Source organism: Pseudomonas sp. FP818 (assembly GCF_030687335.1).
Classification (GTDB): Bacteria; Pseudomonadota; Gammaproteobacteria; order Pseudomonadales; family Pseudomonadaceae; genus Aquipseudomonas; species Aquipseudomonas shahriarae.
The window spans coordinates 4,212,744-4,325,666 of record NZ_CP117427.1 but is presented as its reverse complement, the minus strand read 5'-3'; the positions used below and the strand labels follow the sequence as shown (position 1 = coordinate 4,325,666).

Sequence of the window (112,923 nt, the reverse complement as noted above, 5' to 3'; positions counted from 1 at the left end):
CGCTGCAAGCGTCTTCGCTGGTAGGGCGCTCGGTGATTATTGAAACCGACAAGGCCCTGGTTGATACCAGCAAGAGCTTTACCGGCTCGGTTGCCGTGGGGGCGTCGGTGGGCAGTGTCACCGTCAAGGTCACCGACAAGGACGGCAAGCTGGTCAAGACCATCGAGCTGGGCGCCCAGAGCGCCGGCAAGTCGGACTTTATCTGGGACGGTAAAAACGAAGCGGGCGAGCAGCTTGATTCTGGCACCTACACCTTCGCGGCCAGCACCAAGAATGACGCCGGTGATTCGGTCTCCCTGAAAACCTCGCTGCCGGCCACGGTCACCAGCGTGACCTTGAGCCAGACCGGCGGCGAAATGCTGCTCAATCTTTCTGGCGGCATGGGCAGCATCAAGCTGTCGCAAATTCAGACTATCGGTACATAGAGCCGGCTAAATACGGCAAGAGGAGAGAAACATGTCTTTTAATATCGGCCTTAGCGGCCTCTATGCGGCCAACAAACAACTGGACGTGACCGGCAACAACATCGCCAACGTCGCGACCACCGGTTTCAAGTCGTCCCGCGCAGAATTCGGCGACATTTATGCCGCGTCCCGCCTGGGCACCGGCAATAAAACCATCGGCACCGGCGTGAACCTGGCGGCCGTTTCCCAGCAGTTCACCCAGGGTGAAGTCAACGGCAGCGGCGGCGTGCTGGACATGGGTATCCAGGGCGGCGGCTTCTTCGTGCAGAAGGGCAGCGACGGTTCGCTGGAATACACCCGTAATGGCTCGTTCCAGGCGAACAAGGACGGCTACATCACCAACAACACCGGCACCTCGCGCCTGCAGGGCTATGCTGCCGATGAAGATGGCAAGATTTCCAAGAGCGGCCTGACCGATCTGCGGATCAACCTGTCCAACCTGCCGCCTAAAGCGTCGACCAAGGTTGACTCCAGCAGCAACCTGAACTCCTCCAAACCGGTGATCGACCAGACGACCAACCCGTTTGACCCGACTGTAGCGAGCTCGTTTACCGAGCAGTACGGCACCACCTTGTATGACACTCAAGGCAACGCCCATGAGATGGTGCAGTACATGGTGAAAACCGGCTCCAATACCTGGAACTCCTACACCCTGATCGACGGACGTAACCCTGACGGTACGCCGCTCAAGGGAACCGGTGCGGTTGCTCCGGTGGCCTCCACGGTGACATTTGATACCTCAGGCACCTTGACGGGGATCATTACCCCGCCAAGCACCGTATCCAATACCACCCTGACCATCAGCGACTGGAAGCCGGGCGTCATGGAAAATGGCGTGTGGAACCCTGACAACGGGGCTGCTGCCAACCCGGGCGGTATCGCGATCAACATGTCCGACATCACTCAGTACAACTCGGCCAGCTACCGTAACCCGCCGATCACTGATGGCTATGCCACCGGCGAAATCACCGGGCTGAAAATCGACGGCAGCGGTGTGCTGTTCGCCACCTTCAGCAACCAGCAGAGCAAGGCCATCGGCCAGATCTCCCTGGCCAGCTTCAACAATGAGCAAGGCCTGCAGCCTGCCGGTGGCACCACCTGGAAAGAAACCTTTGCCTCGGGCCAGCCTGGCTACGATACACCGGAAGCCGGGACCCTGGGCTCGATCGTGGCCAACTCCCTGGAGAACTCCAACGTCAACCTGACCAATGAGTTGGTGGACCTGATCAAGGCCCAGAGCAACTACCAGGCGAACGCCAAGACGATCTCCACCCAGAGCACCATCATGCAGACCATCATTCAGATGACGTGATGCGCTAGCGCTGGACAAGAAGCCCCTCGGAAGAGGGGCTTTTTTGTGGGCGTTGGAAAATCCCCCGCGACGCGTCAGGTAACGCGGTGAAATCCTTAGGAAGGAACACGCCGCTTCTGCCTTGCCACTGATTGGTCCAGAGCCCTGCGGGCTCATCCATCAGGGGGGCTGAGAATGTGGAGTTCAGGGGTGTCTGCGCCAGGTGCTGGGCGCGCAATGTTTGTACCTGCAGCATCAAGTGTGCCATCGCCTGCCCAGTCCGTAAGCGCAGAGTCTACGGTCACGACGTCGCTGCGCCAGATGTTCGATGCTGAGCAAGGCGCCAGGACCCAGACGGTTCAGGATCTACGCGACAAGTTGAATACGCTGCGCGAGAAACTGGGTGACGAGAAATTCAAGGAAATTCTCAACAGTGAGATCAAAGACGCTGATGACAAGTTTCTTGAATTTCTCAAGCGGTTGCTGGAGGAATGGTTTCCCGAGGATGTAGCACCACCGACCCCGCCATCGCCAAGAGGTGGCGGCGGGGGTGGTGGTGGCGGCGGTGGCGGTAGAGTGAGTCCGGGTGGGTTTGGCCCCACCGAGTCCATGAGCAATAAGCCGATTACCGAAGGCTCAAAGTATTACAACTACAAACCGGACAATAGTAACCCCGGGAAAAAGCCGAGCAATATCTGGAGCGGCTTCAGCCAGGGCGATGATGGCAACTGCATTACCGTTTCGGCGATAAAGGCCGCCATGATGCGGTACGGCCAGAAACCTACGGACATCTTCAAGGAGGTGAAGGAGACGGCCAACGGCTATGAAGTGACCATGCGCGATGGGGTCAAGGTGTCTTTTACCAAGGACGAATTGAAGCAGGCGGCCACACACGCTCGTTTCAAGGGTGACGACCCTCAGATGTTGACCGATGCCAACTTCCTGTATGCCGCAAGTGCCAAGCGCGCGCAGATGGAAAACAACGACGGCACGGCCGGACGCAGTTTCACGGCTGCGATGGACAGCCTCAACGATGGTGAGTACTCCCGCGAGGGGTTGGATCGTTTGGGCCTGAAGGGGCTTTACCGGCCGGCGACCGATGCTGACTTGAGAAACAGCAAGGTGGGAACCGTGGAATATAATGGCCACTCAATGGCCGTGATTGATGGCCGCATCGAGTTGTGGGGGCGGCGAGGCGGTGTACCTCAGTCGGGTCTGGCGACTGTGTTGATCTAGCCTGGGCCGGGTTTTTTGCCAGGCAAAAAAAGCCCCCGATACACCACTGGGCATATCGAGGGCTTTTTAGCCTAGGGAGTTAAACCCAAGGCGGGCTCAGCTTATTGGCAAGCTTCGCAATCCGGCTCGTCAATCGCGCAGGCCTTTGGCACTGGTGCCGGGCCGGCTGGAGCAGCGAGTACCGAATCGTCACCGTGGTTGCCGCTGGATACAGCGTTCAGCTTACCGGTGTTGATGGTCGACTTCTCGGTGCTGGTCGCGGCCAGGGCACGGAGGTAGTACGTGGTTTTCAGGCCACGGTACCAAGCCATGCGGTAGGTCACGTCGAGTTTCTTGCCCGAAGCGCCGGCGATGTACAGGTTCAGGGACTGGGCCTGGTCGATCCACTTCTGACGACGGCTGGCGGCGTCAACGATCCACTTGGTGTCCACTTCGAAGGCGGTCGCGTAGAGCTCTTTGAGTTCTTGCGGGATGCGCTCGATCTGCTGCACGGAACCGTCGTAGTACTTCAGGTCGTTGATCATTACCGAGTCCCACAGGTCGCGGGCTTTCAGGTCGCGGACCAGGTACGGGTTGATCACGGTGAATTCGCCCGACAGGTTCGATTTCACATACAGGTTCTGGTAGGTCGGTTCGATCGACTGCGATACGCCGGTGATGTTGGCGATGGTCGCGGTCGGTGCGATGGCCATGATGTTGGAGTTACGAATGCCTTTCTGCACACGGGCACGTACCGGTGCCCAGTCCAGGGATTCGTTCAGGTCAACGTCGATGTACTTCTGGCCACGCTGCTCGATCAGGATCTGTTGCGAGTCCAGCGGCAGGATGCCCTTGGACCACAGCGAACCCTGGAACGTCTCGTAGGCGCCGCGCTCGTCGGCCAGGTCGCAGGAAGCCTGGATCGCGTAGTAGCTGACCGCTTCCATGGACTTGTCGGCGAACTCGACCGCAGCATCCGAACCGTAAGGAATGTGCTGCAGGTACAAAGCGTCCTGGAAGCCCATGATCCCCAGGCCGACCGGACGATGCTTGAAGTTGGAGTTCTGCGCCTGTGGCACCGAGTAGTAGTTGATGTCGATCACGTTATCGAGCATGCGTACGGCGGTGTTGACGGTGCGTTCCAGCTTGGCGGTGTCCAGCTTGCCGTTGACGATGTGGTTCGGCAGGTTGATCGAGCCCAGGTTGCAGACGGCGATCTCGTCCTTGTTGGTGTTCAGGGTGATCTCGGTGCACAGGTTCGAGCTGTGGACCACGCCCACGTGCTGCTGCGGGCTGCGCAGGTTGCACGGGTCTTTGAAGGTCAACCATGGGTGGCCGGTTTCGAACAGCATCGACAGCATCTTGCGCCACAGATCTTTGGCCTGGATGGTCTTGAACAGCTTGATCTTGCCTGGGTACTGGGACAGGGCTTCGTAGTACTCGTAACGCTCTTCGAAGGCCTTGCCGGTCAGGTCGTGCAGGTCCGGCACTTCGGATGGCGAGAACAGGGTCCACGGGCCGTCATCGAAGACGCGCTTCATGAACAGGTCAGGGATCCAGTTGGCGGTGTTCATGTCGTGGGTACGACGACGATCATCACCGGTGTTCTTGCGCAGCTCGATGAACTCTTCAATGTCCATGTGCCAGGTTTCCAGGTAGGCACATACCGCGCCTTTGCGCTTGCCACCCTGGTTCACTGCGACGGCGGTGTCGTTCACTACCTTGAGGAACGGCACGACGCCCTGGGACTTGCCGTTGGTGCCCTTGATGTACGAACCCAGTGCACGCACCGGCGTCCAGTCGTTGCCCAGGCCGCCAGCGAATTTGGACAGCATGGCGTTATCGTGGATCGCGTGGTAGATGCCCGACAGGTCATCCGGCACGGTGGTCAGGTAGCAGCTCGACAGCTGTGGACGCAGGGTACCGGCGTTGAACAGGGTCGGGGTCGACGACATGTAGTCGAAGGACGACAACAGGTTGTAGAACTCGATGGCACGGTCTTCTTTGTTCTTCTCTTCGATCGCCAGGCCCATGGCCACGCGCATGAAGAACACTTGCGGCAGTTCGAAGCGGATCCCGTCCTTGTGGATGAAGTAACGGTCGTACAGGGTTTGCAGGCCCAGGTAGGTGAACTGCTGGTCACGCTCGTGGTTGATCGCCTTGCCGAGTTTTTCCAGGTCGAAGGTGGCCAGGATCGGGTTGAGCAATTCGAACTCGATACCCTTGGCGATGTAGGCAGGCAGGGCCTTGGCGTACAGGTCGGCCATTTCGTGGTGGGTCGCGCTCTCGGCGACTTTCAGGAAGCCCAGGCCTTCGGCACGCAGGGTGTCCATCAGCAGGCGGGCGGTGACGAACGAGTAGTTCGGCTCACGCTCGACCAGGGTACGGGCGGTCATCACCAGGGCGGTGTTGACGTCGGTCAGGGCCACGCCGTCGTACAGGTTCTTCAGGGTTTCACGCTGGATCAGGTCGCCGTCGACTTCTTCCAGGCCTTCGCAGGCTTCGGTGATGATGGTGTTCAGGCGGCCCAGGTCCAGCGGCGCGAACGAACCATCAGCCAGGGTGATGCGGATCGACGGGTGAGCTTGCACGGCTTCGGCGGACGGCGCGTGTACGGCACGCTCCTTGGCGCGCGAATCACGGTAGATCACGTAGTCGCGGGCCACTTTCTGCTCGCCGGCACGCATCAGGGCCAGTTCGACCTGGTCCTGGATTTCTTCGATGTGGATGGTGCCGCCCGAGGGCATGCGACGCTTGAAGGTCGCGGTAACTTGTTCGGTCAGGCGGGCAACGGTGTCGTGGATACGCGACGAAGCGGCAGCGGTGCCGCCTTCAACTGCAAGAAACGCTTTGGTGATGGCGACGGTGATTTTGTCATCGGTATAAGGAACGACAGTGCCGTTACGCTTGATCACGCGCAATTGGCCGGGCGCGGTGGCGGACAGATCCATATTCGAATCAGCGGCCTGCGGCACGGAGCCTTGCGGGTTCTCGCGAGTTGTGTCGGTTTGCATGGGGGGGTGTCTCCACATTCTATATTTATTTGGGCACCATCACGGTGCCCACCGTTCCGTCCTGAAGCACTTACAACAGGCCTTGGCCTGGCATAACAACCTCGGGACAGGAGGAAGGGAGCTGTTCGCGCCGCTTCCATGCCGAAGTCTTCGGTTCCGAGCCTTAAGCTCTTTGCCGTATTCCTGAGTGGGTGTTGCTTGTATTGCAACACCCGTACCGCTTTCTCCCATTCGGGGTTGGAAAACAGCAGCCATCCGCGTGCGCGGTTTGGGCTTTCGAAAAAGGTTTAAGTTCCACCAAACAGGAGCAAGAAAGGGCTTGAGTTTCTTGTCTGATTTGTGTTTGGTCTTTTCGCTTGAAACCCTACATGTAGGGTTTTTTTAGCGACGAGGTACAAGATAATGCGTTTTGGAAGGCTTAGCAACGCACTGCCTGTGGATAACGCTGTGGGTAAAATGTGTATGAAAGGTGGAACCGCCGTGTAGGCCGCAGTACTGCTGCATCGCACCGTTTGTCACCGAATATGCCAAGCCGAGAACACCCGCTTGGATTTTTGCGGGCGCGAACCCTATCACAAAAAAAGGCGATCACCGAATGCATTTCCTGGCTTGTGTTTGAGGGCGGGGCCATGGCTACAATCGGCCTTCATTCCTACACGATTATGCCCTTTGTGCATGACAAATTAGGTACGGCTGGCGAAGATCAAAATAGGGGGGCTGGCTTGCCCGCTGCCACATTTGAACCTGCGCAGTCCTGACAGATCGCTTATAAAAACGAGGACCACCCGTGGAGCAAGAAGCCTGGCAGGTATTGATTGTCGAGGATGACCAGCGTCTGGCTGAGTTGACCCGTGACTACCTGGAAAGCCACGGCCTGCGGGTCTCGATAGAGGGCGACGGGGCCCAGGCGGTGGCGCGGATCATTGCCGAGCAGCCGGACCTGGTGATCCTCGACCTGATGCTGCCCGGCGAAGACGGCCTGAGCATCTGCCGCAAGGTGCGCGAGCGCTACGACGGGGTGATCCTGATGCTTACCGCGCGAACCGACGACATGGACCAGGTCCTGGGCCTGGACATGGGCGCCGACGACTATGTGTGCAAGCCGGTGCGCCCGCGCCTGCTGTTGGCGCGGATCCAGGCCTTGCTGCGGCGCAGCGAAAGCCCCGAGCCCGCCGTCCCGGAAAAGCAGCGGCGCCTGCAGTTCGGCCCGCTGGTGGTTGACAACGCCCTGCGCGAAGCCTGGCTGCACGACGGCGGCATCGAGCTGACCAGCGCCGAATTCGACCTGCTGTGGTTATTGGTGGCCAATGCCGGACGTATCCTGTCCCGCGAAGAAATCTTCACCGCCCTGCGCGGCATCGGCTACGACGGCCAGGACCGCTCCATTGACGTGCGCATCTCGCGGATCCGCCCGAAAATCGGCGACGACCCCATCCACCCGCGCCTGATCAAGACCATTCGCAGCAAAGGCTACCTGTTCGTCCCCGAAGCTGCTGCCGATATGCTGCCGTGAACTCGATCTTCCTGCGCATCTACGGCGGCATGTGCGCGGCGCTGATCCTGGTGGCGCTGCTCGGCGTCCTGGCCCTGCACCTGCTCAATGAGGTGCGCAGCGGCCAGTACCGCGAACGCCTGGCCCACGGCACCTTTGCCCTGATGGGCGACAACCTGCAACCGATGAGCAGTATCGAGCGCCAGCGCGCCCTGGCGGTGTGGGAGCGGTTGCTGGGGATTCCCTTGCAATTGCAGGCGGTAGCGGACGCCCGCCTGGACCTGAGCCAGCGCAATCGCCTGCAACGCGGCCAGGTCCTGGTGGAGCAGACCGGACCCCATGCGGCGCGGGTCTTGCGCCTGGTCAGTGAGAAAGAGGAACTGCTGCTCAGCGGCGAAGTGCAGCAGATCAGCGAGCAATTGGCCCGGGCCACCATTTATTTGCTGGCCGACGAACTGGTGCGGTTTCCGGTGGCCGAGCAGCCGCAACGCTTGGCTGACTTGAAAGAGGCCAAGGGCTTCGGCTTTGAAATGCACCTGCTGAAGCTGGATGAAGCCGATATGGACGAGGACCAGCGGCGTCGCGTGGCCGAAGGCGATACGGTGATGGCCCTGGGCAAGGGTGGCGACTCAATCCGCGTGTTTGCCGGCATGGTCGGCACGCCATGGGTTCTGGAAATCGGCCCGCTGTACCAAATGAACCCTTATCCGGCGCAATGGCTGGTGCTGATTGCCCTGATCGGCCTGACCCTGATCGGCCTGATCGTGTACTTGCTGGTGCGTCAACTGGAGCGCCGCCTGCGTGGCTTGGAGGCGGCCGCCACGCGCATCGCCAAAGGCAACCTGGAAGCCCGGGTGCCGGCGCGCGGGGCCGACTCGGTAGGGCGTCTGGCGGCGGCCTTCAATGGCATGGCCGAGCACTTGCAGCGCCTGCTGGCGATCCAGCGCGAACTGGTGCGCGCGGTGTCCCATGAGCTGCGTACGCCGGTGGCGCGCCTGCGTTTTGGCCTGGAGATGATCGGCGACGCCGCCACGCCCGAAGCCCGGCGTAAATATATGGAAGGCATGGACAGCGATATCCAGGACCTCGACGGCCTGGTGGATGAGATGCTGACCTATGCGCGCCTGGAGCAGGGCTCGCCGGCCCTGAGTTTCCAGCGGGTCGACCTGAGTGCCTTGCTCGATCAGGTGATCGAGGAACTGGCGCCGCTGCGGCCGGGGATCGAAGTGGCGCGGGGGGTGTGCCTGTCATCGGCCCATCTGGACGCTGCCTGGGTCGATGCCGAGCCGCGCTACCTGCACCGCGCCCTGCAAAACCTGGTGAGCAATGCCATGCGCCATGCCCAGTCGCGGGTACTGATCAGCTACCAGGTGGGCCAGGTGCGATGCCGTATCGACGTCGAAGACGATGGCCCGGGAGTTCCGGAAAGTGCCTGGGAACGGATCTTTACCCCCTTCCTGCGCCTGGATGACAGCCGCACCCGCGCCTCGGGCGGGCATGGCCTGGGCTTGTCGATTGTGCGGCGGATTATCTACTGGCACGGCGGGCGGGCGTTGATCAGCAAGAGCAACAACCTGGGTGGCGCCTGCTTCAGCCTGAGTTGGCCTCGGGACCAGGACAAAACTTGAGCCTGCGGTAGCTATCTATCAGGCGCCGATAGCCACCAAACTCAACAACTGCCCCTCGTGCACCACAAACTGCGCCTCCAGCTCCTTGCCATAACACCACTCACTGGACAGGTCCGTCAGCAACCGCAGGCGCAGCGAGCCTGCCTCAGACCACTCCAGCACCTCGGCATGTTCAAAATAGAAGCGCTTCTGCACGATCGGGTAGAGCGCCTTGAACAGGCTCTCCTTGGCCGAAAACGTCAGCGTCACCCATTGCGCAATCTGCTCTCGTGGCCCGGCGGCCATGCGTTGCAGTTCATCCGGGGTGAGGATTTCCCCGGCCAGGCGCTCGGCCCGTTCAAGGGACAGCAGGTTTTCCAGGTCCATGCCCAGCCCGCGCCATTGCGACTTATGCCCGACGATGGCCGCGGCGTGCCCGGTGCTGTGGGTGATCGAACCGCTGATATGGCCGGGCCATACCGGGGCGCGGTCCTCGCCGATGGCGGGGATGCAGTCCAGGCCTTCGAGCTGTTGCAAGGCGGCGCGGGCACACAGTCTGCCGGCGAGAAACTCGGCCTGGCGCTTGGCCACCGAGCGCTGGATACTGGCCGGTGGCGGCACGGCGCAGCGCTGGAAGTCGCCGGCCTCAAGCAATTTAGGCTCGAAGCGGGTGCTCAGGAACACCGTGCCGGGCAACGTGTCGGGCAGCGGCCAATGGTCATCAAGTGGGGTGCAGCAGGCGGGTATCGGGTTCATGGCGGCTATTCTGCACGGGGCGGCACACACCTGGGTAGCCCGCCGGTTCAGACTGTGTTCAGTTCAATGGCCGTAAACTGCGCAAGCATACCTGCAGGGCCGCTATGATGTTTCCCTGCAGGACAGTGGATTGGCCTTGGAGAGTGTTATGAAATTGCTGGTTGTCGAAGATGAGGCGTTGTTGCGCCATCACCTGTTGACCCGTCTTGGCGACAGCGGCCACGTGGTCGAAGCCGTGGCTAACGCCGAAGAAGCGCTGTACCAGACCGGGCAATTCAATCATGACCTGGCGATCATCGACCTGGGCCTGCCAGGCATGGGCGGCCTGGACCTGATCCGTCAATTGCGGGCCCAGGCCAAGACCTTCCCGATCCTGATTCTCACGGCACGCGGCAACTGGCAGGACAAGGTCGAAGGCCTGGCCGCCGGGGCTGACGACTATGTGGTCAAGCCGTTCCAGTTCGAAGAGCTGGAAGCGCGGATGAACGCACTGCTGCGCCGCTCCAGCGGTTTTACCCAATCGACCATCGTCGCCGGCCCGTTGCTGCTGGACCTCAACCGCAAGCAGGCGTCCCTCGACGAGCAGCCCCTGGCGCTGACGGCCTATGAGTACCGGATCCTCGAATACCTGATGCGCCACCACCAACAAGTGGTGGCCAAGGATCGGTTGATGGAACAGCTCTATCCCGATGACGACGAGCGCGATCCGAATGTGATCGAAGTGCTGGTCGGTCGCCTGCGTCGCAAGCTCGAGGCCCCGGCCGGGTTCAAGCCCATCGACACCGTGCGCGGCCTGGGCTACCTGTTTAACGAGCGCTGCCGTTGATCCGTTCGCTCCGTGTGCGCCTGATGCTGGCGGCCACCACCCTGGCCGTGTTGTTCATGCTGGGGCTGTTGCCGGCGATGCAGGGCGCGTTCAGCCTGGCGTTGCAGGATTCCATCGAGCAGCGCCTGGCGTCGGATGTGACCACGCTGATTTCTGCCGCGCGGGTCGATAACAACCGCTTGCTGATGCCGGCACAGTTGCCCGATGAGCGCTTCAACCTGACCGACAGCCGCCTGCTGGGCTACATCTATGACCGCGAAGGCCATCTGGTCTGGCGTTCGCGGGCCACCAGGGAAAAAAACATCAACTACCGCCCACGCTACGACGGGCGCGGCAGCGAGTTTGCGAAGATTCGCGAGGCCAACGGCCAGGAATTCTTCGTGTACGACGTCGAGGTCAAGCTGCTGGGGGGCAAGAGCGCGGCGTTCAGTATCGTCGCCCTGCAACCGGTGCGCGAATACCAGGTGACCCTTGAGGGGCTACGGGAAAACCTCTACCTGGGCTTCGGCGCCGCCTTGCTGGTGTTGTTGAGCCTGTTGTGGATCGGCCTGACCTGGGGCTTGCAGGCCTTGCGCCGGCTCAGCCAGGAGCTGGATGAAATCGAAGGCGGCACCCGCGAAAGCCTCAGCGAGCAACACCCAAGGGAGCTGCTGCGCCTGACCGGTTCCCTCAACCGCCTGCTGCACAGCGAGCGCGAGCAGCGCACCCGTTACCGCGACTCCCTGGATGACCTGGCCCACAGCCTGAAAACCCCGCTGGCGGTATTGCAGGGCGTGAGTGAAGACATGGCCCAGCGCCCCCAGGACCTTGAGCAGGCGCGGGTGCTGCAGTCGCAGATCGAGCGCATGAGCCAGCAGATCAGCTACCAGTTACAGCGTGCCAGCCTGCGCAAAAGCGGCCTGGTGCGTCACCAGGTGCGCCTGCGCCCGGTGCTGCAGAGCCTGTGCGACACCCTGGACAAGGTCTACCGCGACAAGCGGGTGCGGGTGTCTTTTGCGTTGCCGGAGCAATGCGATGTGCCCATCGAGCAGGGCGCTTTGCTGGAATTGCTCGGCAACCTGCTGGAAAACGCCTACCGCCTGTGCCTGAGCGAGGTGCGCGTGACCCTGGATGAAAGTGCCGATGGCGTACGCTTGTGCATCGAAGACGATGGCCCCGGCGTGCCACCCGACCAGCGCGCGCGGATCCTGCAGCGCGGCGAACGCCTGGATCGCCAGCATCCAGGGCAGGGGATCGGGTTGGCGGTGGTCAAGGACATTATTGAAAGCTATGGCGCGCGGTTGACCCTGGGGGACTCTCCTTTAGGGGGCGCGGCGTTCAGGATTCATTTTCCGGCACTGTGACCTTTATTGATTCGCCGGCCCCATCGCAGGCAAGCCAGCTCCCACATTTAACTGTGTTCACAGATCAAAATGTAGGAGCTGGCTTGCCTGCGATGACGCCCGACCAAACACTACATCTTCAACTCTCCTGCGCCCGATAAGCCCCCGGCGTCACCCCCGTCCACTTCTTGAACGCCCGATGAAACGCCGACGGCTCGGAAAACCCCAGTTGCTCGGCAATTTCCTGCAACGACAAATCCGCCCGCCCCAGATGAAAAATCGCAATATCGCGGCGCAATTCATCCTTGAGTGCCTGGAAACTGGTGCCTTCCTCCCGTAAATGCCGGCGCAGGGTCTGCGGGCTGATGTGCAGGTGCTGCGCCACGGCTTCCAGGTCTGGCCAGGGTGTGCGGTCGCGGCTTAGCAGGCGACGTAACTGGCTGCTCAGGCTGTCGCCTTCGTCTGGCCGGGACAGCAGGTCGGCGGGGGAGCGTTCGAGGAAGTGTTTGAGGGTGCGCTCATCCTGCAACAGCGGCAGGTTCAGGTAGCGAGTGGGGAACACCAGGCTGCTGCTGGCCGCGCTGAACACCAGCGGGCAAGGGAACAGCAGGTCGTATTCGCCGGCGTGGGCCGGCATCGGGTAGCTGAAGGTCGCTTGCTCGAGGCGGATACGCTGGCCAATCAGCCAACTGCCGAGGCGATGCCAGATCACCAGCAGGGACTCGCTCAAAAAGTGATCCGGATCCCACAGGTGCGAGTCATCCAGGCTCAGGCGTGCCATATCGCCTTCACGGCTCAACCGCCAGCGCGGCCCCTGGGGGAACAGGCTGTAGAACAACAATCCGCGCTCCAGCGCCTTCTCCAGGGTGCGGCAATGAATCAATGCGTGGCACATCATGGCGAAAGTCCCGCGCTTGCTCGGTCCATCGGCAAAGCCCAGGTACTCGTCATCCAGCGCCTGCCACAACCGCTGCAACAGCTGCGTGAATTGCTCTGGCGCGATGCGCGCACGGGGTTCTGCCAGCAGTTCCGGGGCAATCCCCAGTTGCTGCAACAGGCTCGAGTAATCGTAGCCGGCCCGGCGCGCGCCGCCCAGGGCCGCACGGGCGTAATGACTGGCGATGGTGCGTTCGCGCATGCAGGGGCCTCGTCCATTGAGTGGCCGATGGTAGCCATCGCGCCTGGGGCGGACAAGGCGGATATCCGCCAAATTGTAGGACGAGATTGGAGTGATGGGCGGATATCCGCCACCTGACTCAACCAAGAATGCTGCCGGTGCACAGCCGACAGGCCCATGGTTTGTGGGCTCCAGGGCTTTTGCGGAAAGTGGCACGCCGTTTGCGATAAGGAATACAGATCTGCCAGCCAGCAGCTCGCCAAAACAAATCCCTCCAGTGCAGGAGGGTTCGCAATTCAAGTGTCGTGGGCAATGGCGGATATTTGCCCCACGGGACTCTTGAGGAAACTTTGCAATGACGACTCGTCAGCCGTTCTACAAAACCCTGTATTTCCAGGTAATCGTTGCCATCGTTATCGGTATCCTGCTCGGTCACTTCTACCCGCAGACCGGTGTGGCCCTCAAGCCATTGGGTGACGGCTTTATCAAGCTGATCAAAATGGTCATCGCCCCGATCATCTTCTGTACCGTTGTCAGCGGCATCGCCGGCATGCAGAGCATGAAGTCGGTGGGCAAGACCGGCGGCTACGCGCTGCTGTACTTCGAAATCGTCTCCACCATCGCCCTGCTGATCGGCCTGGTGGTGGTCAACGTGGTGCAGCCAGGCGCTGGCATGCACATCGACGTTGCGACCCTGGACGCTTCGAAAGTCGCAGCCTACGTCACTGCCGGTAAAGACCAGAGCATCGTCGGCTTTATCCTCAACGTGATCCCCAACACCATCGTCGGCGCCTTCGCCAACGGCGATATTCTGCAAGTGCTGATGTTCTCGGTGATCTTCGGTTTCGCCCTGCATCGCCTGGGTGCCTACGGCAAGCCAGTGCTGGACTTCATTGATCGCTTCGCCCACGTGATGTTCAACATCATCAACATGATCATGAAGCTCGCGCCGATCGGTGCCCTGGGCGCCATGGCGTTCACCATCGGTGCCTACGGTGTTGGCTCGCTGGTGCAACTGGGCCAGTTGATGATCTGCTTCTACATCACCTGCATCCTGTTCGTGCTGGTAGTCCTGGGTGGCATCTGCCGCGCCCACGGCTTCAGCGTCCTGAAACTGGTGCGCTACATCCGTGAAGAGCTGCTGATCGTACTCGGGACTTCCTCCTCCGAGTCCGCACTGCCACGCATGCTGATCAAGATGGAACGCCTGGGTGCGAAGAAGTCGGTGGTGGGCCTGGTTATCCCGACTGGCTACTCCTTCAACCTCGACGGTACTTCGATCTACCTGACCATGGCTGCCGTGTTCATCGCCCAGGCGACTGACACCCACATGGACATCACCCACCAGATCACCCTGCTGCTGGTGCTGCTGCTGTCCTCCAAAGGCGCTGCTGGCGTGACCGGTAGTGGTTTCATCGTACTGGCCGCAACCCTGTCGGCGGTTGGCCACTTGCCGGTTGCCGGCCTGGCGCTGATCCTCGGTATCGACCGCTTCATGTCCGAAGCCCGTGCCCTGACCAACCTGGTCGGTAACGCCGTAGCGACCATCGTTGTGGCCAAGTGGGTCAAGGAACTGGACACCGACAAGCTGCAAAGCGAGCTGGCTTCCGGCGGTACCGGTATCTCCGAAACCCGCGAACTGGATGACCTGGGCGTGGCCGAAGGCCCGGCACCAGCGCTTAAGTAAACGCTGACGCAGTACTGAAAAACCCATCTTCGGATGGGTTTTTTTATGGGCGTACGAGCACAACGGTCACTGTCGATGATGCTTACGGTGATTGCCGCTGCCGCGCAAGATTGCCTACTCTGTGTTCCATCGAATCGGAATCGGAGCTCCCATGTCAGGCCCCCTTGGCGTCCCTCAAAGTGCTGGATTTCTCGACCTTGCTGCCGGGGCCTTTTGCTTCGCTGCTGTTGGCAGACATGGGCGCCGAGGTACTGCGCATCGAATCCCCCACGCGCATGGACCTGCTGCGGGTGTTGCCGCCCCACGACCGTGGCGTGTCGGCCAGCCATGCCTACCTCAACCGCAACAAGCGCAGCCTGGCCCTGGACCTCAAGCAGCCCGAGGCGCTGGAGATCGTGCGGCAACTGGTGGCGGAGTACGACATCGTGCTGGAGCAGTTCCGCCCTGGGGTCATGGAGCGCCTGGGGTTGGGGTATGAAGCGTTGAAGGCGATCAACCCGAAGCTGATCTATGTGTCCATCACCGGCTATGGCCAGACCGGCCCCTACAAGGACCGCGCCGGGCATGACATCAATTACCTGGCTTTGTCCGGCGTCGCCAGCTACACCGGGCGCCAGGACAGCGGCCCAGTGCCCCCTGGGTGTGCAATTGGCGGATGTGGGCGGCGGCTCGTTGCATGCCGTGGTCGGCCTGCTCGCGGCGGTGATTGCGCGTCAGCACAGTGGGCTGGGGCAGTACCTGGATGTGAGCATGACCGACTGCGCCTTCAGCCTCAACGCCATGGCCGGCGCGGCTTACTTGGCGTGTGGGGTGGAGCCTGGGCGCGAAGACCAGGTGCTCAATGGCGGCAGCTTCTACGATTACTACCGCTCGCGGGGCGGGCGCTGGCTGTCGGTGGGTAGCCTGGAGCCGGGGTTTATGCAGCAATTGTGTACTGCGCTGGGGCGCCCGGAGCTGGCGGCCCAGGGCTTGTCGCCCAAGCCCGAACAGCAAAAGGCCCTCAAGCAGGCGCTGCAAGTGGAGTTTGAGCGGCACAGCTTCGAGGAGCTGTGTGCGTTGTTTGCCGGGGTCGATGCTTGCGTCGAGCCGGTGCTCAGTCTGGGCGAAGCCCTGCAGCACCCGCAGTTGCAGGCCCGCGAGCTGGTGAGCCAGGTGCCCCGCGGGGATGGCTCGTTCCAGGCGCAGATGGCCTGCCCGCTGAAGTTTTCCGAAGGGGTGCCGGAGCCGAGGCATATCGGTGCTGCGGTGGGGGCGCACAGTGATGAGGTGCTGGGGGAGTTGGGTTTCAGTACTCAGCGGATAGCCGAGCTGCGGGGGGCCAAGGTGGTGGGGTAGTGGCTGTTCGGGCCCCATCGCGGGCATGGGTATCTAGACAACTCTTTTATCTAGTGCTGATTGGGTTTGTGTACATATCCGTTGCTGCGGTTACGGCGGCTATTGGTTCCGCCCTTACGGCGGCTCACTTTGGAGAAGCGCCAAAGTAAGCAAAGCGCTCTTGCCCCACCACTCGGTGCCTCGCCTAGGCTCGGCATGCCCGCAGTCAGGCATTGCTCCGTGGGCCCGCCGCGATCGGCCATCCTGGCCGTGTCGCGGCTACCCCGGCATCCATGCCGGGGTGCCCACTGCGCAATACCTGCCTGCGGCCATCGTGGTTTAACGGGGCGCCTGAGATCAAAAGCCAGATCAAAAGCAGAGCAACAGCAGAGCAACAGCAACAGCAACAGCAAAGCCAGAGCGCGAAGCTCCCACAGGTGTATGCGCACGCCTCGACGATCAGGTCGGCTGTCAGGCCGCCTCGCTTTGCTTTTGATCTGAGGCGCCCCGTTAAACCACGCTGGCCGTCATCCGATATTGATTTGGGGGGGTAAACCGGCAGGGACGGTTTAGCCGCGCTGGGCCATGGATGGGCCCATCGCGGCGGCCCCCAAATCAATGTCGGATGACGGCACACCGAGCCTAGGCGAGGTGCCGATGTGGGGGCAAGAGCCCTAATGAGATGGTCAGCCGGCAGGCCCCGGTAAATTAGACTTACCGGAAGGCCCACTTTCGCTAAGGAGAACCGCTCATGAACAGCTTGGCATTACTTGGTCTTGATATTGGAAAAAGCACCTTTCACCTCGTAGGGCACGACGTACGCGGCCATGAGGTGCTGCGCAAGCAGTTCAATCGAAATCGACTGCTTCAGTTCCTGGCAAAGCTTGAGCCCTGCACGATAGTAATGGAGTCCTGCGGCGGCTCACATTGGCTCGCCAGGAAGCTTATTTCCTTCGGCCACCAGGTGAAACTTATAGCTCCGCAGCATGTGAAACCGTACGTCACCGGCAATAAAAATGACTACATAGATGCCGAGGCAATTTGCGAGGCGGCGTCCCGTCCCAAGGCACGCTATGTTGCGATCAAGACGGTGGAACAGCAGGTGCTCTCGACCCAGCACCGCCTCCGAGAGGCATTGGTATGCCAAAGAACTCAAACCATCAATCGTATCCACGGATTCTTGCTGGAATTTGGAATTGCGCTACCGGCGACCAAAGCCGCCATGAACCAAATTCATCAAATACTGGATGACCCTGCCGCTGAGTTGCCTCAACAGTTGACGCAGTTTATCGAGCATCTGTTGGAAGACATCAAACGGCTTACGGTAGAGATTAAGTCCATCGACCACAGCATCAAGGAACAGGTGGCAGTTGATGACGCGGGAACACGCCTAATGAGCATCCCCGGTATCGGCCCCATCATCGCTAGCGCGCTGCTGGCCGACGTCGGGGACGCTTCCAATTTTCACTCAGCGCGAGACTTCGCTGCTTCGCTGGGGCTGGTGCCAAGGCAGTACTCAACAGGTGGCCAAACCGTCCTTTTGAACATCAGCAAACGTGGTGATAAATACCTTCGAAAGCTCTTGGTTCAAGGCTCGCGGGCAGTTTTGGTGCGCATAGATAAACGCAACGACGCCTTGGGGGCTTGGTGCCGAGACCTGCTGACGCGAAAGCACCCAAACAAGGTTGCCTGCGCCCTGGCCAATAAACTAGCAAGAATCGTATGGGCCGTTTTAGCTCGCGGAGGTAGCTACAACGCGCAGTTGATGACTTGATCGAAACACTACCGGCTTTTGCGACGACAACGATGATGACGATAAACAGCTCAAATCTCGCCTGAGAACCTGGTAAGCAAAACAGCTTTTGAAGCTGAAGCCCTTTTCAAGGACAGGCGGGAGCGACTATTCATCAAGGGCCAAGCGGTGAAACTGCCGACTATGAGCCCGGATACATTAGCGCAAGCATGCTTTACCGCTCATCGTCTGTGGTTGCAGGGGGTGGGCTGACCATACATTTGCTTACTTTGGGCTGGGCCGGCACTCCGGCTCTTCCAAAGTGAGCCGCCGTAAGGGCGGAACCAATAGCCGCCGTAACCCCAGCAACGGATATGTACACAAACCTAGGAATCACTAAAAAGATGTGTAGATACCTATGCCGCGATGGGGCCAGTGAAACCACCCCAAAACCTCACTCCACCCGAGTCTCCCCGGTAAACACCAACGTCCCCCGACACTTGCGGCACAAATACCGCCGCCCCTGATTCACCAACCCATGGCGCTGGGCCGAGAACGGGAAGTCACTGTCGGCACACGGGCACCGATAGATATAGCGGGTCACCCGCCGACGCTGAATCTCATAGGTGTGGCAGCGATCGGGCGGCAGTTCGTAGACCCCGCGCATGATCAACTGCCATTCCTCACCATGGGGCTGGATGCGCTCGCCGAACAATTGGTGGGCGATCAGGTGCGCCACTTCGTGGGCCACCGTCTGTTTGAGGAAGTGTTGGCTGTTTTCCCGGTACAACTGGGGATTGAAGCGCAGCAGGTTCTCGTGCAAATGCGCGACACCGGCTTTCTGCCCACGCAGCTTGAGGCTGACCTGGGGGCGTTTGAAGCTTCGTTTGAAAAAGGATTCGGCTTGCAGGAAACAATCTTCGACGCGGGTATTGAGTTGCTCGGGCATGCTGTACATATCTCCAGAGATGTCCAGTATGCCGCATCCAGGGGTGTTTCCGAATCGGTCAGGCGCCGAATGGTCATGCATAACGCAAAAGCCACCTTGCGGTGGCTGTTCCTGCGCTGAAAAGACGGCTAGTTGGTGTAGATCGGACCGACGCCCAGGCCCCAGACAATCACGGTAAACGCCATGATCGCCACCAGGACCACCAGGCCTACCGCCAGTACCGAGCTGGAAAACAGGAAGCCTTCATCGGGGTCGATGCTCATAAAGGTCGGTAGCCCCACATAGAGCAGGTACACCGTGTAGCAGATGGCGGCCGTACCGACGATCATGCCCAGCCACATATGCGGATACAGCGCTGCCAGCCCGCCGATAAACAGGGGCGTGGCGGTATAGGTGGCGAACGCCACGCAGCGCGCCATGCTGGGGTTGGCGTCATAGGTGCGCGCCATCCAGTGGATGAAGGCGCCCATTACCGCAACGCCGCCGAGCATCGCCAGGTAGGACATGATGGTCATCCACAGCGCACTTTCCTGGGTCAGCATGACCGGGGAGCGATTGCCGATGACCCAGCCGACCTGGGTGGTGCCGATAAAAGCTGATACGGCGGGGATCGCCGCGAGAATCAGCGTATGGGTGAGGTACATGTGGCCGATGCTTTCTTCTTTATCGCCACGAATTTCCCGCCATTCCTGGTCGGGATGGGTGAAAAGCCCCACGACGTGATGGATCATGCCAGTCACTCCTGTCGTTATTGCCATCGCCCCCCAAGCGGAGCGCCCGCCGGCCAAGTGGCCTGAAAGGTCTGGATATGTGTGCGACCTTATGTCGCAGTATAGGAAGTCATGACCGGAAAAAGTGTGGGGCTTTAGAGCAAATTGCGCTGTAAACACTGGGCTTAATCGCGCCTGGGTCTGTGACGTGGAATGCAGCCCCCTGTGGGAGCTGGCTTGCCTGCGATGGCGGTGGGTCAGCCATGAATTTGTCGACTGACCTACCGCCATCGGGAGCAAGCCCCTCCCACATTGGAACTCGGTCGTTCATATCGTTAAAATACCCGGCTTTTCGTCCCACACCTTTTCGCGGATCCAAGCGCCATGGGCACCCTTACCGTCAATCAGAACAAACTGCAAAAACGCCTGCGGCGCCTGGCCGGTGAGGCTGTCGCTGACTTCAACATGATCGAAGAGGGCGACAAGGTCATGGTCTGCCTGTCCGGCGGCAAAGACAGCTACACCATGCTGGACGTGCTGCTGCACCTGCAAAAGGTCGCGCCGATCAAATTCGACATAGTGGCCGTCAACATGGACCAGAAGCAGCCCGGGTTCCCCGAGGACGTGCTGCCGGCCTACCTCAAGACCCTGGGCATCGAGTACCACATCGTCGAGAAAGACACCTATTCGGTGGTCAAGGAGCTGATTCCGGAAGGCAAGACCACCTGCTCGCTGTGTTCGCGCCTGCGCCGTGGCACGCTGTACACCTTTGCCGATGAAATCGGTGCAACCAAGATGGCCCTGGGTCATCACCGCGATGACATCGTCGAGACCTTCTTCCTCAATATGTTCTTCAACGGCTCCCTCAAGGCCATGCCGCCCAAGCTGCGCGCTGACGACGGGCGCAACGTGGTGATCCGCCCGCTGGCGTATTGCAACGAGAAGGACATCCAGGCCTACTCCGACTTCAAGCAATTCCCGATCATCCCCTGCAACCTCTGCGGTTCCCAGGAGAACCTGCAGCGCCAGGTGGTCAAGGACATGCTCCAGGAGTGGGAGCGCAAGACGCCGGGGCGTACCGAAAGCATCTTCCGCAGCCTGCAGAACGTGATCCCCTCGCAGTTGGCCGACCGCAACCTGTTTGACTTCACCAGCCTGCGCATCGACGAAACTGCGGCTTCGCGCTTCGTCAACATTGTGAACCTCTGAGCCTTTTCCAGGCTCTGACAGACGGCGCTGATGGGCGCCGTTTTCATTTCAACCCGTAGGAGAGGGCATGCGCGATTACAAATGGCTGCACGAATACTGTCTGAACCGCTTTGGTTCGGCAGCCGAGCTGGAAGCCCACCTGCCCGTGCCCAAGACCCCGGCGCAACTGCGCCAGATCAGCGACGACCGCTACCTGTCGACTCTGTCGCTGCGGGTGTTCCGCGCCGGGCTCAAGCACAGTGTGGTGGACGCCAAATGGCCGGCGTTCGAGCAGGTGTTCTTCGGCTTCGATCCTGAGAAAGTCGTGCTGATGGGCGCCGAGCACCTTGAGCGCCTGATGCAAGACACGCGGATCATCCGCCACCTGGGCAAGCTCAAGAGCGTGCCGCGCAATGCGCAGATGATTCTCGACGTCGAGCAGGAAAAGGGCAGCTTCGCGGCATTGATCGCCGACTGGCCGGTGACCGATATCGTCGGTTTGTGGAAATACCTGAGCAAGCACGGCCATCAACTGGGCGGGTTGTCGGCGCCACGCTTCTTGCGCATGGTCGGCAAGGACACGTTCGTGCCGAGTTATGACGTGGTTGCGGCATTGAATGCGCAGGAGATTGTCGACAAGGCCCCCACCAGCCTGCGGGACCTGGCGACGGTACAGGCGGCGTTCAACCAGTGGCATGCCGAGAGTGGGCGGCCGATGTGCCAGTTGTCGATGATGCTGGCGTTTACCGTCAACCATTGAGACCGCGATGGGGCCTGATCGGCCCCATATAACCCTCAGGCTGGCTGACCTTCCCCCGCCAACCGCCGATTCAACTGGAACCGCCAGCGCACATACAGCAGCGCTGTGCAGAACACCGCCAGGCTTGCCAGCATCTCCAGCACGCCAAACCACTGGCGGTTCGGGTCATAGGCCGCCAGGGCGCCTTTGATGAAATACAGGTTCACCACAAAGCACATCCACGAATGCCCGCGCGCACTGCCCATCAGCATGCCCGGCGCGAGGATCAGCAACGGCACCAGTTCGATCAGCAGGATGACCCAGGGCCGTGCGCCATGCAGGTCGGCGATCAGCAGGTAATACACGCAGAGCAACCCCACCAGGCCGAAAAACGCCAGCAGACTCAAGGCCCGTGCCACTTTGACCCGGGGTTCCAGCCAGGCCTGGGCCGGCAGGACTTTAGGCTTCTTGGCCACGGCCACTCTCCAGTTTCGCCGCAGTCTTCGCCAGGCGCAGGCCCAGGGCACGGCACAGGGCGATTTCATGGGGGTCCAGGGCACGTTTGCCGTCGGCGCCGGAATGGTGGCTGGCGCCGTAGGGCGTACCGCCGCCCTGGGTGTCGAGCAGGGCCTGTTCGCTGTAGGGCAGGCCGGTGATCAGCATGCCGTGGTGCAGCAACGGCAGCAGCATCGACATCAAGGTGGTTTCCTGGCCGCCGTGCAGGCTGGCGGTCGAGGTGAAGACCCCGGCCGGCTTGCCGACGAGGGCGCCGGTCAGCCACAGGTTGCTGGTGCCGTCGAGAAAGTACTTCAAGGGCGCGGCCATGTTGCCAAACCGCGTCGGGCTGCCCAGGGCCAGGCCCGAACAGTTCTTCAGGTCGTCGAGGCTGGCATACAGCGCGCCTTCGGCCGGGATGCTCGGGGCGACGGCTTCGCACTCGCTGGAGATCGCCGGCACGGTGCGCAGGCGCGCTTCCAGGCCGCCTTGCTCGATGCCTCGGGCAATCTGCCGGGCCATTTCGCTGACCGAGCCGTTGCGGCTGTAATACAGCACCAGGATGTAGGGCGCGCTCACGGCAGAAGCTCCAGGATGTTTTCTGGCGGCCGGCCAATCACGGCCTTGTCGGCAGTGGCCAGGATCGGCCGTTCCATCAGCTTGGGATGGGCGGCGATGGCGGCAATCAATTGCGCCTCGCTGAGGCTGGCGTCGGCCAGGTTGAGGGTCTTGTATTCGTCTTCGCCGGTGCGCAGCAATTGCCGGGCGCTGATCCCCAGCTTGCCGAGCAGGGCTTCAAGCTGCGTGGCGTCCAGCGGGGTTTCCAGGTAGCGCACCACGTTCGGCGTGAGGCCACGGGCCTGCAGCAGTTCGAGCGCACCGCGGGATTTCGAGCAGCGCGGGTTGTGATAAAGCGTCAGATCGGTCATGTGCGGGTCGCATCTTGCGTAAGGTGGCGGGTATTCTACCTGCGCTGCGGCGTGTCCTTAAACCGTAAGAGGCGATCGGCCGCAGCCCACGTTCATTTTTGCTAAGGATTACCCCATGACACGGCGACTGATAGGCGCACTGGCAGTTATCACCACACTCCTGCTCAGCGGCTGCGGCAATGATTATGGCGTTGACCAATACGGCCAGAAAGTCGCGTCCGAGCGCGTCGACAAACAATGGTTGGTGATCAATTACTGGGCCGAATGGTGTGGCCCGTGCCGCATCGAAATCCCCGAGCTCAACGCCCTGGCCGAGCAGCTCAAGGGTCAGCCGGTCAGCGTGTTCGGCGTCAACTTCGATAATGTGCAGGGCGAAGAGCTCAAGAGCGCCAGCGAGAAGCTGGGCATCAAGTTCACGGTACTGGCACAGAACCCCGAGGCGATTTTTGATATCCCGCGCAGCGAAGCGTTGCCGGTGACCTACATCATTGATGACAAGGGCAAGGTGCGGGCGCAGATGTTGGGCGAGCAGACGGCGGCGGGGGTATTGGCCAAGCTCAAGGAACTGCGCGGCTAAACGGTTGCTCGCTGGCGATTGCGGTATGCCCGGCACACCGCAATCGCCAACGGATCAGCCTTCTTCCAGCCACAAACGCAGTGGCTTGCCCTCGGCAGGCCAGAAACGGGTCTGCTCGATGGGCGAGATGTCCCAGCGTTGCACGGTTTCCAGGGCCTTGAAGAAGCGCTGTTCCTGCTCCATCAGGGCTTCGGCACACAGCCTGCGGGTGCTGCCGATCTTGCCGAAGCTGAGTTTGTCACCGTCCAGGCTGTACGGCGCGAACCAGTGGTTGCAGCCGCCATTGCCATAGGCCCGGCCATCGGCACCGAGGGTCACGGTCAGGTGGGCGTAATCCATCAGGGGCCGCTCGCCGATCCACTCCACGATGTAGCTGTGATCCTGCTTGAGCTTGACCTCGTCGCTGGCGCAGCCGGCAAGGCCTGCGCCCAGCGCTGCGACCATCAGCAGGCTCTTCATGGCGCGGCCTGCTGGCATTTCGGGCAACGGTGCGTGTCGCCAACGGTGGCCCAGCCCAACTCGGCAATGCGTGCAGTGGCGGCCGGTTGCAACGGTTCCTTGGTCAACTTGGTTTCCACCGCGAACTCAAACTCCAGCACGGCGTCGCAGCTGTCGCAATTGACCTTCCAGGTGTGAATCTCCAGCTCGCCGAACTTCGGCCCTTGCGCCATGGCAACCCATTGCCCGGCTGGGCGGATGGAGTAGCGCGCATCGCCTTCGACGGTCAGGCGCATCGACAGGGTTTTGCTGCCGCGCAAAGTGACGATCAGCACGTCGCCATGCTTGATCGAGCCACCATTGCCGGTGACTTGATAACGACCGGGCACCAGGGCGCGGCATTCGATCAGGGTGTGTTGTGGGCTCAGCAAACTGAAGCGGAAATCGTGTTCGGCCATGGATCCTCCAAATAGGCGCGGCATCCTATCACGCTCGCCTGTTCACCATGCGCGCGGTAGATGACCGTTGATCATCCCTGTACCAGGTTTTGCGCCTGGCCGTTGGCCCAGGCCTGGATATTGGCCAGGGTGGTCCCGGCAATCGCCGCCAGGGCCTCGCGTGTGAGGAATGCCTGGTGCGCGGTAATGATCACGTTGGGGAAGGTCAGCAGGCGTGCTAGCACGTCGTCCTGCAAGGGCAGGTCGGAGCGATCTTCAAAAAACAGCTGGGCTTCTTCCTCGTACACATCCAGGCCCAGGTAGCCCAGCTGTCCATCCTTGAGCGCTTCGATCAATGCCGGGGTGTCCACCAGGCCGCCGCGCCCGGTGTTGATCAGCATCGCTCCCGGCTGCATATGGGCCAGGGATTGCGCATTGATCAGGTGCTTGCTGTCGGCGGTCAGCGGGCAGTGCAGGCTGATGATCTGTGCCTCGGCCAACAACTGGGGCAGGCTGACATAGCGCGCGCCAAGGGCTTCGACCTGCGGATTGGGGTAGGGATCGTATGCCAGCAAGCTGCAGCCAAAGCCGGCCATGATCTTGGCAAAGGTCGCGCCGATCTGCCCGGTCCCCACCACACCCACGGTCTTGCCCACCAGGTCGAAGCCGGTCAGGCCGTGCAGGCTGAAGTCGCCGTCGCGGGTACGGTTGTAGGCGCGGTGCAGGCGGCGGTTGAGGGCCAGCACCAGGGCCACGGCATGTTCGGCCACTGCATGGGGCGAGTACGCGGGCACCCGCACGATGGTCAGGCCCAGGCGCTTGGCGGCGGCCAGGTCCACATGGTTGTAGCCGGCCGAGCGCAGGGCAATCAGTTGTGTGCCGCCGGCCGCGAGGTGTTCGAGCACCGGGGCGCTGAGGTCGTCGTTGATAAAGGCACAGACCACTTCGTGCTTATCAGCCAGGGCCACGGTGTCGAGGTTCAGGCGTGCCGGTTGGAACTGCAACTCCATGCCCGCGGGCAAGGGTTCGGCGAGAAAGCTGTCGCGGTCATAGGTCTGGCTGCTGAAGAGGATGATGCGCATCAAGGGGCTCCCTGCAAAATAGCGTGTGGTGACACAAAACCTGTGGGCGCCGGCTTACCGGCGCCCACAGGAGATGTTGCCCGTCATTGGCGTTGGGCGTGTTGCTCTGCATCAGGCGTTGACCCGGGCCTCGCTGGCAAGGCGGGCGATGGCCATGTCCAGTTCATCCAGGGCAGCCATGGCCTTGGCGTCATCCTGCTTGAGCAAGGTTTCGGCGCGTTGGCAGGCTGCGCGCAATTGCGGCACGCCGCAGTAGCGGGTGGCGCCGTGCAGGCGGTGGACCCGTTCGATCAGGGCATTGTTGTCGTTGGCTTCGCGGGCGACGCAGACGGCCTCACGGTCAGCTTCCAGGGACGCCAGCAACATGGCCAGCATATCGGCGGCCAAGTCCGCCTTGCCGGCCGCCAGGCGCAGGCCCTCTTCATGGTCGAGTACCGGCAGTTGCGCGGCAGGGCCATGGCCTTCGACTGCGCGTTCCGGGCCTTGATTGCGCAAGGCCAGGCCGGTCCATTTCAGCACCACCTGGGCCAGTTGCCGCTCGCTGATGGGCTTGGTCAGGTAGTCATCCATGCCGCTTTGCAGCAGGGCGCGTTTTTCATTGGCCATGGCGTGGGCCGTCAGGGCGACGATAGGCAGTGGCGTGCCGTGGCGCTCGCTTTCCCACTGACGAATCGCCTCGGTGCTCTGGCGCCCGTCCATGCCGGGCATCTGCACGTCCATCAGCACCAGGTCGAAGGCTTCTTTCTTCACCGCTTCGATGGCGCTATAGCCGCTTTCCACGGCCTGGACCTTGGCGCCCATGTCTTCGAGCAGGGTCTGTACCAGCAGCAGGTTGGCCGGGTTGTCGTCGACACACAGCACCCGTGGCGCACGGCTGGACAACGGCTCGCCCGGTTCACTGCGCAAGGGGCGCGGGCTGATCAGGTCGGACAGCGCCCGGCGCAATTTACGGGTGCAGGCCGGCTTGGCCTGCAACTGGCTATTGGGGTTGGGCACCGACAGGTTGAACAGCATCTGCTCGGTGGTCGGGCACAGCACCAGCACTTTGCAGCCCAGGTGCTCAAGGTCCCACAGGTGTTGGTTGAGGCGCTCCGGCGGAATATCGTTGGCGGTGATGCCCAGTACCGCGAGGTCGATGGCCTGCTCGGTCTGGTGTGCGCTGGTGATGCCGTTGGTCAGGTTCTCCAGGCTGTTGAACGGCGTGACCTCCAGGCCGCAGTCTTCCAACTGGTGTTGCAGGGCCTGGCGCGCCAGTTCGTGGTTCTCCAGCACCGCCACACGCCGGCCCAACAGCGGCGGGGCGGGCAAGTCTTCGATATCGTCGCGGGTTTTTGGCAGGTTGAGGCTGATCCAGAACTCCGAACCCTCGCCTGGCGTGCTGTCGACGCCGATTTCGCCGCCCATCTGCTCGATCAGGCGCTTGGAAATCACCAGCCCCAACCCGGTGCCACCGGGCTGACGGGACAAGGAGTTATCCGCCTGGCTGAAGGCCTGGAACAGGGCGCGCACATCCTGGTTCGACAGGCCGATGCCGGTGTCCTGCACGCTGATGCGCAGTTGCACGCTGTCTTCCTGCTCGTCTTCGAGCATGGCCCGGGCAACGATGGTGCCTTCGCGGGTGAACTTGATGGCGTTGCTGACCAGGTTGGTGAGGATCTGCTTGAGACGCAGCGGGTCGCCCACCAGGGACAGCGGAGTATCGCGGTAGACCAGGCTCACCAGCTCCAGCTGTTTGGCATGGGCGGCCGGGGCGAGGATGGTCAGGGTGTCTTGCAACAGGTCGCGCAGGTTGAACGGGATACTGTCGAGCACCAGCTTGCCGGCTTCGATTTTCGAGAAGTCGAGAATCTCGTTGATGATGCCCAGCAGGTTGTCGGCGGATTTTTCAATGGTGCCCAGGTAATCCAACTGACGGGGCGACAGCTCGCTTTTCTGCAACAGGTGGGTGAAGCCGAGGATGCCATTGAGCGGTGTGCGGATTTCATGGCTCATGTTGGCCAGGAACTCCGACTTGATGCGGCTGGCCTCCAGGGCCTCCTTGCGGGCCAGGTCCAGCTCGATGTTCTGGATCTCGATGGTTTCCAGGTTCTGGCGCACATCTTCGGTGGCCTGGTCGATGCTGTGTTGCAGTTCTTCCTGGGCGTTTTGCAGGGTTTCGGCCATGCGATTGATGCCGGACGCCAACTGATCCAGCTCCTGGCTGCCCAGGGGCGGCAAACGGGTTTCCAGGTTGCCGTCCTTGAGCTGCGCCACCGCTTGTTTGATCTGGCCGATAGGCGAGTTGATCGTGCGGCTGATGCGCAGGGCCAGGGCCGCCGTGCAGATCAGGCCGATGGCAATCAACAGCAGGCTGGCGAACAGGCTGCGATAGCCGCGCAGCAGCATGCCGTTGTGGGACAGTTCCAGCTCGACCCAGCCCAGCAGGCGATCGGCTTCGTCGGGAATCAGCTCGCCGGCGAGATTGCGATGGCGGCCGAACACCGGCAGCAGGTAGCGGGTGGCGTCATTGCCGGTGCGTTGCAGCAGGTGTGAGCTGTTGCCGATGGGCGGCTGGTTGAGCATGGTCGGGCCGGCATGGGCCAGGGCCGAGCGGTCGGGCGCCAGGAAAGACACGGCCCGCACGTCGACTTGCTCCAGGGACTGGGTGGCGATGCGCTCCAGCAGGTCGGTGTTCTTGTTACCCAGTGCCGGTGCCACCAGCGGCGCTAGCTGTTCGGCGATCATCTCGCCGCGATTGAGCAGTTGGGTTTGCAGCTCCGAGAGCTGCATCCAGGTGAAATATCCGCCCAGGAGAAATGCCATCAGGCTGGTAGGCAGCAAGGTCAGCAACAGTACGCGGCCTTTTATCCCCATTCTTCTTAGCACGCCACTCTCCTGCTACCACACTGATGTCGAGATTCTACGCAGGCATCCGGCCTGCGCTACCTGCGCAGTGTAGCCATATGAGGGGCTTGGAATCTTGCAAAAGATGCTTGAGGGGGATGATGGCGGGCTTATTGAGCCCATATCCGTTGCTGCGGTGCTCACCGGGACACCTCGGGTTGTCAGGCAGACAAACCAGCTCACAACAGGGGCGTTCGCCGACTACCGATTACGTTGCTGCCGTTTTTTCCACTGATGCCCCACCCACCACCGCCAATACACCATGGTCATGCAGTACGCCAGCGCGCCCAATACCAGGCCCATCACCACCGAGCCCAGGAGGAACGGCTGCCACATGGTCGACAGTTGCCCGCTGATCCATTCCCAGGTCAGTTCATCGGGCAGGGTGCGGGCAGGGATGTTCATCAGCCAGGTGCCGGTCATATAGGTGCAGAAGAACACCACGGGCATGGTAATCGGGTTGGTCAGCCACACCAGGCTCACGGCAATGGGCATATTGCCGCGCACGGAAATGGCGAGGAAGGCCGCCAGCAGCATCTGCATGGGTATGGGAATGAAGGCGGCAAACAGACCGACAGCCATGGCCCGGGCAACTGAATGCCGATTGAGGTGCCAGAGGTTGGGGTCATGGAGCAGCGTGCCGAGAAAGCGTAAGGACTTGTGTTCCCGAATGCTGGTCGGATCGGGCATGTACCGTTTGAATAAGTGCCGTGGCATAAGGGGTCCAGATCAGTTCGAGAGTCAAGTATGCCCGTATTCTACGAACGGGAAATTCAGACTTTGTGACAAAAAATCATAGTTCGCCCTGAACCACTCGGCTAACACTCAATGGGTCACTCTCAAGGAATGATCCATGCGTACAGGGATGTTTGCGCTGGCGTTGGGGCTGCTGGCGTTGCGCCTGCTGCCCGTCTTGCCGCCGGTCGGTTGGTTGCTGGTGTTGCCGGTGGTGGCGTTGATGATGCTGCCGTTTCGTACTTATCCGCTGGCGTTTTTCCTGTTGGGCCTGGCGTGGGCCTGTTTCAGCGCGCAACGGGCGCTTGACGACCGGCTCATGCCCGCGCTGGACGGCCAGACCCGCTGGCTGGAAGGGCGCGTCAGCGGGCTGCCGCAGCAGAGTGGTGGGGTGGTGCGCTTCGAACTGAGCGACAGCCGGTCACGCCAGGACCGGCTGCCCCAGCGCATCCGTGTGAGCTGGCAGGGCGGCCCGCCCGTGCGCAGTGGTGAGCGCTGGCGTTTGGCCGTGACCCTCAAGCGACCCTCCGGCCTGTTGAATTTCCAGGGCTTCGATCAAGAGGCCTGGCTGTTGGCCCAGCGTGTGGGGGCGACGGGGTCGGTCAAGGATGGCCAGCGCCTGGCGCCGGCCCGACATGCCTGGCGCGATGGGGTCCGCCAGCAGCTATTGGCGGTAGACGCCCGGGGGCGTGAAGCCGGGCTGGCCGCACTGGTGCTGGGCGATGGCTCCGGCTTGGCCGCCGAGGATTGGCGCATTTTGCAGGACACCGGCACCGTGCATCTATTGGTCATTTCCGGCCAGCATATCGGCCTGTTGTCGGGGTTGATCTATGCCTTGGTGGCCGGGCTGGCCCGCTACGGCTGCTGGCCCAGGCGTTTGCCCTGGCTGCCTTGGGCCTGCGGCCTGGCATTTGCCGCAGCGCTGGCCTATGGCTTGCTCGCCGGCTTTGCCGTGCCAGTGCAGCGGGCCTGTGTGATGGTGGGGCTGGTGTTGCTGTGGCGCCTGCGGTTTCGCCACCTGGGGATCTGGTGGCCACTGCTGCTGGCCCTGAATGCGGTGCTGCTCCTCGAACCCCTGGCCAGCCTGCAACCGGGTTTCTGGCTGTCATTTGCCGCCGTGGCCGTGTTGCTGCTGGCCTTCAGCGGCCGCCTGGGGCCCTGGCGGGCGTGGCAGGCCTGGACCCGTGCCCAATGGCTGATCGCGATTGGGCTGTTTCCGCTGCTACTGATCCTCGGTTTGCCGATCAGCTTGAGTGCGCCGCTGGCCAATCTGTTTGCAGTGCCGTGGATCAGCCTGTTGGTGTTGCCGCTGGCGCTGGCGGGCACGCTGTTGCTGGCGGTGCCATGGCTGGGCAGTGGCCTGTTGTGGCTGGCGGGGGGGGCGCTGGATTGGCTGTTCAAGGCCCTGGCCTGGCTGGCCGGGCACGTGCCCGCCTGGATACCGGCCGAGGTGCCTGTGGGCTACTGGTTGCTCAGTCTGCTGGGCGCGGTGCTGTTATTGATGCCCAAGGGCATTCCCTTTCGCCTGCTGGGTTGGCCCCTGTTGCTGCTGGCGGTGTTCCCGCCCCGTGAGTCGATCCCGTTGGGCCAGGTGGCGGTGGAGCAACTGGATGTCGGCCAGGGCTTGTCGATCGTGTTGCGCACCCGCAACCACGTGCTGTTGTATGACGCCGGGCCACGGGTGGGGGATTTCGATCTCGGCGAGCGCGTGGTATTGCCGGCGCTGCGCAAGCTGGGGGTTGGCCAGGTGGACTTGATGCTGCTCAGCCATGCCGACGCCGATCATGCTGGTGGCGCGGCGGCGGTGGCCCGTGGGTTACCCGTCCTGCGCGTGGTGGGCGGGGAAACCCAGGGGTTGCCGGCGTTCCTCGGCACTCAGGCCTGTATCAGCGGTGAGCAGTGGGAGTGGGACGGCGTGGTGTTCCAGCTGTGGCAATGGGCAGATGCCCGCAACGGTAACGCGAAGTCGTGCGTGCTGCTGGTCCAGGCCAATGGCGAGCGGTTGCTGCTGACCGGCGATATCGACCGCGAGGCCGAGCGGGCCTTGCTGGCCACGCCCTTGGCGGTCGCCACGGATTGGCTGCAAGTGCCCCATCATGGCAGCCGCAGTTCCTCGTCCTGGCCGTTTGTCCAGCAACTGGCCCCCAAGGCGGTGCTGATCTCCCGTGGGCGAGGCAATGGTTTCGGTCATCCGCACCCGCAAGTGGTGGCGCGTTACCAGTATTTGCGCAGCACCCTTTATGACAGCGCCGAACAGGGCGCGGTGCGTCTGCGCCTGGGGGCTTTCGAGGCGCCGGTCATGGCACGCAGCCAGCGCCGGTTCTGGCGCGCGCCTGTCATCGACAGTTACCAAAGGCCGGTGCCTGCGACATGATGGCTGTCGGCCGGCAGGCCCTTCCTCGCCAGCCTATATGCTAAAGTGGCGCACTTTTTCGAGGGGACATTCACTGTGTGGGAATTGGTCAAATCCGGCGGCTGGATGATGTTGCCGATCATTCTGAGCTCCATCGCCGCACTCGGCATTGTTGCCGAACGCCTGTGGACCCTGCGCGCCAGCCGTGTAACCCCTGATCATCTGCTGGGGCAGGTCTGGCGCTGGATCAAGGACAAGCAACTGGACAAGGAAAAGCTCAAGGAACTGCGGGCCAATTCCCCTCTGGGCGAGATCCTCGCTGCGGGCCTGGCCAACTCCAAGCACGGTCGCGAGATCATGAAGGAGTGCATTGAAGAAGCCGCCGCCCGGGTAATCCACGAACTGGAGCGCTATATCAATGCCCTGGGCACCATCGCGGCAATGGCGCCATTGCTGGGCTTGCTCGGCACCGTGCTGGGCATGATTGATATCTTCAGTGCCTTCACCGGGTCCGGCATGACCACCAACGCCTCGGTATTGGCCGGGGGTATTTCCAAGGCCCTGATCACCACGGCGGCGGGCCTGATGGTGGGGATCCCTGCGGTGTTTTTCCACCGATTCCTGCAACGCCGCATCGACGAGCTGGTGGTGGGCATGGAGCAGGAAGCCATCAAGCTGGTGGAAGTGGTCCAGGGCGACCGTGATGTCGACCTGGTCGAGGGCAAAGCGTGAAATTTCGCCGCAAGCCCCGGGAAACGGTCGATATCAACCTGGCGTCGTTGATTGATGTGGTGTTCATCCTGCTGTTGTTTTTTGTCGTCACCACCACCTTTACCCGGGAAACTCAACTACGGGTCGAACTGCCGGAAGCCGTCAGCGGCTCGCCGGCCGAAGACCAGCAGCTCAAGCAACTGGAGATCACCATCAGCGCCGAAGGGGTGTTTTCGGTGAACAACCAGTTACTCGAGAAAAACGACGTGGCCAGCGTGATGGATGCGCTGCAGAAGGAGTCCGGCGGTGATACGCAAATGCCGCTGTCCATCAGCGCCGATGGCAAGACCCCGCACCAGGCTGTGATCACCGCGATGGATGCAGCCGGCAAGCTCGGTTTCAGCCATTTGCGCATGACCACCGTCGAGGCGGCGGGGCAACCCTGATGGCCTTGTCCGATCGTTTGCTCAAGGCCTGGTATGACGGCCACCCGGCGCTCAAGCTCCTGCAACCACTGGAGGCACTCTATCGCCGGGTGGTCAGGCGCAAGCGCGAGCGGTTCCTGGCGGGTGAGGGCACGATCTACCAAGCGCCGGTGCCTATAGTAGTGGTCGGCAATATCACTGTGGGTGGCACGGGCAAGACGCCGTTGATCCTGTGGTTGATCGAGCATTGCCAGCGCAGTGGCCTGCGGGTCGGTGTGGTCAGCCGTGGCTATGGGGCCAAGCCTGCGCAGTTGCCATGGCGGGTGCAGGCCAGCGACAGCGCGCAAGTGGCCGGCGACGAGCCCTTGTTGATCGTGCAGCGCAGCGGCGTCCCGCTGATGATCGACCCCGATCGCAGCCGGGCGGTGCAGGCCCTGTTGGCCAGCGAGACCCTGGACCTGATCCTGTCCGACGATGGCTTGCAGCATTACCGTCTGGCCCGTGACCTTGAGTTGGTGCTGCTGATCGACAACGCCCGTGGCCTGGGCAATCGCCGCTGCCTGCCTGCCGGGCCGTTGCGCGAGCCGGCCGAGCGCCTGCACAGCGTCGATGCCCTGCTATATAACGGCGCCGGAGCTGATCGCGAGGATGGCTTTGCTTTCCGTCTGCTGCCGACCACGTTGGTCAACCTGCTGACCGGCGAGCGGCGGCCGCTGGGACCATTTTCCCGTGGGGCAACGGGTGCATGCGGTCGCGGGCATCGGCAACCCACAACGTTTCTTCAATACCCTCGAAACGCTACACTGGCTGCCGATACCCCATGCGTTTGCCGACCATGCGCCCTACAGCGCCGAGGTCCTGAATTTTACGCCGTCACTGCCCCTGGTCATGACCGAAAAGGACGCGGTGAAGTGCCGCGCCTTTGCCCAGGCACACTGGTGGTACCTTGCAGTCGATGCCGCACCGTCACCGGCGTTTATCGCCTGGTTCGACACGCAACTGATGCGTCTGCTGCCTGCTCGACTTTTGCCTTAAAACGTTTTTATCCAGGAAACCCCCATGGACACCAAACTGCTCGATATCCTCGCTTGCCCGATCTGCAAAGGCCCGCTCAAGCTCAGTGCCGACAAGACCGAACTGATCAGCAAGGGCGCCGGCCTGGCGTACCCGATCCGCGACGGCATCCCGGTGATGCTGGAAAGCGAAGCCCGCACCCTGACGACTGACGAGCGCCTGGATAAATGACCACTGCCTTCACTGTTGTCATCCCCGCGCGCTACGCCTCCACCCGCCTGCCCGGCAAACCGCTGCAGATGATCGGCGCCAAGCCGATGATCCAGCTGGTCTGGGAGCAGGCCTGCAAAAGCAGCGCCCAACGCGTAGTGGTGGCCACTGATGATCTGCGGATCATCGAGGCCTGCAAGGGTTTTGGCGCCGAAGCGGTACTGACCCGTGAAGATCACAACTCCGGCACCGACCGCCTGGCCGAAGTGGCCACGCACCTGGGCCTGGCGCCGGACGCCATCGTGGTCAATGTGCAAGGCGACGAGCCGTTGATCCCGCCGTGTGTCATCGACCAGGTCGCGGCCAACCTGGCCGCCCACGCCGAAGCGCGCATGGCGACCCTGGCCGAGCCTATCGAAGACCTCGAGACCCTGTTCAACCCGAACGTGGTCAAGGTGGTCAGCGACATCAATGGCCTGGCCCTGACCTTCAGCCGTTCGACCCTGCCCTGGGCACGTGACGAATTCGCCAAACAGCGTGATGTGTTGCCGGCGGGCGTGCCGTATCGCCGCCATATCGGCATTTACGCCTACCGCGCCGGCTTCCTGCATGACTTCGTCACCTGGGGCCCGTGCTGGCTGGAAAACACCGAGGCCCTGGAGCAATTGCGGGCCCTGTGGCACGGCGTGCGCATTCATGTCGATGATGCGATAGAAGCGCCGCCGGCCGGTGTCGATACGCCGGAAGACCTCGAGCGCGTGCGTCGGTTGCTGGGGGCTTGATGGAAGTCCTGTTTGTCTGCCTGGGCAATATCTGCCGCTCGCCCACCGCCGAGGGCGTGCTGCGCCACAAACTGCGGGCCGCCGGGTTGGCGGACCAGGTCGAGGTGGCGTCTGCCGGTACCGGTGAATGGCATATCGGCAAGGCCCCGGACAAGCGCAGCCAGCAAGCAGCGCTGCGTCGTGGCTACGACTTGTCGGCCCAGCGCGCTCAGCAGGTGTCGCGCGCCGACTTTGCGCGCTACGAACTGATTCTGGCGATGGACCAGAGCAACCTGCGCAACCTCAAGGCCATGCAACCGGCCCAGGGCAAGGCCGAGCTGGACCTGTTCCTGCGCCGCTACGATGGGGCGGTGGATGAAGTGCCGGATCCGTACTACGACGGCGAGCAAGGTTTCGAGCAGGTCCTGGACCTGATCGAGGCCGCTTGTGATTTGCTGGTGATCGAATTGAAGGGGCGGTTATGAGTCTGGATGTGCAGCCCCAGGTTTCCCTGAAGGCCTTTAACAGTTTTGGCATTGATGTGCGTGCGCAATGGTTCGCCGAAGCCCATAGCGACGCCGATGTGCGCGAGGGCCTGGCCTATGCGGCCGCACAGCAGTTGCCGTTGCTGGTGATCGGGGGCGGCAGCAACCTGCTGCTGACCCAGGATATCCCGGCGTTGGTGTTGCGCATGGCAACCCAGGGGATCCGAGTACTGCACGACGACGGCCAGCAGGTGCTGGTGGAAGCCGAGGCGGGCGAGGCCTGGCATCCGTTTGTGCTATGGACCCTTGCACAAGGGTTCTCTGGCCTGGAAAACCTCAGCCTGATTCCCGGCACTGTCGGGGCGGCACCGATGCAGAACATTGGCGCCTACGGTGTTGAGATCAAGGATGTCTTCGCCGGCCTGACCGCCCTCGACCGCCAGACGGGCGAGTTGCGGGATTTCAGCCTGGAGGAATGCAACTTCGCCTACCGCGACAGCCTGTTCAAGCACGAAGTGGGGCGCTGGCTGATCCTGCGGGTGCGTTTTACCCTGAACCGCGTCGCACACCTGAAACTCGGCTATGGCCCGGTGCAACAGCGTCTGGCAGAGCAGGGCATTGCCCAGGCAACCCCGAGCGATGTCAGTCGGGCCATTTGCAGTATCCGCAGTGAAAAGTTGCCCGATCCTGCGGTCTTGGGCAACGCCGGCAGTTTCTTCAAGAACCCGCTGGTCTCCCAGGAGCTGGCGGCGCAGTTGCAGCTGCAATATCCCGATCTGGTGGCCTATCCCCAGGCCGATGGGCAAGTGAAACTGGCGGCCGGCTGGTTGATTGAAAAGGCCGGCTGGAAGGGCTTTCGCGAGGGGGATGCCGGTGTGCATCGCTTGCAGGCGCTGGTGCTGGTCAATTATGGCGCGGCCACCGGCCTGGATATTTCCAGCCTGGCCCAGCGCATCCAGCGCGATATCGCCGAGCGCTTCAAGGTCGACCTGGAAATGGAGCCCAATCGTTATTGAGCTACGCTTCTAGCGTGTTGAACCAAGCCCTGCATTGCAGGGCTTTTTTGTTAATGCTGGGTTAACTTAGCAGGCTAACGATGCCTGTTTATTGTTCGATAGACCCTGTTTATCAAAGGCCCGGTGAAGACCTGTCTTCACAAGAGAGCCCGATTAGCCTGAGCCATCTGCGTGTACCGACTCCGCTCCCTTGAAAGCGGCAGATAGCTCGACCCCATAATCCAATCACTATGCGGGCGTGCCCATGATTACTCTGAAACTCAACGGTCAAGATCATCCACTGGATGCCACCGAGGATATGCCTCTGCTGTGGGCGATCCGCGATGTAGCGGGTTACAACGGCACCAAGTTCGGTTGCGGCATGGGGCTGTGTGGCGCCTGCACCATCCATATCGACGGTGCGCCGGCGCGCAGTTGCATCACGCCCATCGGCTCGGTCAAAGGGCAGAACGTCAGCACTATCGACAACCTGCATAACGACCCGATTGGCCAGGTGGTGCAGCAGGCGTGGCTGGATACGGCGGTGGCGCAATGCGGTTACTGCCAGGGCGGGCAGATCATGTCGGCCACGGCCTTGCTGAAAACCAACCCCAACCCCAGCGATGCACAGATTGAAGAAGCCATGGTCGGCAATATCTGCCGCTGCGGCACCTATAACCGCATCAAGACGGCGATCCGCCAGGCCGCGACTCAGTTGCAGGGGGCCAAGGCATGAGCCAGTTACCGAGCAATTTCGCCCTGAGCAACCTTAGCCGGCGCGGTTTCCTCAAGGGCGTCGGCGCGACCGGCGCCCTGGTGGTGGCTGCCAGTTGGGGCTTGCCCCAGGCCTTTGCCGACGAAGTGAAGCAATACGGCGGGGCCGCGATGCCCAATGGCCTGGTCGATGATCCCAAGGTCTATGTCAGCATCGCCAGCGATGGCACCGTCACCGTGATCTGCAACCGCTCGGAGATGGGCCAGGGCGTGCGCACCAGCCTGACCATGGTGGTGGCCGATGAACTGGAGGCCGATTGGGCGCTGGTGAAGGTTGCGCAGGCGCCGGGTGACGAAGCGCGTTTTGGCAACCAGGATACCGACGGTTCGCGCAGCATGCGCCATTGGTTCGAACCGATGCGCCGGTGCGGCGCCGCCGTGCGAACCATGCTGGAACAGGCCGCTGCCGAGCAGTGGAAAGTCCCGCTGGGCGAATGCCGTGCACAGTTGCATAAAGTCATTCACCAGCCCAGCGGCCGCGAACTGGGCTATGGCGCCCTGGCCGCTGCCGCCAGCGCGTTGGCAGTGCCGGCGCGCGACAGCCTGCGGCTCAAGCAGCCCTCGGAGTTTCGCTATATCGGCAAGGAAGCCACCAAGGCCATCGACGGTGCCGATATCGTCAACGGCCGGGCGGTGTACGGCGCCGATGTGCATTTTGACGGCATGCTGTTCGCGACCATTGCGCGGCCCAAGGTATACGGCGGCAAGGTCAAGTCGTTCGATGCCAGCGCGGCGCTGAAAGTCCCCGGGGTGATCAAGGTCCTGCAAATCGAAAGCCGACCCATACCCTCGGAATTCCAGCCATTGGGTGGTGTGGCGGTGGTTGCTAGCAATACCTGGGCGGCGATCAAGGGCCGTGAGGCGTTGCAGATTGTCTGGGACGACGGCGCGAATGCTGGCTACAACTCCATCGACTATCGCAAGACCCTGGAGGCCGCGGCGCTCCAGCCCGGCAAAGTGGTGCGCAATACCGGCAGTATCGAGCAGGCCCTGAACGATGCCGACAGCACCCTCGAAGCCACGTATTACTTGCCACACCTGGCGCAGTCGCCGATGGAGCCGATGGTGGCCGTAGCCCGTTATCAAGACGGGCGATGCGAGGCCTGGGCTCCGAGCCAGGCGCCGCAGGTCACGCGGGAACGGGTGGCCGAGCGCCTGGGCTTGCCCTTCGATAACGTCACGATCCACGTCACCCTGTTGGGCGGCGGCTTTGGGCGCAAGTCGAAACCGGACTTCATCATCGAAGCTGCGCTGCTGGCCAAGGAATTCCCCGGCAAGGCCGTACGCGTGCAGTGGACCCGTGAAGACGATATTCATAACTCCTATTTCCATACCGTCTCCGCCGAGTACCTCAAGGCCGGCCTGAACAAGGACGGCCTGCCCTCTGGCTGGCTGCACCGCACCGTGGCACCCAGCATCACTGCGCTGTTTGCGCCGGGAATGAACCACGAGGCGGCGTTCGAGTTGGGCATGGGCTTTACCAACATGGCCTACGCCATTCCCAATGTGCGCCTGGAAAACCCCGAAGCGGCTGCCCACACCCGCGTGGGTTGGTACCGTTCGGTGTCGAACATCCCCCATGGGTTTGCCATTCAGAGCTTTGTCGATGAACTGGCCCATAAGGCCGGCCAGGATCCGCTGAAATATCAACTCAAGCTGCTGGGCCCGGATCGTCAGATTGATCCGCGAACCTTGAGTGAAGAGTGGAACTACGGCGAGTCCCCCGAGCGTTATCCGATTGATACCGCGCGCATGCGCGGCGTGCTGGAAACCGCCGCCAAGGCCGCCGGCTGGGGGCGCATGCTGCCCAAGGGGCGCGGCCTGGGGCTGGCGGTGCACTACAGCTTTGTGACCTATGTAGCGGCGGTGATCGAGGTGGAGGTCAAGGATGATGGCACGCTGATCGTGCATAAGGCTGATATTGCGGTGGACTGCGGGCCGCAGATCAACCCGGAGCGCATCCGTTCACAGTTCGAGGGCGCCTGCGTCATGGGCTTGGGCAATGCGGTCCTGGGAGAAATCAGCTTCAAGGATGGCAAGGTCCAGCAGGACAACTTCCATATGTATGAAGTGGCGCGCATGTCCCTGGCCCCCCGGGAAATCGCCATACATTTGGTCACGCCAGAAGGAGAGGTGCCCCTGGGTGGCGTCGGTGAGCCAGGCGTGCCACCGATTGCGCCGGCGCTGTGCAACGCGATATTTGCCGCCACCGGCAAGCGTATCCGCAGCTTGCCCGTGCGTTATCAACTGCAGGGCTGGCAGCAGGCGGCGAAAGCCTGATGGACAGCGTGGATCTGAACGTCCTGCGCAGCGTGCTGGAGTGGCGCCGCGCGGGGCAGCGGGTGTTGCTGTACAGCGTGGTCCAGACCTGGGGCAGCGCGCCACGGCCGCCGGGGGCGATGCTGGCCCTGCGCGGCGATGGGGTGGTGATCGGCTCGGTTTCCGGTGGCTGCATTGAAGATGACCTGATCGCTCGGCTTTACGATGGTCGCTTGCCTGACGAAGGGCCGCCGGTGCAACTGGTGACCTATGGTGTGACCCGGGATGAAGCGGCGCGCTTTGGCCTGCCCTGCGGCGGCACCTTGCGCCTGACGGAGGAGCGGGTAGGTGATCCTGCCTGGGTCGCCGAGTTGCTGGCGCGTTGTGAGGCCCATGAAATAGTGGCCCGGGAGTTGGACTTGGCGACGGGCACCGTGCGTCTGAGCGCGGCGAGCCAGTCCGACATTGTCAGTTTTGATGGTGAGCGCTTGCGGGCCATCTACGGCCCGCGCTGGCGCCTGTTACTGATCGGTGCGGGGCAGCTGTCGCGCTATGTGGCAGAAATGGCGCGGCTGTTGGATTTTGAAGTACTGATCTGCGATCCACGCCAGGAGTTTGTCCATGGCTGGGAAGAACAGCACGGGCGCTTTGTGCCGGGAATGCCCGATGAGGCCGTGCTCAATATCCAGACGGACGAGCGCACGGCCATTGTGGCCCTGACCCATGATCCGCGCCTGGACGACATGGCGCTGCTGACCGCGTTGAACTCCCGAGCGTTCTACATTGGTGCCCTGGGCTCGCGGGCCAATAGTCGCAAGCGGCGGGAAAACCTGGCGGTGTTGGGGCTGGGAGCCGAGGCGATTGCGCGGCTGCATGGTCCGATCGGTCTTCATATCGGCAGTCATACGCCGGCAGAGATTGCCTTGTCGTTGATGGCGCACATCGTCGCGATCAAGAACGGTGTGGAACTGTTGCAAGCAAAACCGGTGCGGGAGGCGGTCAGTTGACGAGCACCATTACCGCCATCGTCCTGGCGGCGGGGCAGGGCAGGCGGTTCCGCGCGCAAACCGGCCAGGACAAACTGCTGGCTCCTTGCGTGGGGCGTGATGGAGTGACACGGCCGGTCTTCGAGCAGGTGTTGGTCAATTTACCGGCCTGTATCACCCGGCGCTGGGTCATCACCGCGCCTGCGCGCAGCGAGGTTATTCGCCTGGCCAGGGCATACGGTTGCGAAGTGCTGCTTGTGGATTCGGCGGGCATGGGCGACAGCATTGCAGCCGCCGTTGCCGCCAGTGGCCCGGCGGCGGGTTGGCTGGTGGTGTTGGGGGATATGCCGTTTATCCAGGCGGCGAGTATTGAACGGGTGATAGAGCGGGTGGAGGGTGTCAGTGTGCCGGTGCATGCCGGTCAGCAGGGCCATCCTGTTGCGTTTGGCCCGGAATTGGGGCCGGCCTTGATAGGGTTGACTGGGGATCGTGGGGCCAGGGCGGTGTTTGCCCTGGCTGAGGTGCGGGAAGTGCCGGTGGATGATCCTGGGGTGTTGTGGGATGTGGACGTGCCGCAATCACTGGAATTCAGGTAGGGGCTGGAAGAGCTGGTCGGGGTGTCAGGTATTTATCCGTCATCGTTAACGATCATCGCAGGCAAGCCAGCTCCCACATGTTGTCTAGTCCTGAAATAGGTTTACACCTATTTCAGTCTCAAAACGCCCGATGCACTGCATCGGGCGTTTTGTATTTCAGGGACAGGTGTGGCCGTTCCCCGTTGTAGATCAGCACCGACTCATCCACCATTTTCACTGCGTCCGCCAGATTTTTAGGGCGATACAGCAGGAACTCGGTCTTCAAAATGCCGTTTATCCTCTCTGCCAGAGCATTCTGGTAGCAGTCATAGCCGTCGGTCATTGAGCATCTGACGCCATGACTAGCGTGCAAGCGTTGATAAAGCTCAGAGCAGTTGGGCTCCGCGGTCTGAGTGATGGATCAGTGGCAGCGTGCTTCGGCGTTCGCCAACGGCCTTTTCCATCGCTTTGATCACCGACTCGGTATGCAAGCTCTCATGCACATGATGGCCTACGATCTTGCGTGAGTAGGCGTCTGTCACCAGGCTCACATAAGCCACGCTTTCCTGTGTCGGCAGGTAGGTTATGTCTGCAACCCAGACCTGTTCTGGCCTATTGGCCACGACCTGCTTGACCTGCTTTGAGCAGGTTGGGATGGCGGCGAAAGCGGTGATGACTGTCCGTCGTTTTGTGGTAAGCCCGTTTGCGCACAACCAGTTTTCGAGCATTGCGCAGGATGCTAAACAGGCGGTCTCTGCCGACCCGCACTGATGCGCCAACTTCGACGCTCATCAGGTAATGCAGCTTGCGCGTGCCTATCCGAGGCTGACGGCGGCGCTTTTCAAGAACAAAGTCCATGACTTCTTGATCTTGACGAGCTCTCTCGTCGAAAGCCCGATTGCGTTGGTAATACGCTTGGCGCGAAATGCCCATGAACAGGCAAGCCCTGGTGATGCTCAGGCCTTGGATTTGCCCTTGCGAGAGGACTTGCCGGGTCGCTTTTTTACGACGGAAACACCGTAGTCATTCTTCAGAACATTCACGACGGCTTCGAAGAATTGCGCTTTCTGATTGCTTAGCGCCAGCTGTTCTTCGAGTTCTTTGATCCGCTGCTCGGGGGTCAGCGGGAGGGTTGGCTCGGTCATGGACCTGCTCCTCGGCTCTCGAATTGAGGCGCCTTGGCTCCAGTCCTGCCGGCCGTACTTGCGTAACCAGACCAGTACCGTGGACCGGCCCTGGATGCCATAGCGCCGTTGAGCCTCTTTATAACTCAACTCGCCCTTTTCGACCTGGTCTACGACCGATAATTTAAAGGCTAACGTGTAGTCACGCTGGCTCCGCCTTTTGCCCGATTCCATTGACTCCTCCTGAAGATAGGTCAGAAGGTGTAAACCTTATTCAGGACGGGACATGTCGCATAAAAAAGCCCCGCCTGATTGCTCAGGCGGGGCTTTTTAATTGCCGTTGGAATTAAGCGAGGGGTTTAGGCTCGTGCTCTTCTTCCAGGGCTTTTGGGTTGTGCTCTACCACTTCTTCAACGGAACGCAGGTTCTCGTCGATGGTTGGGGCAGTGTGCTCAACTTCTGCTTCGATGGCCGGTGCTGGCGCAACCGCTTCGACGACGGCCGGGGCCGCCGCCGCTGCTGCTTCGGCTTCTTTCTGCAGACGCTCGGCTTCACGCTTGCGACGACGCACTTCACGCGGGTCGTTAGGCGCACGGCCGTTTTCGGTCAGGGCGCTGACAGGGGCTTCAACCACTGGGGCGACCACTTCGGCAACCACTGGGGTTTCCACAACCACCGGAGCAGGCTCGGCAACCACAACCGGTTCTGCAACCACCGCTGGTTCGGCGATAACCACTTCAGCAACCGGTGCTGGAGCTTCTTCTACCGGTGCCGGGGCAGGTGCTTCGGCGACGACGGCCGGCTCGGCAGTCCACTGGAAGGCGGTCTGTTCTTCGCGAACTTCACGCACTTCTGGGGTTGCTTCAGCGGCTGGCGCTTCGACAACAGCTTCGACCACAGGCTGGGGCTCAACCACGATTGCAGGTGCAGCCACTACTTCGGCTTCAGGCTGGGCTTCGCGGACCGGTGCAACTTCCACTTCTACAGCGGCAGGTGCTTCGACCACGGTGGTGGCTTCGACAACCGGTGCTTCAACTGCGGCAGTTTCCTGCACGGCAGCGGTGGCACGCTCGGCCTGCTGGTTGGCTTCGGCTTCGGCAGGAGCACTGATGACCGAGCTGGCAACTGCAGCGGTAACGGCCAGGCCAGCAGCCAGTTCGGTGCTGGTCGGTTCGTTGTTGGCGCTTTCTTCAGTGGCTTCGCCGGTCTCTTCCGAGCCTTCGATCACATTGCCGTTGGCGTCACGCTGACGCTCACGACGGTTGCTGCGGCGACGCTGGCCACGGGAGCGGCGGCGTGGACGATCGCCTTCGGCGTTGTCCTGGCCATCTTCCTGTGGCTGTTCGTCGTTGTTCAGCAGTTCTTCTTCGCTGGCTGCGGCAGCCTGCTCGGCGCGTGGTTGACGCTCTTCACGCGGTGGGCGTGGAGCGCGTTCTTCACGGGGCTGGCGGGCCGGGCGTTCTTCGGTCGCGGCATCAGTTGCTACGGCGGCAACAGCTGGGGCAGCGTCCAAAGGTTCACGCAGTTCACGTACACGTTCTTCACGCTCGCCACGTGGCTTGCGATCTTCACGCGGGGCGCGAGGGGCGCGCGGTGCGCGTTCTTCACGTGGTGCACGCTCTTCGCGCGGAGCACGTTCTTCACGGGCTACGGCCGGGGTTTCTTCACGGGCTTCGCGCGGCTGGCGCTCTTCACGGGGTGCGCGCTCTTCACGCGGTGCACGTTCTTCGCGAGGCTTGCGCTCTTCGTCACGGCGACCGTTGCGGTTACGGCTCTGCTGGCGACCGTTGCGACGCTCTTCGTTGCGTGCAGGGCGTTCAGCGGCTGGCTTCTCGACCACGGCTGGAGCAGCAGGCTCTTCCTTGGTGGCGAACAGGCTGACCAGCGACTTCACCAGGCCCTTGAACAGGCTTGGCTCCGGCAGGACGGCAGGCGCGGCCACCGGGGCGGCGACTTCAGTCGGTACCGGTGCGTTGGCACGGGCCGGTGCGGTCTTGACCGCGGCTTCCTGGCGCACCAGGGTGCGGGTTGCGGCGGCTGGCTGGACTTCTTCGACTTCGGCAGCGGCAGCGGCGATTTCGTAGCTGGACTGGCCGCTGTGGGCTTCCGGGCTGTCATCACGCAGGCGCTGGACTTCGAAGTGCGGCGTCTCGAGGTGATCGTTCGGCAGGATCACGATACGGGCACGGGTGCGCAGTTCGATCTTGGTGATCGAGTTGCGTTTTTCGTTGAGCAGGAAAGCTGCAACCGGGATCGGCACTTGTGCGCGGACTTCGGCGGTGCGGTCTTTCAGGGCTTCTTCTTCGATCAGGCGCAGGATCGCCAGGGACAGCGATTCAACGTCACGGATGATGCCGGTGCCGTTGCAACGCGGGCAGACGATGCCGCTGCTTTCGCCCAGGGATGGACGCAGGCGCTGACGGGACATTTCCAGCAGGCCGAAGCGCGAGATACGGCCAACTTGTACGCGGGCACGGTCGGCTTCCAGGCATTCGCGGACTTTTTCTTCCACGGCGCGCTGGTTCTTGGCCGGGGTCATGTCGATGAAGTCGATCACGATCAGGCCGCCGATATCACGCAGGCGCAGTTGGCGCGCGATTTCTTCGGCTGCTTCCAGGTTGGTCTGCAACGCGGTTTCTTCGATGTCGCTGCCTTTGGTGGCGCGCGCCGAGTTGATGTCGATGGACACCAGGGCTTCGGTCGGATCGATCACGATGGAGCCGCCGGACGGCAGTTCGACCACGCGCTGGAAGGCGGTTTCGATCTGGCTTTCGATCTGGAAGCGGTTGAACAGCGGTACGCTGTCTTCGTACAGCTTGATCTTGCTGGCGTACTGCGGCATCACCTGGCGGATGAAGGTCAGGGCTTCGTCCTGGGCTTCAACGCTGTCGATCAGCACTTCGCCGATGTCCTGGCGCAGGTAGTCGCGGATGGCGCGGATGATCACGTTGCTTTCCTGATAGATCAGGAATGGCGCGGAGCGGTCCAGGGACGCTTCTTTAATAGCGGTCCACAGTTGCAGCAGGTAATCGAGGTCCCACTGCATTTCTTCGCTGCTGCGGCCAAGGCCGGCAGTGCGCACGATCAGGCCCATGTCGGCCGGAGCGATCAAGCCGTTCAGCGCTTCACGCAGTTCGTTGCGCTCTTCGCCTTCGATGCGACGGGAGATGCCGCCGGCACGCGGGTTGTTCGGCATCAGGACCAGGTAACGGCCAGCCAGGCTGATGAAGGTGGTCAGGGCGGCGCCCTTGTTGCCACGTTCTTCTTTTTCGACCTGGACGATGACTTCCTGGCCTTCGCTCAGGACGTCCTTGATGTTCACGCGGCCTTCAGGGGCTTTCTTGAAGTATTCGCGGGAGATTTCTTTGAGGGGCAGGAAGCCGTGGCGCTCAGAGCCAAAATCGACAAAGGCAGCCTCAAGGCTTGGCTCGATGCGAGTAATCCGGCCTTTATAGATGTTGGCCTTCTTCTGCTCGCGTGCACCGGACTCGATGTCCAGGTCGTAGAGGCGTTGGCCATCTACCAGTGCAACACGCAACTCTTCGGGTTGAGTTGCGTTAATCAGCATTCTTTTCATGTTGTACCGTCGGTTTCCGGGCTGCCGGAAACGGCGTTCGGCACACACGACTTCTCACGGTCGGTGTCAGGTGCGTCAAGAGTGGTTGGCCACTCCAGTGTCCAGCAATACCGGCCAATTGGGCTGGTATCGCGACTTACGCGTCCTGCTTGCTGTGGTGACTTAATAAGCACTCAGTCAGGAGGAGGAATCAACCGGCGACTGTGGACGAGATGAAGCGTCTAAACATAAGCCTAGTGCTACACAGTCCGACGGTTGTGCATCTCCACCCTACACGTATCCCTGATAATTCGGGTGCTGCCGCGCGCAGAATCCGCAGCGGGTTGGCATTTACCGTGTTCTCCAATGGGGAGTTCACGCTCATGGCTAATAACAGGCGTTGTTTCCGAAGCATTCGCCGTGGTCTGGTACAAGACTGACTGCACTTTGTGAACTGGCCGTAAATATCGGCGCAAGAGACGAGTAATCACTCTGTTTCTTGCACTCGCTTCAGGCCTCATGTCACCTGCGCTTGTTACAATCTTGAGCCTTCCAGTGTGGCAAGAGCCCCGTAGGACGGCCTCGCGTCCTGATGAATTGCGATGGTCAGGGGCGGCAGTTTGCCGCGAGTCCTCTGTCCAGGCCGCTTTTGGCGGCGTTCGCGACTATAGCAGCAATGATTAAGTGCTTCAATTCCATAAAAAATTGTTATCATTCCCGACATGACGACTACCACCCCCCCGACCCCCAGCGTCCAGCTGCTTGAGGTCTCGCCGGAATATGCCGGCCAACGCATCGACAATTTTCTTCTGGCCAGGCTCAAGGGCGTGCCCAAGACCTTGATTTATCGCATTTTGCGTAAAGGCGAAGTGCGGGTGAACAAGGGCCGGATCAAGCCTGAGTACAAGCTGCAGGCGGGCGATATCGTCCGGGTGCCGCCGGTTCGCGTGCCTGAGCGTGACGAGCCTGTGCCGCTGGCCCAGGGCCTGTTGCAGCGCCTTGAAGCGTCGATTGTCTTCGAAGACAACAAGCTGATCGTGATCAACAAGCCGTGCGGCATTGCGGTGCACGGCGGTAGCGGCCTGAATTTCGGGGTGATCGAAGCCTTTCGTCAGTTGCGTCCGGATGCCAAGGAGCTGGAACTGGTCCATCGCCTGGACCGCGACACCTCCGGCCTGTTGATGATTGCCAAGAAGCGCAGCATGTTGCGTCACCTGCATACCGCCCTGCGCGGCGATGGCGTGGACAAGCGCTATATGGCCCTGGTGCGTGGCAACTGGGCGTCCTCGATCAAGAGCGTGCGGGCACCGTTGCAGAAGAGCAACCTGCGCTCCGGCGAGCGCATGGTCGAGGTAGACGAGGAGGGCAAGGAGGCGCTGACCCTGTTCAAGGTGCTGCGGCGCTTCGGTGACTTCGCAACCATGGTCGAGGCCAAGCCGGTGACCGGGCGTACCCACCAGATTCGTGTGCATACCCTGCATGCGGGTCACTGTATTGCGGGCGATACCAAGTACGGCGACGAGGGTTTCTCCAAGGAGATTCGTGACCTTGGCGGCAAACGCCTGTTCCTGCATGCCTACATGCTGACGGTGCCATTGCCCGATGGTGGCGAATTGAAATTGCAGGCCCCTGTGGATGAGATGTGGGCCAAGACCGTGGAGCGCCTGAGTGTCGCGCCCTGACTACAAGCTGCTGATTTTTGACTGGGATGGCACCCTGTGTGATTCCATTGGTCGGATTGTCGAGTCCATGCACGTGGCCTCGACCCGTTCCGGCTTCGAGCTGTGCAGCGATCTGGCGGTCAAGGGCATTATTGGCCTGGGATTGCCCGAAGCCATTCGCACCTTGTACCCGCAGATCGCTGACAGTGAGCTGGTGGCGTTTCGCGAGCATTACGCCGATCACTACATTGCCCTTGAGTCCGAGCCTTCGCCTTTGTTTGAAGGGGTGGTGCAGTCGTTGGCGGCATTGCGTGAGCAGGGCTATCACCTGGCCGTGGCCACCGGCAAAGCCCGGCGTGGCCTGGATCGGGTGCTCAAGGCCAATGGTTGGGAAGACTATTTCGACGTCACCCGCGCTGCCGATGAAACCGCGAGCAAGCCCCATCCATTGATGCTGGAGCAGATCATGGCCCATTGCGGCGTGTCTGCCCGTGAGTCGTTGATGGTCGGCGATGCTTCGTTCGATCTGTTGATGGCGCGCAATGCCGGCATGGACAGTGTTGCCGTCAGCTACGGCGCCCAGTCCCCCGAAGCCTTGCAGGCTTACGAGCCGCGACTGACGATTGATCGGTTTTCGCAATTGCACGCCTGGCTCAACCAGGCCCATTAAGTTTTTGCTGGGGTAGATGGCATGACCGATGAGTGGAAGGCACCGACCAAGTCCGGTGCTGACAATGGCGATGATAAAAGCTGGAAGTTGTTGGAAAAGACCCTGCTGGCGGGCGTCCAGGAACAGCGCCGCGCCCGGCGCTGGGGGATCTTCTTCAAACTCCTGACCTTCACCTACCTGATTGGCATGCTGGTATTGTTCAGTCCTTTGGTCGATATGGAAAAAAGCGCCGCCCGCAGTGGTAGCTATACCGCGTTGATCGAGGTGAGCGGGGTGATTGCCGACAAGGAGTCCGCCAGTGCCGACAATATCGTCAGCAGCTTGCGCACGGCCTTCGAGGATCCCAAGGTCAAGGGTGTGGTGTTGCGCATCAATAGCCCTGGCGGCAGTCCGGTGCAGTCGGGTTACGTCTATGACGAGATTCGCCGGCTGCGTGCCTTGCATCCAGAGACCAAGCTGTACGCGGTAATCTCTGACCTGGGCGCCTCGGGTGCCTATTACATCGCCAGCGCCGCCGACCAGATCTACGCCGACAAGGCCAGTCTGGTGGGTTCCATTGGCGTGACGGCGGCCGGCTACGGTTTTGTCGGGGCAATGGAGAAGCTGGGGGTTGAGCGTCGTACCTACACCTCCGGGGAGCACAAGTCGTTCCTTGACCCGTTCCAGCCGCAAAAGGCTGACGAAACCCAGTTCTGGCAGAGCGTGCTCGACACCACTCATCGCCAGTTCATTGCCAGCGTCAAGCAGGGGCGCGGTGAGCGGCTCAAGGATAAAGAACATCCGGAGTTGTTCTCGGGCCTGATCTGGTCGGGTGAGCAGGCATTGCCGCTGGGCTTGATTGATGGTCTGGGCAGTGCCAGTTCAGTGGCGCGGGATGTGATTGGCGAGAAGGAGTTGGTGGACTTTACCGTCCAGGAATCGCCGTTCGACCGTTTCTCCAAGAAGCTGGGGGCCAGTGTGGCGGAGAAACTGGCGCTGTACATGGGCTTCCAGGGGCCGGCCTTGCGCTGATCTCGCGATTGGCATAGCTCAAAATGTGGGAGCGGGCTTGCCCGCGATTGCGGTGGGTCAGCCAACCAATGGGTTGCTGACAGGCCGTCATCGCGGGCAAGCCCGGCTCCCACATTGTTTTTTGTGGGGCTCTCAGGGGATTTGCACGCCTTCGGCCAGCAACATATCCACCAGGCGGATCAGCGGTAGGCCGATGAGGCTGGTGGCGTCTGGCCCTGCGGTGCTCTGAAACAGGCTCACCCCCAGTCCCTCGGCCTTGAAGCTGCCAGCGCAATCGTAGGGTTGCTCGATCCGCAGGTAGCGCTCGATCTGTGCCGGTGCCAATTGGCGCATTGTGACGGTGAAGGGGATGCAGTCCACCTGGCAGTGCCCGGTGTCGCTATTGAGCAGGGCCAGGCCGGTCAGGAAGCTGACCTGTCTGCCGCTGGCCGCCAGCAATTGCTCGCGGGCCCTTTCAAAGGTGTGGGGCTTGCCGATGATCTGGCCGTCCAGGGTCGCCACCTGGTCCGAACCGATGATCAGGTGCCCTGGATGGCTGCCGGCCAGGGCGCGGGCTTTCTCTTCGGCCAGGCGCTTGACCAGGTCGATCGCGGACTCATTTATGCGATGGCTTTCGTCGATATCCGGAGAGCTGCAGATGAACGGCAGATGCAGGCGGTTCAGCAGTTCCCGGCGATAAACCGAGCTGGAAGCGAGTAATAAAGGCAACATGTGGCTCTCCTCAAGGCAGTCGCGGATTCTAGCGAGCGGACAGTCTGGCGCACAGGGCTGAATTTCCTTTGACATGGGCGGGTGCATCCCTATAATGCTGCGCCTATGTTGAATGACCCGATTCCTCACGTTGACCCGCGCAAATTGGCTGATCGTGGCACCACCCTCCAAGGTGAAGTGTTGCTGGCCGATTTGGAGAGACTCTGCGACCCGCTTTCCGACACTGTCGGTACGGTGCAGGCTAAATTCGTTTTTTGAGCGAGATGAACGTAAATCTGTGGTAATCCACAGCTTTATCGACACCGAGGTCAAAATGGTTTGCCAGCGTTGTCTTGAGCTGGTCACCCTGCCGATCCACAGCGAATGCAGTTATGCTGTGGTGAAAGAGGGTGCGAATACCCAGTCGTTGCCGAAAGGTTATGACGTGCTGGAACTGGGCGAAGATCCTTTGGATCTGCATGCACTGATCGAGGAGGAGCTTTTGCTCGCCTTGCCCATTGTGCCTGCTCATCATCCGGAAGAATGCCAGCAGCCGGCGGGGCTCGATGACGAGTCCGAACCGAGCGAGGACGAGGTAACGCGGTCCAACCCGTTCAGTGTATTGGCGCAGTTAAAGCGTGACCCAAACGTTTAGGAGTTAATCAATTATGGCTGTTCAGCAGAACAAAAAATCCCGCTCTGCCCGTGACATGCGTCGTTCGCACGATGCCCTGACGGCAAGCACTCTGTCTGTAGAAAAAACCACTGGTGAAGTTCACCTGCGTCACCACGTATCGCCAGAAGGCGTATACCGTGGCCGTAAAGTGATCGACAAGGGCGCTGACGAGTAATCACTTGTCTGCTCAAGTCATCGCGATTGACGCAATGGGCGGGGACTTCGGTCCCCGCAGCATTGTCCAGGCATGCATTGCCAGCCTGTCTGCTACGCCCTCGCTGCACCTGACCCTCGTCGGTCAACCTTCCCTTCTTGAAGAACTGATTGCCAGTCATCCGGCTGTGGATCGCGCGCGCCTGACAATAATGCCGGCCAGCGAAACCATCGGCATGGATGAAAAGCCGGCCCAGGCCCTGCGTGGCAAACCTGATTCGTCAATGCGCGTGGCGCTTGAGTTGCTGCGCGATGGCAAGGTCCAGGCCTGTGTCAGCGCTGGCAATACCGGGGCCTTGATGGCGCTGTCGCGGCATGTGCTGAAAACCCTGCCGGGTATTGATCGGCCGGCGATGGTCGCGGCGATTCCGACGCAGGGTGGCTATTGCCAGTTGCTGGACCTGGGGGCAAATGTCGATTGCAGCGCCGAGCACCTGCTGCACTTTGCCCTGATGGGCTCGGTCGCGGCCGAGGCGCTGGGTGTGGTGCGGCCACGGGTGGCCTTGCTGAACATCGGCACCGAGGATATCAAGGGCAACCAGCAGGTCAAGTTGGCCGCTAGCCTGTTGCAGCAGGCGCGGGGCTTGAATTACATCGGGTTTGTCGAAGGCGATGGGTTATATCGTGGCGAGGCCGATGTGGTGGTTTGTGACGGGTTTGTCGGAAATATCCTGCTTAAGTCCAGCGAAGGCCTGGCTACGATGATTGCTGCGCGGATCGAGGCGTTGTTCAAGCGCAATCTGGCTTCGCGGCTGGTGGGTGCCCTGGCGTTGCCGTTGATGCGGCGCTTGCAGGCGGACCTGGCCCCGGCGCGGCATAACGGCGCAAGCTTCCTCGGTCTGCAGGGTATTGTGGTAAAAAGCCACGGTTCTGCAGGTGTCCAGGGCTTTCAGAGTGCTATTGCGCGCGCGCTGATCGAGATCCAGGAGAACCTGCCGCAACGCTTGCATGGCCGTCTTGAGGATCTGTTGCCTTAGGCGAATCGGGCCGGGAATGCTTAAATGTGACCGGCCAGTTCAATTGACCATCCAATCTGTCAGTTTCTTGCGCTCCCAGCTGTGGGGCGTCAATTCACCGACGACCAGATCATTAGGGGCTTGTTACATGTCTACATCCCTCGCATTCGTCTTTCCAGGGCAGGGTTCGCAGTCCCTCGGCATGTTGGCCGAGCTGGGCGCGCAATACCCGCTGATCCTGGAAACATTCAAGGAAGCTTCCGCGGCCTTGGGCTACGACCTCTGGGCATTGACCCAGGACGGTCCGGAAGAACTGCTCAATCAAACCGATAAAACCCAGCCGGCCATCCTGACGGCGTCCATCGCGCTGTGGCGCGTTTGGCTGGCCGAAGGCGGCGCACGCCCGGCTTTTGTTGCCGGTCACAGCCTGGGCGAGTACAGCGCCCTGGTTGCGGCTGGCAGCCTGACCCTCGCTGAAGCGGTCAAGCTGGTAGAGCGCCGTGGCCAACTGATGCAAGAGGCGGTTCCGGCCGGGCAGGGCGGCATGGCCGCGATCCTGGGCCTGGACGACGCGGTTGTGATCGAAGCCTGTGCCGAAGCGGCCCAGGGCGAAGTGGTCAGCGCGGTCAACTTCAACTCCCCTGGCCAGGTGGTGATCGCCGGTGCCAAGGCTGCAGTTGAGCGTGCCATCGAAGGCTGCAAGGCCCGTGGGGCCAAGCGTGCCTTGCCGCTGCCGGTCAGCGTACCGTCCCACTGCGAACTGATGCGCCCGGCGGCCGAGCGTTTTGCCGAGTCCGTCGCCGCCATCAACTGGCAGGCACCGCAGATCCCGCTGGTGCAAAACGTCAGCGCCGACGTGGCCCCGGACCTGGAAACTCTCAAGCGCGACCTGCTGGAGCAACTGTACAAGCCGGTGCGCTGGGTTGAATCCGTGCAGACCCTGGCTGCCAAGGGCGCGATCCAACTGGTTGAGTGTGGCCCGGGCAAAGTCCTGGCCGGTCTCAACAAGCGCTGCGCCGAAGGCGTGTCGACTTCCAATCTCAATACCCCGGATGGCTTCGCAGCCGCCCGCGCCGCACTGGCCTGAACTAAGGAGAAGCCTGCATGAGTCTGCAAGGTAAAGTTGCACTGGTTACCGGCGCAAGCCGTGGCATTGGCCAGGCGATTGCCCTGGAACTGGGCCGTCAGGGCGCGGTAGTGATTGGTACTGCCACCTCCGCCTCGGGCGCCGAGCGTATCGCCGCGACCCTCAAGGAAAACGGCGTGCAGGGCACCGGCCTGGAACTCAACGTGACCAGCGATGAGTCCGTGGCTGCCGTGCTTGCCGAGATCACCGCACAATTCGGTACGCCGGCTATTCTGGTGAACAACGCCGGTATCACCCGTGACAACCTGATGATGCGCATGAAAGACGACGAGTGGTACGACGTGGTCGATACCAACCTGAACAGTCTGTTTCGCCTGTCCAAGGGTGTTTTGCGCGGCATGACCAAGGCGCGTTGGGGGCGAATTATCAATATTGGCTCCGTAGTGGGTGCCATGGGCAACGCAGGCCAAGTAAACTACGCCTCTGCCAAGGCCGGCCTGGAAGGTTTCAGCCGTGCCCTGGCGCGTGAAGTCGGCTCGCGGTCGATTACGGTCAACTCGGTGGCTCCAGGGTTCATCGACACCGATATGACCCGCGAACTGCCAGAAGCGCAGCGTGAAGCGTTGCTGACGCAAATTCCGCTGGGTCGTCTGGGCCAGGCTCAAGAGATCGCCAATGTGGTCTCTTTCCTGGCATCTGACGGTGCGGCATACGTGACTGGGGCTACAATCCCGGTGAACGGCGGGATGTACATGAGTTAAATTGTGACGGATCGCTTCAAAAAAATGTCATACGAGCTGTCTAAAATCCGTTATAAAGCTGCAATCTATTTATAGACAGGTGGTCGGTAGGGTACGAGGGTGAAGCTTTCAGTTGAAAAGCTGAAAAGCCTTTCTATACACTTACCCACTGGCCAGCTGCCTGAATTTGTCCATTAGGAGTGAAAACAAGGTATGAGCACCATCGAAGAGCGCGTCAAGAAAATCGTTGCCGAGCAACTGGGCGTTAAAGAAGATGAAGTGAAAAACACTTCTTCCTTCGTTGAAGACCTGGGTGCCGACTCCCTTGACACCGTTGAGCTGGTGATGGCTCTGGAAGAGGAATTCGAGACCGAAATCCCGGACGAAGAAGCTGAAAAAATCACTACTGTTCAAGCTGCTATCGACTACGTTACTGCTCACAACGACAAGTAATTTGTAGTCGTCGCTTGCTGTTGGGAAAAACCGCACTGCTATAACGGCGTGCGGTTTTTTCTTTAGGTTTGATGCAAAGTGTCGTCATCAAGAAAAAGGAGAGTGCTGTGTCGCGTAGACGCGTCGTAGTCACCGGTATGGGTATGTTGTCGCCACTGGGCACGGATGTGCCGAGCAGTTGGCAGGGCATTCTGGCTGGCCACAGTGGTATTGGTCTGATTGAGCATACGGACCTTTCTGCCTATTCCACCCGTTTTGGCGGCTCGGTAAAGGGCTTCAATGTCGAGGAATATCTCTCGATCAAGGAATCCCGCAAACTCGACCTGTTCATTCAATACGGCCTGGCAGCCGGTTTTCAGGCAGTGCGTAATGCAGGCCTGGAAGTCACCGATGCCAACCGTGAGCGCATCGGCGTGGCCATGGGTTCGGGTATTGGCGGTTTGACCAATATCGAAGAAACCAGCCGCACGCTGCACGAATCCGGCCCTCGTCGAATTTCACCGTTCTTCGTCCCGGGCTCGATCATCAATATGATTTCCGGTTTCCTGTCCATCCATCTGGGTGCCCAGGGGCCTAACTACGCCATTTCCACGGCGTGCACCACGGGCACTCACTGCATCGGCATGGCGGCGCGCAATATCGCCTATGACGAGGCGGACGTGATGATTGCCGGTGGCGCCGAAATGGCCGCCTGTGGCCTGGGCATGGGCGGCTTCGGCGCGTCCCGTGCGCTGTCGACGCGCAATGACGAGCCAACCCGCGCCAGTCGTCCGTGGGACAAGGGCCGTGATGGCTTTGTACTGTCCGACGGTGCCGGTGCCCTGGTCCTCGAAGAGCTGGAGCACGCCAAAGCGCGCGGCGCAACGATCTATGCCGAGTTGATCGGTTTTGGCATGAGTGGCGACGCGTATCACATGACGTCGCCACCCGCCGACGGCGCAGGCGCTGCGCGCTGCATCAGCAATGCGTTGCGCGATGCGAAGATCAATGGCGATCAAGTGCAGTACATCAATGCCCACGGCACCTCGACACCCACTGGCGATCTGGCGGAAGCGCAGGCCATCAAGTCGGTGTTCGGTGAGCACGCCTACAAGCTGGCGGTCAGTTCCACCAAGTCCATGACCGGTCACCTGCTGGGTGCGGCAGGCGCGGTTGAGGCGATCTTCAGTGTGCTGGCGATCAAGGACCAGGTCGCACCGCCGACCATCAACCTGGATGAGCCGGATGAAGGCTGCGACCTGAACTTCGTACCTCACGAGGCGCAGAAAATGCCGATCGACGTGGTGCTGTCCAACTCGTTCGGCTTTGGCGGTACCAACGGTTCCCTGGTGTTCCGCCGGTTCGCCGAGTAATGCGCAGCTGGGTCGACGGTCAGCCAGCGGACGCAGTGCCGCTCAAAGATCGCGGCCTGGCCTACGGCGATGGTTTGTTTGAAACCCTCGCGGTCAAGGCCGGGCAGCCCGTGCTGCTCGACCGCCACCTGCAACGCCTCGACGAGGGTTGCAGGCGCCTGGCGCTCGTTGCGGATCAGGCACTGATCCGCAACGAGTTACTGGCCTATGCGGCGGCCCTCGGTGACGGCGTTCTCAAGTTGATCCTGACCCGAGGCGATAGCCTGCGGGGGTATGGCATCAACGCAGGCGCACCCGTGCGCCGTATCCTGCAAGGCAGCCCACCTGCTACCTATCCCCCGGCCCACGGTTCATCAGGTGTCCGCCTGTTCCCATGTGTCACGCGTTTGTCCGAGCAACCCTTGCTCGCCGGCCTCAAACACCTCAATCGCCTCGAACAGGTCCTGGCTCGCGCCGAGTGGCAGGATGCCGATCACGCGGAAGGATTGATGCTGGATATGTCCGGGCGCGTCATCGAAGGCGTGTTCAGCAACCTGTTCCTGGTGGATAACGGCCAGTTGCTGACCGCCGACCTGAGCCGCTGTGGTGTGGCTGGCGTCATGCGGGCCGAGCTGTTGGCCCGTGCCGAGGCGTTGGGGCTCGTCACGACCGTGGCCGATATCAGCCTTGCGCAGCTGCAACGGGCTGACGAAGTGTTTGTCTGCAATAGCGTATATGGCATTTGGCCGGTGCTTGGATGTGGGCCAATGAGCTGGTCGGCCGGGCCGCTCACCCGTAAACTGCAAGGCATTGTTCGCGCGCTATTGGGTGTTTGATTTGAGACGTAAAATTGTATTGCTGCTGGAGATCGGTCTGGTCCTGGCGGGTTTGCTATTGGGCTTTTCCGCCTGGAAGCTGAACTCGGCCTTGAAGCAACCGCTGAATCTGCCCCAGGAGCAATTGCTGGATGTAGCTGCTGGCGCGACCCCTACGGGCACTTTCAATCGTCTGGAAAGTGACGGTGTGCTGGAGGATGCCTTTTGGCTGCGTCTCTACTGGCGCTTCAACCTTGACGGCCAACCGCTGCACAGTGGCGAATACCGCATGACGCCAGGCCTGACGGCCCAGGGCCTGATTGGCCTGTGGCAGCGTGGTGAAGTGGTGCAGTACAGCCTGACCCTGGTGGAGGGCTGGAACTTCCGTCAGGTACGCAGTGCCTTGGCCAAGCATGAAAAGATCGAGCAGACCCTGTCGGGCTTGAGTGACACTGAGGTGATGGAAAAAATCGGCCATCCCGACGTGTTCCCCGAAGGGCGGTTCTTCCCCGACACCTACCGTTTCGTGCGCGGCATGACCGATGTCGAATTCCTGAAGAAAGCCTATAACCGCCTGGACGACGTACTGGCCCAGGAATGGCAGCGACGTGCCCCGGATGCGCCCTATACCGACCCCTACCAGGCGCTGATCATGGCGTCGCTGGTCGAGAAGGAAACTGGCGTGCCTGAAGAGCGTGGGCAGATTGCCGGGGTGTTTGTGCGGCGCCTGAAGATTGGCATGCTGCTGCAAACCGATCCCACGGTGATCTACGGCATGGGCGAGCGCTACAACGGCAAGTTGACGCGCGCGCACCTGAAAGAAGCCACACCCTATAACACCTACATGATCAGCGGCCTGCCGCCGACGCCGATTGCCATGGTTGGCCGCGAGGCGATTCATGCCGCGTTGAATCCGGTACCGGGCAGCAGCCTGTATTTCGTGGCCCGGGGCGATGGCAGCCATATTTTTTCCGATAGCCTGGACGCCCATAACGCGGCGGTGCGCGAGTACCAACTCAAGCGTCGCGCCGATTACCGCTCCAGCCCGGCACCCGCGCCGACCACCGTTGAGCCTGCCGCGCCTGACGCTGCGCCCGCGCAAAGCCCGCAATGACTCTGACTAAGGACTGCCTGTGACTGGCTTGTTTATTACCCTGGAAGGCCCGGAAGGCGCTGGCAAGAGTACCAACCGTGAATACCTGGCCGAGCGCTTGCGGGCTGAAGGTATCGAGGTGCTGCTGACCCGCGAGCCTGGCGGCACGCCCCTGGCCGAGAAGATCCGTGAGGTGTTGCTGGCCACTGGCGACGAGGTCATGCACCCGGACACCGAGCTGTTGCTGGTATTTGCCGCCCGTGCCCAGCACTTGGCCGAAGTGATTCGCCCGGCGCTGGCCCGGGGCGCGGTGGTGATCTGCGACCGCTTCACCGATTCCACCTACGCCTATCAGGGCGCTGGCCGCGGCCTGTCCCTGGAGCGCATTGCGACCCTGGAGACCTTCGTCCAAGGCGACCTGCGCCCGCACTTGACCCTGGTCTTCGACCTGCCGGTAGACATCGGCCTGGCCCGGGCCAGCGCCCGTGGGCGCCTGGATCGTTTCGAGCTGGAAGGCCGAGCCTTTTTCGAGGCGGTGCGTGCGGCCTATCTCAAGCGTGCCGAAGCCGCGCCGTCGCGCTACTGCCTGCTGGATGCCGCTCAGCCCCTGGAACAGGTGCAGCGGGCCATCGATGAGCTGCTCCCCAAACTGTTGGAGCTGTACCGTGGCTGAAGCCTATCCGTGGCAGGACAGCCTCTGGCAGCAATTGGCCGGGCGTGCCCAGCACGCCCATGCCTATCTGCTCCATGGGCCGGTAGGCATCGGCAAGCGTGCCCTGGCCGAGCGCTTGATGGCCCGCCTGCTCTGCCAGCAGCCGGCAGGGCTGGAGGCGTGCGGGCACTGTAAGTCGTGCCTGCTACTCAAGGCCGGCAGCCATCCGGACAACTACGTGCTGGAACCGGAGGAGGCGGACAAGGCGATCAAGGTCGACCAGGTGCGCGACCTGGTGAGCTTCGTGGTGCAGACCGCGCAGATGGGCGGGCGCAAGGTGGTATTGATCGAGCCGGTGGAGTCGATGAATATCAACGCCGCCAACGCCTTGCTCAAGAGCCTTGAGGAGCCTTCTGGTGATACGGTGTTGTTGCTGGTGAGTCACCAGTCCAGCCGTCTGCTGCCGACCATTCGCAGTCGCTGCGTGCAACAGGCCTGCCCACTGCCAAGCGAGGCCATGAGCTTGCAGTGGCTGGGCCAGGCCTTGCCCGAATGCACTGAGCAGGAGCGGGTCGAATTGCTGACCCTGGCAGCCGGCTCGCCCTTGGCAGCGGTCAGCCTGCAGGCCCAGGGCGTACGCGAGCAGCGTGCGCTGGTGGTCGACGGGGTGAAGAAGCTGCTCAAGCAGGAGCAGTCTGCCACGCAGTTGGCCGAAGGCTGGAAAGACGTGCCGCTGTTGCTGCTGTTTGACTGGTTCTGCGACTGGTCCAGCCTGATCCTGCGATACCAATTGACCCAGGACGAAAACGGCCTGGGCTTGATGGACATGCGCAAGGTGGTGCAATACCTGGCGCAGAAAAGTGCCCAGGACAAGGTATTGAACATCCAGGACTGGATCCTCGCCCAACGCCAGAAGGTGCTGGGCAAGGCCAACCTGAACCGGGTGCTGCTGCTTGAGGCCCTGCTGGTGCAGTGGGTCGGGCTGCTCGGTCGACGTTGATATTTTCGGGGCCGACGGATGTTTCGTCGGCCAGACACTTCCTGTGACGCAAGTTGTAACTTCTTATGCTCGTAGATTCCCATTGCCACCTTGATCGCCTCGACCTCGCCGCCCACAACGGCTCCCTGGACGCTGCCCTCGACGCTGCACGTCAGCGTGGCGTCGGGCACTTCCTGTGCATTGGCGTCAGCGCCGAGAACGCCGCCGACGTCAAGGCCCTGGCCGAACGCTATGCCGATGTGGATTGCTCGGTGGGCATCCACCCCCTGGACCTCAAGCCCGGTGAAGCCCCGGCCCTTGAGTGGCTGCTGGACGAACTCAATCACCCGCGGGTGGTGGCTATTGGCGAGACCGGCCTGGACTACCACTACGAGCCGGAAGCCGCCGAGTTGCAGCAAGCCTCGTTCCGCCTGCACCTGCAAGCGGCGCAGCAGACCGGCAAGCCGGTGATCGTGCATACCCGCGGCGCCCGCGCCGACACCCTGGCCTTGCTGCGCGAAGCCGCTCTGCCCCAGGCGGGTGTGTTGCACTGTTTTACCGAGGACTGGGAGATGGCCAAGGCGGCCCTCGACCTGGGGTTCTATATTTCCTTGTCGGGCATCGTCACCTTCCGCAACGCCGAGGCCCTGCGGGACGTGGCGCGCCAGGTGCCGGCCGATCGCTTGCTGGTCGAGACCGATTCACCCTACCTGGCGCCGATCCCCCATCGCGGCAAACCCAACCTGCCGGAATATGTGCGGGATGTGGCGGATTACCTGGCAATGCTGCGCGGCGAGTCGGTGGAGCGTTTTGCCGAGCAGACCACCGCCAACTTCAAGCGTCTGTTCCCGCTGGCCCACGTTCGCTGAATCCCAGGCAAAAAAAACCCGGGTTCTGGGGGGTGAATCCGGGCTAAGACCATTAGGAGTAAACAAGGATACGCGGTCCGTTGGTACCCATATCGGTGTGTCACTTGGGGGAGATGTCACACCGACAGATGAAGTATTGATCAGTATCCCGTGCAGTCCAGCCGCTTCTGGTCGTTTTTTAAACAGATTTGGAATACATCCGCTTCGCTTGAGTTCTCATGGGGCGGCAGTACATCGTGCGAATCTATGCTTTATTTCTGACCGATAGCGCCTGATTCGTTGGCGTGCTGTAAGTTTAGTGTATGGGTTGTTCATATAGACGTTGCCCAACGACCGTGCAGTCGGGATAATCCCTCGCACCGGGTAAAACGTTCCGTCATCGGCACGCTCATCCCTTCCAATACTGACCTCTGCAGACCTCTTTCTATGCACAAAGAACCCCGTAAGGTCCGTGAGTTTCGCCGCCGTGAGCAGGAAATTCTCGACACCGCGCTCAAATTGTTCCTCGAACAGGGTGAAGACAGCGTCACCGTCGAGATGATTGCGGATGCCGTGGGTATCGGCAAAGGCACGATCTATAAGCACTTCAAGTCCAAGGCCGAGATTTACTTGCGCCTGATGCTCGACTACGAGCGCGATTTGAACGAGTTGCTGCATTCGGCCGATGTCGACAAGGACAAGGAAGCCCTGTCCCGGGCGTACTTTGAGTTCCGCATGCGTGACCCGCAGCGTTACCGCCTGTTTGACCGCCTGGAAGAAAAAGTGGTCAAGGGCCACCAGGTGCCGGAAATGGTCGAGGAACTGCACAAGATCCGCGCCTCGAACTTCGAACGCCTGACCCTGCTGATCAAAGGCCGGATCAGCGAAGGCAAGCTGGAAGATGTGCCGCCTTATTTCCATTACTGCGCCGCGTGGGCGTTGGTGCATGGCGCCGTGGCGCTGTACCACTCGCCATTCTGGAGCAATGTGCTGGAAGATCAGGAAGGCTTCTTCCAATTCCTGATGGACATCGGCGTGCGCATGGGCAACAAGCGCAAGCACAGCAGCGACCAGCCTAACCCCGAGACGCCTGCCACCTAAGGCATTCATCCGGGCAATGGCCGGCTGATTTACTGCCGTATGTGATAACCCAGGAATATACTCAGGCAAGGACCTTGCTAAAATCTGATTTATGAGTCAGGTTTTAGCGCGCCCGAATTATCCTCTGCCGGAGTGATCCATGATCGTTGATCGTCAAGGCAGGCGTTTTCGCAATTTGCGGATCAGCCTGACCTCAGCCTGCAATTACGCCTGTACCTACTGCGTGCCCAACGGCAAGCGGCTGGTGGCTGCGCAGGACGAACTCTCGGCCGAGGCCATGGCGCGTGGCGTGGCCTACCTGATCGAGGCAGCGGGCATTGATCGCCTGCGGATCACCGGCGGCGAGCCGCTGGTCAGCCCCAAGCTCGAAACCTTTATGCAGGCCGTCGGGCAGATGGGCTTGAGTGATATCAGCCTGACCACCAATGGCCAGTTACTGGCGCGCAAGTTGCCACTGCTGGTGGATGCCGGCATTCGTCGTATCAATGTGTCCCTCGACACCCTGGATGCCGATGCCTTTCGCGGGATTGCCCGGGGCGGCGACCTGGCCACGGTGCTCGATGGCATGGACCAGGCGCGTGCGGCGGGGATCAAGATCAAGGTCAATATGGTGCCGCTGCGCGGGCAGAACCTCGACCAGGTGATGCCGCTGCTGGAGTATTGCCTGGCGCGCGGTTATGAATTGCGTTTTATCGAGTTGATGCGCATGGGCCACCTGGCCAGCGACTCCAACGCCTTCCTGCAGCAATTTGTCAGCCTGCAACAACTGTTGAGCCTGATTGGCGAACATCACGAATACCTGCAGGCCGACGCCCCGGTGGATGCCACGGCCGTGCGCTATGAAATTCCCGGCCAGGGCTACTTCGGCGTGATCGCCAATGAAAGCGTGCCGTTTTGCCGAACCTGTTCACGCCTGCGTCTGTCTTCCACAGGCTGGCTGCACGGCTGTCTATCTTCGAGCAACCGCCACTATGTCGGCGACTTGTTGGACAAGCCGCGTCATCAGGCCTTGCCGGCGTTACAGGGCTTGCTGGTCAAGGCCTTGGGCGATAAGCAGGAAGTGGCGTTTTCGGGCGGGGCGACGGTGATGAAGATCATTGGCGGCTAGCCAGGCAAGCTGGCGCAAAATCTGCATCTCGTGCCCATTCGCCGGTTTTCCGTCACCGGCCTCTGGAGGATAGGATGCGTAGTCTGGTTTTGTTGCTGGCGTCGTTTGCGCTGGGTGGCTGCATGACAGTCAGCGATATGGCCGAAGGCACTCGCTATCAGATGAGCGATGCCGGTTTGCTGGACCACAGCGACACACGTCGTTCCAACTCGGTTCGCATTCAGCCCGATTCCTTTGTGTTTATCGCCCAGGGTGCGTTCACGCCGCCGGGCAGTGCCTACCCGCGACCCAATGTGGTGGCCGAAGAAGCCTTCAACGGTTTTATCGAATACTTCCCCATGGTCCGCCGCGCCCGCGCCCCGGAAGGTTTGGAGCAGGCCATGGCCGAAGCCCGTGAAGCAGGTGCCCATTACCTGTTGTACACGCGGTTCGCCAAGGCTGATGATCGCATTGGCAATGCAGATGAATGGGCCGACCAGGAAGCCCTGGACCGGTTGGGTGTCGACAGTGGCGTGATCCAGATTATGTTGATCGAGACCAGCACCCAGTATTTGATTGATACTGCACGGATCCGCAGTCGTGGCGGTTTACTGACGTTCCACGACAATAAACCCGAAGATTTGCTTGGCCCACCGTTGCGGCAGTACGCCCGCAGCCTGCTGGGCATGAGCGACCAGTAATTCAAAGGAGAACAGCATGACGGGTTCGGCCAAGGCCAATGATTTGTTGGCACAGTTGCCCAAGGGCAAGGGACCGGCTCCGGTTCATCTGTGGAACCCGGATTTCTGTGGCGATATCGACATGCGTATCGCCCGCGACGGCACCTGGTACTACCTGGGCACCCCCATCGGGCGTAAACCGATGGTCAAGCTGTTCTCCAATATCATCCGCCGCGATGGCGATGATTACTTTTTGATCACTCCGGTGGAAAAGGTCGGGATCAAGGTAGATGACGCGCCATTTGTGGCGGTGTCGATGGAGGTCGAGGGGCAGGGCGAAAGCCAACTCCTGCGGTTTACCTCCAATGTCGAAGACGTCATCGAAGCCGGCCCCGAACACCCGTTGCGGGTGGTGATTGATCCGCAGACCCAGGAACCGTCGCCCTACGTGCGGGTGCGCAACAACCTTGAAGCACTGGTTCATCGCAACGTGTTCTACCAGATGGTGGAGCTGGCGGTGACGCGCCTGATCGATGGCGAGAGTTGGCTGGGCATCTGGAGTGGCGGGGTGTTCTTTCCGATAGGCCTGGAACCCAGGGATTGATACCGGCGTGACGCAGAATATCTACGATACCCCAGCCTTTTTCGCGGGCTACAGTCAAATGGGCCGCTCCCTGCAAGGGTTGGCAGGTGCGCCGGAATGGCCCGCGTTGCAGGCGTTGTTGCCGCTGATGCAGGGATTGAAGGTGGTGGACCTGGGCTGTGGTTATGGCTGGTTCAGCCGCTGGGCCCAGGAACAGGGCGCCGAACAGGTGCTGGGGCTGGACGTCTCACAGAAGATGCTGGCGCGGGCGAAGGAAATGACTTCATCCTCGGCCATTACTTATGCCATTGCCGACCTCGAGCAGCTTGATCTGCCCGATGCGGCTTATGACCTGGCCTACAGCTCGCTGGCCTTTCACTACATCACCGATCTACCCGGGCTGTTTGCCCGTATTCATAAAGCCCTGAAGCCGGGAGGACGGCTGGTTTTCTCCATCGAGCACCCGATCTTCATGGCGCCCCGGCAACCGGGCTGGCAGGTCGATGAGCAAGGGCGTAAAAGCTGGCCGCTGGACAGTTATCAACTGGAAGGGCCACGGGTCACCGACTGGCTGGCCAAGGGTGTGATCAAGCAGCACCGTACCCTGGGCACGCTGCTCAACATGTTGATCAAAGCAGGCTTGAGCCTGAGCCATATTGAAGAATGGGGCCCGAGTGCCGCGGACCTTGTGGCCCGGCCAGAGTTGGCGGAGGAGCTGGAGCGGCCGATGATGTTGCTGGTGGCTGCGCAACGCCCAACGCTGTAGGTGATGCCTGGCGAAAGGGCGAGCACTGCGCACTCAAGCGCAGCCTCGCCAGGGCTCGACAGCCGCTACGGCTGGCTTTCCAGCTTGCGGGCGGCGTCCACGCCAGAGGCCGTCAGTTTGATCGGCAGGTGCAGCGCGTGTTCGCCGGCCTCGTTGCAGGTCACGTGGCCTTCCTTGATCAGTCCACGCTCCTGAAGAGTGGCCAGGGTGCTGGCCACGATTTTTTCGCCCCGGTAGTTATCCAGCACCTCCTTACCCAAACCGTTCGGGTGCGCGTGCAGCAGGCGGGTGAGGACTTCTTTCTCCAGGTTTTTATCGACGTTCATGCATACCTCTTCAGGGTCAGTGGTGGGGTAGTGTTCGTCTGTCGGTCAAGGGGTCAAGGTTGTTTCGGTGCGCCGGGCAGGTTGTCATCGTTGCCGCTCGGAGCGGCGTTCTTGCCGGGGCCGATCTTGCCGTTCTCCACATCGGTACCCAGGCCCTGGCGGTTGCCGTCATTGCCTTGGGTGCGTGGGTCGGCACCGTTCTGGATGATGGCTCCGCCATTGGTATCCAGGCCGGTGCCCATGGAGTCTTTGCTCTCTTGGGTGGCAGGGTTGGGCGGGCTGCCAATCGGGTCGGTCTTGCCGGTGGAAGGGTCGGACGCGGCGAAGCTGCCTAGAGATACCGCAGACAGCAACCCGGCGAGGGCGAGGGCAGTCACTTTGGAAGTATTCATGGTGGAGCCTCCATAGGAATAAAGTCCTTACCTTAGGTTGGTCTGCCCGCCCTTATTGTTGGTGCCTGGATCACGACGAACGGTGTCAGCTCACCTGTAAGATTTTGTGTTTGGCAACCCGGCGCCAGATCAGGCGCGCCAGCGTAATCAGCCAGTTGAGCAAGGCGATGCCCAGTACGCTCGCCAGTAGGGTCGGTACGCCTTGCTCGACGATCAGCTTGCCGGCCAGCAGCGGGAAGCCGAAGACGCCTATAAAGTACGACAGGCTGAACAGCAGCAAGGCCTGGGACGTGCTGGCGTTCGGCGCTTCATTGGCGGCCAGGCCGTTGATCACCGAATAGGTCAGGCCGTAACCGACCCCCAAGGTAACGGCCGCCAGCAAGTAGCTGAAGCTGTCATGCACGCCGAAGCTCAACAGCAGGATCGACACCACCATCAACCCAGACAACACACAGGCCGACCAGTACGCATCGCGCCTGACCACAAAGCTGGCAATCAATAAACGACTGGTGATTGCCGCCCCCATGAAGCCCAGAAAGAACAGCGAATAATCCAGCCCATGGCGTGCCGCGTAGCTGGTCTGGAAACTCGACAGGCCGCCAAATACACAGCCGCCCAGGCCGACCATGATGATCGCGAACACCGCCTTGGAGCCCAGCACACGCCGGGTGCTGGCCCAGGAGATTTTCGAGACGGCGCCGGCGCCCAGCGAGTTGGGTTGTTGCTGGAGATGGCTGCCCAGGCGCCAGAAGATCAGCACGCCCACGAGGCTTGCGAGGGCCGCGATATAAAACGCGGTTTCCAGGGGCAGGCCCAGGGCGCTGGCCGCCCGTCCCAACAAGGGGCCCGAACCGATGCCGGTCATCATGCTGCCCGACAGCCAGGCGAAATATTTGGCTCTTTGGCTGGGCTGCACCAGCATCGCCACGATGATCGGGCCCAGGGTATAGAACACGCCCCAGCCCAGCCCGAGGGCCAGGCCGAACAGCATCAGGCCCTGGCCAAAACCCGGCGTCAGGGCAAAACCCAGGCAGGCGGCCACCAGCAGGCTCCCCAGGCAGGCAATCGCGCGTGCGGCATCCAGGGCGTCGGCCAGGTGCCCGGACACAATCACCGCGATAAACGTACTGAGCATCGCCATGGAGATCACGCTGCCGGCGTCATGCTCGTTGCCGCCTCTGGAATCAATCAGCAGCGATAACAAAAACGTCGAACCGTACGACAGTGACAGCAGGTAGCTGGCAAGGCACAACAAGGCGAAGAGCTTTCCGCCAACCGGAGCAGTGGGGTGCATGGGCGAACCTGGGCGTCTGTTGGATTTATGACGGACTTTTTACCATGCGCTACCGCCCGGTTTGTTCTGTGGTTACCGGTGCCAACATTGCTGCAGGACGGAGTAATCACCTGCATAAAACCCTGCAAGCGGTCATCAAAGGGCCTTAGTATGTGTCCTTTCTTTTTTAGCCGCAGGCCTGTTCATGACCATCGAGATTCGTCCCGCCGTGCCCAGCGATGCTGCGCAGATCCTGACCTTCATCACTGAACTGGCCGAGTACGAAAAAGCCCGCCACGAAGTGATCGCCAGCGTGGTGGACATCGAGCGCAGCCTGTTCAGCGAAGGCGCTACTGCCCATGGCCTGATCTGCCTGCGTGATGGCTTGCCGATTGGTTTTGCGGTGTTTTTCTTCAGCTATTCCACCTGGCTGGGCAGCAACTGCCTGTACCTGGAAGACCTGTATATCAACCCGGAGCAGCGCGGCGGCGGGGCGGGCAAGAAGTTGCTGCGCCACCTGGCCAAGATCGCCTATGACAATGGTTGTGGGCGCTTTGAATGGAGCGTGCTGGACTGGAACGAGCCGGCCATTGCCTTCTATAAGTCCATCGGTGCCCAACCCCAGGAAGAATGGGTGCGGTACCGCATGGAAGGCGACGCATTGCGCGACTTTGCCCAGGGCTGAGATCGGCCCTGTCTTGGGGCCTGGCATTTGCCATAATGGCCGCCGCTTTCGCATTTCTAGATAGGCCCTACATGCAGGAAAACCCACCCATTCCCGCCAAAGACCCCGCGCCCACGGGCACCCAGACCCTGCTGCGCGGCCTGGGCGTGGTGCAGGCGGTGGCGGCCGGCGCGCGTGACCTCAAGGAAATCGCCCGGCGCATCGGCACCACCCGCAGCACCACCCACCGCCTGGCCAGTTGCCTGGTGGATGAGCGCTACCTGCGAGTGGTGCCGCAAGTCGGTTACCTGTTGGGGCCGAAGCTGATCGAACTGGGTTTCCAGGCGCGGGAAGAGCTGCCGCTGGTGACGCTGGCGATACCCTATCTGGACGAGCTGTCGGCGCTGACCGGCGACACCATCCACCTGGCGATCCGCGAGTTCGACGATGTGCTGTACCTGCACAAGAACCCCGGGCGCAATGGTCCGGAAATGCGTTCGCGGGTCGGTCACCGCATGCCCCTGGCACGTACCGGAATCGGCAAGGCCTTGTTGCTCGATGACTCGCAAGAGGAGTGGCAGCGCCTGTATCAGGTCAGCTTGCCGGTAGGCGGGAAAAACCTGCACTGGCCGCAGCACCCGGAGCAATCCTGGGAGCAGTTTGAGCAGCGCATGCGTGAATACGTGGCGGGTGGCTATGCATTCGACCTGGAAGACAACGAACCGTCGATCCGCTGCGTCGCCGCACCGGTGCGCGATGCCAGCCGGCGGATTGTCGCCGGCATCAGCATCGCCAGTACGGTGCCCTACATGCCGCTGGAAAAAATGGCCGAGCTGATCCCCCTGGTCAAGCAGGTCGCAGCGCGGCTGTCCGCAGAGTTGGGCGCGAAGGCCTGATCAGGCTTTCAAGGTGGTCATGTCGATCACGAAGCGGTACTTCACGTCGCCCGCAATCATGCGCGCATAGGCTTCGTTGATCTGGCGGATATCGAGCATTTCGATGTCGCAGGTAATGCCGTGCTCGGCGCAGAAATCCAGGACTTCCTGGGTTTCGGCAATGCCGCCGATCAGCGAGCCAGCCAGGACTTTACGGCCCAATACCAGCTTGGCGGCATTGACCGGCGGGTCGACCGGTTCGATCAAACCTACCAGGATATGCACGCCGTCAAAGCGCAGAACATCGAGGTAGGGGTTCAGATCGTGCTGCACCGGAATGGTGTCCAGCAGGAAGTCGAAGCTGCCGGCGGCGGCTTTCATCTGCTCGGCATCGGTGGACACGATCACATGATCGGCACCCTGGCGTCGGCCTTCTTCTGCCTTGTTCGCCGAGCGGGTGAACAGCGTCACTTCGGCGCCCATGGCCTTGGCGAACTTGATGCCCATATGGCCCAGGCCGCCCATGCCGAGAACCCCCACCTTGTCGCCGGCCTTGACCCCGTAGTGCTTGAGTGGCGAGTAAGTGGTGATGCCCGCGCAGAGGATCGGCGCGGCGCTGGCCAGGTCGAGCTTGGCCGGGATCTTCACCACAAAGTGCTCGCTGACCACGATGCTGTCGGAGTAGCCGCCCATGGTGTTGCTGCCGTCTACCCGGTCCGGGGTGGCGTAGGTCATGGTCGGGCCTTCGAGGCAGTATTGCTCCAGGTCCGATTTGCACGCTTCGCAGTGGCGGCACGAATCCACCATGCAGCCCACGCCGACCAGGTCGCCAACCTTATGGGCGGTGACGCTGGCGCCGACGGCAGTGACCTTGCCGACAATCTCGTGGCCCGGCATCAATGGGTACACGGCGATGCCCCATTCGTTGCGTGCCTGGTGGATGTCGGAGTGGCAGACGCCGCAGTACAGGATTTCGATCGCCACGTCATCGGCGCGTGGGCTACGGCGCTCGAAGGACATGGGGGCGAGGGGAGTGGTGGCCGACTGGGCGGCATAACCGATGGCAGTGTACATGGTGCAAACCTCGCAAAAGCGTGGACGGGAGAGGTGGCGAATTCTGCGCGTCGACCCTGTGGGCGAACATGGCAAATGCTCCGAGTCTCATGCCTATTCGTCCGGGAGTGCCCGTGGATTGGATTCATTGGTCGCCAGACCTGCGATGATGTTCCTATCCCTTTTTCGCGAAGTTTTTTGCCATGTTGTTGACCCGCCATCTTGATGCCAACGCCACGCTGGTTTCCTTGATTGAGGGGCTTACGCCCTGCGACGGTTTTTCCCCGACCCACCTGGCAGGCGTGCAGGTGCTGCGCGCCAGTTGCGACGTGGCGCGCGGGCCGCAGATCTACGAACCGAGCCTGATGTTCGTGGCCCAAGGCAGCAAGCTCGCCTACCTGGGCCCGCGCACCCTGGAGTATGGCGCCGGGCATTACCTGATCCAGGCGATGCCGGTGCCGTTCGAGTGCGAGACGTTTGCCATGGCCGCCGATGCCCCGCTGTATGGCGTGACCGTAGGCATTGATCGGGTGGTGCTGGGCGAATTGGTGATGGCTATGGGCATGCAAGCCGGCCCGCCGCCGGCGGCGCAGACCTTGGAGTCGATGAGCTCGGTGGTGCTCGATGACGCGATGCGCGGTTGCGTCGAGCGGCTGTTGCAGTGCCTGCACGATCCACTGGAAGCCCGGATCATGGGGCCGGCGCGGGTGCGGGAATTATTGTTCACCGCCTTGCGCGGGCCACAGGCCGATGTGCTGCGGGCCCTGGTGGAACAGCAGGGGCAGTTCTCGCGGATTGCCACCTCATTGAATCACCTGCATGCCCATTACGCCGAACCGCTGAACATCGAGACCCTGGCCGGTTATGCGCATATGAGTGCGTCGACGTTTCATGAGCATTTCAAGCGCTGCACCCTGCTGTCGCCGGTGCAGTACCTCAAGCGCTTGCGCCTGCTCAAGGCCCAGCAGTTGTTACTGGCAGAAGGCATGGGTGTGGCGCAGGCGGCGCATAACGTGGGGTATCAGAGTACGTCGCAGTTCAGTCGGGAATATAAGCGCTATTTCCTGCGCAACCCGGGTGAAGAGCGAGCGGCATAGATGATCGTTCCCACGCGGAGCGGGGGAACGAGCAGGCAAGCCCACATTGACTCGAGTCGCCCATAAAAAAGGCTCCCATTTGGGAGCCTCAGTTGGCTTACATATTCGGGTAAGTCGGCCCACCCGCGCCTTCCGGCGTCACCCAGGTGATGTTCTGCGAAGGGTCCTTGATGTCACAGGTCTTGCAGTGCACACAGTTCTGGGCGTTGATCTGGAAGCGCTTTTCGCCGTCTTCCTGGGTGATCACTTCGTACACGCCAGCCGGGCAGTAGCGTTGCGCCGGTTCATCGTAGAGCGGCAGGTTGGTGCCGATCGGGATGCTCGGGTCCTTGAGTTTCAAGTGGCACGGCTGTTCTTCTTCATGGTTGGTGCTGGAGAGGAACACCGAACTCAGCTTGTCGAAGCTCAGCTTGCCGTCGGGTTTGGGGTAGTCGATCTTCTGGCTGTCCTTGGCCAGCTTGAGGCAGGCGTAGTCCGGCTTGGTGTCATGCAGGGTGAACGGCATTTTGCCGCCGAGGATGTTCTGGTCGAACCAGTTGAAGCCGGCACCGATGATCGGGCCGAACTTGTGCATCGCCGGGCCGAAGTTACGGGTGGCGAACAGTTCCTCATAGAGCCAGCTGGCTTTGAAGCTGTCGACGTAGGCCGTCAGTTCATCACCGCCTTCGGATTCGGCGAACAGACGGTCAGCCACGGCGTCTGCGGCGAGCATGCCGGACTTCATGGCGGTGTGGCTGCCCTTGATCTTGGCCACGTTCATGGTGCCCAGGTCGCAACCGATCAGGGCGCCGCCCTTGAATACCATCTTCGGCAGCGAGTTGATGCCGCCCTTGGCCAGGGCGCGGGCGCCGTAGCTGATGCGCTTGCCGCCTTCCAGGTACTGGGCCAGCACCGGGTGATGCTTGAGGCGCTGGAACTCATCGAACGGCGACAGGAAGGTGTTGCTGTAGGACAGGTCGACGATCAGGCCTACGACCACCTGGTTGTTTTCCAGGTGATAGAGGAACGAACCACCGGTGTTCTCGTTGCGCATGATGTCCAGCGGCCAGCCGGCGGTGTGGACCACAAGGCCTGGTTGGTGCTTGGCCGGGTCGATTTCCCAGATTTCCTTGAGGCCGATGCCGTAGTGCTGTACGTCGGCATCGCTGTCCAGGTTGAAGCGCTGGATCAGTTGTTTGCCCAGGTGCCCACGGCAGCCTTCGGCGAACAGCGTGTACTTGCCGCGCAGTTCCATGCCTGGGGTGTACAGGCCTTCTTTGGGATGACCTTCACGGTCGACGCCGAGGTCGCCGGTGATGATCCCGCGCACTACGCCGTTTTCATCGAACAGTACTTCCTGGGCTGCGAAACCTGGGTAGATTTCCACGCCCAGGTTCTCGGCCTGCTGGGCCAGCCAGCGGCACAGGTTGCCCAGGGAGATGATGTAGTTGCCTTCGTTGTGCATGGTCTTGGGCACAAAGAAGTCAGGCACCTTGGTGGAGGTGTCGCTGCTGCGCAGTACATAGATGTCGTCGCGCACCACCGGGGTGTTGAGTGGAGCGCCCAGTTCTTTCCAGTCCGGGAACAATTCGTTCAGGGCGCGTGGTTCAAACACGGCGCCGGACAGGATATGTGCGCCGACTTCCGAGCCTTTTTCGACCACGCAGACGCTGATTTCCTTACCGGCTTCGGCGGCCTTCTGCTTCAGTCGGCAGGCGGCAGACAGGCCCGACGGCCCTGCGCCGACGATGACCACGTCGAATTCCATGTATTCGCGTTCCACAGGCTATCTCCTACTCAAGGCTCAACAGTTTTTTTTCTAATGGGTGGAGGTTCGGTGTTTTATCTGTCGTCTTCTGCGCCAATTTCTTACAAAAGGGCAGGGGACGACCCACCTTTCTCTCTAGGTGGCGCATTATATCTACACCACTCTCAGCGTCCAATACAAACGTTTGTTTGAATTGCCCGCGAGCTAGGTAAATCAAAGCAACGCGGCTTATATCTGACCATTTTGCTGTATTGACCGGAAAAGGTGTTCCGGTCAATATACGGTCGGTTTTGCGCTTCTCGTAGGCGGACTGCCGGTTTCAAGGCCACGTCCAAAGACAAGGCACTGCTCATGCAGGTTGACGCGCACGTAATGCTGGCGCGCAGTTTACACGTTGCAACGATGAATGACTTGTCAGTCACCCCTGACGAACGGTCTTTATTATTGAGTACGTGCAACGTTACCTGTCATGAAGGCCTGCGTTTTTAGAGGTGCCCTTGTGCGCCGTTGAGCATCTACCGCCAGGTTTATCCGGGCGGCTTCCTTTTCACCGGAGAGTAACGAGGAATCCATGAAGGTTCTTGTAGCTGTCAAACGCGTTGTCGATTACAACGTGAAAGTTCGCGTCAAGGCGGACAATTCCGGCGTCGATCTGGCTAACGTCAAAATGTCGATGAACCCCTTCTGCGAAATCGCCGTGGAAGAAGCCGTACGCCTGAAAGAAAAAGGTGTCGTGACTGAAATCGTCGTCGTTTCCATCGGTCCGACCACTGCTCAAGAGCAGCTGCGTACCGCCCTGGCCCTGGGTGCCGATCGCGCGGTTCTCGTCGAATCCGCTGAAGAGCTGACCTCGCTGGCCGTGGCCAAGCTGTTGAAAGCCGTTGTCGACAAGGAACAGCCGCAACTGGTGATCCTCGGCAAACAGGCCATCGACAGCGACAACAACCAGACTGGCCAGATGCTGGCTGCACTGACCGGTTACGGCCAGGGTACCTTTGCCTCGAAAGTCGAAGTCAGTGGCGACAGCGTTGCCGTGACCCGCGAAATCGACGGCGGCGCGCAGACCGTTTCCCTGAAACTGCCGGCCATCGTCACCACCGACCTGCGTTTGAACGAGCCGCGTTATGCGTCCCTGCCAAACATCATGAAAGCCAAGAAGAAGCCGCTTGAAGTGCTGACTCCGGATGCTTTGGGCGTTTCCACCGCCTCTACCAACAAGACCGTCAAAGTCGAAGCGCCAGCTGCACGCAGCGCGGGTATCAAGGTCAAGTCGGTGGCTGAACTGGTCGAGAAACTGAAAAACGAAGCGAAGGTGATCTGATCATGACTATCCTCGTAATCGCCGAACACGATAACAAGGTGCTGGCCCCGGCCACCCTGAACACCGTGGCTGCCGCTGCGAAAATCGGTGGTGATATCCACGTGCTGGTCGCTGGCCAGAATGTGGGTGCCGTGGCTGAAGCCGCCGCGAAAATCGCCGGTGTGAGCAAAGTACTGGCCGCCGACAACGCTGCCTACGCTCACCAGTTGCCGGAAAACGTTGCCCCTCTGGTTGCAGAGCTGGGCGCTGGCTACAGCCACATCCTGGCTGCCGCCACTTCCAACGGCAAAAACATCCTGCCGCGCGTTGCTGCGCAACTGGACGTTGACCAGATCTCCGAGATCGTTTCGGTCGAAAGCGCCGACACGTTCAAGCGCCCGATCTACGCCGGTAACGCCATTGCCACCGTGCAGTCCACTGCTGCGGTCAAAGTGATCACCGTCCGTGCCACCGGTTTCGACCCGGTTGCCGCTGAAGGTGGTTCGGCTGCCGTTGAAGCGGTGGCTGCCGCGCACGACGCTGGTACTTCCAGCTTTGTTGGCGAAGAGCTGGCCAAGTCCGATCGTCCTGAACTGACCGCTGCCAAGATCGTCGTTTCCGGCGGGCGTGGCATGCAGAACGGTGACAACTTCAAACACCTGTACGCCCTGGCCGACAAGCTGGGCGCTGCGGTCGGCGCTTCCCGCGCGGCTGTTGACGCAGGTTTCGTACCCAACGACATGCAGGTCGGCCAGACCGGCAAGATCGTTGCGCCACAGCTGTACATCGCGGTCGGTATCTCCGGCGCGATCCAGCACTTGGCCGGTATGAAAGACTCCAAGGTGATCGTTGCGATCAACAAGGACGAAGAAGCACCGATCTTCCAGGTGGCGGATTACGGCCTGGTTGCGGACTTGTTCGAAGCTGTACCTGAGTTGGAGAAGCTGGTCTAAACCAGCCGCTTCACTTATAAAGAGCCCGGTCTTATGACCGGGTTTTTTTTTGCACGCCACTCTTGATCGGGAAACACGCCATGGAACTGCGTCGCTGGACTGTACTGCTGGGCCTGTCACTGCTGCCGACCGTGTCTATCGCGGCTGGCAAATGCGAGCGCCTGGTGGTGACCGGCAGCCCGGATGCGCCGCCCTACCTGTGGCGTGACCCCCAAGCCCCCACCCACCTGATCGGCGCGAATGCCGATGTGTTGCAACAAGTGGCCAAGGAACTGGGGCTGAAAATCGACCTGCTGTACGGCGGCAAGCGTTCCCTGGCCCTTGAAGAAGTGCGCAGTGGGCGCATGGACATGCTGCTCGACGCGCCGCTGAACGTCAGTGAACTGGAGACCCTGGACTACATCCACCCGGCGCTGATGCAGGCCGATTACCGGGTGTGGACCCGGGTCGACTCGCCCCTGGTCTACGCCAGCGCGGCCGATTTGCATGGCCACAAGGGTGCGGTCTCGGAGCGGGCGCGCCTGTCCCCTGAGTTTGAAACCTTTGCCAGCGAGCACCTGACCCTGGAACGCGTGCCAACCCTGACCCCGGCCTTGCAGAAACTGTTGCTGGGTGAAGTGGACTACGTGCTGGCGGGACGTTACTCCGGCATGGCCATGGCCCAGACCCTGGGGATGAGCAAAGACTTGCTAGCCCGTGAGCTGCCGATTGATCAGCCGGGGCTGTTCCTGGCGATTTCCCACAACTCTGCCTGCAATGATCCGTGGTTGCGCGGACAGCTCGCGAAAAAGATGACAGAATTGGCCGCGTCCGGTCTGACGGAAGCCGCGTTGCAGCGCAATATCGAACGCTGGAAGACGCAGTTGCAGCAACCCGTCGGTACCCCAACAAAGTAGGGATTTTTAGTGACTATTCGACCTCTTTTCGCCGCCCTCGCCGTAGTAACGCTGGCGGGCTGTGCCGCAGATCCTGCGCCGAATGAGCAAATGCGCCTGACCCAGCAAGCCCTGGAGCAAGCCGCCGCCGTGGGGGCCGTTGCTGACGACGTGCCCGAGTTGAAACTCGCCGAAACGAAGCTGGCCCAGGCCAAGGCCGATATGGCGGATGAATCCTACAAGGATGCCCGCATGCTGGCTGAACAGGCCGAACTGGATGCCCGCTTGGCAGAGGCACGGGTGCTAACGCAAAAAAGCCAGGAACAGTTGAATGTCCTCGACACCCGTATCACCCGCCTGCGCAAACAGCTGGGAGATGCTCAATGAACCGTCTGACCTGTGGGCTGCTATTGAGCAGCTTGGTGCTCGGCGGCTGTGCCAGCCACCCCAATAGCGACACTGCGTTGCAACAGGCCGGCAGCGACTTCCAGAAGGTCAAGGAAGACTCCAATGTATTGCGCATCGCGCCCAAGGACGTGATACGCGCCGGTGAGTCCCTGGCCCGCGCCGACCGTCTGTCCAGCTACTGGGGCAGTGGTGGCGACGTGGTGCATTACGCCTACCTGAGCCAGCGCTACAGCGCGATTGCCCGGGAACATACGCAACTGGTGCTCAACGAAGAACGTGCCGCCAAACGCGAACTGGAGCGCCAACGCCTGCAACTGGCGCTGCGCGAGGCCAAATTGTTGAGCGTGCAACAACAGGGCAAGTGGCTCGAAGAGCAGATCGCCAGCCTGACCACCACCCAGACCGATCGTGGCCTGGTGATGACCCTGGGCGATGTGCTGTTCGACACCGGCCAGGCCGAACTGAAAAACTCCGCCAACCGTACAGTGCTGAAGATCGTGCAATTCCTGCAACTGAACCCCAAGCGCGTAGTGCGGATCGAGGGCTATACCGACAGTACCGGCGGCGAGCAGGAAAACCTCAAACTGTCCCGTGACCGGGCACAGGCCGTGGCGGACGTACTGGTTGACCTGGGCATTGATGACAAACGCATCCAGGTGGAAGGTTATGGCGATCAGTACCCGGTGGAAGTGAATGCTTCCGAACGGGGGCGGGCGCAGAACCGGCGTGTGGAGATTGTCTTCTCCGATGACAAGGGCCAGCTCGGCGCCGCGCGCTGAACCTCAGTTCTTGTGGGCGCCGACTTGCCTGCGATACAGGCGACGCGGACTTTCAACTGAACCGCAGCGATGCCATTGCAGGCAAGCCAGCTCCCACAGGGAATAGGCTGTGTGTCTCGCCCCCGTAACCCGATCCTCGATCGGGTTTTTCATGCCCGCCATTGCGTGCTCAACCCCTACAGTTTTTTCTATCACTGCCGCCCGTCCTCGACTATTGTGGCAACTGTCCCCGTACACTTCTAAACTGTGCCGGTATGTTTCACACAAAAATAAAATACCCGTGAAATCGAGTGCTGCGTCATGACCAATCTCTTGCTTTACCAACGTATCGCCCAGCAATTGGCTGAGGATATCCGGCGCGGTGTCTATCAACCGGGTGAGCGCGTGCCTTCGGTGCGCAAGATGAGCTCCCAGCTCAATGTCAGTCATGCCACGGTGTTGCAGGCCTACGCCAATCTCGAGGATCAGGGGTTGATCCGCGCGCGGCCGCAGTCCGGGTATTACGTGCACCAGACCCCGGCCCTGACCGCACCGACGCCGGATATCGCGCGGGTCGAGCGCCCAGGCCTGGTCACTCGCAGCAGCATCATTCAACAGGTCTTGGTCGAGTCCCGTCGTGAAGGGGTGTTCCCGCTGGGGGCCGCCGTGCCCAGTGTCGATTACCTGCCGGTACGCGCGCTGCACCAGCAACTGGCCAAGGTCACGCGCTTTCAGAGTCCACGGGCGTTCAGCTATATGTTCAGCCCGGGCTTTGAGCCGTTGCGGCGCCAGGTTGCGATTCGCATGCGCGATGCCGGTGTGGTGGTCGACCCGTCCGAAGTGGTGATCACCCACGGGTGTGTCGATGCGTTGCAGATGTCCTTGCGCGTGCTGACCCGTCCCGGCGACCTGATCGCCGCCGAGTCCCCCACCTATTACGGCCTGTTGCAACTGGCGGACTTGCTCGGCCTCAAGGTCATCGAGATCCCCAGCGACCCGGCCACCGGCATGAGCCTGGAGGCTCTGCAACTGGCGGCCAACCAATGGTCGATCAAGGCCCTGGTGCTGACCACGCGCCTGAGCAATCCCCTGGGCGGCACCATGCCCGAAGAGCGGCAGAAACAGTTGCTGCGCCTGGCATCGGATTTCGATATCCAGATTGTTGAAGATGATATCTACGGCGAATTGATGTTCGAATTGGGGCGCACCAAGGCCCTCAAGGCGTATGACCGCCTGGACCGGGTGATCTACTGCTCGAGTTTTTCCAAGACCCTGTCCCCCGGCGTGCGCATCGGCTGGATGATTGCCGGCAAATACCAGCAGGAGATCCAGCGCCTGCAGATGTTCAGCACCCACTCGGCGTGCAGCGTCACGCAGATGGGGGTGGCGGCGTACCTGGAGAACGGCGGTTACGACCGGCACCTGCGCTACATTCGCCAGGAATACCGCAAGAACCTCAGCGCCTTCCAGTTGGCGGTGCAGCAGTATTTCCCCGAAGGCACGCAGATGAGCCGACCGACCGGCGGTTTTATCCTGTGGGTCAGCCTGCCGGGCAGGGTCAACACCCAGGAACTGCACGTGCGCGCCCTGCAGCAGGGCATCAGCATTGCGCCGGGGCTGATCTTCAGCAATACAGAACAGTTCAACCACTGTATCCGGCTTAATTGCGGTACCCCGTGGAACCGTGAAGCCGAGCGCGCCTTGATGACCCTGGGCATGCTGGCCAACCAGTTGTGCCAGGAGGCGGCGAGCGGGTTTTGAAGGGCCAAAGACGGGCATGAACGGTAGGTGGCTAATCACCGCGCTTGTCATGCCGCGCTCAACAAGCGAGCATATGGCCTTCTGCCGTTAATGCTGTAGGCGATATGACTTATATTTTTCCTGCCGCGCTGTTGATCTGTCTGGCGGGCCTGTGCAACGCCACGCCTGTACTGGCAGCACCTGCCAGTGCGCCGATCGTGCTGGCAGCCGCTGAACAAAAGCCGGCCCCGGCTAAAAAAACGGTCCAGGCGAAAAAGCCCGCCCCGGTTAAAAAAACCGCCAAGGTGAAAAAGCGTGCACCTACCGCCAGCAAATCCAAGTCGGCCCGTGAAGTGGCCCAGACCAAGCTGGCGCCTGCACAACTGGACCTCAGTCTGCCCCAGGAAATGGTCCGCCATCTGCAGCCCCTTGGCACCATGCCGCAACCTAGAAACGTACCGTTGTTACCGCCGATGTTTGATGAGAAGCCGGTCGATAACAGTGCATTCCAGATCAACGGGCGCTTGCTCAGCAATGAAATGCAGTTGCAAATGCGCAATGAAGAGCGGCGCGACGTTGAAGGCGCGGCTCTGGATTTTGAATTCAAGAATTAATCTTCCCCGCAAAGTGACCTGATCCACTGACCTTCTGTCGCAGACTGGTCGGTCACTTTTGTTTTCTGCGAAAAACCCCTGTTAGACCATTTTAAAACGGATGTTTTAGGGCGTACTCTAGCCCGGCCATCAACACTATGTCGTCGAGGACCTGTTGGTCATGAAATGCCGTGAAGGCTGTGGCGCCTGCTGTATAGCCCCCTCCATCAGTTCGCCGTTGCCCGGTATGCCTAATGGCAAACCCGCAGGCGAACGCTGCCTGCATCTGTCGGTCGAACAGCTGTGCCAATTGTTTGGCCAGCCGGAGCGGCCTGCGGTGTGCGGTGCCTTTGCGGCAGATCTTGAGGTCTGTGGTAGTAGCCAGGAAGAAGCGATCAGGTTGATCGGCTGGTGGGAGCAGATGACGGCGGCTTAGTGGGCTTTAATGTCAGAACTTCAACAATAAGGAATACACCAATGGGTTCGCTGAAACGAATGGCTGTGTTGTGCGGTTTTACGGTGTTGTTTGCGGCTGCTGCACAGGCAGAAGAGTGGCAGGTTGCCAAGGATGAAGAAGGCATCAAAGTTGCCTTGAGTGAAGTGGCTGGCTCCAAGTACAAGGCTTATCGCGGCGTTACTGTGATCAAGGCGCCATTGGCCAAGGTCCAGGCCCTGCAGGACGATGTCGTCGGTGCCTGTAAGTGGATTCACGAATGCAAGTCGCAGAAGTTGCTCAAGAAGGAAGGCGACAAGAGCTGGACCTACACCCAGTTCAAGGCGCCGTTCCCGGTGACCGATCGTGACTCGATCCTGGAAATCACCACCACCCAGGCTGCCGATGGCAGCGTGACCCGCAAGCTGCTGGAAGTACCCACCTATCTGCCGGAAGAGAAGGGTTATGTGCGTGTGGCCCAGGTAGAAGGCTTCTGGAAACTGGTGCCCAAAGGTGTCGACCAGACCGAAGTGACCTACCAGGTCCACACCGAGCCAGGCGGCAGCGTGCCTTCCTGGTTGGCCAACAAGTTTGTGGTTGAAGCCCCCTTCAACACCTTGAAAGCCCTCAAGGCAGCGGCCGAGAAGCCGTAAGCCCGACCGATCAGGTGCCTCCTGCCTTGAGTGGAACGATCGCCGCGCCCTCAAGGTCCAGATAGGTATAAGCCCATCCATGGGCTTTATCGAGGAGGCACTGATGCAAAACTGGCAAGTTACCTTCGTTGATGATCACGGCGTGCAGTCCGTGGAGCAGTTCAGCTGCGCGCAAAAGCCCAGCCTCGAAGTCGCCGCACAGATGATTCGCGCCAAATTACTGCCCATCCCCGCCAAACTGGACCTCAATGACCTGGACGGTCGCATCGCCGAACCGACGGTGAAAAGCCTGAAGGATCAGAACAGTATCCAGATCCTCGACATCTCTCCCGCCCCCTGAATATTCCCTGTACGTTGTTAAAGCGCTGCTGGTGGAGCTGATAGCTTCGCGCTACTCTGCAAGGGAGATCAGCGAATGAATCGCTAAGGTCTGGTCTTGTCAGCTACATGCTTGTTTTCCTGCGGCGATGTCATTGCCGTCTACCTGCGCTGTTCACGCGCAGGCCCTGGGAAGCACGGAAAGTCTATCCATCGGTTCAGGAGGACGTTTCATGAGCACAGCCTATCAAGAAGACATCAGCACCCACGTGTTACGCCGCATGAAAGAGGGCGGCTTTGACTTTTCACGTTTCCACCCCATCGAGTTCTACGCCATTTTCCCGGATGAGGAACGTGCGCGCCGGGCTGCGGGTCGGTTTCGTGGCGAGTCGATCAATGCCCAGGTCAGTGCGCGGGATGATGGCGCCTGGTTCCTGGAACTAAGCAAGGTCATGTTCGCCACCTATGACGGTATAGGTGATTTCGAGCAGGACTTTGAGGCGGTAGTCGAGCCCTTGGGCGGGATTATCGAAGGATGGGGCGTGAAGCACGAGGTTCGTGGGTTACCCATGTAGTCGCATGATCAATAAAGCAGCGTATCGGCTGACCCTTGGGTCGGCCGATTTTGTTTGTGGCGCGGCAAAGTACTTGGAACTTATTGCGAAAAATCCTCCACAAAAAAAAGGCCACCCGAGCAAGGTGGCCAAAAGGGAAGACCGGAAAGAAGGGGAACCGGTCGGTACTTGCACGAGCAAATTACCGGCGGTGCTGTGGGGATGCTGTAGGACGAATCCTGTTCAGCGAATGAGGGTGATTATCCGCAGGCTTTCCCGGGCAGTGAAATCAACTCTGACTATGCTGGTGATAGGCAATGCCTGCGTCGCTTTGAAGCGCGCGTGGCAACGCGTGGGCGTTAACTGCACCAGGACGGTGCGTAGCAGCCTTTTACTGTATCCAACTGATTGATACTTAAGTGTTTATGCCGCTGGCACGGGCCTTGCGACAGTCCGTTGCGTCCGGGTGACAAGGAGTTCGGCATGATCCGCACTTATTACGATGAAATGTACGATGAGGTCGGCCAGGTTCGACCTCACTATCGCGAGTTTGCCCGCTGGCTGGCTGAAACGCCGCCCGAACTGCTGGCCCAGCGCCGCCGTGAAGCCGATCTGCTGTTTCACCGCGCCGGTATCACCTTCACCCTGTACGGCGACGAACAGGGCACCGAGCGCCTGATTCCCTTCGATACCATCCCGCGCAGCATTCCCGCCAGCGAGTGGCGGGTGGTCGAACGTGGCTGTATTCAACGGGTCAAGGCATTGAACCTGTTCCTCGCCGACCTGTATCACGACCAACGGATTATCAAGGCCGGGATTATTCCTGCCGAGCAAGTGTTGGCCAATGAGCAATACCAACTGGCGATGCAGGGCCTGGACCTGCACCGTGGTCTCTATTCCCACGTCTCTGGGGTCGATCTGGTACGGGATGGCGACGGCACGTACTACGTGCTGGAAGACAACCTGCGCACCCCCAGCGGTGTGAGCTATATGCTCGAAGACCGTAAGATGATGATGCGCCTGTTCCCTGAACTGTTCGCCGCCCAACGCATCGCGCCGATCGACCATTACCCCAACCTGCTGCTCGACACCCTGAAAAGTTCCAGCCCGCTGGACAACCCCAGTGTGGTGGTACTGACGCCAGGGCGGTTCAACAGTGCGTTTTTCGAACATGCGTTTCTCGCCCGGGAAATGGGCGTGGAACTGGTGGAGGGTGCCGACCTGTTCGTGCGTGACGACCGGGTATTCATGCGCACCACCGACGGGCCCAAGGCGGTGGACGTGATCTACCGGCGTCTCGACGATGCCTACCTCGACCCGTTGGCCTTCAACCCGGAGTCGATGCTCGGCGTGCCGGGCCTGCTGGCCGCCTATCGCTCGGGCAATGTGGTGCTGGCCAATGCCATTGGCACCGGGGTGGCGGATGACAAATCGGTGTATCCCTTCGTCACCGATATGATCCGCTTTTACCTGGATGAAGAACCCATTCTGAAGAACGTTCCGACGTTCCAGTGCCGCAAGCCTGACGAGCTGTCCCATGTACTGGCCAATTTGCCAGAGCTGGTGGTCAAGGAAACCCAGGGCTCCGGTGGCTACGGCATGCTGGTCGGGCCAGCCGCCACGGCCGCCGAGATCGAAGCCTTTCGCGCACGGATCAAGGCCAAGCCCCATGCCTACATTGCCCAGCCGACCCTGTGCCTGTCGACGTGCCCGACCTTTGTCGAAAACGGCATCGCACCGCGGCATATCGACCTGCGGCCGTTCGTCCTGTCGGGCAAGGAAACCCGCGTGGTGCCGGGCGGGCTGACCCGTGTCGCGCTGCGTGAAGGCTCGCTGGTGGTCAACTCGTCCCAGGGCGGCGGTACCAAAGACACCTGGGTGGTGGAGGATTGAAGCCATGTTGAGCAGAACTGCCTCGGATTTATATTGGATGTCGCGCTATCTGGAGCGCGCGGAAAACCTCGCGCGCATGCTGGATGTCAGCTATTCGCTGTCGCTGATGCCCCAGGATGGACGCGGCGATGGCCTGCACGAACTGGCCATGCCCCTGCTGATCACCGGCACCCTGGACGACTATCACGCGCGTCACGGCGAATTGCATGCCGAGCGTTTGTTGCACTTCTTTGCCCTGGACGCCGCCAATCCGGCGAGCATCTACAGTTGCCTGGGTGCCGCCCGCGCCAGTGCCCATGCCGTGCGTGGGCGAATCACCGCCGACATGTGGGAAAACATCAACGCCACCTGGCTGGATATTCGCGTCATCGCCCAGGAAGGCCTGAGCCGTTATGGCATGAGCCGTTTCTGCGAATGGGTCAAGGAACGCTCCCACCTGTTTCGCGGCGCCACCTACGGCACCATCATGCGCAACGACGCTTTTCGCTTTATTCGCCTGGGCACCTTTATCGAACGGGCGGACAACACTTTGCGCCTGTTGGATGCCCGCTACGAGATGGCCGGTGACCAGGCCGAAGTGGTGATTGATGGCACCGCCCACGCCTACTACCAATGGAGTGCGCTATTGCGGGCCTTGTCGTCGTTCGAGGCCTACACCGAAATCTACCGTGATGCCCCCGGCGCTCGTCAGGTGGCCGAACTGTTGCTGCTGCGTGCCGATGTGCCGCGCTCTTTGCGCGCGTGCAGCGAAGAAATCGACCAGATCCTCGCCAGCCTGCCCGGCCTCAACGGTCGCCCGGCGCAGCGCCTGGCCGCCGAGATGGACGCGCGCCTGCGCTTTACCGCGATTGACGAAATCCTCGAGGAAGGCCTGCACGCCTGGCTGACCGACTTCATCCCCCTGGTGCGCCAGTTGGGTAACGCCATTCACCATTCCTACCTGGAGGCGGCATGAGACTTTCTATCAGCCACGAAACCACCTACCGCTATGAAGACCAGGTGCGCGCGAGCATCCAGTACCTGCGCCTGACCCCTCACGACAGCGAGCGTCAGCATGTGCTCAGTTGGCAGCTGGATCTGCCGCGTCCGGTACGGGCCCAGTTGGACCCGTTCGGCAATATCCTGCATGTGCTGACCCTGGATGAGCCCCATGAATCAATCATCATCGGCGCCAGGGGCCAGGTGGATATCGACGAGTGGCGCGAGGCCGAGCATGACAGCCAGTCGCCATTTCCTTTCCAGCGTTGCACGCGCCTGACCGAGCCGGACGAGGCCCTGCGTGCCTTTGCCGAGCAGCACTGCGGCACGCGCCGGGATCGCACTGCCCTGATTGACCTGATGCACGCCCTCAACCAGCACATCGCCTATGTGCCGGGCGCCACCCAAGTGGAGACCAGCGCGGCCGAGGCGTTCGCCGGGCGGGCCGGGGTTTGTCAGGATCATGCCCACGCCTTCCTGGCCTGCGCGCGCAGCCTGGGGATCGCCACGCGCTATGTGTCGGGGTATTTGTACAGCGAGGACAGTGAACACCTGGCCAGCCACGCCTGGGCCGAAGCCTGGCTGGATGACGCCTGGTACAGCTTCGATGTGACCAACCAGTTGGCGCGCCCGGAGCGGCATTTGAAACTGGCAGTGGGCCTGGATTACCTCGATGCATGCCCGGTGCGCGGCATGCGCCGTGGCGGCGGGCACGAGCAGATGCATGCCAGGGTATTTGTGGCACCGAGCCCGGTGATTCTGGTGCAGCAGCAATAATCCCCGCCGCATCCTGCTGAAGCCGGCTAGCCGGCTCTATCAGTGCGCGTCGGTTTTGCGCGTGGCCATATGCTTCAAATACCCTACCAGCAACTCCAGGTCGGCATCCGGCAACACGCTGGCGGCAAACGCCGGCATTTTGGCTTGCGGCCAATGCCTCAGGCTCTGGGGATCACGGATATAACGCTTGAGGAAGTCGCCGCCGAAATACTCGGTCGGGCTGTAGGGCAGATTCAGATCCGGCCCTACCTGCGCGTCACCCGCGCCGTTCAGACGATGACAGGCCAGGCAGTTTTTCTGAAACAGGGCAAACCCCTGGTTGATCGGGTCATTCACCGTCAACGCCGGGTCCGGCAGCAGCGCCGGGAAGCGTTCGGCAACGGTTTTCAGCTGTTTGATCGTCGAGATCTGAAATGGCCATTGTTCCGGGCTGATCCCGCTCGCCTGGGGCCGGGTCCATACCAGATAGAACGGCCCGGCACTGGGTTTGCCAGTGGCCAGTGGCGGCCAAGGATGAACCGGATCTTCCACCGCCAGCCACGCCTGGGCGCCGCTTTGCTGAAGCAGCGGCGCGGCGGCCAGTTCGGCGGCAAAACCATCCAGCGCCACCGCCTGCACATGGTTATGCGCCAGCAGGCCCGGTAAGAGTGCGGCCAGCGGCACCGCGCGGTAGGTCATAGTGCGCTTGTAGGAAACGTCATCGACGATCTGCACGGTCTGCGCAGCCGGGTGCTTGAGCAGGTCTGCGGTTTGCCACGTGGTGCGGCTGTGATCCAGCTCGATGGTCAACGAGGCGGCGTTGGCGGGGTAGGCCAGGATCAGCAGCAACAGAACGATAAGGTGTTTCAAGGCAGGGCCCATCCGGCAATGGCGATAGGGTCTCAGGATACCGGACAACCACCACCAAACCGAGGCAAAAAAGGTAGCCCCGGTTACGGGAACGCTCTAGGCGGTTTCCCGGACGGTGCTGCCAAAAGCTTGAGTATTCAGGTGTGATCGGCCCGCTCAACCAATGATCTTGGTCAGGTTGGGCAAAATCAGAATCAGTGTGGTGGCGAAGAGAATAAGCCCCGCCTGGCGAACTTTCGATTGTTTGAACATGGCTGACTGCCTTTTGTTGTTATTCCTGAGCCAAGCACCATCATTGACTACATTAAGCCGGCTAGATGGCATTTTTCTTACAGCTGCTCCAGCAAGACCCGGCAGCAGCGTCATACACTTCTTACTGATTCAACCTTAGAGCCCTTGTCGGGCTTGACTTAGAACGCTTTCGTATCAAGTTATATTGAAAGCCGTTTAAAAAAGCATGAGGCATATAGCCATCTCCGCCCCAGCCCCTTGGCTAGACAGCTAAAACGATTAACCCGGTGTTTCCGATAGTCTCCTACCGTTCGTCTGAGCGTGGTCGTCAAGGTCAATGAGCGCATCGGTCATTGAATCTGCCCTCGCGGCGCTTAAGGTAAGGGCACGGTCGGCTCTCCCCTTGAGAGCTCCATTGCACAGTGGTTCGAGGACGTCATGACCCAAGCTTTGATCTTTGATGCGATACGTACGCCCCGGGGCAAAGGCAAGGCTGATGGCGCCTTGCACAGCGTCAAGCCGGTGAACCTGCTGGCCGGCTTGCTCACCGCCCTGCAACAGCGCAACGACCTGGACACGCGCCAGGTGGATGACATCGTGCTCGGTTGCGTCACGCCGGTCGGGGATCAGGGTGCGGACATCGCCAAGACCGCCGCGTTGGTGGCCGACTGGGACGTCAGCGTCGCCGGTGTGCAGGTCAACCGCTTCTGCGCGTCGGGCCTGGAGGCGGTCAACCTCGGTGCGATGAAAGTGCGGTCCGGCTTCGAGGACCTGGTGGTGGTGGGCGGTGTCGAGTCCATGTCCCGCGTGCCCATGGGCAGTGACGGCGGTGCCTGGGTGCTGGACCCGCAGACCAATATGCACAGCCACTTCACGCCCCAGGGGATTGGTGCCGACCTGATTGCCACCCTGGAAGGCTTCTCCCGCGAAGATGTCGATGCCTTCGCCTTACACTCTCAGCAGAAAGCGGCGCGGGCCAGGTCAGAGGGTTCCTTCAAGAAATCCCTGATCCCGGTGCAGGACCAGAACGGGATCGTGTTGCTCGATCACGACGAATTTATCCGTGGCGACTCAACGCTCGAGGGCCTGGGCAAGCTCAAGCCGAGCTTCGAAATGATGGGGCAGATGGGCTTTGATGCCACGGCGTTGCGGGTCTACAGCCATGTCGAGCGCATCCAGCATGTGCACACACCGGGTAACAGCTCCGGGATTGTCGATGGCGCGGCCTTGATGCTGATCGGCTCCGAGGCCCGTGGTCGTGAACTGGGGCTGCATGCGCGTGCGCGCATCGTTGCCACGGCGGTGACCAGCACCGACCCGACCATCATGCTTACCGGCCCCGCGCCCGCCACTCGCAAGGCCCTGGCCAAGGCCGGCCTGCGGGTCGAGGACATCGACCTGTTCGAGGTCAACGAAGCCTTTGCCTCGGTGGTGCTCAAGTTCATCAAGGACATGGGCATCGACGCTGCCCGGGTCAATGTCAATGGCGGCTCGATTGCCATGGGCCACCCGCTGGGGGCCACGGGGTGCGCGATCCTCGGCACCTTGCTCGACGAACTGGAGGCGCGCCAGCAGCGCTACGGCCTGGCCACACTCTGTGTGGGCGGCGGCATGGGTATCGCCACCATTATCGAACGCCTCTGAGCCTAAGGAATTTGTCATGACCGACGCCATTCGTTACGAAAAAGGCCAGGACCAGATCGTGGTGCTGACCCTCGATATGCCCGGCCAGAGTGCCAACACCATGAACGCAGCCTACCGCGAGGCCATGGCCGCCACCGTCGCGCGTCTGGACGCGGACAAGGACGCGATTGCCGGGGTCATTATTACCTCGGCGAAAAAAACCTTCTTTGCCGGCGGCGACCTCAATGAACTGATCAAAGTCGACAAGCCCCACGCCAAGGCGTTCTACGACATGGTCCTGGGCCTGAAGGCGCAACTGCGCAGCCTGGAAACCCTGGGCAAGCCGGTGGTGGCCGCGATCAACGGCGCGGCCCTCGGCGGTGGCTGGGAGTTATGCCTGGCGTGCCAGCACCGTGTGGCGCTGGATCACCCGGCCGTGCAGGTCGGCTTGCCGGAAGTCACCCTCGGCCTGCTGCCGGGCGGCGGCGGGGTGGTGCGCATGGTGCGCATGCTGGGCCTGGAGAAGGCTTTGCCGTACCTGCTGGAAGGCAAGAAGATCAGCGCGCAAAAGGCTCTGCAGGCCGGGTTGATCGACGAATTGGCGGCAGATCGCGACGAACTGCTGGCCAAGTCCCGGGCCTGGATCCTGGCCAATCCAACGGCCAGGCAGCCTTGGGATATCAAGGGTCATCAGATCCCCGGTGGCACACCGTCCAACCCCAAAGTCGCACAAATGCTCGCCATTGCGCCGTCGATCCTGCGCAGCAAAACCAATGGCTGCTTCCCCGCGCCGGAGAAAATCCTCTGTGCCGCGGTGGAAGGCGCCCAAGTGGACTTCGACACCGCACACCTGATCGAGACCCGCTATTTCACCGAACTCACCACCGGCCAGGTGGCGAAGAACATGATCGGCACCTTCTGGTTCCAGCTCAACGAAATCAACGCCGGTGGCTCACGCCCTGGGGGATTTGCGCCGTATGTCACACGCAAGGTCGGCATCCTCGGCGCCGGCATGATGGGTGCGGGGATTGCCTATACCAGCGCATCGGCGGGCGTGGAGGTGGTGCTCAAGGACGTCACGCTGGCAGCGGCAGAGAAGGGCAAGGCACACTCGGCAGCGTTGCTGGACAAGAAGGTCAGCCGTGGGCAACTGACCCCTGAGCAGCGCGAAAGCACCCTGGCGCGGATCCATCCTACCGATAGCGATGCCGACCTGGCCGGTTGCGACCTGATCATCGAAGCCGTATTCGAAGACCGCGACCTCAAGGCCAAGGTCTCGGCCGCCGCCCAGCAGGTGGTAGGCGCTGACGCCGTGATCGCTTCCAACACGTCCACCTTGCCCATCAGCGGCCTGGCGAGCGCGGTGCCTGATCAAGGCAAGTTTATCGGCCTGCACTTCTTCAGCCCGGTGGAAAAAATGCCCCTGGTGGAAATCATCAAGGGCGCCAACACCAGCGACGAAACCCTGGCTCGTGGTTTTGATTTCGTACTGCAAATCAAGAAGACCCCGATTGTGGTGAATGACAGCCGCGGCTTCTTCACCTCACGGGTGTTCGGCACCTTCACCAATGAAGGCATTACCCTGCTCGGCGAAGGCGTGGCCGCGCCGATGATCGAGACCGAGGCGCGCAAGGCCGGGATGCCGATTGGCCCGCTGGCGATCTCTGACGAAGTTTCCCTCAGCCTGATGAGCCATATCCGCCAGCAGACAGCCAAGGATCTGCATGCCGAAGGCAAGGCCCTGCCCGAGCATCCGGCGTTTGCAGTGATTGACCTGCTGCTCAATGAGTACAAGCGCCCAGGCAAGGCGGCGGGCGGTGGTTTCTACGAGTACCCCAATGGTGGCCAGAAATACCTGTGGCCAGAACTCAAGGTGCGCTTTGAAAAGCCGGGCCAACAGATTTGCGCCCAGGACGTGCGCGACCGCCTGCTGTTTATCCAGGCCATCGAAACGGTACGGTGTGTGGAGGAGGGCGTGTTGATGTCCACTGCCGATGCCAATATCGGCTCGATCTTCGGCATCGGCTTTGCGGCCTGGACCGGCGGGGCGCTGCAGTTTATCAACCAGTATGGGCTGAACGACTTTGTGGCCCGGGCGCGTTACCTGGCCGAGCAGTATGGCGAGCGCTTCAGCCCGCCAGCGCTGTTGCTGGAAAAAGCCGCCCAGGGCACGACGTTCTAACCTCCCGACCGGGCATGGGTGGGGCTTGCCTTGAAAGGGTATTTCAAGGCAGGCTGGTGGGTGTGCGTTATTCCCATCACCGTGTCAGGTATTTTTTATGTCGCTACGCGTCTGCATTCTGGAAACCGATATCCTGCGTCCGGAACTGGTCGATCAATATCAAGGTTACGGGCAGATGTTCCAGCGCCTGTTTTCGCAGCAGCCGATTGCCGCCGAATTCGTCGTCTACAACGTCATGGAAGGTCACTATCCGGCGGACAGCGAAGTGTTCGACGCCTACCTGGTCACGGGCAGCAAGGCCGACTCCTTCGCTACCGACCCGTGGATCGAAACCCTCAAGGCCTACCTGTTGAACCGCTATGAGCGGGGCGACAAGCTGCTTGGCATCTGTTTCGGCCATCAACTGCTGGCGCTGCTGCTGGGCGGCAAGAGCGAGCGTGCGAGCCAGGGCTGGGGCGTGGGCACCCACAACTATCAATTGGCCGCCAAGGCACCGTGGATGAGCCCGGTGGTGGAAGAATTGACCCTGTTGATCAGCCATCAGGATCAGGTCACGGCATTGCCGGAAAACGCCACGGTGATCGCTTCCAGCGACTTTTGCCCGTTTGCTGCCTACCACATCAATGACCAGGTGCTGTGCTTCCAGGGCCACCCGGAATTTATCCACGACTACTCCCGGGCCTTGCTCGATATCCGCCAGCTCAACCTGGGCGAGCAGATCTATCAGCAAGGTGTCGCCAGCCTTGCACGCGACCACCACGGCGTGACCGTGGCGGAATGGATGATGCGTTTTGTGGCCCACAAGCCGCAGGTTGCCTGACTGTGAGCGGTCGGGGTGGGCAGGCTACAGCCACCCCGAGCGCTTGAAGCTGGCCCACAACCCCGTGCACCCCACCGCGATAAACCCCAGCACCGCAAAATAGCCGTAGTGCCATTGCAGCTCCGGCATATTCTGGAAGTTCATCCCGTAGATCCCGGCCACCGCCGTGGGGAAGGCGAGGATCGCCGCCCAGGCTGCAAACTTGCGCTGCACCACGCTCTGGCGCGAGGCTTCCAGCAGTACACCGATCTCGATGGTCTGGCTGGCGATGTCGCGCAGGGTCGAAAGGTCTTCCATCTGCCGCGTGACGTGGATCTCCACATCGCGGAAGTACGGGCGCATGTTCTTGTCGATAAACGGGAAGTCCAGCTTCTGCAGTTCCTCGCTGATTTCCACCATCGGCGCTACATGCCGGCGCAGCCGCAGTACGTCGCGGCGCAGGCCATGCAGGTTCTGGATATCGCGCTCATTCAGGGAGTTGCACAACACGTTGTGCTCCAGCGCGTCGATCTCGGCATGAATCGCCTCGCTCACCGGCTGGTAGTTTTCGGTGACAAAATCCAGCAGCGCATAGAGTACGAAATCCTCCCCGTGCTCCAGCAACAGCGGCCGCGCCTCACAGCGCTGGCGCACAAAGCCGTAGGACGCCGAGTGGCCGTTGCGCGCGGTGATGATATAGCCTTTGCCGGCGAAGATATGGGTCTCGATAAACTCCAGCTTGCCCTCATGGCGCACCGGCGAGTAGGTCACGATAAACAGTGCGTCGCCAAAGGTTTCCAGCTTGGGGCGGCTGTGTTTTTCCAGGGCGTCTTCGATGGCAAGTTCATGCAGGTTGAACTGGCGTTGCAGGTTGGCCAGCTCCTGGGCGTCGGGCTCTTCCAGGCCGATCCACACAAAGTGACCGGGCTTGGCTGCCCAGGCGGCGCCTTCATCGAGGGTGATATTCTGGATTTTTTTCCCGGCGCTATAGACGGCCGCCGCAACAACTCTACCCATAATGCTGATCGCTTCTTTACAAGTGGCAGTAACCGGCCAGCTTAGCCTGAAACGCCACCTTGTAGGAGCCGGCTGGCCTTCAGGGTTGTTGCAGTGCTTGATCCATGGCTTCAATACACTCGACCATCTGCCCCCGGCATTTCTCCATCAACTCGGGCATGTCATCCATCGTCAATCCTGCTGTAGGAATTGGCGCTAATGACCGGATCAAAATATCGCCACTGTTCCAGCGATTGAGCTTCATATGGGTCACATAGGTACTGACGCACACCGGCACAATCGGCACCCCGGCGGCAATCGCCATCTGGAACGCGCCCTTCTTGAACGGCAACAACGATTCGCCCAGGTTGCGCGTGCCTTCCGGAAACACCCAGATCGAAGTTTCTTCGTGTTGCAGGGTATGGGTGGTGGTCAACATCGAGCGCCGCGCCTTCTGCGCATTGCCCCGGTCAATCAGCACATTGCCCGCCAGCCAGAACAGCTGGCCGAAAAGTGGCACCCACTTCAGGCTCTTCTTACCGATGCATACGGTGCGATAGGGCACTACGTTGCCGAATACGAACAAATCATAGTTGGACTGGTGATTGGCAATAATCACGCAACTGTTCGGCTTGTCGCGCAGCGAATCCACTTGTGCCTTGACCTGCAGGCGTAGGATCCACATTGCGGGCAGGGCATACAGGCGTGCGCACAGGCGACTGTTATCCGGGTTGAACGGCCGGCACACACCCAGCAATACTCCGAGCACACCGGCGATCAGAAAATGCAGGCCCATCAATAACATGCGTAAAAAATAAAGCATCGACACGGCCCATCGGACAAAAGGTGGCGCAGTGTACGGACGTGCACTGTATTCGGCAATTACCCCAGTAGAGGTAGGAGATGGGCGATGTTTAAGGACATGTTTCAGCAGATGGAGACAGATGCCATCTAGAGCGGCTGCAAGGCGATTAACACTAGGCCGTAAGAAGAATCCCTGTGGCGAGCGGGCTTGCCCGCGTAGGGCTGCGAAGCAGCCCCAAAACTACCTGTAGGATCTGACTGGATAATTGCGGTGGCTTTAAAGGGGCTGCTCTGCAGCCCTACGCGGGCAAGCCCGCTCGCCACGGGCTTTGATTGAGGCCGGTGTTGGTGATTAGCCCAGATGTTCCTGGTCCTGGATGATCGCGTTATCCAGCAACTCTAGCAGGGCCTTACGCACCTTCAGCTTGGTGTGCTTGTGGGCATTCATATTGATCTTCTTCAACTGCCGCGCCGCTTCCAGGGCCGCGGCTTGCAGCTCTTCGGGTGCCACCACCTTATCGAGGAAACCGGCGCTCAGGGCGTCCTGCGGGGTGAACATCTCGGCATTGATCACCGAACGATGAAACGCCGACTTGCGCAAGCGATCCCGCGCCAGTTCAATCCCGGCATGGTGCATGGTCATGCCGATCATCACTTCATTCAGGCCAATGCTAAAGGGCCCCTCGACACCAATCCGGTAATCGGCCGACAACAACAGGAACGCCCCCTTGGCCACCGCATGCCCAGGGCACGCCACAATCACCGGGAACGGGTGCGACAACAGGCGGCGCGCCAGGGTCGAACCCGACGTCACCAGGCTGACCGCCTCTTTAGGGCCAGCCGTCATCACTTTCAAATCATAACCGCCCGACAGAATCCCCGGCGTACCGGTGATAATCACCACCGCACGATCCTTCTCGGCCTGGTCCAGCGCTTCATTAAACGCACTGACCACGGCAGGGGAAATGGCATTGACCTTACCGTTGCTCAAGGTCAGGGTCGCGATACCGTCTTCGAGGTGGTAGGCAATCAACTCACTCATGACGCGATTCCTTGTAATACGTTTAATAGAAGGGCAGGCCGCAGACGTTACCCAGCATGACCGCCCCGGTAAAGCGCCATGACTGACTGGCCAGTCAGACTTTCCCCAACCACCGGGCCTGCAGCAGCCTACGACAGCGCTCGCCAGCCCCTGCGCACGCCTGCCGACAAGCCTTGAAAATGGCACAATCGCCACCCTTCACCCCGCGCCGCAGAGAAGGGAGCCGAGATAACCGTCTAAGCGCATGAAAATTCTGAAAAAAACCTTTGCCATCGGAAAAGCTTTCGACTACATTAGCGCGCCTCGACAGACTGAATCAGTTTGACGAGATACGGTGAAGTGTCCGAGTGGCTTAAGGAGCACGCCTGGAAAGTGTGTATACAGGAAACTGTATCGAGAGTTCGAATCTCTCCTTCACCGCCACATTCTACAAACACAAACCCCCAGTTTTCCTAGAGAAAGCCGGGGGTTTTTGATTTCTGCTGCATGGAAAACAGCAATATGGGAATAATGTGGAAACACGCAGAACCCCTGCGTGTACTCGCTCCCCTCAAGGAAGATCCCATTGAAAGCAGCCCTAGTCGCTCTGCTCTTCACCTGCGCCACCACCACGGCCCTTGCCACTAACAACCCTGTCGGCTTCCAAACCTCGACCCTGGCAGACCCAAACAAAGAACGCCCGCTGGAGATGGTGGTCTGGTACCCCAGCTCCACCACTGCCACGCCAAAGGTGATTGACGACAACCCGGTGTTTTTCAGTGCCCTGGCTGTGCGTGATGCGCCTGCGGCGGTGGGGGAGTACCCGTTGGTGGTGCTTTCCCATGGTTTCGGCGGCAGTTGGGGCAACCAGGTGTGGTTGGCCAGTGCGATGGCCCAGCGGGGGTTTATCGTGGCGGCGGTCAATCATCCTGGCACTACCAGTAAGGACCGCAGTGCTCAAGCCGCCGCGCAGTTATGGCAGCGGCCGGTGGATATTCGTCGCGCTATCGACGCGGTGCTGGCGCAGCCAAAGCAATTTGGCAAGGTACAGCCCGGTCGAATTGCGGTGGTGGGTCATTCGCTGGGCGGTTGGACGGCGCTGGAAGTCGCCGGTGCCCGTTTCGACCCCGAGCGTTTTGCCCAGGACTGCAAGGTTCACCTGCAGTTGGCCCCTTGCGCGGTCTACCAGCAGATGAACCCAGTGCAGGCGCCGTTGGCAGCGGATTTGAGTGACAAGCGGGTCACTGCCATTGTTTCGCTGGACCTGGGTCTGTCCCGTGGCTTTACCGATCAAAGCCTGGCGGCGTTGCCGGTGCCGACGTTGGTGATTGCTGCGGGCGTGCCCTCAACGGAGCTTCCCGCCGAGTTGGAATCCGCTGACTTGGCCAAGCGCCTGCCAGCGGCAGCGACGCGCTATGTCGAAATCAGCGACGCCACTCACTTCAGCTTTATGGCCGTGTGCAAGCCGGGTGGAGAGGCGTTGATTGAAAAAAGCTCACCAGGCGACGGCATGATCTGCCGCGATGGCGCAGGCGCCCGGCCCCGTGAGGTGATTCAGCAGCAGGTCACGTCATTGATTGTTGAGTTTCTGGCGCAGCCAAAAGGCTAGGCCAACACGTTCAGTTCCCCGCCCGTGGCCCTCGCCTGATCAGGCGTGCGTACACCGCAATATTAATCAGCAAGACCAGGGCGCCCAGGCCCAGTTGGATCTGTGGCGTCAGCCCCGCGGGGTAGATCAGGGCAATGATGTAGTGCTCGATAAACCCTGCGCCATAACCCTCTTGCCCGGCGAGGTGGCGCAGCAGGTTTTCCCAGCGGGTAAGGGGGCAGGGCAGGTGGAAGACTTCTACGGCAACGCCCCAGGCCGCAGCGGGCAGGTGCAGCCACATGACCGGTCGCCACTTGAGGGCAAGCAGGCCGCCGAACAACACGAACAGGATGAAGCCAAGGTGAAACAACACCAGGGAGTCGGCAGCAAGTCGCAAGAGCATAGAAGGGGTCGCGTCAGGTGAGGCTGCCAAGTGTGCTGGATAGAGCCGCTTGAAACCAGAGGCGGGCGGTTGCGGTTGCTTGTAGGCCCGAGGCCCCGTTATTGTGCTGAATCCTTTTAGTCATCTGCCACGGATCTGTTGTGATGAACGCACCGCGTACTGCTGTTGGCCCGATCAAGGCCGTGATTTTCGATATGGACGGGTTGTTGCTGGATACCGAGGGTATCTACACCGAAGTCACGCAGATCATCGCCGAGCGCTATGGCCGTACCTACGACTGGGGCATCAAGCAGCACATCATTGGCCGTGGCGCCCAGGACCTGGCCGAGTATGTGGTCAAGGCGCTGGATTTGCCGATCACGCCTGAGGAGTTCCTGCGTATCCGGGAGCCCTTGATGAGCGAGCGTTTTCCCAAGGCGCTGGGCATGCCGGGCGCCGAGGCGTTGGTGCGGCATTTAAGTGCGCACAATATCCCGATAGCCGTGGGCACCAGTTCGTCGCGTAATTCGTTTGGGCACAAGACCACGTTGCACCGCGAATGGTTTGGCTTGTTCGGTACGATTGTCACCGCCGACGACCCGGAAGTCGGCGCAGCCAAGCCTGCGCCGGACATCTTCCTTACCGCTGCCCGTCGCCTGGGCGTTGCGCCCGAGGATTGCCTGGTGTTTGAAGACTCACCGTTTGGCGTGACCGCTGCCAAGGCCGCGAACATGACTGCCATCGCGGTGCCCGACGAAGCCATGGCCGACAGCAAGTACGCTCACGCTGACCAGATCATCCGCAAACTCGCGGAGTTCGATCTGGCTGCGTATGGCCTGCCGCCAATGCGCTGAGCGTTGCAAGAGCCGGCAAGCCGGCTCTTATAGGGTGTTCAGGCGCTGAAACCGCCATCAATGGTCAGGCTGGCGCCGGTGATGTAACCGGCTTCCGGCCCTACCAGATAGGCGACAAAGCTGGCCACTTCCTCGACGTGCCCATAACGACCCACCGCCATAAAGCCAATCAGGCTCTCGGCAAATTCACTGTCGGCCGGGTTCATATCGGTGTCCACCGGGCCCGGTTGTACGTTGTTGATGGTAATCCCCCGTGGCCCCAGGTCGCGCGCCAGGCCTTTGGTCAAACCCACCAGCGCGGCTTTGCTCATGGCATAGGGGCCGCCACCGGCGAAAGGCATGCGCTCGGCGTTGGTGCTGCCGATATTGATGATGCGACCACCTTCGCCCATGTGCCGGGCAGCTTCCTGGGTGGCAATAAACACGCTGCGCACGTTAATGGCCAGGGTCTGGTCAAAGTCTTCCAGTTTGAAATCCTCCAGCGGGCCGACCGCCAGCACCCCGGCGTTGTTCACCAGGATATCCAGGCGCCCGAACGCGTCGACAGTGGCATTGACCGCATTGCGAATGGCCACGGCATCGGCGCTGTCGGCGTGAATCGCCAGGGCCTTGCCGCCGTCGCTGATCACGCTGTTCTGCAGGGCCTCGGCCTTGGCCGCAGAGCTGACGTAAGTAAAGGCAACGGCTGCACCTTGCGCGGCCAGGCGCTTGACGATGGCGGCGCCGATGCCGCGGGAACCGCCCTGGATCAAGGCAACTTTGCCGCTGAGGTTTTGCGTGGTCATGTCGATCTCCCAATGATGCAAGGCGCAGGTGCCTTGTTGTTGGCGCCGAGTATCGCCCTCGCGGGCATCCCTCGGTAGACCGTGATTGCTATAGTCTGTGTAAACCAAAAGTTTAGAGTGATGCGATATGGAAAGCTTCGGCAGTATCGAATGCTTCGTGCGCAGTGCCGAAGGCGGCAGCTTTGCCGAAGCGGCCCGGCACCTGAGCCTGACGCCGGCCGCCGTCGGCAAAAGCGTGGCCAAGCTTGAAGCGCGCCTGGGGGTGCGGCTGTTCCAGCGCAGCACCCGGCGCCTCACATTGACCGAAGCCGGCAAGCTGTTTCTGGAGCAGGTCAGCGCCAGCCTCACCACCATCCAGAATGCCGTGGCCAACCTGGCCAGCGCCGAAGGCCGGCCGTTGGGCACGCTCAAAGTGAGTATGGGCACGGTGTTCGGCAACCGTTATGTGGTGCCGTTGCTGGCGGAGTTTTTGCGGCGCTTTCCCGATATCAGTCCGGATTGGCATTTTGATAATCGCCAGGTCGACCTGATCGGCCAGGGCTTTGACGCGGCCATTGGCGGCGGGTTCGAGCTGCCCCAGGGGGTGGTCGCCCGCAAGTTGACCCCGGCCCACCGGATTCTGGTGGCCTCGCCCGATTACCTGGCCAAGCGCCTGCCCGTGCGCGTCCCCGAAGATTTGGGGCTGTGCAATGGGATCCTGATCCGCTCGCCGCAAACCGGCCGCGTGCGCACCTGGCAATTGACCAACCGCGCCCGCGAACAGCGGCCGTTGATGCTCAAGCCGCGCATGACCATGGGCGACTCCGAAGCCGCGTGCTGCGCCTGCACCCAAGGTTTGGGTATTGCCCTGGTCAGCATGCCGATGGCCGTGCCGTTCCTCGACAGTGGCGCGGTGGTGCGGGTGCTGCCGGACTGGTACGTCGATGATGGCAACATCTCCCTGTATTACGCCGAACACAAGTTGCTGCCGGGCAAGACCCGGGTATTTGTCGACTTCATCCTTGAGCAGTTTGCCGAGCAGCGCCTGGCGCAGCGGTTCAGCGCGGTATAGCACTCACTGCTGAACTTGCTGCCCGCCAGTGTTCTAAGCTGATACGGGCCAATGGGGCTTGCGACTGTCGAGACCGATCATGTCCATATCACGCGCTTTACTCGTGTTTACCAGCCTGGCGTTGATTGCAGGCTCCCCGGCGCTGCTGGCCGATCCCGGCAACGGCAACGGCAAGGACAAAGGCAGTGCCCATGGCAATAAGGGGGGCGGCCAGGGTAATCAGGGCCAGGGTGGTGGCAAGAAGGGTGCAAGCGCCCATTACAGCGGCCCGCAAATTGATATCGGGGGTGTGCGGGTAATCCTTGGTGACAACCGCGACTACTGGCGCGGTGGTTCGTCCCTGCCGCCGGGCATCCAGAAAAACCTGGCCCGTGGCAAACCCCTGCCACCGGGAATCGCCAAGAAACTTGATGGGCGCCTGTTGGGGCGGCTGCCCCATTACGACGGCTACGAATGGCAACAGGCTGGCACCGACCTGATCCTGGTGACGATTGCCACCGGGATCATTTATGAAGTGCTCAATGACGTCTTGAACTGATCGAGATCGGCGATTCAGCGTGCGAACCTGCCCGGCCAACCGATGATGTTCTTTGGCCGGGGTGTCCCATAGGTGCGCACCTTCGACGTCGACAACCCCAGCCTCACCAAGGATTCGGCCAGGGTTACCGCTGCAGTCACGCCATCCACCACCGGCACGCCGGTGCGTTGGCGGATCTGTTCATCCAGCCCGGCCATGCCGCCGCAACCCAGGCAGATCACTTCAGCCTTGTCTGCGCTGATGGCCAGTTCGGCTTGGCGCACAATCGCTTCCATGGCCCGCAGCGGGTGCTCCTCCAACTCCAGTACCGCCATGCCGCTGGCCCGTACGGAGGCACAGCGTTCATACAGCCCGGAGAGCTTGAGCCGGTCTTCGATCAGCGGCACCGTGCGATCGAGGGTGGTGACCACTGAGTAAGCATGGCCGAGGAACATCGCGGTGCTGGCGGCAGCATCGGTGATATCCACCACTGGCACGTCCAGCAACTCCTGCAGGCCTTCGCGGCCATGTTCGCCATAACCTGCCTGGATCACCGCATCGAAGGGCTGATCGTAGGCCATTACTCGGTCCATCACCGCAATGGCCGCCAGATAACTTTCGAAATTGCCTTCCACTGATTCGGCACCAAAAAACGGCGTCAGCCCGACAATTTCGGTGCCCGCTGCCGCCACGCTGCGAGCCTGTTGGGCAATGGCTTGGGTAATGGATTCGGTGGTGTTGACGTTGACGACGAGAATGCGCATGGGATGACCTCCTGATCAATGACTGACGTTGTCGACAGCGATGCTCTCGCCGCTGATATCGGCATAAAACGGCTGACGCTTGGCGATCAGCAGATACAGCACCCCGGCAATGCCAGCGCCAAACAGCCAGGAGAACGGCGAGACGCTGGCAAACCCCGGCAACAGCGCCAGGACAATGGCAATCACCGCAGCCGGGACAAACGCCGCCACTGCCCGCAGGTTCACCCCGTGGCTGTAGTAGTAAGCGCCGTTGGGGTCTTCGCTATACAACTGCGGCACGTCGATCCGGCCCTTACGGATCAGCCAGTAATCCACCATGATCACGCCATACAGTGGGCCCAGCAGCGCGCCCAGGCCGGAGAGGAAATACACAATCACCAGCGGGCTGTTGTAGAGGTTCCACGGCAGGATGAGCACCGCGAGGAACGCGCTGATCAGCCCGGCGCGCCGGAAGTTCAGGTACTTGGGGGCCAGGTTGCTCAGCACAAAGGCCGGGGCAACGAAGTTGGCCATGATGTTCACCGCCACGGTGACGATCAGGAATGCCAGGCAACCCAGCACCAGGAACAAGGTATTGGGAATGGCCGCGATGATCTGCGTGGGGCTTTCGATTACCTGGCCATTGAGTTGGAACTGCCCGCCGCACAGCAGCACGGTGATGATTGCGAACACCAGGATGTTCACCGGCAGGCCCCAGAAGTTGCCGACCTTGATGGTCTTGCGGCAAGGCGATGAGCGGGCGAAGTCGCAGAAATTGAGGATCAGGGTGCCGTAGATCGCCAGCCACAAGGCGCCGCCGGCAAAGATATTGCGCCACATCTCGCCACCGCTCAGGGGCTCGCGGATCGACCAGGCGATTTGGCCGTCGGCCTGGAAGTACATCCAGCCGGCCAGCGCCGCGACGGTCAGCAGGATAACGGGGCCGGCAAAGCCTTCGTAGCGTCGGACCATTTCCATGCCGTAGGCCAGAATCACCAGTTGCACAAACCAGATCATCACAAAACATGCCCAGCCCAAGGTGGACAGGCCGAGGATCGTGTTGTGGTCGTAGTCGGCAAATCCTGGATTAATCGCCACCAGCAGTACGCGAAAGACGACGGATGCGAGGTAGGTTTGAATCCCGAACCAGGCGATGGCAATCACGGCGCGGATCAACGCAGGAATTTGCGCGCCATGTATACCGAAACTTATCCGGCTGATCACTGGAAACGGCACACCGGTTTTCTGGCCCATGTAGCCGGACAGGTTCATAAAGAAATACACCAACGCCGCGCCGATCCCAAGTGACAACAAAATCTGCCAGGCACCGAGGCCCAGGGCATACAAGCCGATGGCAAAGGAGTAGTTGGCGATGTTGTGCACATCGTTGGTCCACAGGGCGAAGATGCTGTAGCCACCCCAGCGTCGACCTTCGACTTTGGTGGGCGCCAGGTCCTTGTTGTGCAGGCGTGGGCTCAGCACCAGCGGGCCGGAGTTTGCCGCCGGGGGGTTGGCTGTGGAGGAGGGCAGATCCAGTGCAAGGTTATTGGAGAGACTTGTAGGCATGCCGGCAGGCTCCTGGCATCTGCAGCGAGCGCGAGGGTTAGGCGCGGCTAGCGTGCGGACACGAAGTGTATGTGGGTTGTTGTTTAAGTTGTATACAAAAACTCCAACTCCATAAGCCACTTGTGTGCCAGGTTTATATCTAACAAAACTACCGCTAATTTCGTTTTTATAGGTCGATTGAGTAACCAGCTGAATTTGAAGAAATATAAATTGACCGATTGAACAGGAATTTATTTTTTGGCGGGGATAGGGGAATCAAGAATGTAGGAAGTTAGCCGAAATGGGGTGTAACGTTTCGGTGCGTAATGATTAAAGTGCACACAAAAATGGCACTGTTGGTTACGTTTGTGTGTACAGGTTTAATGGTCGCTGGAAACAAATGTGGGAGCTGGCTGGCCTGAAATGGCATCACCCCGGTATTCAATTACACCGAGGTGATGCCATTGCAGGCCAGCCAGCTCCCACACGCTCTTGTTGCGAGATTTTTCGCAGGCGAGGCTTTTCAGGCCTTGCTGATGATATTTCCCGCGTGCAGCCCACATTCCTTCTGGGTTGCTTCTTCCCACCACCAGCGGCCTTCACGCTCGTGCTGGTTCGGCAATACCGGACGGGTGCAGGGTTCGCAGCCGATGCTGATAAAGCCGCGCTCATGCAGGCTGTTGTACGGCAACTCGAGCATGCGGATATAACCCCAGATCTCTTCACTGGTCATTTGCGCCAGCGGGTTGAACTTGTAGAGCGTGCGCTCGGGGGTGGAGAAGGCGCTATCGACTTCCAGGGCCGCCACCTGGCTACGGGTGCCGGGGCTCTGGTCGCGGCGCTGGCCGGTGGCCCAGGCACGTACGCCGGAGAGTTTGCGGCGCAGCGGTTCGATCTTGCGCACGCCGCAGCATTCGCCATGGCCGTCCTTGTAGAAGCTGAACAGGCCCTTTTCCTTGACGAAGGGCTCCAGCTTGCTCTGGTCCGGCGAGATCAATTCGATATCGATCTTGTAGAAGTCCCGCACCTGCTCGATAAACCGGTAGGTCTCCGGGTGCAGGCGGCCGGTGTCGAGGCTGAAGACCTTGACGTTTTTGTTCAGCTTCCAGGCCATATCCACCAGCACCACATCCTCGGCACCGCTGAAGGAAATCCACAGGTCATCGCCGAACTGGCTGAACGCCAGCTTGAGGATGTCCTGGGCGGACTTGTTGGCATAGGTCGCGGCGAGTTCAGCGACGTCGAAGGCTTGGTTCATCAGGACGGTTCCTACAGGTCAGTGGCGCTGAGCGCTCTATAGGAGTGGGATGTTAACAAAATCCGCTCTGCGTTGCGGTGGCCAGCGCGAATCGCTAGAGTTCGGCAGTCCTTTTGCTCGCTCAACTGAAAAAAAATCCAAATGGGAGTGTCTTGTGGAAATTGCCTGTCTCGACCTGGAAGGGGTGCTGGTTCCGGAAATCTGGATCGCCTTCGCTGAAAAAACCGGTATTGAATCCTTGCGGGCCACCACCCGGGACATTCCCGACTACGACGTCCTGATGAAGCAACGCCTGCGCATTCTCGACGAGCACGGCTTGAAGCTGTCGGACATCCAGGAAGTGATTGCCACCCTCAAACCGCTGGAAGGTGCGATCGAGTTCGTCGACTGGCTGCGCGAGCGCTTCCAGGTGGTGATCCTGTCGGACACCTTCTATGAATTTTCCCAGCCGTTGATGCGTCAACTGGGCTTCCCGACCCTGCTTTGCCACCGTTTGATCACCGATGAAAATGACCGGGTGGTGAGCTATCAACTGCGCCAGAAAGACCCTAAGCGTCAGTCGGTGCTGGCATTCAAGACCCTGTACTACCGGGTAATTGCTGCAGGCGATTCCTACAACGACACCACCATGTTGGGTGAGGCGGATCGTGGGATTCTGTTCCATGCACCGGAAAATGTGATTCGCGAGTTCCCGCAATTCCCGGCGGTGCATACTTTTGAGGACTTGAAGAAAGAGTTCATCAAGGCGTCGAACCGTCCGTTGAGCCTGTAAGTTATTGAGCGAGGCTGGTTGCCTCATCGCGAGCAAGCCCGCTCCCACATTCGACCGCGTTTATCCTTTGGGAGCACGGTCGAATGTGGGAGCGGGCTTGTTTGCGATGAGGCCCTCGAAAACGCCAAAGATCAAACTCCCGCAAGCAACTGCTCATAAGGAATGCGCAAACCCTCGTGCAGGCGCTTGATCATGGCCAGGCTCAATTTGCGTTTGTGGTTCAGCACTTCCGACACGCGTCCGCTGGAGCCGATAAAGGGTTCCAGGTCACGGGCCGTCAGGCCCAGTTGGTCCACGCGCGCCAGCGCAGCGGCCAGGTCTTGCGGCGTGTAAAAGGTGGACTTCTCCCTATGGCGATACCCTTCAACCAGGGGTGTTTGGGAGTCGGTGTAAGCCGGATGATTCCCAGAACTCCCTTAAGGCGGTTCTTGCGATTAGTCGCATAAATCAAGCCTCCCAATTTGGGAGAAATTAGGTGTCGCTTCCTGGATTTGTAACTCTTCACAGGGAGCGCGATGTGTAGGAAAAGGGCTTTGTTTTAACGGTGCAAACGATAAAGCGACAGAAGCAATAAGCAGTCGACCCATGTGATCCCTCACAGACGGCCAGGTGGAATGCCAGAGTCAGACGCTATCCCTGCGCCCTGATACTGTCCACGGTGGTTCTGATTCAGGCTCTTTCCCTGGGAGGTTGGCTTACAGCCCTTCCAGTGTTTCCAGCAACACCCGCACCTTGGTCATCGACTCCTGGTACTCCGCCTGCCACTCGGAATCGGCGACGATCCCGCCGCCGCCCCAGCAACAGACCTGGCCATCCTTGACCAGCAGGCTGCGAATGGCGATGGAGCTGTCCATCTCGCCACGCACGTCCAGGTACAACAATGAACCGCAGTACAAGCCGCGCCGGGTCGGTTCCAGCTCGTCGATGATCTGCATCGCACGGATCTTCGGGGCGCCGGTGATCGAGCCGCCGGGGAAGCTGCCGGCGATCAGGTCCAGGGCGTCTTTGTCGTCGGCCAGTTCGCCGGTGACACTGCTGACCAGGTGATGCACGTTGGGGTAGCTTTCCAGGCTGAACAGCTCCGGGACCTTGACCGAGCCGGTGCGGCAGGTGCGGCCCAGGTCATTGCGCAGCAGATCGACGATCATCAGGTTCTCTGCACGATCCTTGGGGCTGGCCAGGAGTTCGGCGGCGTTGGCCGCATCCTCTTGCGGAGTCAGCCCGCGGGGGCGGGTGCCCTTGATCGGACGGGTTTCCACCTGGCGCTGGTTGACCCGCACGAAACGCTCCGGTGACAGGCTGACTACCGCGCCATCATCCGGCAGGCTCTGAAAGCCCGAGAACGGCGTCGGGCAGGCGGCGCGCAAGGCGCAGTAGGCGACCCATGGATCGCCGTTGCAGGCCGCGCGAAAGCGTTGGGCGAAGTTGACCTGGTAGCAGTCGCCGGCCTGGATGTAATCCTGGATCCGCGCCAGGGCCTGTTCATAGGCTGCGGCGCTCAGGTCTGGGGTCATCCGGGTATGCAGCTTGAAGCTGGCCGGGGTGTCGGCGGCCGGTTGGCTGAACAGGGCCAGCAGGCGCTGGTGTTCGCTTTCCGGAAGTCTGGGGTGGAACACCAATTGGCTGGTGCGCGCCTGATGGTCGCTGACCAACGCCCAGGCGTACAGGCCAAAACGGGCATCGGGCAGGCCGATATCGTCGATAGCCTGATGCGGCAGTTGCTCCAGGTGGCGGCCAAAATCGTAGCTCAGGTAGCCGATCAAGCCGCCGGCGAACGGCAGTTCATAGGGCGCGGGCAGGCTAGCCTCACCCAGCATCGTCAGATTTTCCCGCAGCCGTTGTAAGAAATCGCTACCGCTTTCGTCCGGCCATACCGCCAGGGTTGCTTCCGGCCAGGCGCTGAGCAAGTCATAGCGACCACGCTCGGCTGCCGGTCGGCCGCTGTCCAGCAGCACGGCGCCGGGTGCATGGCGGATCGCCGCAAAATACTCGGCGGGGTTTGCCCGATAGGGCAGGGGATGTACAGAGCAGGTCGACATGCGGGGTGAATCAGCCATGGGGCGGGGAGGGGATTGTAGTCCCCTGTAGGATTTGCTCCTAGAGGGGATGTCGGGGATGGTTGGATAGAGGGCGCAGCCGCGGGGCGCTGTCAGCCTTCCACGGGTGGAATATGCCCAAACATTTCCTGGGCAAACTTCACCCGTTCTTCCGCCGTTTCTGTCACGCCCGCCGCCTTCAGCTCTTCCAGTCGAGCTTCTACGGCATGGGTACGCAAGGTCAGGCCGCAATCGTTGGCAATCTGGATATTCAACCCGGGGCGCGCATTGAGTTCGAGGATCAACGGGCCTTTTTCCTGGTCCAGCACCATGTCTACACCGATGTAACCCAGCCCGCACAGCTCGTAGCAGCCGGCGGCGAGTTTCATGAAACCGTCCCAGTTGGGCAGTTGCACACCGTCCACCGCGTTGGTGGTGTCGGGGTGCTTGGTAATGATGTTGTTCAGCCAGGTGCCGCGCAGGGTCAGGCCGGTGGCCAGGTCCACGCCCACGCCAATCGCGCCCTGGTGCAGGTTGGCCTTGCCGCCGGACTGACGGGTCGGCAAGCGCAGCATGGCCATCACCGGGTAGCCCATCAACACGATGATGCGGATATCCGGCACGCCTTCGTAGCTGATGCTCTTGAAGATCTGGTCGGGCACCACCCGGTATTCGATCAACGCGCGGTCGCGGTGACCGCCTAGGGAATACAGGCCGGTGAGGATGCTGGAAATCTGGTGCTCGATTTCCTCGTGGCTGATGATTTTGCCGGACACCGTGCGATAGCGCCCTTCAAAACGGTCGGCGATCACCAGGATGCCGTCGCCGCCGGCGCCCTGGGCCGGCTTGATCACGAAGTCGCTACGGCCACCGATGATTTCGTCGAGCTTGTCGATTTCTTTCTCGGTGGAAATGATCCCGTACATCTCCGGCACATGGATGCCGGCCTGGATCGCCCGTTCCTTGGTGATGATTTTGTCATCGACAATCGGATACAGGCTGCGCTTGTTGTACTTGAGCACGTAGTCGGCATTACGCCGGTTGATGCCCATGATGCCCCGCGCTTCCAGGGCCTTCCAGGTCTTCCAGAACCCGAACATTACGAATCAGCCTTGAGGAAGGCTTTGAAACGCACCAGCTCGGTCAGGCGGTAGCCACGGTAGCGACCCATGGCCAGCATGAAGCCCACCAGGATCAACAGGATCGCCGGGAAGGTGAACACGAAGTAGATCAACTCCGGCACGCTCATGATCAGGTGGGCCAGGGAGGCAGCGAACAGGGTGCCAATCGCGACTTTCATCGCATGGCCGCCGCCGCGCTCTTCCCAGGTAATGGACAGGCGTTCGATGGTCATGGTCAGGATCACCATCGGGAACAGCGCCACCGACAGGCCGCGCTCCAGGCCCAGCTTGTGGCTGAACAGGCTGATGGCCGCAATCAACACCACGACAAAGGTCAGTACCACCGAGAGCCTCGGCAGCATCTGCAGCTTCAAATGCTCCAGGTACGACCGCAGGGACAGCCCCAGCGCCGTAATCACCGTAAACAGCACGATGCCAAAGCCCAGTTGCGTCTCGCGGAACGCCAGGGCAATCAGCACCGGGGTGAAGGTGCCCAGGGTCTGCAGGCCGATCAGGTTACGCAGGATCAGGATCACCAGCACGCCAATCGGGATCATCACCATGATCATGAAGGTCTGCTGGGTTTGCAGCGGCAGGCCGTAGAGCGAGTATTCGAGGAAGTTGGCGTCGGTGTTCTCGTCCGTCAGCTTGGCCAGGCGGATCGCGTTCATCTCGCTGTTGTTCAGGCTGAAGGTCACGGCGGCTTTCTTGCCGCCGTCGACGGTGATCAGGTTTTCATCGCCGGTCCACCACAGAAGGCGATCGGAGGGCAGGCCCTGTTCGCCGGTTTCCGGGTTGAAGTACAGCCAGTCGTTGCCATTGAAGCTGCGCAGCCACAGTTCTGGGGTTTGCGGTTGGTCGGCTACCAGGCGGATGGTGTGGACCTTTTCCACCGGCACGTGGGCGATGGACAGCAGCAACTCGATGATCTTGGCCTTGTGCGGCGTCGACGGATCGCCCGCCAGCAGCAGCTTGACGTTGTCATCGTTGAGGTTGTTGGTGCGCTTGATGGCTTCGCTGATAAAGGTCTCGACATCGGCCGAGTGCTGGCGGATCGGTGCCAGCAGGGCCTCGGCGGCGATTTTTTCCGGGCCTTCCACGGCGATGCTGTCGCGGAAGGTCGGGCCCTTGACCTTGACCTTTTCGCCGCTGTAGCGCTTGGTCAGCACCAGGCGGTAGTAGAGGGTCTGGTTGCCCTTGGCGCGCCGGGCCGACCAGGTGACCTTGCGGTTGCCGTCGATGCGGTTGACGCTCACCCCATAGTTGTTGGAGATGAAGCTCTCATTGAGGCTGACGAAGTCGCGGCTCAGGGGCGGCACGAACATCTGGACCTTGACCGGATCCTTGGCGTTGGCCACGAACTCGACCTTGGCGTCGATGTTCCACAGGTCGTCAGTGGCGTCCTCGGTCACCGGGATGCCGAGAACCAGGATCTGATAGGCCGTGACCGAAATGCCCAGTACCACCAGGATGGCGATCAGAATCTTCAAGTGCATATTAAGAGAGCGCATTGGAATTACTCGGCGGTATGAGCGTCGGCGGCGCAGGCAGGTTTGCCTGCTGCGTATTTAAGACTGGGGTCGACCAGCGCATCAAAGCGTTTCAAGGCTTCGGAGCCAATCAGCAGCGGATATTGGAAGGCGCTGCGGTCAGTCAAGTTCACTTCGATGCTGCGTAAAGCAGTGCCCATGCAGATGTCCAGGGCAATCACCGGACGGGCGGTGTAGTTCTTGTCCTCATCGGGGTCGTAGTCGCCGGCGCGGCGCTTGATCTTGCTGACGCGGGCCAGGGGACGCTCGATGGGGTGCGAATGGGCGGTGTCGATGGCCAGGTAGAAGCGGACCCAGGACTCACCGTTGCGCTTGAAGCGCTTGATGTCCCGGGCACTCAACGACGCAGTCTTGGCGCCGGTGTCGAGCTTGGCGGCGACTTCCAGGTCAATACCCGCCAGCTTGGCGTATTCATTGAGGCCATAGACGGTCTTCTCGGCAGCGATGCCAAGGCCCGGAAACATCAGTAGGCAAAACAATAGGGGGAAGGGCTTGAGTCTCATAGATCCTGAGGCGGTGCAGTGCGATGTTTGATTCAAGGCGACTGGCATTGCTGCGCAAGCTCCCTCGTGCGCCTTTTCATCCGGGGATGTCAGGCAAATGCGGCGGGCATTCTAACATGAAGGTTCTCTGGCGCCAGCGCTGGCAGCCGGCCATGCCCTTGTAGGATGCAAGGCAGGTTATTAGACGATTGTCGACAATGTGCATTTATTCTTTGACTATCAGGGGCTGATTGGCTAGTTTTTGCGACATTGCTTTTAAAGGTGTCGACAATCATGCTGGATCAGCTGGAAATTCCGGTAGTAGGGCAGGACGATTCCCAAACGATGTCTGAGAACGTCTTCCGTCGCATCCAGGCCGCCATCGTCAAGGGCGAGATTGCCCCCGGCAGCAAGATCTCCGAGCCTGAGCTGGCGCGCACCTACGGCATCAGCCGTGGCCCGCTGCGTGAGGCGATCCACCGCCTGGAGGGCCAGCGCCTGCTGGTGCGCGTGCCCCATGTCGGCGCTCGGGTGGTGTCCCTGAGCGAGGCTGAGCTGGTGGAACTCTACGAAATCCGCGAATCCCTCGAAGGCATGGCCTGCCGCCTGGCCGCCGAGCGCATGACCGACGAAGAAATCGAGGAACTGCGCCAAGTCCTGCACACCCACGAGCGCGATGCTGCATTCCAGGCCGGTGTGGGCTACTACCAGCAGGAAGGCGACTTCGACTTTCATTACCGGATCATTCAAGGCGCGCGTAACCGCACCCTGACTCAAATGTTGTGCGGCGAGCTGTATCAACTGGTGCGCATGTACCGCATCCAGTTCTCCGCCACCCCCAATCGTCCACGCCAGGCATTTGCCGAGCATCACCGCATTCTTGACGCGATTGCCGATCGCGACGGTGAACTGGCCGAGTTGTTGATGCGCCGTCATATCGGCGCCTCCAAACGCAATATCGCCCGTCACTTCCCCGACGGCGCCCCCTCGAGAGGTGAGTCATGAGTTCCTATAAAAACAGCACCCCCGGCCAGCGTTTCCGTGATGCGGTCGCCAGCGAACACCCCCTGCAAGTGGTCGGCGCGATCAATGCCAACCACGCGCTGCTGGCCAAGCGCGCCGGTTTCAAGGCCATTTACCTGTCTGGTGGCGGGGTCGCCGCGGGCTCCCTGGGCGTGCCGGACTTGGGCATCACCGGCCTGGATGATGTGCTGACCGATGTGCGCCGTATCACCGATGTCTGCGACCTGCCGCTGCTGGTCGACGTGGACACCGGTTTCGGCTCCTCGGCGTTCAACGTGGCGCGCACCGTCAAGTCGATGATCAAGTTCGGCGCCGCCGCGATCCATATCGAGGACCAGGTGGGGGCCAAGCGTTGCGGCCATCGCCCGAACAAAGAGATCGTGTCCCAGCAGGAAATGGTCGACCGTATCAAGGCCGCCGTGGATGCCCGGACCGATGACAGCTTCGTGATCATGGCGCGCACCGACGCCCTGGCCGTGGAAGGCCTGGAGTCCGCCCTGGAACGTGCCGCCGCGTGCATCGAGGCCGGCGCCGACATGGTGTTCCCGGAAGCCATCACCGAGCTTGAGATGTACAAGCTGTTCGCTTCACGGGTCAAAGCCCCGATCCTGGCCAACATCACGGAATTCGGCGCGACCCCGCTGTACACCACCGAACAGTTGAAATCTGCCGATGTTTCTATCGTGCTGTACCCGCTGTCGGCTTTCCGCGCCATGAACAAGGCCGCCGAGAACGTCTACACCGCGATCCGTCGCGACGGCACCCAACAGAACGTGATCGACACCATGCAAACCCGCATGGAGCTTTACGATCGCATCGACTACCACACCTTCGAGCAGAAGCTCGACGCGCTGTTCGCCGCCAAGAAGTAAGCGCAGCGCCTCCCAGATAACTACAAAATTGGAGAAGAACCATGGCTGAAGCAAAAGTACTGAGTGGCGCCGGCCTGCGTGGCCAGGTGGCCGGGCAGACGGCACTGTCCACCGTGGGCCAGGCCGGTGCCGGCCTGACCTATCGCGGCTACGACGTGCGTGAACTGGCCGCCGACGCGCAGTTTGAAGAAGTCGCCTACCTGCTGTTGTACGGCGAATTGCCGAGCAAGGCCGAGCTGGCGGCCTACAGCGCCAAGCTGAGCAAGCTGCGTGACCTGCCCCAGGCGCTCAAGGAAGTGCTGGAACGCATCCCTGCCGACGCCCACCCGATGGACGTGATGCGCACCGGTTGCTCGTTCCTCGGCAATATCGAACCGGAAAAAGACTTCAGCGTGCAGCGCGATGTCACTGACCGCCTGCTGGCCGCGTTCCCGGCGATCATGTGCTACTGGTACCGCTTCAGCCACGACGGCAAGCGCATCGACTGCGTGACCGACGAGCCGAGCATCGGCGGGCATTTCCTGCACCTGCTGCATGGCAAGAAGCCGAGCGAGCTGCATGAAAAAGTCATGAACGTGTCGCTGATCCTCTACGCCGAGCACGAATTCAACGCCTCGACCTTCACCGCTCGTGTGTGTGCCTCGACCCTGTCCGACCTGTATTCCTGCGTCACCGCCGCCATCGGTTCCCTGCGCGGCCCGCTGCATGGCGGTGCCAACGAAGCGGCGATGGAAATGATCGAGCGTTTCTCCTCGGCCGAAGACGCCGTGAAAGGCACCCTCGGCATGCTGGAACGCAAGGACAAGATCATGGGCTTTGGCCACGCGATCTATAAAGACAACGATCCGCGCAATGAAGTGATCAAGGGCTGGTCGAAAAAACTCGCCGATGAAGTGGGCGACAAGGTGCTGTTCCCGGTCTCCGAAGCCATCGACAAGACCATGTGGGAACAGAAGAAACTGTTCCCCAACGCCGACTTCTACCATGCCTCGGCGTACCACTTCATGGGCATCCCGACCAAGCTGTTCACCCCGATCTTCGTCTGCTCACGCCTGACCGGCTGGGCGGCGCATGTGTTTGAGCAGCGCGCGCCAACAACCGCATCATCCGTCCAAGCGCCGAGTACATCGGCGTCGAGCAGCGCAAGTTCGTGCCAATCGAACGTCGCTGAGTGGGGAGACCGACAATCCGGAATTGGTAGCCGAATCAAAAGTGTGGGAGCGGGCTTGCTCGCGAATACGGGGTAACAGTCAGTGAATGTGTTGAATGACACACCACATTCGCGAGCAAGCCCGCTCCCACATTTTGACCTCATTCCAATTCTGGGGCGGCACAGGTCTTCCTTTTGTAACTACCGTGACCGAGTCCTGACGATGAACACTGAATTTCGCAAATCGCTCCCCGGCAGCCGCCTGGATTACTTCGACGCCCGTGCGGCTGTCGAGGCCATCACCCCCGGTGCCTACGCCACGCTGCCTTACACCTCCCCGCGTGCTCGCCGAAAACCTGGTGCGTCGCTGCGACCCGGCGACTCTCAACGCTTCCCTGAGCCAATTGATCGAGCGCAAGCGCGACCTCGACTTCCCCTGGTTCCCGGCCCGGGTGGTATGCCATGACATCCTCGGCCAGACCGCCCTGGTAGACCTCGCCGGCCTGCGTGACGCCATCGCCCTGCAAGGCGGCGACCCGGCCAAGGTCAACCCGGTGGTGCCGACCCAACTGATCGTCGACCACTCCCTGGCCGTCGAGGCCGGTGGTTTCGACCCGCAGGCCTTCGAGAAAAACCGCGCCATTGAAGACCGCCGCAACGAAGACCGTTTCCACTTTATCGAGTGGACCAAAAAGGCTTTCAAAAACGTCGATGTGATCCCGCCGGGCAACGGCATCATGCACCAGATCAACCTGGAGAAAATGTCCCCGGTGATCCAGGTGCGTGACGGCGTGGCCTTCCCGGATACCTGCGTCGGCACCGACAGCCACACCCCCCACGTCGACGCCCTGGGCGTAATCGCCATCGGCGTCGGCGGCCTGGAAGCCGAGAGTGTGATGCTTGGCCGCGCGTCGTGGATGCGCCTGCCGGAAAGCGTTGGCGTCGAACTGACGGGCAAGCTGCAACCGGGCATCACCGCCACCGACATGGTGCTGGCCCTGACCGAGTTCCTGCGCCAGCAGAAAGTTGTCGGTGCCTGGCTGGAGTTCTTCGGCGAAGGCGCCTCAGCCCTGACCCTGGGCGACCGGGCCACCATCTCCAACATGGCTCCGGAATACGGCGCCACGGCGGCGATGTTCTACATCGACGCGCAGACCATCGCTTACCTCAAGCTCACCGGGCGTGAAGACGAACAAGTCGCCCTGGTCGAGCAGTATGCGCGGCACACCGGCCTGTGGGCCGATGACCTCAAGGGCGCGCAATACGAGCGTGGCCTGAGCTTCGACCTGTCCAGCGTCGTGCGCAATATGGCCGGCCCGAGCAACCCGCACGCCCGCGTGGCCACCAGCGACCTGGCGGCCAAGGGCATTTCCGGGCAATGGGATGACGTGCCGGGGCAAATGCCCGACGGCGCGGTGATCATCGCCGCCATCACCAGTTGCACCAACACCAGCAACCCACGCAACGTGATCGCCGCCGGCCTGCTGGCGCGCAATGCCAACAAGCTTGGGTTGGCCCGCAAAGCCGTGGGTCAAGTCGTCCCTGGCGCCGGGTTCGAAAACCGTGGCCATGTACCTCGACGAAGCCGGGCTGACCAGCGAGCTGGAGCAGCTGGGTTTTGGCGTCGTGGCCTTCGCTTGCACCACTTGCAATGGCATGTCCGGTGCACTCGATCCGGTGATCCAGCAAGAAATCATCGACCGCGACCTGTACGCCACCGCCGTGCTCTCGGGTAACCGCAACTTCGACGGGCGCATCCACCCGTACGCCAAGCAGGCATTCCTGGCTTCGCCACCGCTGGTGGTGGCCTATGCGATTGCCGGTACCATCCGCTTCGATATCGAGAAGGACGTGCTGGGCCTGGACGCCACCGGCAAGGAAATCCGCCTGCAGGACATCTGGCCGAGCGATGAAGAAATCGACGCAGTGGTCAAGGCCTCGGTCAAGCCGGAGCAGTTCCGCCAGGTCTACATCCCGATGTTTGCGATCCACGAGGACACCGGCCCGAAAGTCACGCCGCTGTACGACTGGCGCCCGCAGAGCACCTACATCCGCCGCCCGCCGTACTGGGAAGGCGCCCTGGCCGGTGCGCGTCCGCTCAAGGGCATGCGCCCGCTGGCGGTGCTGCCGGACAACATCACCACTGACCACCTGTCGCCGTCCAACGCGATCATGCTCGACAGCGCCGCCGGCGAATACCTGGCGAAAATGGGCCTGCCGGAAGTCGACTTCAACTCGTATGCAACGCACCGCGGCGACCACCTGACCGCCCAGCGCGCGACCTTTGCCAACCCCAAGCTGTTCAATGAAATGGTCCAGGAAAACGGCAAGGTCAAGCAGGGTTCCCTGGCGCGCATCGAGCCGGAAGGCAAGGTCACACGGATGTGGGAAGCCATCGAAACCTACATGGAGCGCAAGCAGCCGCTGATCATCATTGCCGGCGCCGACTACGGCCAGGGTTCGTCCCGCGACTGGGCGGCCAAGGGCGTGCGCCTGGCGGGTGTGGAAGCGATTGCCGCCGAAGGCTTCGAACGCATCCACCGCACCAACCTGGTGGGCATGGGCGTGCTGCCCCTGGAATTTTTGCCGGGTACTGACCGCAAGACCCTGCAGATTGATGGCAGCGAAACCTATGACGTGATCGGCGAGCGCACCCCGCGTGCGCAGTTGACCCTGGTGATCAACCGCAAGAATGGCGAGCGTGTCGAAGTGCCGGTGACCTGCCGCCTGGACACCGCTGAAGAAGTGTCGATCTACGAGGCGGGCGGCGTGTTGCAGCGTTTTGCCCAGGACTTCCTGGAATCGGCGGCGACCGCCTGAAGAGGATAACCATGACACACGTAGCGCAAATCAAGATCGCCGCCACCTACATGCGTGGCGGCACCAGCAAGGGCGTGTTTTTCAACCTCAAGGACCTGCCCGAATCGGCCCAGGTCCCGGGTGCGGCGCGCGATGCCTTGCTGCTGCGGGTGATCGGCAGCCCCGATCCCTATGACAAACAGATCGACGGCATGGGCGGTGCCACCTCCAGCACCAGCAAAACCGTGATCCTCGCCAAGAGCACCCACGCCGAGCATGACGTGGACTACCTGTTTGGCCAGGTCTCCATCGACAAGCCGTTCGTAGACTGGAGCGGCAACTGTGGCAACCTGTCAGCGGCTGTTGGCTCGTTTGCCATCAGCAGCGGCCTGGTGGATGCGGCCCGCATTCCCCACAACGGCGTGGCCGTGGTGCGGGTCTGGCAGGCGAATATCGGCAAGACCATCATCGCCCATGTGCCCATCACCAACGGTGCGGTGCAGGAAACCGGCGACTTCGAGCTGGATGGTGTGACCTTCCCGGCGGCGGAAGTGCAACTGGAGTTCATGGACCCGGCAGCGGAAGAAGAGGGCGGCGGCGGTTCGATGTTCCCCACCGGCAACCTGGTCGACGACTTGGAAGTGCCGGGTGTCGGCACCTTTAAGGCGACGCTGATCAACGCGGGAATCCCGACGATTTTTATCAATGCCGAAGACCTCGGCTACACCGGCACCGAGCTGCAAGGCGCGATCAATAGCGATCCCAAAGCCCTGGCCATGTTCGAGCAGGTACGGGCCTATGGTGCATTGCGCATGGGCCTGATCAAGCACCTGGACGAAGCGGGCCAGCGCCAGCACACGCCGAAGGTGGCGTTTGTGGCCAAGCCTGCGGATTACCTGGCCTCCAGTGGC

Annotated in this window: 106 protein-coding genes, 1 tRNA gene and 7 pseudogenes (2 of these 114 running past the window's edge); 78 read left to right on the top strand and 36 right to left on the bottom strand. The window is 61.0% G+C overall.

The annotated features are described in order from the left end of the window. The 3 genes from flgD to PSH80_RS19530 all read left to right on the top strand — a co-directional run. Window positions 1-425: the 3' portion of a flagellar hook assembly protein FlgD gene (flgD, locus tag PSH80_RS19540; protein ID WP_057960429.1), read on the top strand. Its footprint begins 307 nt before the window's first position; 425 of the gene's 732 nt are visible here — the last part of the coding sequence; its start codon lies off the left edge, out of view; the stop codon is at window positions 423-425. A 31-nt stretch (window positions 426-456) separates the two neighbouring features. After that, window positions 457-1,776, top strand: coding sequence for a flagellar hook protein FlgE (gene flgE, locus PSH80_RS19535; RefSeq protein ID WP_057960428.1), 1,320 nt, complete (start codon window positions 457-459; stop codon window positions 1,774-1,776). Between the two features lie 216 nt (window positions 1,777-1,992). Then, window positions 1,993-2,991, top strand: coding sequence for a hypothetical protein (locus tag PSH80_RS19530; RefSeq protein WP_305417990.1), 999 nt, complete (start codon window positions 1,993-1,995; stop codon window positions 2,989-2,991). 101 nt (window positions 2,992-3,092) lie between these two features. On the opposite strand, the gene PSH80_RS19525 is transcribed toward PSH80_RS19530, so the two are convergent. Next, window positions 3,093-5,984, bottom strand: a complete 2,892-nt coding sequence (locus PSH80_RS19525) for a ribonucleoside-diphosphate reductase subunit alpha (RefSeq protein WP_057960426.1) — start codon at window positions 5,982-5,984, stop codon at window positions 3,093-3,095. A gap of 787 nt (window positions 5,985-6,771) precedes the next feature. On the opposite strand from PSH80_RS19525, the gene PSH80_RS19520 reads away from it, so the two are divergent. Next, a complete protein-coding gene (locus PSH80_RS19520) occupies window positions 6,772-7,497 on the top strand; it encodes a response regulator (protein ID WP_057960425.1) in 726 nt (241 codons plus the stop codon). Then, window positions 7,494-9,104, top strand: a complete 1,611-nt coding sequence (locus tag PSH80_RS19515) for an ATP-binding protein (RefSeq protein WP_057960424.1) — start codon at window positions 7,494-7,496, stop codon at window positions 9,102-9,104. Before PSH80_RS19520 ends, PSH80_RS19515 begins: the two co-directional genes overlap by 4 nt. Before the next feature lie 18 nt (window positions 9,105-9,122). Here the strand turns inward: PSH80_RS19515 and PSH80_RS19510 are convergent, their stop codons facing one another. Next, entirely contained in the window at window positions 9,123-9,839 is a 717-nt protein-coding gene (locus PSH80_RS19510) for a 4'-phosphopantetheinyl transferase (protein ID WP_057439681.1), read from the bottom strand. Between the two features lie 148 nt (window positions 9,840-9,987). Between PSH80_RS19510 and PSH80_RS19505 the strand changes: the two genes are divergently transcribed. Then, a complete protein-coding gene (locus PSH80_RS19505; protein WP_057960423.1) occupies window positions 9,988-10,665 on the top strand; it encodes a response regulator transcription factor in 678 nt (225 codons plus the stop codon). Next, a complete protein-coding gene (locus tag PSH80_RS19500; RefSeq protein ID WP_057960422.1) occupies window positions 10,662-12,008 on the top strand; it encodes an ATP-binding protein in 1,347 nt (448 codons plus the stop codon). The genes PSH80_RS19505 and PSH80_RS19500 overlap by 4 nt, the downstream gene beginning before the upstream one ends. A 118-nt stretch (window positions 12,009-12,126) precedes the next feature. On the opposite strand, the gene PSH80_RS19495 is transcribed toward PSH80_RS19500, so the two are convergent. After that, window positions 12,127-13,125 carry an AraC family transcriptional regulator gene (locus PSH80_RS19495; protein ID WP_169961429.1) on the bottom strand — a complete coding sequence of 333 codons (999 nt, stop codon included), beginning with the start codon at window positions 13,123-13,125 and terminating at the stop codon, window positions 12,127-12,129. A gap of 334 nt (window positions 13,126-13,459) precedes the next feature. On the opposite strand from PSH80_RS19495, the gene PSH80_RS19490 reads away from it, so the two are divergent. The 3 genes and pseudogenes from PSH80_RS19490 (at window position 13,460) to PSH80_RS19480 (ending at window position 17,879) form a co-directional block, all read left to right on the top strand. After that, window positions 13,460-14,791, top strand: coding sequence for a dicarboxylate/amino acid:cation symporter (locus tag PSH80_RS19490; protein ID WP_057439678.1), 1,332 nt, complete (start codon window positions 13,460-13,462; stop codon window positions 14,789-14,791). A 128-nt stretch (window positions 14,792-14,919) separates the two neighbouring features. Next, a pseudogene (locus PSH80_RS19485) lies at window positions 14,920-16,126 on the top strand (CaiB/BaiF CoA transferase family protein). Window positions 16,127-16,856: 730 nt separating this feature from the next. After that, window positions 16,857-17,879, top strand: a complete 1,023-nt coding sequence (locus PSH80_RS19480) for an IS110 family transposase (protein ID WP_120732161.1) — start codon at window positions 16,857-16,859, stop codon at window positions 17,877-17,879. A gap of 412 nt (window positions 17,880-18,291) precedes the next feature. Here PSH80_RS19480 and PSH80_RS19475 read toward each other — a convergent pair whose 3' ends face one another. Next, entirely contained in the window at window positions 18,292-18,786 is a 495-nt protein-coding gene (locus PSH80_RS19475; RefSeq protein ID WP_057960419.1) for a SprT family zinc-dependent metalloprotease, read from the bottom strand. 128 nt (window positions 18,787-18,914) lie between these two features. Continuing rightward, complete coding sequence (locus PSH80_RS19470) at window positions 18,915-19,517, bottom strand: Yip1 family protein (protein WP_057960416.1); 603 nt, start codon at window positions 19,515-19,517, stop codon at window positions 18,915-18,917. A gap of 363 nt (window positions 19,518-19,880) precedes the next feature. On the opposite strand from PSH80_RS19470, the gene ttcA reads away from it, so the two are divergent. After that, on the top strand, window positions 19,881-20,705 hold the full coding sequence (ttcA, locus tag PSH80_RS19465; protein ID WP_057439627.1) for a tRNA 2-thiocytidine(32) synthetase TtcA: 825 nt from the start codon (window positions 19,881-19,883) through the stop codon (window positions 20,703-20,705). Window positions 20,706-20,772: 67 nt separating this feature from the next. Beyond that, on the top strand, window positions 20,773-21,444 hold the full coding sequence (locus PSH80_RS19460; RefSeq protein ID WP_057960415.1) for a DNA-3-methyladenine glycosylase I: 672 nt from the start codon (window positions 20,773-20,775) through the stop codon (window positions 21,442-21,444). 35 nt (window positions 21,445-21,479) lie between these two features. Here PSH80_RS19460 and PSH80_RS19455 read toward each other — a convergent pair whose 3' ends face one another. Genes PSH80_RS19455 through arsC form a run of 3 tightly spaced genes read right to left on the bottom strand, consistent with a single transcriptional unit; the run spans window position 21,480 to window position 22,847 of the window. Next, window positions 21,480-21,899 (bottom strand): DUF2069 domain-containing protein, encoded by a 420-nt coding sequence (locus tag PSH80_RS19455; RefSeq protein ID WP_057439625.1) that lies wholly within the window; start codon window positions 21,897-21,899, stop codon window positions 21,480-21,482. After that, complete coding sequence (gene wrbA, locus PSH80_RS19450) at window positions 21,883-22,497, bottom strand: NAD(P)H:quinone oxidoreductase (RefSeq protein WP_057960414.1); 615 nt, start codon at window positions 22,495-22,497, stop codon at window positions 21,883-21,885. Before wrbA ends, PSH80_RS19455 begins: the two co-directional genes overlap by 17 nt. Then, on the bottom strand, window positions 22,494-22,847 hold the full coding sequence (gene arsC, locus PSH80_RS19445) for an arsenate reductase (glutaredoxin) (protein ID WP_057439623.1): 354 nt from the start codon (window positions 22,845-22,847) through the stop codon (window positions 22,494-22,496). The genes wrbA and arsC overlap by 4 nt, the downstream gene beginning before the upstream one ends. A gap of 115 nt (window positions 22,848-22,962) precedes the next feature. On the opposite strand from arsC, the gene PSH80_RS19440 reads away from it, so the two are divergent. Further along, the gene (locus tag PSH80_RS19440) at window positions 22,963-23,424 is read left to right on the top strand and encodes a TlpA disulfide reductase family protein (RefSeq protein WP_057439622.1); all 462 of its coding nucleotides are present in this window, start codon (window positions 22,963-22,965) and stop codon (window positions 23,422-23,424) included. Window positions 23,425-23,478: 54 nt separating this feature from the next. On the opposite strand, the gene PSH80_RS19435 is transcribed toward PSH80_RS19440, so the two are convergent. The 5 genes from PSH80_RS19435 to PSH80_RS19415 all read right to left on the bottom strand — a co-directional run bounded on the left by PSH80_RS19435 (window position 23,479) and on the right by PSH80_RS19415 (window position 28,981). Next, complete coding sequence (locus PSH80_RS19435) at window positions 23,479-23,883, bottom strand: META domain-containing protein (RefSeq protein WP_057960413.1); 405 nt, start codon at window positions 23,881-23,883, stop codon at window positions 23,479-23,481. Then, window positions 23,880-24,320: a hypothetical protein gene (locus PSH80_RS19430; protein ID WP_057960412.1), complete on the bottom strand. Its 441-nt coding sequence runs from the start codon at window positions 24,318-24,320 to the stop codon at window positions 23,880-23,882. Before PSH80_RS19430 ends, PSH80_RS19435 begins: the two co-directional genes overlap by 4 nt. 71 nt (window positions 24,321-24,391) lie before the next feature. Next, window positions 24,392-25,381, bottom strand: a complete 990-nt coding sequence (locus PSH80_RS19425) for a 2-hydroxyacid dehydrogenase (protein WP_115128759.1) — start codon at window positions 25,379-25,381, stop codon at window positions 24,392-24,394. 111 nt (window positions 25,382-25,492) lie between these two features. Then, window positions 25,493-28,246 carry a response regulator gene (locus PSH80_RS19420; RefSeq protein ID WP_198799624.1) on the bottom strand — a complete coding sequence of 918 codons (2,754 nt, stop codon included), beginning with the start codon at window positions 28,244-28,246 and terminating at the stop codon, window positions 25,493-25,495. A 219-nt stretch (window positions 28,247-28,465) separates the two neighbouring features. Then, window positions 28,466-28,981, bottom strand: a complete 516-nt coding sequence (locus PSH80_RS19415; protein WP_057960409.1) for a DUF2062 domain-containing protein — start codon at window positions 28,979-28,981, stop codon at window positions 28,466-28,468. Between the two features lie 136 nt (window positions 28,982-29,117). Between PSH80_RS19415 and PSH80_RS19410 the strand changes: the two genes are divergently transcribed. The 13 genes and pseudogenes from PSH80_RS19410 to PSH80_RS19355 all read left to right on the top strand — a co-directional run bounded on the left by PSH80_RS19410 (window position 29,118) and on the right by PSH80_RS19355 (window position 40,568). Continuing rightward, complete coding sequence (locus PSH80_RS19410) at window positions 29,118-31,373, top strand: DNA internalization-related competence protein ComEC/Rec2 (RefSeq protein WP_120733920.1); 2,256 nt, start codon at window positions 29,118-29,120, stop codon at window positions 31,371-31,373. Between the two features lie 75 nt (window positions 31,374-31,448). Next, window positions 31,449-32,084 carry a MotA/TolQ/ExbB proton channel family protein gene (locus PSH80_RS19405; RefSeq protein WP_029299724.1) on the top strand — a complete coding sequence of 212 codons (636 nt, stop codon included), beginning with the start codon at window positions 31,449-31,451 and terminating at the stop codon, window positions 32,082-32,084. Then, complete coding sequence (locus PSH80_RS19400) at window positions 32,081-32,509, top strand: biopolymer transporter ExbD (RefSeq protein ID WP_029299722.1); 429 nt, start codon at window positions 32,081-32,083, stop codon at window positions 32,507-32,509. Before PSH80_RS19405 ends, PSH80_RS19400 begins: the two co-directional genes overlap by 4 nt. Further along, window positions 32,509-33,222: pseudogene (lpxK, locus tag PSH80_RS19395) on the top strand (tetraacyldisaccharide 4'-kinase); the annotation flags it as partial. The gene PSH80_RS19400 and the pseudogene lpxK, both read left to right, overlap by 1 nt. A gap of 7 nt (window positions 33,223-33,229) precedes the next feature. Continuing rightward, window positions 33,230-33,523, top strand: a complete 294-nt coding sequence (locus PSH80_RS27440; RefSeq protein ID WP_370693706.1) for a tetraacyldisaccharide 4'-kinase — start codon at window positions 33,230-33,232, stop codon at window positions 33,521-33,523. A 24-nt stretch (window positions 33,524-33,547) separates the two neighbouring features. Continuing rightward, the gene (locus PSH80_RS19390; protein ID WP_003174668.1) at window positions 33,548-33,733 is read left to right on the top strand and encodes a Trm112 family protein; all 186 of its coding nucleotides are present in this window, start codon (window positions 33,548-33,550) and stop codon (window positions 33,731-33,733) included. Continuing rightward, a complete protein-coding gene (kdsB, locus tag PSH80_RS19385; protein WP_057960406.1) occupies window positions 33,730-34,494 on the top strand; it encodes a 3-deoxy-manno-octulosonate cytidylyltransferase in 765 nt (254 codons plus the stop codon). Before PSH80_RS19390 ends, kdsB begins: the two co-directional genes overlap by 4 nt. Further along, on the top strand, window positions 34,494-34,958 hold the full coding sequence (locus PSH80_RS19380) for a low molecular weight protein-tyrosine-phosphatase (protein ID WP_057960405.1): 465 nt from the start codon (window positions 34,494-34,496) through the stop codon (window positions 34,956-34,958). Before kdsB ends, PSH80_RS19380 begins: the two co-directional genes overlap by 1 nt. Continuing rightward, window positions 34,955-35,974, top strand: a complete 1,020-nt coding sequence (murB, locus tag PSH80_RS19375; protein ID WP_252117094.1) for a UDP-N-acetylmuramate dehydrogenase — start codon at window positions 34,955-34,957, stop codon at window positions 35,972-35,974. Before PSH80_RS19380 ends, murB begins: the two co-directional genes overlap by 4 nt. A 244-nt stretch (window positions 35,975-36,218) precedes the next feature. After that, entirely contained in the window at window positions 36,219-36,689 is a 471-nt protein-coding gene (locus tag PSH80_RS19370; protein ID WP_057960403.1) for a (2Fe-2S)-binding protein, read from the top strand. Next, complete coding sequence (locus PSH80_RS19365; RefSeq protein WP_198792203.1) at window positions 36,686-39,007, top strand: xanthine dehydrogenase family protein molybdopterin-binding subunit; 2,322 nt, start codon at window positions 36,686-36,688, stop codon at window positions 39,005-39,007. The genes PSH80_RS19370 and PSH80_RS19365 overlap by 4 nt, the downstream gene beginning before the upstream one ends. Further along, window positions 39,007-39,993: an XdhC family protein gene (locus PSH80_RS19360; RefSeq protein ID WP_169990637.1), complete on the top strand. Its 987-nt coding sequence runs from the start codon at window positions 39,007-39,009 to the stop codon at window positions 39,991-39,993. Before PSH80_RS19365 ends, PSH80_RS19360 begins: the two co-directional genes overlap by 1 nt. After that, entirely contained in the window at window positions 39,990-40,568 is a 579-nt protein-coding gene (locus PSH80_RS19355) for an NTP transferase domain-containing protein (RefSeq protein ID WP_216312686.1), read from the top strand. Before PSH80_RS19360 ends, PSH80_RS19355 begins: the two co-directional genes overlap by 4 nt. A gap of 118 nt (window positions 40,569-40,686) precedes the next feature. On the opposite strand, the pseudogene PSH80_RS19350 reads toward PSH80_RS19355, so the two are convergent. Continuing rightward, a pseudogene (locus PSH80_RS19350) lies at window positions 40,687-41,905 on the bottom strand (IS3 family transposase). 112 nt (window positions 41,906-42,017) lie between these two features. After that, entirely contained in the window at window positions 42,018-45,248 is a 3,231-nt protein-coding gene (gene rne, locus PSH80_RS19345) for a ribonuclease E (protein WP_169989591.1), read from the bottom strand. Between the two features lie 701 nt (window positions 45,249-45,949). On the opposite strand from rne, the gene rluC reads away from it, so the two are divergent. The 3 genes from rluC to sppA are packed head-to-tail and all read left to right on the top strand — an operon-like array spanning window position 45,950 to window position 48,569. Then, the gene (gene rluC / locus PSH80_RS19340; protein ID WP_005790558.1) at window positions 45,950-46,909 is read left to right on the top strand and encodes a 23S rRNA pseudouridine(955/2504/2580) synthase RluC; all 960 of its coding nucleotides are present in this window, start codon (window positions 45,950-45,952) and stop codon (window positions 46,907-46,909) included. Next, a complete protein-coding gene (locus tag PSH80_RS19335) occupies window positions 46,896-47,558 on the top strand; it encodes an HAD-IIIA family hydrolase (protein WP_057439607.1) in 663 nt (220 codons plus the stop codon). Before rluC ends, PSH80_RS19335 begins: the two co-directional genes overlap by 14 nt. Window positions 47,559-47,579: 21 nt before the next feature. Then, window positions 47,580-48,569, top strand: coding sequence for a signal peptide peptidase SppA (sppA, locus tag PSH80_RS19330; protein ID WP_057439606.1), 990 nt, complete (start codon window positions 47,580-47,582; stop codon window positions 48,567-48,569). A 132-nt stretch (window positions 48,570-48,701) separates the two neighbouring features. Here sppA and PSH80_RS19325 read toward each other — a convergent pair whose 3' ends face one another. Further along, window positions 48,702-49,280, bottom strand: a complete 579-nt coding sequence (locus PSH80_RS19325; RefSeq protein ID WP_057960397.1) for a nucleoside triphosphate pyrophosphatase — start codon at window positions 49,278-49,280, stop codon at window positions 48,702-48,704. Between the two features lie 105 nt (window positions 49,281-49,385). On the opposite strand from PSH80_RS19325, the pseudogene PSH80_RS19320 reads away from it, so the two are divergent. From PSH80_RS19320 to PSH80_RS19240, 17 genes and pseudogenes are all read left to right on the top strand, one after another. Continuing rightward, window positions 49,386-49,914 (top strand): annotated as a pseudogene (locus PSH80_RS19320) (YceD family protein). A 13-nt stretch (window positions 49,915-49,927) separates the two neighbouring features. Next, the gene (gene rpmF / locus PSH80_RS19315) at window positions 49,928-50,110 is read left to right on the top strand and encodes a 50S ribosomal protein L32 (protein ID WP_004371305.1); all 183 of its coding nucleotides are present in this window, start codon (window positions 49,928-49,930) and stop codon (window positions 50,108-50,110) included. A 4-nt stretch (window positions 50,111-50,114) separates the two neighbouring features. Then, complete coding sequence (gene plsX / locus PSH80_RS19310) at window positions 50,115-51,125, top strand: phosphate acyltransferase PlsX (RefSeq protein ID WP_081044296.1); 1,011 nt, start codon at window positions 50,115-50,117, stop codon at window positions 51,123-51,125. Window positions 51,126-51,252: 127 nt separating this feature from the next. Further along, the gene (fabD, locus tag PSH80_RS19305; protein WP_057444966.1) at window positions 51,253-52,191 is read left to right on the top strand and encodes an ACP S-malonyltransferase; all 939 of its coding nucleotides are present in this window, start codon (window positions 51,253-51,255) and stop codon (window positions 52,189-52,191) included. 17 nt (window positions 52,192-52,208) lie between these two features. Next, window positions 52,209-52,952 (top strand): 3-oxoacyl-ACP reductase FabG, encoded by a 744-nt coding sequence (fabG, locus tag PSH80_RS19300; protein WP_057439602.1) that lies wholly within the window; start codon window positions 52,209-52,211, stop codon window positions 52,950-52,952. Window positions 52,953-53,144: 192 nt separating this feature from the next. Further along, window positions 53,145-53,384 (top strand): acyl carrier protein, encoded by a 240-nt coding sequence (gene acpP / locus PSH80_RS19295; protein WP_057439601.1) that lies wholly within the window; start codon window positions 53,145-53,147, stop codon window positions 53,382-53,384. Between the two features lie 107 nt (window positions 53,385-53,491). Further along, a complete protein-coding gene (gene fabF / locus PSH80_RS19290) occupies window positions 53,492-54,736 on the top strand; it encodes a beta-ketoacyl-ACP synthase II (protein ID WP_057960393.1) in 1,245 nt (414 codons plus the stop codon). Further along, window positions 54,736-55,551: an aminodeoxychorismate lyase gene (pabC, locus tag PSH80_RS19285; RefSeq protein WP_305417966.1), complete on the top strand. Its 816-nt coding sequence runs from the start codon at window positions 54,736-54,738 to the stop codon at window positions 55,549-55,551. Before fabF ends, pabC begins: the two co-directional genes overlap by 1 nt. 1 nt (window position 55,552) lies before the next feature. Beyond that, window positions 55,553-56,644, top strand: a complete 1,092-nt coding sequence (gene mltG / locus PSH80_RS19280; RefSeq protein WP_057960418.1) for an endolytic transglycosylase MltG — start codon at window positions 55,553-55,555, stop codon at window positions 56,642-56,644. A 19-nt stretch (window positions 56,645-56,663) separates the two neighbouring features. Next, entirely contained in the window at window positions 56,664-57,296 is a 633-nt protein-coding gene (gene tmk, locus PSH80_RS19275) for a dTMP kinase (protein WP_057960391.1), read from the top strand. After that, window positions 57,289-58,275: a DNA polymerase III subunit delta' gene (locus PSH80_RS19270; RefSeq protein ID WP_057439598.1), complete on the top strand. Its 987-nt coding sequence runs from the start codon at window positions 57,289-57,291 to the stop codon at window positions 58,273-58,275. Before tmk ends, PSH80_RS19270 begins: the two co-directional genes overlap by 8 nt. A 65-nt stretch (window positions 58,276-58,340) precedes the next feature. Further along, window positions 58,341-59,123 carry a TatD family hydrolase gene (locus PSH80_RS19265; RefSeq protein WP_120733904.1) on the top strand — a complete coding sequence of 261 codons (783 nt, stop codon included), beginning with the start codon at window positions 58,341-58,343 and terminating at the stop codon, window positions 59,121-59,123. 426 nt (window positions 59,124-59,549) lie between these two features. Further along, window positions 59,550-60,203 carry a TetR/AcrR family transcriptional regulator gene (locus PSH80_RS19260; protein ID WP_057439597.1) on the top strand — a complete coding sequence of 218 codons (654 nt, stop codon included), beginning with the start codon at window positions 59,550-59,552 and terminating at the stop codon, window positions 60,201-60,203. A gap of 139 nt (window positions 60,204-60,342) precedes the next feature. After that, window positions 60,343-61,311, top strand: a complete 969-nt coding sequence (locus PSH80_RS19255; RefSeq protein ID WP_057439596.1) for a GTP 3',8-cyclase MoaA — start codon at window positions 60,343-60,345, stop codon at window positions 61,309-61,311. 74 nt (window positions 61,312-61,385) lie between these two features. After that, window positions 61,386-61,991: a DUF4823 domain-containing protein gene (locus tag PSH80_RS19250; RefSeq protein ID WP_057439595.1), complete on the top strand. Its 606-nt coding sequence runs from the start codon at window positions 61,386-61,388 to the stop codon at window positions 61,989-61,991. A gap of 16 nt (window positions 61,992-62,007) precedes the next feature. Further along, the gene (locus tag PSH80_RS19245) at window positions 62,008-62,574 is read left to right on the top strand and encodes a DUF1285 domain-containing protein (protein WP_057439594.1); all 567 of its coding nucleotides are present in this window, start codon (window positions 62,008-62,010) and stop codon (window positions 62,572-62,574) included. 7 nt (window positions 62,575-62,581) lie between these two features. Next, the gene (locus PSH80_RS19240; RefSeq protein ID WP_057960388.1) at window positions 62,582-63,319 is read left to right on the top strand and encodes a bifunctional 2-polyprenyl-6-hydroxyphenol methylase/3-demethylubiquinol 3-O-methyltransferase UbiG; all 738 of its coding nucleotides are present in this window, start codon (window positions 62,582-62,584) and stop codon (window positions 63,317-63,319) included. A gap of 65 nt (window positions 63,320-63,384) precedes the next feature. Here PSH80_RS19240 and PSH80_RS19235 read toward each other — a convergent pair whose 3' ends face one another. From PSH80_RS19235 to PSH80_RS19225, 3 genes are all read right to left on the bottom strand, one after another. Next, window positions 63,385-63,645 carry a hypothetical protein gene (locus PSH80_RS19235; RefSeq protein ID WP_057960387.1) on the bottom strand — a complete coding sequence of 87 codons (261 nt, stop codon included), beginning with the start codon at window positions 63,643-63,645 and terminating at the stop codon, window positions 63,385-63,387. A gap of 53 nt (window positions 63,646-63,698) precedes the next feature. Continuing rightward, complete coding sequence (locus tag PSH80_RS19230; RefSeq protein WP_057439593.1) at window positions 63,699-64,037, bottom strand: hypothetical protein; 339 nt, start codon at window positions 64,035-64,037, stop codon at window positions 63,699-63,701. 85 nt (window positions 64,038-64,122) lie between these two features. Beyond that, entirely contained in the window at window positions 64,123-65,331 is a 1,209-nt protein-coding gene (locus PSH80_RS19225) for an MFS transporter (RefSeq protein WP_186625661.1), read from the bottom strand. Between the two features lie 184 nt (window positions 65,332-65,515). Here PSH80_RS19225 and PSH80_RS19220 point away from each other — a divergent pair, with 184 nt between their 5' ends. Both PSH80_RS19220 and PSH80_RS19215 read left to right on the top strand, forming a co-directional pair. Next, window positions 65,516-65,995, top strand: a complete 480-nt coding sequence (locus PSH80_RS19220; RefSeq protein ID WP_057439591.1) for a GNAT family N-acetyltransferase — start codon at window positions 65,516-65,518, stop codon at window positions 65,993-65,995. Between the two features lie 71 nt (window positions 65,996-66,066). Further along, complete coding sequence (locus PSH80_RS19215; RefSeq protein ID WP_057960385.1) at window positions 66,067-66,870, top strand: IclR family transcriptional regulator; 804 nt, start codon at window positions 66,067-66,069, stop codon at window positions 66,868-66,870. On the opposite strand, the gene PSH80_RS19210 is transcribed toward PSH80_RS19215, so the two are convergent. Further along, window positions 66,871-67,923: an NAD(P)-dependent alcohol dehydrogenase gene (locus PSH80_RS19210; protein ID WP_057960384.1), complete on the bottom strand. Its 1,053-nt coding sequence runs from the start codon at window positions 67,921-67,923 to the stop codon at window positions 66,871-66,873. A gap of 182 nt (window positions 67,924-68,105) precedes the next feature. On the opposite strand from PSH80_RS19210, the gene PSH80_RS19205 reads away from it, so the two are divergent. Then, entirely contained in the window at window positions 68,106-68,999 is an 894-nt protein-coding gene (locus tag PSH80_RS19205) for an AraC family transcriptional regulator (RefSeq protein WP_057439589.1), read from the top strand. A 97-nt stretch (window positions 69,000-69,096) separates the two neighbouring features. Here the strand turns inward: PSH80_RS19205 and PSH80_RS19200 are convergent, their stop codons facing one another. Beyond that, on the bottom strand, window positions 69,097-70,761 hold the full coding sequence (locus PSH80_RS19200) for an electron transfer flavoprotein-ubiquinone oxidoreductase (RefSeq protein WP_115128743.1): 1,665 nt from the start codon (window positions 70,759-70,761) through the stop codon (window positions 69,097-69,099). Between the two features lie 556 nt (window positions 70,762-71,317). Between PSH80_RS19200 and PSH80_RS19195 the strand changes: the two genes are divergently transcribed. The 15 genes from PSH80_RS19195 (at window position 71,318) to PSH80_RS19125 (ending at window position 82,979) form a co-directional block, all read left to right on the top strand. Further along, window positions 71,318-72,067 carry an electron transfer flavoprotein subunit beta/FixA family protein gene (locus PSH80_RS19195; RefSeq protein WP_057960382.1) on the top strand — a complete coding sequence of 250 codons (750 nt, stop codon included), beginning with the start codon at window positions 71,318-71,320 and terminating at the stop codon, window positions 72,065-72,067. A gap of 2 nt (window positions 72,068-72,069) precedes the next feature. Then, window positions 72,070-72,999 carry an electron transfer flavoprotein subunit alpha/FixB family protein gene (locus tag PSH80_RS19190; protein WP_057960381.1) on the top strand — a complete coding sequence of 310 codons (930 nt, stop codon included), beginning with the start codon at window positions 72,070-72,072 and terminating at the stop codon, window positions 72,997-72,999. Window positions 73,000-73,079: 80 nt separating this feature from the next. Next, window positions 73,080-73,895: an ABC transporter substrate-binding protein gene (locus PSH80_RS19185; RefSeq protein WP_115128741.1), complete on the top strand. Its 816-nt coding sequence runs from the start codon at window positions 73,080-73,082 to the stop codon at window positions 73,893-73,895. 9 nt (window positions 73,896-73,904) lie between these two features. Then, a complete protein-coding gene (locus PSH80_RS19180; RefSeq protein WP_057439585.1) occupies window positions 73,905-74,261 on the top strand; it encodes a DUF4398 domain-containing protein in 357 nt (118 codons plus the stop codon). Further along, a complete protein-coding gene (locus tag PSH80_RS19175) occupies window positions 74,258-75,061 on the top strand; it encodes an OmpA family protein (protein ID WP_057960379.1) in 804 nt (267 codons plus the stop codon). Before PSH80_RS19180 ends, PSH80_RS19175 begins: the two co-directional genes overlap by 4 nt. Before the next feature lie 300 nt (window positions 75,062-75,361). Continuing rightward, window positions 75,362-76,801: a PLP-dependent aminotransferase family protein gene (locus PSH80_RS19170; protein WP_057960378.1), complete on the top strand. Its 1,440-nt coding sequence runs from the start codon at window positions 75,362-75,364 to the stop codon at window positions 76,799-76,801. A gap of 104 nt (window positions 76,802-76,905) precedes the next feature. Beyond that, the gene (locus PSH80_RS19165) at window positions 76,906-77,394 is read left to right on the top strand and encodes a hypothetical protein (RefSeq protein WP_057439583.1); all 489 of its coding nucleotides are present in this window, start codon (window positions 76,906-76,908) and stop codon (window positions 77,392-77,394) included. Window positions 77,395-77,554: 160 nt separating this feature from the next. After that, window positions 77,555-77,809 (top strand): YkgJ family cysteine cluster protein, encoded by a 255-nt coding sequence (locus tag PSH80_RS19160; RefSeq protein ID WP_076961156.1) that lies wholly within the window; start codon window positions 77,555-77,557, stop codon window positions 77,807-77,809. Window positions 77,810-77,850: 41 nt separating this feature from the next. Next, window positions 77,851-78,459, top strand: coding sequence for an START domain-containing protein (locus tag PSH80_RS19155; RefSeq protein ID WP_305417947.1), 609 nt, complete (start codon window positions 77,851-77,853; stop codon window positions 78,457-78,459). Between the two features lie 103 nt (window positions 78,460-78,562). After that, entirely contained in the window at window positions 78,563-78,799 is a 237-nt protein-coding gene (locus PSH80_RS19150; protein WP_225923814.1) for a hypothetical protein, read from the top strand. A 211-nt stretch (window positions 78,800-79,010) separates the two neighbouring features. Then, window positions 79,011-79,352 (top strand): ribonuclease E inhibitor RraB, encoded by a 342-nt coding sequence (locus PSH80_RS19145; RefSeq protein ID WP_029299641.1) that lies wholly within the window; start codon window positions 79,011-79,013, stop codon window positions 79,350-79,352. Between the two features lie 4 nt (window positions 79,353-79,356). After that, window positions 79,357-79,743, top strand: coding sequence for a hypothetical protein (locus PSH80_RS19140; RefSeq protein WP_186625663.1), 387 nt, complete (start codon window positions 79,357-79,359; stop codon window positions 79,741-79,743). Between the two features lie 71 nt (window positions 79,744-79,814). Then, entirely contained in the window at window positions 79,815-81,224 is a 1,410-nt protein-coding gene (locus PSH80_RS19135) for a circularly permuted type 2 ATP-grasp protein (RefSeq protein ID WP_186625665.1), read from the top strand. A gap of 4 nt (window positions 81,225-81,228) precedes the next feature. Further along, window positions 81,229-82,179 carry an alpha-E domain-containing protein gene (locus PSH80_RS19130; RefSeq protein WP_057439581.1) on the top strand — a complete coding sequence of 317 codons (951 nt, stop codon included), beginning with the start codon at window positions 81,229-81,231 and terminating at the stop codon, window positions 82,177-82,179. Continuing rightward, entirely contained in the window at window positions 82,176-82,979 is an 804-nt protein-coding gene (locus PSH80_RS19125; RefSeq protein WP_282405511.1) for a transglutaminase family protein, read from the top strand. Before PSH80_RS19130 ends, PSH80_RS19125 begins: the two co-directional genes overlap by 4 nt. 39 nt (window positions 82,980-83,018) lie before the next feature. On the opposite strand, the gene PSH80_RS19120 is transcribed toward PSH80_RS19125, so the two are convergent. After that, a complete protein-coding gene (locus PSH80_RS19120; RefSeq protein WP_370693705.1) occupies window positions 83,019-83,840 on the bottom strand; it encodes a cytochrome c in 822 nt (273 codons plus the stop codon). A 144-nt stretch (window positions 83,841-83,984) separates the two neighbouring features. Next, window positions 83,985-84,194: a hypothetical protein gene (locus tag PSH80_RS19115; protein WP_128592835.1), complete on the bottom strand. Its 210-nt coding sequence runs from the start codon at window positions 84,192-84,194 to the stop codon at window positions 83,985-83,987. Window positions 84,195-84,497: 303 nt separating this feature from the next. Between PSH80_RS19115 and PSH80_RS19110 the strand changes: the two genes are divergently transcribed. From PSH80_RS19110 to PSH80_RS19100, 3 genes are all read left to right on the top strand, one after another. Continuing rightward, window positions 84,498-85,703 carry an acetyl-CoA C-acetyltransferase gene (locus PSH80_RS19110; RefSeq protein ID WP_057960371.1) on the top strand — a complete coding sequence of 402 codons (1,206 nt, stop codon included), beginning with the start codon at window positions 84,498-84,500 and terminating at the stop codon, window positions 85,701-85,703. Window positions 85,704-85,719: 16 nt separating this feature from the next. Beyond that, window positions 85,720-87,864: a 3-hydroxyacyl-CoA dehydrogenase NAD-binding domain-containing protein gene (locus PSH80_RS19105; RefSeq protein ID WP_057960370.1), complete on the top strand. Its 2,145-nt coding sequence runs from the start codon at window positions 85,720-85,722 to the stop codon at window positions 87,862-87,864. Between the two features lie 97 nt (window positions 87,865-87,961). After that, window positions 87,962-88,684: an amidotransferase gene (locus PSH80_RS19100; protein WP_057439578.1), complete on the top strand. Its 723-nt coding sequence runs from the start codon at window positions 87,962-87,964 to the stop codon at window positions 88,682-88,684. A 24-nt stretch (window positions 88,685-88,708) separates the two neighbouring features. Here PSH80_RS19100 and PSH80_RS19095 read toward each other — a convergent pair whose 3' ends face one another. The 3 genes from PSH80_RS19095 to PSH80_RS19085 form a co-directional block, all read right to left on the bottom strand. Continuing rightward, window positions 88,709-89,680: a magnesium and cobalt transport protein CorA gene (locus PSH80_RS19095; RefSeq protein ID WP_120733892.1), complete on the bottom strand. Its 972-nt coding sequence runs from the start codon at window positions 89,678-89,680 to the stop codon at window positions 88,709-88,711. Between the two features lie 79 nt (window positions 89,681-89,759). Next, window positions 89,760-90,482 carry a 1-acylglycerol-3-phosphate O-acyltransferase gene (locus PSH80_RS19090; RefSeq protein WP_057960368.1) on the bottom strand — a complete coding sequence of 241 codons (723 nt, stop codon included), beginning with the start codon at window positions 90,480-90,482 and terminating at the stop codon, window positions 89,760-89,762. A gap of 333 nt (window positions 90,483-90,815) precedes the next feature. After that, the gene (locus tag PSH80_RS19085) at window positions 90,816-91,505 is read right to left on the bottom strand and encodes a crotonase/enoyl-CoA hydratase family protein (protein ID WP_057960362.1); all 690 of its coding nucleotides are present in this window, start codon (window positions 91,503-91,505) and stop codon (window positions 90,816-90,818) included. Window positions 91,506-91,838: 333 nt separating this feature from the next. Here PSH80_RS19085 and PSH80_RS19080 point away from each other — a divergent pair. Both PSH80_RS19080 and PSH80_RS19075 read left to right on the top strand, forming a co-directional pair. Beyond that, window positions 91,839-91,928: transfer RNA gene (locus PSH80_RS19080), tRNA-Ser, on the top strand. A gap of 142 nt (window positions 91,929-92,070) precedes the next feature. Next, complete coding sequence (locus PSH80_RS19075; RefSeq protein WP_305417938.1) at window positions 92,071-93,093, top strand: alpha/beta fold hydrolase; 1,023 nt, start codon at window positions 92,071-92,073, stop codon at window positions 93,091-93,093. Between the two features lie 10 nt (window positions 93,094-93,103). On the opposite strand, the gene PSH80_RS19070 is transcribed toward PSH80_RS19075, so the two are convergent. Beyond that, window positions 93,104-93,475 carry a DUF2784 domain-containing protein gene (locus tag PSH80_RS19070; protein ID WP_057439546.1) on the bottom strand — a complete coding sequence of 124 codons (372 nt, stop codon included), beginning with the start codon at window positions 93,473-93,475 and terminating at the stop codon, window positions 93,104-93,106. Window positions 93,476-93,618: 143 nt separating this feature from the next. Here PSH80_RS19070 and PSH80_RS19065 point away from each other — a divergent pair, with 143 nt between their 5' ends. Beyond that, the gene (locus PSH80_RS19065) at window positions 93,619-94,308 is read left to right on the top strand and encodes an HAD-IA family hydrolase (RefSeq protein WP_057439545.1); all 690 of its coding nucleotides are present in this window, start codon (window positions 93,619-93,621) and stop codon (window positions 94,306-94,308) included. Between the two features lie 38 nt (window positions 94,309-94,346). Here the strand turns inward: PSH80_RS19065 and PSH80_RS19060 are convergent, their stop codons facing one another. Next, window positions 94,347-95,093: a 3-oxoacyl-ACP reductase family protein gene (locus tag PSH80_RS19060; protein ID WP_057444986.1), complete on the bottom strand. Its 747-nt coding sequence runs from the start codon at window positions 95,091-95,093 to the stop codon at window positions 94,347-94,349. Window positions 95,094-95,220: 127 nt separating this feature from the next. Between PSH80_RS19060 and PSH80_RS19055 the strand changes: the two genes are divergently transcribed. Continuing rightward, window positions 95,221-96,144 (top strand): LysR family transcriptional regulator, encoded by a 924-nt coding sequence (locus tag PSH80_RS19055; protein WP_305417935.1) that lies wholly within the window; start codon window positions 95,221-95,223, stop codon window positions 96,142-96,144. Between the two features lie 76 nt (window positions 96,145-96,220). Beyond that, window positions 96,221-96,682, top strand: coding sequence for an anti-virulence regulator CigR family protein (locus PSH80_RS19050; protein ID WP_370693746.1), 462 nt, complete (start codon window positions 96,221-96,223; stop codon window positions 96,680-96,682). A 14-nt stretch (window positions 96,683-96,696) separates the two neighbouring features. Here the strand turns inward: PSH80_RS19050 and PSH80_RS19045 are convergent, their stop codons facing one another. The 3 genes from PSH80_RS19045 to PSH80_RS19035 form a co-directional block, all read right to left on the bottom strand. Then, window positions 96,697-97,425, bottom strand: a complete 729-nt coding sequence (locus tag PSH80_RS19045; RefSeq protein WP_057439543.1) for an aspartate/glutamate racemase family protein — start codon at window positions 97,423-97,425, stop codon at window positions 96,697-96,699. 15 nt (window positions 97,426-97,440) lie between these two features. After that, window positions 97,441-98,970 carry an NCS1 family nucleobase:cation symporter-1 gene (locus tag PSH80_RS19040; RefSeq protein WP_305417932.1) on the bottom strand — a complete coding sequence of 510 codons (1,530 nt, stop codon included), beginning with the start codon at window positions 98,968-98,970 and terminating at the stop codon, window positions 97,441-97,443. Between the two features lie 502 nt (window positions 98,971-99,472). Further along, a complete protein-coding gene (locus PSH80_RS19035) occupies window positions 99,473-100,207 on the bottom strand; it encodes a phosphoadenylyl-sulfate reductase (RefSeq protein ID WP_057960355.1) in 735 nt (244 codons plus the stop codon). Between the two features lie 154 nt (window positions 100,208-100,361). Between PSH80_RS19035 and thrH the strand changes: the two genes are divergently transcribed. Continuing rightward, a complete protein-coding gene (thrH, locus tag PSH80_RS19030) occupies window positions 100,362-100,979 on the top strand; it encodes a bifunctional phosphoserine phosphatase/homoserine phosphotransferase ThrH (protein ID WP_305417929.1) in 618 nt (205 codons plus the stop codon). Window positions 100,980-101,110: 131 nt separating this feature from the next. Here the strand turns inward: thrH and PSH80_RS19025 are convergent. From PSH80_RS19025 to PSH80_RS19005, 5 genes and pseudogenes are all read right to left on the bottom strand, one after another. Continuing rightward, window positions 101,111-101,278 (bottom strand): annotated as a pseudogene (locus tag PSH80_RS19025) (type II toxin-antitoxin system HigA family antitoxin); the annotation flags it as partial. Between the two features lie 396 nt (window positions 101,279-101,674). Beyond that, entirely contained in the window at window positions 101,675-103,018 is a 1,344-nt protein-coding gene (pabB, locus tag PSH80_RS19020; protein WP_305417927.1) for an aminodeoxychorismate synthase component I, read from the bottom strand. Between the two features lie 110 nt (window positions 103,019-103,128). Further along, the gene (locus PSH80_RS19015) at window positions 103,129-104,115 is read right to left on the bottom strand and encodes an alpha-L-glutamate ligase-like protein (protein WP_057960353.1); all 987 of its coding nucleotides are present in this window, start codon (window positions 104,113-104,115) and stop codon (window positions 103,129-103,131) included. Further along, window positions 104,115-105,647, bottom strand: coding sequence for an inactive transglutaminase family protein (locus PSH80_RS19010; protein ID WP_198799615.1), 1,533 nt, complete (start codon window positions 105,645-105,647; stop codon window positions 104,115-104,117). The genes PSH80_RS19015 and PSH80_RS19010 overlap by 1 nt, the downstream gene beginning before the upstream one ends. A gap of 5 nt (window positions 105,648-105,652) precedes the next feature. Then, window positions 105,653-106,189, bottom strand: coding sequence for an ATP-dependent zinc protease (locus PSH80_RS19005; RefSeq protein ID WP_057960351.1), 537 nt, complete (start codon window positions 106,187-106,189; stop codon window positions 105,653-105,655). Window positions 106,190-106,462: 273 nt separating this feature from the next. Between PSH80_RS19005 and PSH80_RS19000 the strand changes: the two genes are divergently transcribed. From PSH80_RS19000 to prpF, 5 genes and pseudogenes are all read left to right on the top strand, one after another. Beyond that, entirely contained in the window at window positions 106,463-107,173 is a 711-nt protein-coding gene (locus tag PSH80_RS19000; protein ID WP_057439536.1) for a GntR family transcriptional regulator, read from the top strand. Next, complete coding sequence (gene prpB, locus PSH80_RS18995; protein ID WP_029298299.1) at window positions 107,170-108,063, top strand: methylisocitrate lyase; 894 nt, start codon at window positions 107,170-107,172, stop codon at window positions 108,061-108,063. Before PSH80_RS19000 ends, prpB begins: the two co-directional genes overlap by 4 nt. A 41-nt stretch (window positions 108,064-108,104) precedes the next feature. Next, window positions 108,105-109,234, top strand: a pseudogene (prpC, locus tag PSH80_RS18990) (2-methylcitrate synthase). A 202-nt stretch (window positions 109,235-109,436) separates the two neighbouring features. Beyond that, window positions 109,437-112,033, top strand: a pseudogene (gene acnD / locus PSH80_RS18985) (Fe/S-dependent 2-methylisocitrate dehydratase AcnD). Between the two features lie 11 nt (window positions 112,034-112,044). Next, on the top strand, window positions 112,045-112,923 hold the 5' portion of the coding sequence (gene prpF, locus PSH80_RS18980; protein WP_305417923.1) for a 2-methylaconitate cis-trans isomerase PrpF. The gene runs 312 nt beyond the window's last position; 879 of the gene's 1,191 nt are visible here — the first part of the coding sequence; its start codon is at window positions 112,045-112,047; the stop codon falls past the right edge of the window.

Bases quoted from the DNA above. Each gene is read 5' to 3' on its own strand.
- PSH80_RS19055 (WP_305417935.1), top strand. From the start codon at position 95,221: ATGGAAAGCTTCGGCAGTATCGAATGCTTCGTGCGCAGTGCCGAAGGC.
- PSH80_RS19045 (WP_057439543.1), bottom strand. From the start codon at position 97,425: ATGCGCATTCTCGTCGTCAACGTCAACACCACCGAATCCATTACCCAA.
- PSH80_RS19245 (WP_057439594.1), top strand. From the start codon at position 62,008: ATGACGGGTTCGGCCAAGGCCAATGATTTGTTGGCACAGTTGCCCAAG.
- PSH80_RS19160 (WP_076961156.1), top strand. From the start codon at position 77,555: ATGAAATGCCGTGAAGGCTGTGGCGCCTGCTGTATAGCCCCCTCCATC.
- PSH80_RS19410 (WP_120733920.1), top strand. From the start codon at position 29,118: ATGCGTACAGGGATGTTTGCGCTGGCGTTGGGGCTGCTGGCGTTGCGC.
- PSH80_RS19210 (WP_057960384.1), bottom strand. From the start codon at position 67,923: ATGTACACTGCCATCGGTTATGCCGCCCAGTCGGCCACCACTCCCCTC.
- PSH80_RS19480 (WP_120732161.1), top strand. From the start codon at position 16,857: ATGAACAGCTTGGCATTACTTGGTCTTGATATTGGAAAAAGCACCTTT.
- PSH80_RS19530 (WP_305417990.1), top strand. From the start codon at position 1,993: ATGTTTGTACCTGCAGCATCAAGTGTGCCATCGCCTGCCCAGTCCGTA.
- PSH80_RS19250 (WP_057439595.1), top strand. From the start codon at position 61,386: ATGCGTAGTCTGGTTTTGTTGCTGGCGTCGTTTGCGCTGGGTGGCTGC.
- PSH80_RS19155 (WP_305417947.1), top strand. From the start codon at position 77,851: ATGGGTTCGCTGAAACGAATGGCTGTGTTGTGCGGTTTTACGGTGTTG.
- PSH80_RS19175 (WP_057960379.1), top strand. From the start codon at position 74,258: ATGAACCGTCTGACCTGTGGGCTGCTATTGAGCAGCTTGGTGCTCGGC.
- PSH80_RS19140 (WP_186625663.1), top strand. From the start codon at position 79,357: ATGATCAATAAAGCAGCGTATCGGCTGACCCTTGGGTCGGCCGATTTT.
- PSH80_RS19225 (WP_186625661.1), bottom strand. From the start codon at position 65,331: ATGCACCCCACTGCTCCGGTTGGCGGAAAGCTCTTCGCCTTGTTGTGC.
- sppA (WP_057439606.1), top strand. From the start codon at position 47,580: ATGACCGATGAGTGGAAGGCACCGACCAAGTCCGGTGCTGACAATGGC.
- PSH80_RS19125 (WP_282405511.1), top strand. From the start codon at position 82,176: ATGAGACTTTCTATCAGCCACGAAACCACCTACCGCTATGAAGACCAG.
- PSH80_RS19115 (WP_128592835.1), bottom strand. From the start codon at position 84,194: ATGACGCTGCTGCCGGGTCTTGCTGGAGCAGCTGTAAGAAAAATGCCA.
- PSH80_RS19390 (WP_003174668.1), top strand. From the start codon at position 33,548: ATGGACACCAAACTGCTCGATATCCTCGCTTGCCCGATCTGCAAAGGC.
- pabB (WP_305417927.1), bottom strand. From the start codon at position 103,018: ATGTCGACCTGCTCTGTACATCCCCTGCCCTATCGGGCAAACCCCGCC.
- PSH80_RS19060 (WP_057444986.1), bottom strand. From the start codon at position 95,093: ATGACCACGCAAAACCTCAGCGGCAAAGTTGCCTTGATCCAGGGCGGT.
- PSH80_RS19510 (WP_057439681.1), bottom strand. From the start codon at position 9,839: ATGAACCCGATACCCGCCTGCTGCACCCCACTTGATGACCATTGGCCG.
- rpmF (WP_004371305.1), top strand. From the start codon at position 49,928: ATGGCTGTTCAGCAGAACAAAAAATCCCGCTCTGCCCGTGACATGCGT.
- PSH80_RS19425 (WP_115128759.1), bottom strand. From the start codon at position 25,381: ATGCGCATCATCCTCTTCAGCAGCCAGACCTATGACCGCGACAGCTTT.
- pabC (WP_305417966.1), top strand. From the start codon at position 54,736: ATGCGCAGCTGGGTCGACGGTCAGCCAGCGGACGCAGTGCCGCTCAAA.
- kdsB (WP_057960406.1), top strand. From the start codon at position 33,730: ATGACCACTGCCTTCACTGTTGTCATCCCCGCGCGCTACGCCTCCACC.
- arsC (WP_057439623.1), bottom strand. From the start codon at position 22,847: ATGACCGATCTGACGCTTTATCACAACCCGCGCTGCTCGAAATCCCGC.
- PSH80_RS19090 (WP_057960368.1), bottom strand. From the start codon at position 90,482: ATGCTTTATTTTTTACGCATGTTATTGATGGGCCTGCATTTTCTGATC.
- PSH80_RS19325 (WP_057960397.1), bottom strand. From the start codon at position 49,280: ATGTTGCCTTTATTACTCGCTTCCAGCTCGGTTTATCGCCGGGAACTG.
- flgE (WP_057960428.1), top strand. From the start codon at position 457: ATGTCTTTTAATATCGGCCTTAGCGGCCTCTATGCGGCCAACAAACAA.
- PSH80_RS19505 (WP_057960423.1), top strand. From the start codon at position 9,988: ATGAAATTGCTGGTTGTCGAAGATGAGGCGTTGTTGCGCCATCACCTG.
- rluC (WP_005790558.1), top strand. From the start codon at position 45,950: ATGACGACTACCACCCCCCCGACCCCCAGCGTCCAGCTGCTTGAGGTC.
- PSH80_RS19370 (WP_057960403.1), top strand. From the start codon at position 36,219: ATGATTACTCTGAAACTCAACGGTCAAGATCATCCACTGGATGCCACC.
- PSH80_RS19035 (WP_057960355.1), bottom strand. From the start codon at position 100,207: ATGAACCAAGCCTTCGACGTCGCTGAACTCGCCGCGACCTATGCCAAC.
- PSH80_RS19120 (WP_370693705.1), bottom strand. From the start codon at position 83,840: ATGGGCCCTGCCTTGAAACACCTTATCGTTCTGTTGCTGCTGATCCTG.
- PSH80_RS19495 (WP_169961429.1), bottom strand. From the start codon at position 13,125: ATGCGCGAACGCACCATCGCCAGTCATTACGCCCGTGCGGCCCTGGGC.
- PSH80_RS19430 (WP_057960412.1), bottom strand. From the start codon at position 24,320: ATGGCCGAACACGATTTCCGCTTCAGTTTGCTGAGCCCACAACACACC.
- PSH80_RS19475 (WP_057960419.1), bottom strand. From the start codon at position 18,786: ATGCCCGAGCAACTCAATACCCGCGTCGAAGATTGTTTCCTGCAAGCC.
- PSH80_RS19235 (WP_057960387.1), bottom strand. From the start codon at position 63,645: ATGAACGTCGATAAAAACCTGGAGAAAGAAGTCCTCACCCGCCTGCTG.
- PSH80_RS19145 (WP_029299641.1), top strand. From the start codon at position 79,011: ATGAGCACAGCCTATCAAGAAGACATCAGCACCCACGTGTTACGCCGC.
- murB (WP_252117094.1), top strand. From the start codon at position 34,955: ATGAGTCTGGATGTGCAGCCCCAGGTTTCCCTGAAGGCCTTTAACAGT.
- PSH80_RS19005 (WP_057960351.1), bottom strand. From the start codon at position 106,189: ATGAGACTCAAGCCCTTCCCCCTATTGTTTTGCCTACTGATGTTTCCG.
- PSH80_RS19010 (WP_198799615.1), bottom strand. From the start codon at position 105,647: ATGCGCTCTCTTAATATGCACTTGAAGATTCTGATCGCCATCCTGGTG.
- PSH80_RS19040 (WP_305417932.1), bottom strand. From the start codon at position 98,970: ATGCCTACAAGTCTCTCCAATAACCTTGCACTGGATCTGCCCTCCTCC.
- fabG (WP_057439602.1), top strand. From the start codon at position 52,209: ATGAGTCTGCAAGGTAAAGTTGCACTGGTTACCGGCGCAAGCCGTGGC.
- PSH80_RS19255 (WP_057439596.1), top strand. From the start codon at position 60,343: ATGATCGTTGATCGTCAAGGCAGGCGTTTTCGCAATTTGCGGATCAGC.
- PSH80_RS19360 (WP_169990637.1), top strand. From the start codon at position 39,007: ATGGACAGCGTGGATCTGAACGTCCTGCGCAGCGTGCTGGAGTGGCGC.
- PSH80_RS19365 (WP_198792203.1), top strand. From the start codon at position 36,686: ATGAGCCAGTTACCGAGCAATTTCGCCCTGAGCAACCTTAGCCGGCGC.
- PSH80_RS19460 (WP_057960415.1), top strand. From the start codon at position 20,773: ATGCGCGATTACAAATGGCTGCACGAATACTGTCTGAACCGCTTTGGT.
- PSH80_RS19105 (WP_057960370.1), top strand. From the start codon at position 85,720: ATGACCGACGCCATTCGTTACGAAAAAGGCCAGGACCAGATCGTGGTG.
- PSH80_RS19135 (WP_186625665.1), top strand. From the start codon at position 79,815: ATGATCCGCACTTATTACGATGAAATGTACGATGAGGTCGGCCAGGTT.
- PSH80_RS19490 (WP_057439678.1), top strand. From the start codon at position 13,460: ATGACGACTCGTCAGCCGTTCTACAAAACCCTGTATTTCCAGGTAATC.
- ttcA (WP_057439627.1), top strand. From the start codon at position 19,881: ATGGGCACCCTTACCGTCAATCAGAACAAACTGCAAAAACGCCTGCGG.
- PSH80_RS19205 (WP_057439589.1), top strand. From the start codon at position 68,106: ATGTTGTTGACCCGCCATCTTGATGCCAACGCCACGCTGGTTTCCTTG.
- PSH80_RS19070 (WP_057439546.1), bottom strand. From the start codon at position 93,475: ATGCTCTTGCGACTTGCTGCCGACTCCCTGGTGTTGTTTCACCTTGGC.
- prpB (WP_029298299.1), top strand. From the start codon at position 107,170: ATGAGTTCCTATAAAAACAGCACCCCCGGCCAGCGTTTCCGTGATGCG.
- PSH80_RS19215 (WP_057960385.1), top strand. From the start codon at position 66,067: ATGCAGGAAAACCCACCCATTCCCGCCAAAGACCCCGCGCCCACGGGC.
- PSH80_RS19000 (WP_057439536.1), top strand. From the start codon at position 106,463: ATGCTGGATCAGCTGGAAATTCCGGTAGTAGGGCAGGACGATTCCCAA.
- PSH80_RS19185 (WP_115128741.1), top strand. From the start codon at position 73,080: ATGGAACTGCGTCGCTGGACTGTACTGCTGGGCCTGTCACTGCTGCCG.
- PSH80_RS19230 (WP_057439593.1), bottom strand. From the start codon at position 64,037: ATGAATACTTCCAAAGTGACTGCCCTCGCCCTCGCCGGGTTGCTGTCT.
- PSH80_RS19085 (WP_057960362.1), bottom strand. From the start codon at position 91,505: ATGAGTGAGTTGATTGCCTACCACCTCGAAGACGGTATCGCGACCCTG.
- PSH80_RS19110 (WP_057960371.1), top strand. From the start codon at position 84,498: ATGACCCAAGCTTTGATCTTTGATGCGATACGTACGCCCCGGGGCAAA.
- PSH80_RS19165 (WP_057439583.1), top strand. From the start codon at position 76,906: ATGACTTATATTTTTCCTGCCGCGCTGTTGATCTGTCTGGCGGGCCTG.
- PSH80_RS19130 (WP_057439581.1), top strand. From the start codon at position 81,229: ATGTTGAGCAGAACTGCCTCGGATTTATATTGGATGTCGCGCTATCTG.
- PSH80_RS19265 (WP_120733904.1), top strand. From the start codon at position 58,341: ATGCTCGTAGATTCCCATTGCCACCTTGATCGCCTCGACCTCGCCGCC.
- PSH80_RS19170 (WP_057960378.1), top strand. From the start codon at position 75,362: ATGACCAATCTCTTGCTTTACCAACGTATCGCCCAGCAATTGGCTGAG.
- rne (WP_169989591.1), bottom strand. From the start codon at position 45,248: ATGAAAAGAATGCTGATTAACGCAACTCAACCCGAAGAGTTGCGTGTT.
- PSH80_RS19260 (WP_057439597.1), top strand. From the start codon at position 59,550: ATGCACAAAGAACCCCGTAAGGTCCGTGAGTTTCGCCGCCGTGAGCAG.
- PSH80_RS19015 (WP_057960353.1), bottom strand. From the start codon at position 104,115: ATGTTCGGGTTCTGGAAGACCTGGAAGGCCCTGGAAGCGCGGGGCATC.
- PSH80_RS19525 (WP_057960426.1), bottom strand. From the start codon at position 5,984: ATGCAAACCGACACAACTCGCGAGAACCCGCAAGGCTCCGTGCCGCAG.
- PSH80_RS19435 (WP_057960413.1), bottom strand. From the start codon at position 23,883: ATGAAGAGCCTGCTGATGGTCGCAGCGCTGGGCGCAGGCCTTGCCGGC.
- PSH80_RS19190 (WP_057960381.1), top strand. From the start codon at position 72,070: ATGACTATCCTCGTAATCGCCGAACACGATAACAAGGTGCTGGCCCCG.
- PSH80_RS19470 (WP_057960416.1), bottom strand. From the start codon at position 19,517: ATGATCCATCACGTCGTGGGGCTTTTCACCCATCCCGACCAGGAATGG.
- PSH80_RS19100 (WP_057439578.1), top strand. From the start codon at position 87,962: ATGTCGCTACGCGTCTGCATTCTGGAAACCGATATCCTGCGTCCGGAA.
- PSH80_RS19095 (WP_120733892.1), bottom strand. From the start codon at position 89,680: ATGGGTAGAGTTGTTGCGGCGGCCGTCTATAGCGCCGGGAAAAAAATC.
- PSH80_RS19150 (WP_225923814.1), top strand. From the start codon at position 78,563: ATGCAAAACTGGCAAGTTACCTTCGTTGATGATCACGGCGTGCAGTCC.
- PSH80_RS19220 (WP_057439591.1), top strand. From the start codon at position 65,516: ATGACCATCGAGATTCGTCCCGCCGTGCCCAGCGATGCTGCGCAGATC.
- PSH80_RS19415 (WP_057960409.1), bottom strand. From the start codon at position 28,981: ATGCCACGGCACTTATTCAAACGGTACATGCCCGATCCGACCAGCATT.
- acpP (WP_057439601.1), top strand. From the start codon at position 53,145: ATGAGCACCATCGAAGAGCGCGTCAAGAAAATCGTTGCCGAGCAACTG.
- PSH80_RS19380 (WP_057960405.1), top strand. From the start codon at position 34,494: ATGGAAGTCCTGTTTGTCTGCCTGGGCAATATCTGCCGCTCGCCCACC.
- PSH80_RS19065 (WP_057439545.1), top strand. From the start codon at position 93,619: ATGAACGCACCGCGTACTGCTGTTGGCCCGATCAAGGCCGTGATTTTC.
- fabD (WP_057444966.1), top strand. From the start codon at position 51,253: ATGTCTACATCCCTCGCATTCGTCTTTCCAGGGCAGGGTTCGCAGTCC.
- PSH80_RS19440 (WP_057439622.1), top strand. From the start codon at position 22,963: ATGACACGGCGACTGATAGGCGCACTGGCAGTTATCACCACACTCCTG.
- PSH80_RS19195 (WP_057960382.1), top strand. From the start codon at position 71,318: ATGAAGGTTCTTGTAGCTGTCAAACGCGTTGTCGATTACAACGTGAAA.